This is a genomic window from Flagellimonas pacifica (assembly GCF_900215465.1).
GTDB classification, from domain to species: Bacteria; Bacteroidota; Bacteroidia; order Flavobacteriales; family Flavobacteriaceae; genus Flagellimonas; species Flagellimonas pacifica.
Window position 1 is genome coordinate 403,701 of sequence record NZ_OBEH01000003.1, and the last position, 115,343, is coordinate 519,043.

108 protein-coding genes, 2 pseudogenes and 1 riboswitch (2 of these 111 cut by a window edge) are annotated in these 115,343 nt (G+C 37.8%); of the genes and pseudogenes, 46 read left to right on the plus strand and 64 right to left on the minus strand.

Annotated elements, in window-relative coordinates:
* The 4 genes from CRO15_RS11460 to CRO15_RS11475 all read right to left on the minus strand — a co-directional run.
* A protein-coding gene (locus CRO15_RS11460) for a DUF3500 domain-containing protein (RefSeq protein ID WP_097045959.1) crosses the window boundary here: on the minus strand, nt 1–503 show its 5' portion. 496 nt of this gene lie to the left of the window's left edge; only the first 503 of its 999 coding nucleotides appear in the window; its start codon is at nt 501–503; its stop codon lies off the left edge, out of view.
* A 117-nt stretch (nt 504–620) separates the two neighbouring features.
* Nucleotides 621–1,409 carry a hypothetical protein gene (locus tag CRO15_RS11465; protein WP_097045960.1) on the minus strand — a complete coding sequence of 263 codons (789 nt, stop codon included), beginning with the start codon at nt 1,407–1,409 and terminating at the stop codon, nt 621–623.
* Nucleotides 1,410–1,788: 379 nt separating this feature from the next.
* The gene (locus tag CRO15_RS11470; protein ID WP_097045961.1) at nt 1,789–2,634 is read right to left on the minus strand and encodes a DUF4249 domain-containing protein; all 846 of its coding nucleotides are present in this window, start codon (nt 2,632–2,634) and stop codon (nt 1,789–1,791) included.
* Between the two features lie 4 nt (nt 2,635–2,638).
* A complete protein-coding gene (locus CRO15_RS11475) occupies nt 2,639–5,038 on the minus strand; it encodes a TonB-dependent receptor (RefSeq protein WP_097045962.1) in 2,400 nt (799 codons plus the stop codon).
* Nucleotides 5,039–5,310: 272 nt separating this feature from the next.
* Between CRO15_RS11475 and CRO15_RS11480 the strand changes: the two genes are divergently transcribed.
* The 8 genes from CRO15_RS11480 (at nt 5,311) to CRO15_RS11515 (ending at nt 10,796) form a co-directional block, all read left to right on the plus strand.
* Complete coding sequence (locus CRO15_RS11480) at nt 5,311–6,450, plus strand: glycoside hydrolase family protein (RefSeq protein ID WP_097045963.1); 1,140 nt, start codon at nt 5,311–5,313, stop codon at nt 6,448–6,450.
* Between the two features lie 160 nt (nt 6,451–6,610).
* Entirely contained in the window at nt 6,611–7,234 is a 624-nt protein-coding gene (locus tag CRO15_RS11485) for a tetratricopeptide repeat protein (protein WP_097045964.1), read from the plus strand.
* Nucleotides 7,235–7,236: 2 nt separating this feature from the next.
* A complete protein-coding gene (locus CRO15_RS11490; RefSeq protein WP_097045965.1) occupies nt 7,237–8,559 on the plus strand; it encodes a 2TM domain-containing protein in 1,323 nt (440 codons plus the stop codon).
* Between the two features lie 123 nt (nt 8,560–8,682).
* Nucleotides 8,683–8,961, plus strand: coding sequence for a 2TM domain-containing protein (locus CRO15_RS11495; protein WP_097045966.1), 279 nt, complete (start codon nt 8,683–8,685; stop codon nt 8,959–8,961).
* Between the two features lie 39 nt (nt 8,962–9,000).
* On the plus strand, nt 9,001–9,303 hold the full coding sequence (locus CRO15_RS11500) for a 2TM domain-containing protein (RefSeq protein WP_097045967.1): 303 nt from the start codon (nt 9,001–9,003) through the stop codon (nt 9,301–9,303).
* Nucleotides 9,294–9,611 (plus strand): 2TM domain-containing protein, encoded by a 318-nt coding sequence (locus tag CRO15_RS11505; RefSeq protein WP_243396956.1) that lies wholly within the window; start codon nt 9,294–9,296, stop codon nt 9,609–9,611. The genes CRO15_RS11500 and CRO15_RS11505 overlap by 10 nt, the downstream gene beginning before the upstream one ends.
* 46 nt (nt 9,612–9,657) lie before the next feature.
* A complete protein-coding gene (locus CRO15_RS11510) occupies nt 9,658–9,987 on the plus strand; it encodes a 2TM domain-containing protein (RefSeq protein ID WP_097045968.1) in 330 nt (109 codons plus the stop codon).
* A 53-nt stretch (nt 9,988–10,040) separates the two neighbouring features.
* The gene (locus tag CRO15_RS11515; RefSeq protein ID WP_097045969.1) at nt 10,041–10,796 is read left to right on the plus strand and encodes a LytR/AlgR family response regulator transcription factor; all 756 of its coding nucleotides are present in this window, start codon (nt 10,041–10,043) and stop codon (nt 10,794–10,796) included.
* 90 nt (nt 10,797–10,886) lie between these two features.
* Here the strand turns inward: CRO15_RS11515 and CRO15_RS11520 are convergent, their stop codons facing one another.
* Both CRO15_RS11520 and CRO15_RS11525 read right to left on the minus strand, forming a co-directional pair.
* Complete coding sequence (locus CRO15_RS11520) at nt 10,887–12,077, minus strand: LETM1-related biofilm-associated protein (RefSeq protein WP_097045970.1); 1,191 nt, start codon at nt 12,075–12,077, stop codon at nt 10,887–10,889.
* Between the two features lie 64 nt (nt 12,078–12,141).
* Nucleotides 12,142–12,672 carry a mechanosensitive ion channel domain-containing protein gene (locus CRO15_RS11525; RefSeq protein WP_243396957.1) on the minus strand — a complete coding sequence of 177 codons (531 nt, stop codon included), beginning with the start codon at nt 12,670–12,672 and terminating at the stop codon, nt 12,142–12,144.
* A gap of 217 nt (nt 12,673–12,889) precedes the next feature.
* Here CRO15_RS11525 and CRO15_RS11530 point away from each other — a divergent pair, with 217 nt between their 5' ends.
* The gene (locus CRO15_RS11530; RefSeq protein ID WP_097045972.1) at nt 12,890–13,537 is read left to right on the plus strand and encodes an OmpW/AlkL family protein; all 648 of its coding nucleotides are present in this window, start codon (nt 12,890–12,892) and stop codon (nt 13,535–13,537) included.
* A gap of 109 nt (nt 13,538–13,646) precedes the next feature.
* On the opposite strand, the gene CRO15_RS11535 is transcribed toward CRO15_RS11530, so the two are convergent.
* The 6 genes from CRO15_RS11535 to CRO15_RS11565 form a co-directional block, all read right to left on the minus strand.
* Nucleotides 13,647–14,018 (minus strand): VOC family protein, encoded by a 372-nt coding sequence (locus CRO15_RS11535; RefSeq protein ID WP_097045973.1) that lies wholly within the window; start codon nt 14,016–14,018, stop codon nt 13,647–13,649.
* A gap of 17 nt (nt 14,019–14,035) precedes the next feature.
* Complete coding sequence (locus tag CRO15_RS11540; protein WP_165769951.1) at nt 14,036–14,515, minus strand: nuclear transport factor 2 family protein; 480 nt, start codon at nt 14,513–14,515, stop codon at nt 14,036–14,038.
* A gap of 95 nt (nt 14,516–14,610) precedes the next feature.
* On the minus strand, nt 14,611–15,192 hold the full coding sequence (locus CRO15_RS11545; RefSeq protein ID WP_097046208.1) for a superoxide dismutase family protein: 582 nt from the start codon (nt 15,190–15,192) through the stop codon (nt 14,611–14,613).
* A gap of 407 nt (nt 15,193–15,599) precedes the next feature.
* Nucleotides 15,600–16,823, minus strand: coding sequence for a bifunctional alpha/beta hydrolase/OsmC family protein (locus CRO15_RS11555; protein WP_097045976.1), 1,224 nt, complete (start codon nt 16,821–16,823; stop codon nt 15,600–15,602).
* 49 nt (nt 16,824–16,872) lie between these two features.
* Nucleotides 16,873–17,568: a DUF2490 domain-containing protein gene (locus CRO15_RS11560; protein ID WP_097045977.1), complete on the minus strand. Its 696-nt coding sequence runs from the start codon at nt 17,566–17,568 to the stop codon at nt 16,873–16,875.
* 92 nt (nt 17,569–17,660) lie between these two features.
* On the minus strand, nt 17,661–20,873 hold the full coding sequence (locus CRO15_RS11565) for a VPS10 domain-containing protein (RefSeq protein WP_165769952.1): 3,213 nt from the start codon (nt 20,871–20,873) through the stop codon (nt 17,661–17,663).
* 164 nt (nt 20,874–21,037) lie between these two features.
* Between CRO15_RS11565 and CRO15_RS11570 the strand changes: the two genes are divergently transcribed.
* Nucleotides 21,038–22,294 carry an MFS transporter gene (locus tag CRO15_RS11570; RefSeq protein ID WP_097045978.1) on the plus strand — a complete coding sequence of 419 codons (1,257 nt, stop codon included), beginning with the start codon at nt 21,038–21,040 and terminating at the stop codon, nt 22,292–22,294.
* Between the two features lie 3 nt (nt 22,295–22,297).
* On the opposite strand, the gene CRO15_RS11575 is transcribed toward CRO15_RS11570, so the two are convergent.
* The 6 genes from CRO15_RS11575 to CRO15_RS11600 form a co-directional block, all read right to left on the minus strand.
* Complete coding sequence (locus CRO15_RS11575; protein ID WP_097045979.1) at nt 22,298–22,873, minus strand: YdeI/OmpD-associated family protein; 576 nt, start codon at nt 22,871–22,873, stop codon at nt 22,298–22,300.
* A gap of 1 nt (nt 22,874) precedes the next feature.
* Nucleotides 22,875–24,488 carry a M1 family metallopeptidase gene (locus tag CRO15_RS11580; protein ID WP_097045980.1) on the minus strand — a complete coding sequence of 538 codons (1,614 nt, stop codon included), beginning with the start codon at nt 24,486–24,488 and terminating at the stop codon, nt 22,875–22,877.
* A gap of 84 nt (nt 24,489–24,572) precedes the next feature.
* Nucleotides 24,573–25,904, minus strand: coding sequence for a M28 family metallopeptidase (locus tag CRO15_RS11585; RefSeq protein ID WP_097045981.1), 1,332 nt, complete (start codon nt 25,902–25,904; stop codon nt 24,573–24,575).
* Between the two features lie 10 nt (nt 25,905–25,914).
* Entirely contained in the window at nt 25,915–26,418 is a 504-nt protein-coding gene (locus CRO15_RS11590; RefSeq protein WP_097045982.1) for a VOC family protein, read from the minus strand.
* A gap of 118 nt (nt 26,419–26,536) precedes the next feature.
* On the minus strand, nt 26,537–28,012 hold the full coding sequence (locus CRO15_RS11595) for a nuclear transport factor 2 family protein (protein WP_243396958.1): 1,476 nt from the start codon (nt 28,010–28,012) through the stop codon (nt 26,537–26,539).
* A gap of 47 nt (nt 28,013–28,059) precedes the next feature.
* Nucleotides 28,060–30,270 carry a bifunctional alpha,alpha-trehalose-phosphate synthase (UDP-forming)/trehalose-phosphatase gene (locus tag CRO15_RS11600; protein WP_097045983.1) on the minus strand — a complete coding sequence of 737 codons (2,211 nt, stop codon included), beginning with the start codon at nt 30,268–30,270 and terminating at the stop codon, nt 28,060–28,062.
* Between the two features lie 99 nt (nt 30,271–30,369).
* Between CRO15_RS11600 and CRO15_RS11605 the strand changes: the two genes are divergently transcribed.
* Nucleotides 30,370–32,169 (plus strand): glycoside hydrolase family 15 protein, encoded by a 1,800-nt coding sequence (locus CRO15_RS11605; protein WP_097045984.1) that lies wholly within the window; start codon nt 30,370–30,372, stop codon nt 32,167–32,169.
* Here the strand turns inward: CRO15_RS11605 and CRO15_RS11610 are convergent.
* The 9 genes from CRO15_RS11610 to CRO15_RS11650 form a co-directional block, all read right to left on the minus strand.
* Entirely contained in the window at nt 32,162–33,598 is a 1,437-nt protein-coding gene (locus CRO15_RS11610; protein WP_097045985.1) for a pyridoxal phosphate-dependent decarboxylase family protein, read from the minus strand. The two genes, CRO15_RS11605 and CRO15_RS11610, sit on opposite strands and share 8 nt — an antisense overlap.
* Before the next feature lie 104 nt (nt 33,599–33,702).
* Nucleotides 33,703–35,514, minus strand: a complete 1,812-nt coding sequence (locus CRO15_RS11615) for an acyl-CoA dehydrogenase family protein (RefSeq protein WP_097045986.1) — start codon at nt 35,512–35,514, stop codon at nt 33,703–33,705.
* Nucleotides 35,515–35,528: 14 nt separating this feature from the next.
* Nucleotides 35,529–36,719, minus strand: a complete 1,191-nt coding sequence (locus CRO15_RS11620; protein ID WP_097045987.1) for an acetyl-CoA C-acyltransferase — start codon at nt 36,717–36,719, stop codon at nt 35,529–35,531.
* 62 nt (nt 36,720–36,781) lie between these two features.
* Nucleotides 36,782–39,187 carry a 3-hydroxyacyl-CoA dehydrogenase/enoyl-CoA hydratase family protein gene (locus tag CRO15_RS11625; RefSeq protein ID WP_097045988.1) on the minus strand — a complete coding sequence of 802 codons (2,406 nt, stop codon included), beginning with the start codon at nt 39,185–39,187 and terminating at the stop codon, nt 36,782–36,784.
* A 13-nt stretch (nt 39,188–39,200) separates the two neighbouring features.
* Nucleotides 39,201–39,647, minus strand: a complete 447-nt coding sequence (locus tag CRO15_RS11630; RefSeq protein ID WP_097045989.1) for a MarR family winged helix-turn-helix transcriptional regulator — start codon at nt 39,645–39,647, stop codon at nt 39,201–39,203.
* Between the two features lie 141 nt (nt 39,648–39,788).
* Nucleotides 39,789–41,561 carry an AMP-dependent synthetase/ligase gene (locus tag CRO15_RS11635; RefSeq protein WP_097045990.1) on the minus strand — a complete coding sequence of 591 codons (1,773 nt, stop codon included), beginning with the start codon at nt 41,559–41,561 and terminating at the stop codon, nt 39,789–39,791.
* 195 nt (nt 41,562–41,756) lie between these two features.
* Complete coding sequence (locus tag CRO15_RS11640) at nt 41,757–43,397, minus strand: beta-N-acetylhexosaminidase (protein WP_097045991.1); 1,641 nt, start codon at nt 43,395–43,397, stop codon at nt 41,757–41,759.
* A 36-nt stretch (nt 43,398–43,433) separates the two neighbouring features.
* Entirely contained in the window at nt 43,434–47,102 is a 3,669-nt protein-coding gene (purL, locus tag CRO15_RS11645) for a phosphoribosylformylglycinamidine synthase (RefSeq protein WP_097045992.1), read from the minus strand.
* A gap of 161 nt (nt 47,103–47,263) precedes the next feature.
* Nucleotides 47,264–48,475 carry an RsmB/NOP family class I SAM-dependent RNA methyltransferase gene (locus CRO15_RS11650; RefSeq protein ID WP_097045993.1) on the minus strand — a complete coding sequence of 404 codons (1,212 nt, stop codon included), beginning with the start codon at nt 48,473–48,475 and terminating at the stop codon, nt 47,264–47,266.
* Between the two features lie 73 nt (nt 48,476–48,548).
* Between CRO15_RS11650 and CRO15_RS11655 the strand changes: the two genes are divergently transcribed.
* On the plus strand, nt 48,549–49,580 hold the full coding sequence (locus CRO15_RS11655) for a WD40/YVTN/BNR-like repeat-containing protein (RefSeq protein ID WP_097045994.1): 1,032 nt from the start codon (nt 48,549–48,551) through the stop codon (nt 49,578–49,580).
* A 52-nt stretch (nt 49,581–49,632) separates the two neighbouring features.
* Here CRO15_RS11655 and CRO15_RS11660 read toward each other — a convergent pair whose 3' ends face one another.
* The 8 genes from CRO15_RS11660 to CRO15_RS11695 form a co-directional block, all read right to left on the minus strand.
* A complete protein-coding gene (locus tag CRO15_RS11660) occupies nt 49,633–49,983 on the minus strand; it encodes a DUF6515 family protein (RefSeq protein ID WP_097046211.1) in 351 nt (116 codons plus the stop codon).
* A 109-nt stretch (nt 49,984–50,092) separates the two neighbouring features.
* On the minus strand, nt 50,093–50,533 hold the full coding sequence (locus CRO15_RS11665; RefSeq protein ID WP_097045995.1) for a hypothetical protein: 441 nt from the start codon (nt 50,531–50,533) through the stop codon (nt 50,093–50,095).
* Nucleotides 50,526–51,056, minus strand: coding sequence for a hypothetical protein (locus CRO15_RS11670; protein ID WP_097045996.1), 531 nt, complete (start codon nt 51,054–51,056; stop codon nt 50,526–50,528). Before CRO15_RS11670 ends, CRO15_RS11665 begins: the two co-directional genes overlap by 8 nt.
* A gap of 33 nt (nt 51,057–51,089) precedes the next feature.
* Nucleotides 51,090–51,632 carry an RNA polymerase sigma factor gene (locus tag CRO15_RS11675; protein WP_097045997.1) on the minus strand — a complete coding sequence of 181 codons (543 nt, stop codon included), beginning with the start codon at nt 51,630–51,632 and terminating at the stop codon, nt 51,090–51,092.
* Between the two features lie 67 nt (nt 51,633–51,699).
* Complete coding sequence (locus tag CRO15_RS11680) at nt 51,700–53,523, minus strand: ABC transporter ATP-binding protein (RefSeq protein ID WP_097045998.1); 1,824 nt, start codon at nt 53,521–53,523, stop codon at nt 51,700–51,702.
* A gap of 4 nt (nt 53,524–53,527) precedes the next feature.
* The gene (locus CRO15_RS11685) at nt 53,528–55,234 is read right to left on the minus strand and encodes a phospho-sugar mutase (protein ID WP_097045999.1); all 1,707 of its coding nucleotides are present in this window, start codon (nt 55,232–55,234) and stop codon (nt 53,528–53,530) included.
* A 58-nt stretch (nt 55,235–55,292) separates the two neighbouring features.
* Nucleotides 55,293–56,240, minus strand: coding sequence for a glycosyltransferase family 2 protein (locus CRO15_RS11690; RefSeq protein WP_097046000.1), 948 nt, complete (start codon nt 56,238–56,240; stop codon nt 55,293–55,295).
* A 42-nt stretch (nt 56,241–56,282) separates the two neighbouring features.
* On the minus strand, nt 56,283–56,804 hold the full coding sequence (locus CRO15_RS11695) for a DUF4199 domain-containing protein (protein WP_097046001.1): 522 nt from the start codon (nt 56,802–56,804) through the stop codon (nt 56,283–56,285).
* Nucleotides 56,805–56,967: 163 nt separating this feature from the next.
* On the opposite strand from CRO15_RS11695, the gene CRO15_RS11700 reads away from it, so the two are divergent.
* Nucleotides 56,968–57,237: a type B 50S ribosomal protein L31 gene (locus CRO15_RS11700; RefSeq protein ID WP_097046002.1), complete on the plus strand. Its 270-nt coding sequence runs from the start codon at nt 56,968–56,970 to the stop codon at nt 57,235–57,237.
* 78 nt (nt 57,238–57,315) lie between these two features.
* Nucleotides 57,316–58,491, plus strand: coding sequence for a GlmU family protein (locus CRO15_RS11705; protein ID WP_097046003.1), 1,176 nt, complete (start codon nt 57,316–57,318; stop codon nt 58,489–58,491).
* Nucleotides 58,492–58,499: 8 nt separating this feature from the next.
* On the opposite strand, the gene CRO15_RS11710 is transcribed toward CRO15_RS11705, so the two are convergent.
* A complete protein-coding gene (locus tag CRO15_RS11710; RefSeq protein WP_097046004.1) occupies nt 58,500–59,369 on the minus strand; it encodes a pepsin/retropepsin-like aspartic protease family protein in 870 nt (289 codons plus the stop codon).
* A gap of 157 nt (nt 59,370–59,526) precedes the next feature.
* On the opposite strand from CRO15_RS11710, the gene mtaB reads away from it, so the two are divergent.
* Nucleotides 59,527–60,855: a tRNA (N(6)-L-threonylcarbamoyladenosine(37)-C(2))-methylthiotransferase MtaB gene (mtaB, locus tag CRO15_RS11715; protein ID WP_097046212.1), complete on the plus strand. Its 1,329-nt coding sequence runs from the start codon at nt 59,527–59,529 to the stop codon at nt 60,853–60,855.
* Between the two features lie 45 nt (nt 60,856–60,900).
* Here mtaB and CRO15_RS11720 read toward each other — a convergent pair whose 3' ends face one another.
* On the minus strand, nt 60,901–61,194 hold the full coding sequence (locus CRO15_RS11720; RefSeq protein ID WP_097046005.1) for a GNAT family N-acetyltransferase: 294 nt from the start codon (nt 61,192–61,194) through the stop codon (nt 60,901–60,903).
* Nucleotides 61,195–61,355: 161 nt separating this feature from the next.
* On the opposite strand from CRO15_RS11720, the gene CRO15_RS11725 reads away from it, so the two are divergent.
* Complete coding sequence (locus CRO15_RS11725; RefSeq protein WP_097046006.1) at nt 61,356–62,018, plus strand: alpha/beta hydrolase; 663 nt, start codon at nt 61,356–61,358, stop codon at nt 62,016–62,018.
* 47 nt (nt 62,019–62,065) lie between these two features.
* Nucleotides 62,066–63,025, plus strand: a complete 960-nt coding sequence (locus tag CRO15_RS11730; RefSeq protein ID WP_097046007.1) for a lytic transglycosylase domain-containing protein — start codon at nt 62,066–62,068, stop codon at nt 63,023–63,025.
* An 80-nt stretch (nt 63,026–63,105) separates the two neighbouring features.
* On the opposite strand, the gene CRO15_RS11735 is transcribed toward CRO15_RS11730, so the two are convergent.
* A complete protein-coding gene (locus CRO15_RS11735) occupies nt 63,106–63,621 on the minus strand; it encodes a hypothetical protein (RefSeq protein ID WP_097046008.1) in 516 nt (171 codons plus the stop codon).
* A gap of 175 nt (nt 63,622–63,796) precedes the next feature.
* Here CRO15_RS11735 and rpmH point away from each other — a divergent pair, with 175 nt between their 5' ends.
* Both rpmH and carB read left to right on the plus strand, forming a co-directional pair.
* The gene (gene rpmH / locus CRO15_RS11740) at nt 63,797–63,955 is read left to right on the plus strand and encodes a 50S ribosomal protein L34 (RefSeq protein WP_082433296.1); all 159 of its coding nucleotides are present in this window, start codon (nt 63,797–63,799) and stop codon (nt 63,953–63,955) included.
* Between the two features lie 102 nt (nt 63,956–64,057).
* Nucleotides 64,058–66,910, plus strand: a complete 2,853-nt coding sequence (gene carB / locus CRO15_RS11745; protein ID WP_097046009.1) for a carbamoyl-phosphate synthase large subunit — start codon at nt 64,058–64,060, stop codon at nt 66,908–66,910.
* A 77-nt stretch (nt 66,911–66,987) separates the two neighbouring features.
* Here carB and CRO15_RS11750 read toward each other — a convergent pair whose 3' ends face one another.
* From CRO15_RS11750 to gndA, 7 genes are all read right to left on the minus strand, one after another.
* On the minus strand, nt 66,988–67,461 hold the full coding sequence (locus tag CRO15_RS11750; RefSeq protein WP_097046010.1) for a YHS domain-containing (seleno)protein: 474 nt from the start codon (nt 67,459–67,461) through the stop codon (nt 66,988–66,990).
* Between the two features lie 3 nt (nt 67,462–67,464).
* Entirely contained in the window at nt 67,465–67,668 is a 204-nt protein-coding gene (locus CRO15_RS11755; protein WP_097046011.1) for a hypothetical protein, read from the minus strand.
* Between the two features lie 9 nt (nt 67,669–67,677).
* Nucleotides 67,678–68,034, minus strand: a complete 357-nt coding sequence (locus CRO15_RS11760; RefSeq protein ID WP_097046012.1) for a YciI family protein — start codon at nt 68,032–68,034, stop codon at nt 67,678–67,680.
* Nucleotides 68,035–68,120: 86 nt separating this feature from the next.
* On the minus strand, nt 68,121–69,401 hold the full coding sequence (locus tag CRO15_RS11765; protein WP_097046013.1) for an RNA polymerase sigma factor: 1,281 nt from the start codon (nt 69,399–69,401) through the stop codon (nt 68,121–68,123).
* Nucleotides 69,402–69,518: 117 nt separating this feature from the next.
* Complete coding sequence (locus CRO15_RS11770; protein WP_097046014.1) at nt 69,519–70,589, minus strand: autotransporter outer membrane beta-barrel domain-containing protein; 1,071 nt, start codon at nt 70,587–70,589, stop codon at nt 69,519–69,521.
* A gap of 68 nt (nt 70,590–70,657) precedes the next feature.
* Nucleotides 70,658–71,269, minus strand: coding sequence for a DUF7151 family protein (locus tag CRO15_RS11775; protein WP_097046015.1), 612 nt, complete (start codon nt 71,267–71,269; stop codon nt 70,658–70,660).
* A 191-nt stretch (nt 71,270–71,460) separates the two neighbouring features.
* On the minus strand, nt 71,461–72,867 hold the full coding sequence (gndA, locus tag CRO15_RS11780) for an NADP-dependent phosphogluconate dehydrogenase (RefSeq protein ID WP_097046016.1): 1,407 nt from the start codon (nt 72,865–72,867) through the stop codon (nt 71,461–71,463).
* A gap of 185 nt (nt 72,868–73,052) precedes the next feature.
* Here gndA and zwf point away from each other — a divergent pair, with 185 nt between their 5' ends.
* Nucleotides 73,053–74,585, plus strand: coding sequence for a glucose-6-phosphate dehydrogenase (gene zwf / locus CRO15_RS11785; protein WP_097046017.1), 1,533 nt, complete (start codon nt 73,053–73,055; stop codon nt 74,583–74,585).
* 29 nt (nt 74,586–74,614) lie between these two features.
* A complete protein-coding gene (pgl, locus tag CRO15_RS11790; RefSeq protein WP_097046018.1) occupies nt 74,615–75,328 on the plus strand; it encodes a 6-phosphogluconolactonase in 714 nt (237 codons plus the stop codon).
* Here pgl and CRO15_RS11795 read toward each other — a convergent pair.
* The 6 genes from CRO15_RS11795 to CRO15_RS11820 all read right to left on the minus strand — a co-directional run bounded on the left by CRO15_RS11795 (nt 75,325) and on the right by CRO15_RS11820 (nt 80,617).
* Complete coding sequence (locus CRO15_RS11795; RefSeq protein WP_097046019.1) at nt 75,325–75,870, minus strand: acyl-CoA thioesterase; 546 nt, start codon at nt 75,868–75,870, stop codon at nt 75,325–75,327. The two genes, pgl and CRO15_RS11795, sit on opposite strands and share 4 nt — an antisense overlap.
* A 2-nt stretch (nt 75,871–75,872) precedes the next feature.
* Entirely contained in the window at nt 75,873–76,238 is a 366-nt protein-coding gene (locus tag CRO15_RS11800) for a 6-phosphogluconate dehydrogenase (RefSeq protein WP_097046020.1), read from the minus strand.
* 3 nt (nt 76,239–76,241) lie between these two features.
* The gene (locus tag CRO15_RS11805) at nt 76,242–77,585 is read right to left on the minus strand and encodes a DNA recombination protein RmuC (RefSeq protein ID WP_097046021.1); all 1,344 of its coding nucleotides are present in this window, start codon (nt 77,583–77,585) and stop codon (nt 76,242–76,244) included.
* Nucleotides 77,586–77,648: 63 nt separating this feature from the next.
* Entirely contained in the window at nt 77,649–78,428 is a 780-nt protein-coding gene (locus CRO15_RS11810) for an ABC transporter ATP-binding protein (protein WP_097046022.1), read from the minus strand.
* The gene (locus CRO15_RS11815; RefSeq protein WP_097046023.1) at nt 78,428–79,459 is read right to left on the minus strand and encodes a FecCD family ABC transporter permease; all 1,032 of its coding nucleotides are present in this window, start codon (nt 79,457–79,459) and stop codon (nt 78,428–78,430) included. Before CRO15_RS11815 ends, CRO15_RS11810 begins: the two co-directional genes overlap by 1 nt.
* Entirely contained in the window at nt 79,460–80,617 is a 1,158-nt protein-coding gene (locus tag CRO15_RS11820; protein ID WP_097046024.1) for an ABC transporter substrate-binding protein, read from the minus strand.
* 54 nt (nt 80,618–80,671) lie between these two features.
* Nucleotides 80,672–80,904: riboswitch (cobalamin riboswitch) on the plus strand.
* A gap of 71 nt (nt 80,905–80,975) precedes the next feature.
* On the opposite strand from CRO15_RS11820, the gene CRO15_RS11825 reads away from it, so the two are divergent.
* Both CRO15_RS11825 and CRO15_RS11830 read left to right on the plus strand, forming a co-directional pair.
* Complete coding sequence (locus CRO15_RS11825) at nt 80,976–82,838, plus strand: TonB-dependent receptor plug domain-containing protein (protein WP_097046025.1); 1,863 nt, start codon at nt 80,976–80,978, stop codon at nt 82,836–82,838.
* Between the two features lie 17 nt (nt 82,839–82,855).
* Nucleotides 82,856–83,797: an ABC transporter substrate-binding protein gene (locus tag CRO15_RS11830; protein ID WP_097046026.1), complete on the plus strand. Its 942-nt coding sequence runs from the start codon at nt 82,856–82,858 to the stop codon at nt 83,795–83,797.
* Between the two features lie 52 nt (nt 83,798–83,849).
* Here CRO15_RS11830 and CRO15_RS11835 read toward each other — a convergent pair whose 3' ends face one another.
* Nucleotides 83,850–85,295 (minus strand): S41 family peptidase, encoded by a 1,446-nt coding sequence (locus CRO15_RS11835; protein ID WP_097046027.1) that lies wholly within the window; start codon nt 85,293–85,295, stop codon nt 83,850–83,852.
* Between the two features lie 210 nt (nt 85,296–85,505).
* On the opposite strand from CRO15_RS11835, the gene CRO15_RS11840 reads away from it, so the two are divergent.
* From CRO15_RS11840 to CRO15_RS11890, 11 genes are all read left to right on the plus strand, one after another.
* Nucleotides 85,506–86,015, plus strand: a complete 510-nt coding sequence (locus CRO15_RS11840; RefSeq protein WP_097046028.1) for an RNA polymerase sigma factor — start codon at nt 85,506–85,508, stop codon at nt 86,013–86,015.
* On the plus strand, nt 86,002–86,421 hold the full coding sequence (locus CRO15_RS11845; protein ID WP_097046029.1) for a hypothetical protein: 420 nt from the start codon (nt 86,002–86,004) through the stop codon (nt 86,419–86,421). The genes CRO15_RS11840 and CRO15_RS11845 overlap by 14 nt, the downstream gene beginning before the upstream one ends.
* Nucleotides 86,422–86,431: 10 nt before the next feature.
* Complete coding sequence (locus CRO15_RS11850; protein ID WP_097046030.1) at nt 86,432–86,971, plus strand: DUF4252 domain-containing protein; 540 nt, start codon at nt 86,432–86,434, stop codon at nt 86,969–86,971.
* 82 nt (nt 86,972–87,053) lie between these two features.
* Nucleotides 87,054–87,596, plus strand: coding sequence for a DUF4252 domain-containing protein (locus tag CRO15_RS11855; RefSeq protein ID WP_097046031.1), 543 nt, complete (start codon nt 87,054–87,056; stop codon nt 87,594–87,596).
* 19 nt (nt 87,597–87,615) lie between these two features.
* Nucleotides 87,616–88,155: a DUF4252 domain-containing protein gene (locus tag CRO15_RS11860; RefSeq protein ID WP_097046032.1), complete on the plus strand. Its 540-nt coding sequence runs from the start codon at nt 87,616–87,618 to the stop codon at nt 88,153–88,155.
* Between the two features lie 138 nt (nt 88,156–88,293).
* Nucleotides 88,294–89,109, plus strand: coding sequence for a mechanosensitive ion channel family protein (locus CRO15_RS11865; protein WP_097046033.1), 816 nt, complete (start codon nt 88,294–88,296; stop codon nt 89,107–89,109).
* A gap of 532 nt (nt 89,110–89,641) precedes the next feature.
* The gene (gene rsgA / locus CRO15_RS11870) at nt 89,642–90,706 is read left to right on the plus strand and encodes a ribosome small subunit-dependent GTPase A (protein WP_097046034.1); all 1,065 of its coding nucleotides are present in this window, start codon (nt 89,642–89,644) and stop codon (nt 90,704–90,706) included.
* Nucleotides 90,707–90,968: 262 nt separating this feature from the next.
* A complete protein-coding gene (locus CRO15_RS11875) occupies nt 90,969–91,547 on the plus strand; it encodes a Crp/Fnr family transcriptional regulator (RefSeq protein WP_097046035.1) in 579 nt (192 codons plus the stop codon).
* 68 nt (nt 91,548–91,615) lie between these two features.
* Entirely contained in the window at nt 91,616–92,881 is a 1,266-nt protein-coding gene (locus CRO15_RS11880; RefSeq protein ID WP_417935209.1) for an NAD(P)/FAD-dependent oxidoreductase, read from the plus strand.
* 27 nt (nt 92,882–92,908) lie between these two features.
* On the plus strand, nt 92,909–93,646 hold the full coding sequence (locus CRO15_RS11885; RefSeq protein WP_243396959.1) for a DJ-1/PfpI family protein: 738 nt from the start codon (nt 92,909–92,911) through the stop codon (nt 93,644–93,646).
* A 145-nt stretch (nt 93,647–93,791) separates the two neighbouring features.
* Complete coding sequence (locus CRO15_RS11890; protein ID WP_097046038.1) at nt 93,792–94,550, plus strand: CPBP family intramembrane glutamic endopeptidase; 759 nt, start codon at nt 93,792–93,794, stop codon at nt 94,548–94,550.
* 139 nt (nt 94,551–94,689) lie between these two features.
* On the opposite strand, the pseudogene CRO15_RS11895 reads toward CRO15_RS11890, so the two are convergent.
* Nucleotides 94,690–94,911, minus strand: a pseudogene (locus CRO15_RS11895) (hypothetical protein); the annotation flags it as partial.
* A 177-nt stretch (nt 94,912–95,088) separates the two neighbouring features.
* Here CRO15_RS11895 and CRO15_RS11900 point away from each other — a divergent pair.
* Together CRO15_RS11900 and CRO15_RS11905 are read left to right on the plus strand one after the other, a co-directional pair.
* Entirely contained in the window at nt 95,089–95,784 is a 696-nt protein-coding gene (locus CRO15_RS11900; RefSeq protein ID WP_243396960.1) for a helix-turn-helix transcriptional regulator, read from the plus strand.
* Between the two features lie 158 nt (nt 95,785–95,942).
* Entirely contained in the window at nt 95,943–96,800 is an 858-nt protein-coding gene (locus CRO15_RS11905) for an alpha/beta fold hydrolase (protein WP_097046040.1), read from the plus strand.
* 123 nt (nt 96,801–96,923) lie between these two features.
* Here the strand turns inward: CRO15_RS11905 and CRO15_RS19940 are convergent.
* A pseudogene (locus CRO15_RS19940) lies at nt 96,924–97,126 on the minus strand (hypothetical protein); the annotation flags it as partial.
* 159 nt (nt 97,127–97,285) lie between these two features.
* Here CRO15_RS19940 and CRO15_RS11915 point away from each other — a divergent pair.
* A complete protein-coding gene (locus tag CRO15_RS11915) occupies nt 97,286–97,855 on the plus strand; it encodes a sigma-70 family RNA polymerase sigma factor (RefSeq protein WP_097046041.1) in 570 nt (189 codons plus the stop codon).
* 49 nt (nt 97,856–97,904) lie between these two features.
* Complete coding sequence (locus CRO15_RS11920; RefSeq protein WP_097046042.1) at nt 97,905–98,822, plus strand: sterol desaturase family protein; 918 nt, start codon at nt 97,905–97,907, stop codon at nt 98,820–98,822.
* Nucleotides 98,823–98,958: 136 nt separating this feature from the next.
* On the opposite strand, the gene purB is transcribed toward CRO15_RS11920, so the two are convergent.
* Nucleotides 98,959–100,302, minus strand: a complete 1,344-nt coding sequence (purB, locus tag CRO15_RS11925; protein ID WP_097046043.1) for an adenylosuccinate lyase — start codon at nt 100,300–100,302, stop codon at nt 98,959–98,961.
* Nucleotides 100,303–100,348: 46 nt separating this feature from the next.
* Nucleotides 100,349–100,921, minus strand: coding sequence for a hypothetical protein (locus tag CRO15_RS11930; RefSeq protein WP_097046044.1), 573 nt, complete (start codon nt 100,919–100,921; stop codon nt 100,349–100,351).
* Between the two features lie 29 nt (nt 100,922–100,950).
* Here CRO15_RS11930 and CRO15_RS11935 point away from each other — a divergent pair, with 29 nt between their 5' ends.
* Complete coding sequence (locus tag CRO15_RS11935; protein ID WP_097046045.1) at nt 100,951–101,427, plus strand: heme-binding domain-containing protein; 477 nt, start codon at nt 100,951–100,953, stop codon at nt 101,425–101,427.
* On the opposite strand, the gene CRO15_RS11940 is transcribed toward CRO15_RS11935, so the two are convergent.
* The 3 genes from CRO15_RS11940 to CRO15_RS11955 form a co-directional block, all read right to left on the minus strand.
* Nucleotides 101,390–102,088: an SIR2 family NAD-dependent protein deacylase gene (locus CRO15_RS11940; RefSeq protein ID WP_097046046.1), complete on the minus strand. Its 699-nt coding sequence runs from the start codon at nt 102,086–102,088 to the stop codon at nt 101,390–101,392. The genes CRO15_RS11935 and CRO15_RS11940 overlap by 38 nt on opposite strands.
* Before the next feature lie 175 nt (nt 102,089–102,263).
* The gene (locus CRO15_RS11945) at nt 102,264–102,902 is read right to left on the minus strand and encodes a hypothetical protein (protein WP_097046047.1); all 639 of its coding nucleotides are present in this window, start codon (nt 102,900–102,902) and stop codon (nt 102,264–102,266) included.
* Between the two features lie 210 nt (nt 102,903–103,112).
* Complete coding sequence (locus tag CRO15_RS11955; protein ID WP_097046049.1) at nt 103,113–104,051, minus strand: hypothetical protein; 939 nt, start codon at nt 104,049–104,051, stop codon at nt 103,113–103,115.
* Nucleotides 104,052–104,248: 197 nt separating this feature from the next.
* Between CRO15_RS11955 and CRO15_RS11960 the strand changes: the two genes are divergently transcribed.
* The 3 genes from CRO15_RS11960 to CRO15_RS11970 are packed head-to-tail and all read left to right on the plus strand — an operon-like array spanning nt 104,249 to nt 105,850.
* Nucleotides 104,249–104,902: a TrmH family RNA methyltransferase gene (locus CRO15_RS11960; protein ID WP_097046050.1), complete on the plus strand. Its 654-nt coding sequence runs from the start codon at nt 104,249–104,251 to the stop codon at nt 104,900–104,902.
* A 40-nt stretch (nt 104,903–104,942) separates the two neighbouring features.
* The gene (locus CRO15_RS11965; RefSeq protein WP_097046051.1) at nt 104,943–105,470 is read left to right on the plus strand and encodes an SRPBCC family protein; all 528 of its coding nucleotides are present in this window, start codon (nt 104,943–104,945) and stop codon (nt 105,468–105,470) included.
* A gap of 14 nt (nt 105,471–105,484) precedes the next feature.
* The gene (locus tag CRO15_RS11970) at nt 105,485–105,850 is read left to right on the plus strand and encodes a VOC family protein (protein WP_243396961.1); all 366 of its coding nucleotides are present in this window, start codon (nt 105,485–105,487) and stop codon (nt 105,848–105,850) included.
* On the opposite strand, the gene CRO15_RS11975 is transcribed toward CRO15_RS11970, so the two are convergent.
* From CRO15_RS11975 to CRO15_RS11990, 4 genes are all read right to left on the minus strand, one after another.
* Nucleotides 105,851–107,536: an alpha-amylase family glycosyl hydrolase gene (locus CRO15_RS11975; protein WP_097046053.1), complete on the minus strand. Its 1,686-nt coding sequence runs from the start codon at nt 107,534–107,536 to the stop codon at nt 105,851–105,853.
* A 98-nt stretch (nt 107,537–107,634) separates the two neighbouring features.
* Nucleotides 107,635–108,411 carry a carboxypeptidase-like regulatory domain-containing protein gene (locus tag CRO15_RS11980; protein ID WP_097046054.1) on the minus strand — a complete coding sequence of 259 codons (777 nt, stop codon included), beginning with the start codon at nt 108,409–108,411 and terminating at the stop codon, nt 107,635–107,637.
* 75 nt (nt 108,412–108,486) lie between these two features.
* A complete protein-coding gene (locus CRO15_RS11985) occupies nt 108,487–110,268 on the minus strand; it encodes a DEAD/DEAH box helicase (RefSeq protein WP_097046055.1) in 1,782 nt (593 codons plus the stop codon).
* Nucleotides 110,269–110,408: 140 nt separating this feature from the next.
* A complete protein-coding gene (locus CRO15_RS11990; RefSeq protein WP_097046056.1) occupies nt 110,409–110,990 on the minus strand; it encodes a non-canonical purine NTP diphosphatase in 582 nt (193 codons plus the stop codon).
* A gap of 69 nt (nt 110,991–111,059) precedes the next feature.
* On the opposite strand from CRO15_RS11990, the gene CRO15_RS11995 reads away from it, so the two are divergent.
* The 3 genes from CRO15_RS11995 (at nt 111,060) to CRO15_RS12005 (ending at nt 114,603) form a co-directional block, all read left to right on the plus strand.
* Complete coding sequence (locus CRO15_RS11995; RefSeq protein ID WP_313788635.1) at nt 111,060–111,506, plus strand: methyltransferase family protein; 447 nt, start codon at nt 111,060–111,062, stop codon at nt 111,504–111,506.
* A 146-nt stretch (nt 111,507–111,652) separates the two neighbouring features.
* On the plus strand, nt 111,653–113,545 hold the full coding sequence (gene serA / locus CRO15_RS12000) for a phosphoglycerate dehydrogenase (protein ID WP_097046058.1): 1,893 nt from the start codon (nt 111,653–111,655) through the stop codon (nt 113,543–113,545).
* A 128-nt stretch (nt 113,546–113,673) separates the two neighbouring features.
* Entirely contained in the window at nt 113,674–114,603 is a 930-nt protein-coding gene (locus CRO15_RS12005) for a hypothetical protein (protein ID WP_097046059.1), read from the plus strand.
* On the opposite strand, the gene rlmH is transcribed toward CRO15_RS12005, so the two are convergent.
* Nucleotides 114,569–115,042 (minus strand): 23S rRNA (pseudouridine(1915)-N(3))-methyltransferase RlmH, encoded by a 474-nt coding sequence (gene rlmH, locus CRO15_RS12010; protein ID WP_097046060.1) that lies wholly within the window; start codon nt 115,040–115,042, stop codon nt 114,569–114,571. The genes CRO15_RS12005 and rlmH overlap by 35 nt on opposite strands.
* Nucleotides 115,043–115,134: 92 nt before the next feature.
* On the opposite strand from rlmH, the gene nadC reads away from it, so the two are divergent.
* A protein-coding gene (gene nadC / locus CRO15_RS12015; protein ID WP_097046061.1) for a carboxylating nicotinate-nucleotide diphosphorylase crosses the window boundary here: on the plus strand, nt 115,135–115,343 show its 5' portion. The gene runs 649 nt beyond the window's last position; 209 of the gene's 858 nt are visible here — the first part of the coding sequence; the start codon lies at nt 115,135–115,137; the stop codon falls past the right edge of the window.

The following is a 115,343-nucleotide window of genomic DNA, read 5'->3' on the forward strand; positions in this document are numbered from 1 at the left end:
TGCAAAATAGTGGCTGGTGAAGCACCCATAAACCTCGGTGCAAAAGAAACATGGTTTCCAATAGAGGTGAAATTTAAGGAAAGATGATGACCTTCAAAGGACCAGCCCCAAATAGCGTCGGTTTTAGGGTTGCCATAGAAAGCAATATAATACTTTTCAGAATCCCTCATATTCGCATTTCCTTCCAATTCAAGGAGTATGTTTTCCAGATCAATGATCTTCATTGCCTTTTGATAGCCAGATTGGCTTAGATGGCTTTTAAGCATGATGTGGAAGAAATCTTTTTGGGATGGGCTCAGTTCCATCAGTTGAATGCCTCTCTTTTCCAGCATTGAAGCTGGGAAAAAATGCCAGGACTCTCGGGAATCATCTGTAAATTGAAACAAAGCCTTATCCAGTTGTGTCTGATGTAAAGAATTTAGGAAATTGGATACAGGGCTTTGCGTAAAACCTATGAAACCAATCCATCCCATGATTAAGGTTAAACACAAAGTTGCTTTCATGAGATTGCTTTTTAGTAAAGATACTTTAAATGTTGGGGATTGATTTTATCACTTTTTTGGCTTGGGAATAAAAAAAGTGAGGGCATCCAATACCCTCACTTTGATTTAACAAAATCGTTATTGTCTTGAAGCGGATTGAATGGAACCATCACTTCCACTAAGATCAGGTCTAAATGCCCATAATTCTTGAACATCTCCATTGGTTGTTTCCCCGAATTGTTTTAAAAAATCCATGAATGTTCCTTCGCCATGTACTTCTTCATACCATTGCGGGAATTTATCTTCTTCGGACATCCATGAGCTACTATCAAAAAAATTAACCCAAGCCATATCCTGTCCATCTGCATTGCTAAGTTCATTGAAGTAGACCCCCCATTGCTCATCTGGGTCTTTTGTTTTGAACACTTTAGTGACTTTGTCCAATACACCATTAAATTCACGCCCTTTAAATCTTTTAATGTCTAGCATGAAGACTGCTAGATTTTTTAGCTTGAAATCTTTTGTGAAATTGGAATGTTTTGTGTCAAACTTCCAATAGGTGACTGGGGACTCAGCAAGTGCATGGGCAGCAACATTGGCGTTCCAGTCATCATTGTGTCCATTCTCATTTTGAGGAGCATTGTCCATGGCACTCCATGGTATGGGTCCCATACTCCAGATGTACTTTCCAAAGTTTTTGCCGCTCATTACAAAAAACACATTGGCTTGATATGCTCCCTCTGAATGAAACTTTTTGTTGTGGGCTGCTAGTCCAGCCTCAAATTCAGCTATTTTTTCAGGATGCGCAGTAAGCATTAGATTGGTAAATACACCATAATCTTGACCTTCTTGAGCTTGGAGCAAAAAAGGAACAAGCAAAAGAGCGAATAATAGTTTTTTCGTTTTTTTTGAATTAGTTGTTTTCATAAAATTTATAATTAAGGGTTGATATAAAATGAATTAGCTTTTATCATTGCCAATAGACAACTCGCTTAATATCGAACAGCATGAATCAAACTACAACTGTGCAAGTAAAGTACTTTTATATGGGGAACAAACTAGGAAGGTGGGATAGGGAAATGTTAAAATCCTAGTTATCTAATATAATAAAAAACTGGTAATCAACTAATTAAAAATTAAGTTAATTAGTTGAAAGCTAAAATTTATATAAAGTTTCCTACAAAGAGTAGCGTACTTTATGATAAACTGGCTCAACTGTCTGGAAGTTTTCAATCTGTATTGAAAAAATCCCAAAGCCGAAAAAAATCGAACTTTGGGATTAGCAACCTACAACCTAAAACAAAAACTATTCGAACGTAAAACTTCTTTCTACTTTTTCCGAAACCCTAAAATATCCGTAGGGCGTATTATCTGGATTATCTGTGTTTATACAATTTCCTACCAAAGCAACAGGTGTGGCACTGAAGGCATCACCAGCGCTTTCAAATTGTTCAACTAAAAGCCGCAAATAGTTATGATAATCTTCTGAAATTCCTAACAATGCTATATCTACCGTGTCACCGGGTTCAAATTCTTTGATATTCTCCCCTTCATCCTCAATTTTTTCGTAATAAAAGGTTACCTCATTCCCGTCTACAAATTCATCTTTGACGTAAAAAAGCTCTGGTAATTGGTCATTACGACTTTGAAAACGTAAGAAGTAATAATTCTCAATATCCGCGGGATCTTCGAACGAAACGTTCACTTCAAGTGCCTCATCGTCCTCACCATCTTCTTTGGATTGGGTAATGGAAGAAAAATCACTTACAGCAAACATGGTTTCCGTGGCAGTATATCTTTCTCCTTCATACAAAACCTCCAAAGTGTACGAGTTTCCTATAACCGGAACAAAAGAATTTGTGGTGTAACTACCGTCGTTCTGATCTGTAAAAGTGAATACCGTTCTACTGTTATTATTGGTAACCTGAACAGTTGCCCCGGTAACAGCTGAATTACGTTGGCTATCAAAGTATGGCGTGGAAGTGCTCAAAAGAATGGTCTGTTGGTTTCCGGCCGTTCCTTTCTCCCAATCCAATGATGCTTCAATGGTCAATCTGATTGGTCCTTCGGGAACTTCAACTTCAATAACATCTGTACAGGATATTACTCCTAGTACTAAAGTGCTTAATAAGATCTTATATAAAAATTTCATTACGTTAGAATTTAAAATTATAGGTAACTGATGGGACTATTCCAAAAATTGCGGTACGGGTTGCTTCGTTGGCTCCAGTCTCAAAGTTTTGACCGAACGAAATGGAGGCAGCATTTTTTCGATTGAAAACATTATAGATTCCAAATACCCATTCGCCTTTCCATTTTTTATCAGGTCTCCTGTTTGGCTTGTATGTGGCTGAAACATCCAATCTATAGTAAGCGGGTAGCCTATCTGCATTACGGTCCGAGTAAGAGGCAATGGATATGCCTTCGTACTCATATTGCCCATTTGGATACGTTACCGGTCTACCGGTCTGGAAAATGGCATTGGCACCAAAACTCCACTTTTCATTAAATTGATAAGCTCCGGTCACTGAAATATCATGGGTTCTATCATGTGGGGTGTTGTACCAACTCCCGTTATTGATTCCAGGCCCGCCGGCATTACCTCCAAAAGTTCGCTGCTCAGATTTTGACAATGTGTACGAAATCCAACCTGTAAAAGGGCCTTCATTTTTTCTGAGCAAGAGCTCAAGACCGTAAGCTCTTGATTCTCCATTTAGAATTTCCCGTTCAATGGTATTGTTGCCGATCAAATCAGAACCATCAATGTAGTCAATACGATTATCTACAGTTTTGTAGTAGGCCTCAACCTCCATTGAATACATTTTATCCTTGAAGTTTCTAAAATACCCAAGGGCATATTGATCCGATAATTGCGGTTTGATATATTTTCCACTGGGAGTCCAAACATCTAGTGGAGTAACCGAAGAGGTGTTTGATAATAGATGGATGTATTGTGCCGCTCTTGAATACCCTAGTTTTACAGATGAGTAATCGTTGAGTTGATAGGCGAGGGAAAGACGTGGTTCAAAATTACTGAACTTTTTGATGCTCTCACTTTTCTTATAAATGGTTTCACTAATGGGATCCGTTCTTTGATAAAAACGTAAAGTTGAATTGTATACCAAAGGTTGATCGTTTGCATATTCAGAAAGGGGTTGTCCGCCCATTCTATTAAAGTGACTAAACCTTAAACCATATTGGGCGGTCAATCTGTCCGTTAATTTATGCTCTGCATTTATATAAGCAGCACTTTCAAGTGCTCGCTTTTGATCAAGCTGCAATTCATTTATGGAGGAGTTTGGCCCGGTAGGTTTAATCTGTCCTGGGTCAAACTCATATTTTATCGTACTTACCCCAAAGTCGAGCTTAAAAGCATCACTGAAATAATATTTCAAGTCATATTTGGCATTATAATTTTTGATGGATGAAATCCAATCAAACTCAAAATCTTCTATCCCCAGTTCATAATCATACTTACTGTAAATAAGGGATAGGTTAGAGAATAGCCTGTCATTAAAAATATGGTTCCATCTTAAATTACCAGAGGCATTTCCATAACTACTGCTGAATGAACCGTCAAAATCAAAAACATCCCTTCCAAAGTATCCCGAAAGGAATAATTTGTTGTTTTTATTGAGGCTATAATTGGTTTTAAGGTTTAGGTCATAAAAACTGACACTGTTCTTTTCTCCGGCCAGTTTTAAGAGTAAATGGGCGTAAGAACCTCTTCCGGCAACAAGAAAAGAGCCACGGTCATTAAACATAGGGCCTTCGGCGGCCAATCTGCTTGAAATTACTCCAACTCCCCCGGTCAATGCAAAGTTTTTACTGTTCCCATCTTTTTGTCTAACATCCAGTACGGAAGAAACGCGTCCACCAAATTTGGCTGGGATACCACCCTTATAAAGTTTAAGGTCCTTCACGGCATCTGCATTGAAAACTGAGAAAAAACCAAGCATATGAGAGGTGTTGTAGATAATGGCTTCATCTAAGAGTACAAGATTTTGGTCAACTGCACCGCCTCTAACATGAAATCCACTTGATCCTTCACCGTTATTTGTAACCCCTGGCAAAATCTGTAACGATTTAATAACATCCACCTCGCCCAAAACAACGGGCATTTGTTTTACAGTTTTTATGTTGAGTTTGGAAACACTCATTTCGGGTTTTCTCAAGATGGCTCTTTCCGGTTCTTCGGCGGTAACCTCAACTTCATCGAGCATTGTTGAAAACTCTTCAATTTCTGTGTCAATTTTTTGATTTTGGTCCAACACCACTTGCATTGAAATCTCTTTGTAGCCCAAATGCGAGAAAACTAGAGTATAAGACCCTTTAGGCGCAGTTAGGGAATAGAAACCATATTCATTGGTAATGGCTCCAATGGTCGTTCCCTTTAAAAAGATAGAGGTTCCAAAAAGAGTTTCCCCGTTTATTTTGTCCGTCACATTTCCACTTATGGTAAAATTGTCTTGGGCATAGATTGCTGTTGATACTAACAAAAGACACAGTCCCATGAGCAATCGTATGGGTGTGTACCTTTCCTTTGTTTTTGTCATTTGTTTTTTGATTTTAAGATTAAGACCAAACCGTTCTTTGATTTGTTCGAGCTAATGACATTGGAAAAAAGGAAAGGTTGCATCAAACCAAAAAGAAATTAACCAATTGATGATTTTTAACTTAATATTGGGATTGACTTAAAGGTGTTGGGCATATTAAAGTCATTGAAAAATAGGTGTTCATGTGGACTGGAATGTTGTTTAGCTAAGAATGGCGCATTGAGCAAAAAAGATTATTTAAATTCATATCTGATAACTCAAAAAATAATAAAATGAACAAATTTCTTCTAGTAGCGTCCATGGCGATACTGTTGACTTCCTGTAAATCCAAAAATTCTGAAAGCACAATATCAGTAGATAAAAAACACAAGATTCCAGTTTATGCATGGATGGGTGGGCCCGGTGAAGCGACAGATGAAGAATTGGCAGCACAATTTGAAGATCTTAAGAAAAAAGGGATAGACGGACTTATGTACAATGGAGGCCATGATCCAGAAACATACAGGAGAGTTGGAAAGTTTGTGAAAAATGCCGGGATGGAATTTCATACCTGGATACCGACCATGGTTCAAGGAGAGAATCCTAAACTTGAAAAGGAATGGTATGCCGTTAACAGAAATGGCGAATCTGCCTTTGAAAAGCCCGCGTATGTGGATTATTATAAATTTTTGTGCCCAAGCAAAGAAGGAACGTATAATTTTTTGGCTGAACTATACGGGAATGTAGCTGAAGTAAAGGAGGTAGACGGTATTCATTTGGATTACATCCGTTTCCCAGATGTTATTTTAGCTCCTGGGTTATGGGATAAATACGGTCTGGTCATGGATAAAGAATATGCTCCGTACGATTATTGCTATTGCGATGACTGCACTTCTGATTTTAAAGAACAGACCGGTATAGATATTAAAGCCGTAGAAGATGCAACGCAGGTAGCAGAATGGAAACAGTTTAGATATGACCTTATTACCAATATGGTAGGTAGATTGGCTGATGTAGTACACGCAAAAGGGAAAAAAATAAATGCAGCTGTTTTCCCAGGACCATCCATTTCAAAAAAATTGGTAAGACAGGAATGGAACAAATGGAACCTTGATGCCGTGTATCCAATGAATTATAATGACTTTTATCTGGAAGGACCAGAATGGGTGGGCAAAATTGTTAAGGAAGAAGTAACTGCAGGAAAAGCAGGAGTTCCTATTTATAGTGGTTTGTTTATCTGCCCAAAACCAGAAAAGAAAGGAAATGAGAAAGATCCAGAAAACCACGGTCTTCTGCCAGAAGAAATTGGAGAGGCTATTGCTGGGTCAATGCGAAATGGCGCAAACGGAATATGTCTTTTTACCCCGGGTAGAATGACAGATGCCCATTGGAAGGCTTTTGAAGAAGCTATATATGCAGATTATAGTAAATAGCTATCTGAGTTAATAGCTGAAGCCCGATGACCATTAGGTTATTGGGCTTTCTTTTTGCTATACAACTCATCCCGTAAAAATTACAGTTCGGTAATTCTTTTTATTAAGAAGCTCGTGGCATGGGCATCTTTGTGGTGTAATAATCAGAAAACGAACAGTTATGCAAACTTTAGCCAAAATTTTAGTACTATTATTTGTAGGAGTCCTTAGCGCTCAGGATCAATACACCAAAGGAATGGAAAAGGCGTTTCAGCTTTGGGGAGATCAAAAGCCGGTAGAAGCCGCCAATCTTTTTGAGCGTATTGCCATGGCGGAACAAGACAATTGGTTACCGCATTACTATGTGGCCCAAATAAACACCATATCCTCTTTTGGTGAAAAAGACTTGGAAATTCTATCCAGGCAATTGGAAAAAGCAAAAGAGTTTTTAGATATGGCCAAAGCGATTTCCCCGAACAATCCTGAGATTTTAGTACAAGAAGCCATGATGAATACGGCATGGATTGCATTTGATGGAGCAACCTACGGTATGACATTATCAGGAAAAAACACACAATTATATCAAAAAGCGTTGGAATTGGCACCTGAAAATCCCAGGGTAGTTTTTTCAAAAGCAGAATGGGATATGGGGTCTGCTAGGTATTTTGGAAAAGATACCGCTCCATATTGCAAAGATGTGGAAAGGGCTTTGGAACTTTTTGCTAATTTTAGCAACGATACTCCATTCTATCCTTCTTGGGGAAAAGAAAGAGCTCAACAAGTAATAGAGCAATGTAAGTCATAATTATGCAAAATCTCATTAGGGTTGTCAAACTTTCTTTACTGATAACTGTTGTGGTCGCCATCCTAAGTATTTTTATATTTGGGGATAGTGATTACTCCTTTGATGGCATAATCAGAAATATTATTATCAGCTTTATCTTCTCGTTTGGTTTAACAGCGGTAAATTCATATTACCACGATTGGATGAACATTCGATATTCTTGGGAAAAAAGCCCCAAAAAGCGTCTATGGTACGGTGCTATCGGATCCTTTTTACTTACCATTGTCACTTTTGGCATACTTAGGTACATAATTTATTTTTACTACACAGGCCAGTCATTTTTTGAGTTTTTCAGCAAGGAGAAACCAGACTCCTATATCGTGGCAATTGTAATTACGGTTATAGCCTCACTTTTTACGCATGCCTTTTATTTTTATAGGGCTTTGCAAAAGAAAGAGGTTAAAAAGCAAAAAATAATTGCTGGAACTGCTTCAGCTAGGTTCGATGCCCTTAAAAATCAACTGGACCCCCATTTTTTATTCAATAGCCTTAATGTGCTAACAAGCCTTATAGAGGAGGACCCCAACCAAGCACAAAAATTCACTACATCGCTTTCTAAAGTATACCGATATGTTCTTGAACAGAAGAACAAAGATTTGGTTCCTGTTGATGAGGAACTCAATTTTGCCCGAACCTATGTAAGACTTTTAAAAATGAGGTTTGAGGACAGTATTGTCTTCGAAATCCCTGAAAGGTCAAGCATGCCAGAAGCTAAGATAGTCCCACTATCGCTTCAGTTACTATTAGAAAATGCTGTGAAGCACAATATCGTGACGGCTTCAAAGCCATTGAACCTAAAGGTTAAAGAAGAGAATGGTATGCTGGTGGTTTGCAATAACCTACAAGAGAAGCAAGTAGTGAAAAAGAGCAGTGGGGTAGGGCTTCAGAATATTAGACAGCGTTATGATATACTTACAGATAGAGAAGTTGTGATAGCTAAAACCAAATCTGAATTCAGTGTTGGCATTCCCATGCTTACAAAGCAAGTTTCTGTTATGGAGTCCCAAGCAAGTTTTATAGCGGAGAAAAGATATTTAAAGGCTAAGGAAAGAGTAAAGAGCATAAAGGAATTCTATTCCAATTTAACTGCATATTGCTTTGTAATCCCTTTCTTATGGTGGTTAAATTTTAGGACCACAGATTTTTTATGGGCGTTTTTCCCTACTCTGGGTTGGGGTTTTGGTGTTATAGCTCATGGGATGGAAGCTTATGGCTATAATCCACTTTGGGGCAAGAAATGGGAGGAAAGAAAAATCCAAGAACTTATGGATAATGAAGATTTTTAGTGTAGTCCAGACTTCCAGTAACAGTTCATCCTTATAAAACAACAATTCACGAACCCTTTTTTTTCTTCTCCTTAGTTTTTAAGGAATTTTGAGATGTAATTGAGAACATCCAAAACAGACAATATGGAAGCACATAGCGAATACAAGTATCAAAGGGCAAAGGAAAGAGTAAAAGAACTCAAATGTTTTTATACAAATTTGCTGGCATATTGTTTAGTAATTCCTTTTTTGGCATATACCAACTATAGTACCACAAACTTTATATGGTTTGTTTTTCCGGCATTTGGATGGGGACTAGGGTTATTGTTGCATGGAATGAAAGCTACCGGATACAACCCATTTTTAGGAAATAACTGGGAAGAACGTAAAATTCGAGAATTTATGGGCGACGATAAATTCTAATGAATAAGTATATTTAATAATTGTCAAACACCAACCAAAATGGAAAACTCTAATAAGGAAAGTAAATATTTAAGAGCCAAGGAAAGGGTAGACGAGCTAAAGAAGTTTTATGCCAATTTATGGTCTTATATTATGGTAATATCGGCATTGGCATTGATTAATTATCTTACCAATGAATTTCGATACATGTGGTTTTTATGGGCAGCCTTTGGCTGGGGAATTGGAATAATATTTCATGCCGTTGGAACTTTTAACATGAATCCATTTTTCGGAAAAAACTGGGAAGAACGAAAGATCAAGGAACTTATGGATGAAGATGAGAACTCAAAAAAATGGAGGTAATTATGGAGCATTTTGATAACGGTAAATACAAAAGGGCCAAGAAACAAGTTGAAGAAATAAAGGGGTTTTACATCCACTTGACCATATACGTTGCAGTCAACACTTTCATATTGGTCAATATTTATAGGCATTCTGATAACTTTTGGGAATGGCCCCATTTTGTGACATTGGGAGCTTGGGGAATTGGATTGTTGTTCCATGCATCCAAAACGTTTGGTGTTAATCTTTTGTTTGGAAAAAATTGGGAAGAGCGTCAAATTCAAAAGTATATTGAAAAAGACAAGGAAGAAATGGGAAAATATAAGTGATGGAGAGGAAAGAATATATAAAGCCAAGTTTATCTAAGTAGGTGTCATGAGGGATTCGGATAAGTACGAAAAGGCCAAAAAGAGGGTCAAAGAACTAAAAGGGTTTTACAACCACCTAAAAATCTTTATTATCGTCAATGGGGTGTTATATCTTCTGAAAAGTGGATGGTTGACTTCTTTTATGCCTAAAGGTTTTCCAACAGAATCGTATTATTTTGATTGGATACATAGCAATTTAATACTATGGGGATTGATAGTTGCGGTACATGCCCTAATCTTGTTTAGGCATAAATTTCCATTCCTTAAGAAATGGGAAGAAAGACAGATTCAAAAATACATGGATCAAGACAGTGAAGAAAGTGGAAAATATAAATGAATACTACCAGATTGTAAACAAAGCCTAGTTTCAAACAATTAATCATTAAAAAAATGAACGTTATAATTATAGAGGATGAGAAGCCGGCAGCAAGAAGATTGAACAGATTGCTATCGGAACTTGATGTTTCGGTTTCTAAAATGTTGCATTCGGTAGAGGAATCTATTGATTGGTTCCAAAACAATCAACATCCTGACCTTATTTTCTTGGATATCCAACTTTCAGATGGACTGTCATTTGAGATTTTTGATATTGTTGAGGTCAAAAGTGCCATTATTTTTACGACGGCTTATGATGAATATGCACTTCAGGCGTTCAAGTTAAACAGCATTGATTATTTGCTTAAACCTATTGATGATGAAGAACTCGAAAATGCCGTGAAAAAATATCAAAATTTCAAGAGCGAAAGTCAGAAAATATCAGTTGATTTTAACGACATAAAAAAGTTGCTGGTAAACCCCTTGGAAAGGGAATATAAAAAACGATTTACAGTTAAGGTCGGGCAACATTTGAAAATTATAAATGCTGATGATGTGGAATGTTTTTACAGTGAAAACAAAGGAACATATGCTGCAACGTTGGATGGTAGAAATTATTTGTTGGATACTACTTTAGAACAGTTGGAAGAGGAGCTTTCGCCCAAAGTTTTCTTTAGAGTGAGCAGAAAATTCTATGTGAACATAAAACATATAAACGATATCATTTCATACACCAATTCAAGACTTCAAATCAAGCTAAACCGCTTTTCTGAACAAGAAATCATAGTAAGTAGGGAGCGTGTGAAAGACTTTAAGTTATGGTTGGAATAATTGTATTCAAAATACTGGAAATAAAATAGATGAATTCATGTAAAAAGCACTATAAATAAAATTTATAGTGCTTTTTTTAACTGTTTTTCGCTACTTTTCTTCAATGCGATTGTCATCAAATGCAGAGGGTAACAACTTAGGGATTAATTTAATGAAAATTGGTAACAAAACTGCTCCTCCTGGCAACATGAAAATGGCTAAAGAAGGAATTGATTTAAAAACATCCAACAATTGGTTTTGTACTTTTTTCTTTTCATCAGGGCTTAATTCCTTTACAGTTGATTTGGATAAAAGGGAAAGTAATTCTTTACTTTCGGTTAATTCTTTTTTTAACCTTTTGCTATTTCGTAGAATTAATTTACTCACATTTTTTGACATTCCTTCATAGAATTGAAAGGCTAAATTTTTGTCATTTAAGTAAGCAACATCACCACTGTTTTTCTTGAAAAATATTTGAACATTTTTAAGTGTGGATTTTACTTCTTTTTTGGACATTTCCAGGTCCTCTCCCAGACCCAAAATAAAATCTTTTTCGGTAGGGTCTAATGCCTTGTCCTCCCAAATTGTTAAACAGGCCATATCCATAAAATAGTCCTTTTCACATTTTGTGAATTTCTGTTTTAGAAGGTCCCGATAAGAACCATCAAAATTTGCTTCATCGGAATTCACATAAGTAAGGGAAGAATCCAAAAGTTGTATCAATCTGGTGTCCCTTTTGTCAACATCTTTAGAATTAAGTGCATGGTAGGCAATATTCATTGTTGCATATTCCAACAATTGTGCATGTTTCATTATTGGGTAATATCCCTGTAAATAGGTCCTAAAAATAAGAACATCCACATATAGAAGGGAGTTGGTCAAACTATTGCCAAATGCCCTGTTGAATGTGTTTCCTCCTAAGTAAATTCTGGAATCTATTAATTTTTCTAATTGAGACTCTGTGTGTTTTCCACTTAGAATTTTACTTAAAAAAGATATTTTGCCAACCTCCAAGGATTGGTAATAATTGAAAACAGTGTTAACAAAGGTTTCAAAATCTGTTCCTCCTTTTTCAAATCTATAGGTAAAGTAAAGTGCGGTAAGTAGGTTTATTTTTGCAATTTCATCTTCCGTCAACGTATGTTCGGCATCAATGAAATCTGAAACATTTAGGTGAATACCATAAACAAATCCATTCTTTTTTAATTCGTGGTATAGGCTTTCAAAATTTGGGAACAGTAAATCTTCATTTTTGACAAGATGCCCAAATTTGTTGATCCAGCCGGAAGAAGAGGGGTTCATTAGGTTAACATTTATCGCTCAAAATAACACAAATTATGGGACTTTTCTACGTGTATAATCTGTATTATTTTGTTTCAGTTTCATCAATCTTCACAGGATGTTCATCTTGTTGAAGAATTTCAATGCCCTTTTGTATGACCAAATTGGTAGGAATGGTAATTCTTCTGCCATCGTCAGTACGCATAAAAAGATAAAAACCACTAATGTCCTCAACCTTTCCTGTCCAATCAAAGTCACTGTCCAGCACCCTTATTCTATCACCTAGCCGTAAAGGATGACTGAAAAACAAAATTACACTGGCGGTTAAATTTGAAAGTATAGACCATTGTGCAACAAATCCAATACCCACAATAGCTAAAACCGAAGAAATAAAAACAGAGAATTCCTGCAGATTTACCCCCCAGATTAAAGTAATCAAAATGATTCCTATTCCATAAAAGAACAAATTGCTCAAATAGAAAATGATTTTTCTACTATTTATATCGATAGAACTTGTTCTTCCAAACTTTCTAATGGCTTGTTTACTCAAAACATTTAGTCCAAAAATTACAATGAGCACAACCACTGTTATCAAAATTTCTTTTTTGAATGACATTAAATCAAGCATAGTCAACTAGTATTTAAGGTATTGCAAATTAACCATTTCAACTCATTGGACTTGGCTATTTTTTTCTGATGTAGAATAATTTGAAAAATGTGTAATTGAAACCATGTTTTTTGCTGGGTTTAGTGGATTTTTTTAGACAATGATAAAGATCATATTCTTAGAAAATGGGGCTGAGTAGTTTTGACCAAACTTTAAAAATCAGAAAATGAAAAAAACTGCAATTAGCTTAATGGTAGTGATTTTGGCCTTTACAAATTTTACTATCGCACAAGACTCACAAACTGACAATGGGAGCAAATGGCAATTCCGACTAAGGGGTATTGCTGTTACCCCTGATGAAAGTGCGGATATACAGACAATTGGTGGTGATGTTTCTATTTCTACAGCAGTAGTACCAGAGTTTGACATTACTTACTTTTTTAACGAGAACTGGTCATTGGAATTGATATTGGCAACAACCAAACATGATGTAGAAGCTGTTCAAACGGCGGCAGGAAATATAGATTTAGGGCATGTATGGTTGCTTCCCCCTACATTAACCGGGCAATACCATTTTACCGGAGGTGATTTTGTTCCTTATCTGGGTGCTGGACTTAACCTCACTTTGTTTTATGGCGTTGATGAAGGCCCAACCGCTGATGATGTGGATTACGACACTTCCGTGGGTTATGCATTACAGGGTGGATTTGATTACATGTTGAACGATAAATGGTTTTTAAACTTGGATGTAAAAAAACTGTTCTTGAGCACAGATGCAACTATAGATGCTACTACAGCACTTGGAGCCACCGTTGGAGCCGATGTTGATATTAATCCTTGGATTATTGGAGTTGGGGTAGGTGTAAAGTTATAAGCCAAACTTTTCCAAAGGGAAGGCGGCTTGGGAGACCAAGCCGTTTTCTTTTTGAAGGAAATTTAAAGAATGAAATCAAAGTTTTAACCTAAATCCAAATACTTTGGTTTTAAACGTGCTGATCTATTAAAATGGTATTGCCATCAGGATCGGTAAACACAATACTGGCCGGTCCAGATGTGTTTTCATCAGCTTCTGATACCAAGGCAATATCATTCTCTTTCAAATGTTTTTGGATACTGCGCACATCATCATAGTTCTTCAATGTTTGCGCATTTTCATCCCATCCTGGATTAAAGGTCAGTATATTGTTTTCAAACATACCTTCAAAAAGTCCGATTAGAGCATTGTCATTTTTCATGATCAAGTAATTTCGTTCCATATCACCCGCAAAAATGCTAAACCCCATTTTTTCATAAAAGTTTTTGGAAGCTTCAAGATTTTTCACCGCTAAACTTATTGAGAATGCACCCAGTTTCATAGTATATTGTTTTTATATTATTTGATTTTTCCATCATGAAAACCCGCTCGTTTCCATGTTCCTTTTTCATATACCCAGAGATTGGATACCCTAAATTCATTTTCTTTTATTTCATCGTTTTTAGAAAAAGAAGAGCTTACCTTGCCTGTTACAATAGCAGTAGTATTGTGAAATTCTATTTTTAGCTGACTCATTTTATAGTCATTGAAAACTAAAGCTCCAGACTTTATCTGCTGATTTCTTTTATTTAGATAATTGAGCCAAGTTTCCTTGTCAATAGCCTTTGAAGTTCCATTGGTGTGCATATAATTTTCTGTGATCATGGATGCGAGCGTACTAACATCACTATTCGCGAATGCATTATTGAATTGATCAATTGCTAAAGTCAACTCTTCTTTTTGTTCTTCGGACAGACTTTGCGACTTAGTTTCACAACCTAGCAAAAAAAAGAGCGATGAAATAATGAACAAGGACATAGCCATTTTATTCAACTTCATATTTAGGGAGGTTTTAAGGGTTATGAATTGAGGTTTCATTTTACGGCATAAAAAAGGACTCCTTTTGGGAATCCTTCTTTAAATATGGTTTGTTTTTATTGAATGATACCAGTGCAAGCTACTCTTGCTCCTGCTGCACCACTGGGTTGTGATGTGAAATCATCCACTCCTTGATGGACAATTACTGCCTTACCCACTATGTTCTTGGTGTCATCATCACATCCAATACACCATTCATTAGTGGCAAAATCAACCGTTGCATTACCTTCTGTATCAGCAACAAAGTTTCCAATATCACCTTTGTGGTAACCATCTTCTGCTCCCCATTTGGCATGTGGTTGAAAAGTTGGATTCCAATGACCTCCAGTAGATTTTCCATCAGCTGATGAACAATCTGCCTTTTCGTGAATATGGATTGCATGTTCACCAGGGGTAAGAGCCGAAAGTTCAGCTTTCATGATCACGGTTCCATTCTCTTCTGTAAAAGTAACATCACCAATCACATTGCTATCACTTTTAGATTCCATGGAAAATTTGATGGTCTTGACCTCAACTACTTCCTCTATTATTTCTTCAGCTACCTCTTCGGTTGTAGTTTCTGTTTCCTTTTTAGTTTGTTTACAGCTAAATGCAGTAATCAACATAAGCGCTAAAGGAAGTGCAATGATTTTTTTCATCATAAGTTTTTTTTGGTTTTGGCCTAAGTTACTCATTATTTAAGCACATGACAATAGTTTTGTTCGATAAAGCCCAAAATGGATTTCTGGGATAAAAGGTTAAAAAACATCGATGAAATACTATTTTTTTCTTTAACCCGTTATGTTCTAAAAGCCTATAATTCCCCCATTTAGGTATTTAAAAAGAAAAATATGTTGGTTCATCAACCTTCAAATTATATAGATTTCCTTAAGTACTGCAAAAAGAGAAGATCTTTTTGTAAGGGGTACCAACGCTTAAAAAAGGATAGGAGCAGAGGTGATATTAATCAGTTTGACTATGTAAAATCTTTACGTAAGATTCATAGAGCTGCAATTGAACTGGAGCTGGAGTATTTTGATATCCTGTATATGAGATCAAACTAGGGTTATCTTGCAACCAAACTGTTTATTACTTGTGTTTCACTATGCAGTGTTTTGTGTACAGGACATTTGTCTGCAATCTGCATGATTCTTACTCTTTGTTTATCATCTAAATTTCCCGTTAGCTTAATCTCCCTGTGAAAAGTGTCAATTTTTGCATTGTCATTTTCACAGTTTTCACAATCTTCTGCATGTGATTTGCTGTAGGAGGTATGCACTTCAACATTTTCTACTGGCCAGCCCTTACGCTTAGCATACATTTGAATGGTCATTGCTGTACACGCAGAAAGGCCTGCAGAAACCAATTCGTAGGGCGAAGGGCCAAAGTCGTTGCCTCCATAGCTTTCAGGTTCATCTGCAATCATATAGTGATTACCTACTTTCATTTCAGTTGTAAATCCATCTGCGGCATTTAAACTGGCTACTACTTCATGCTTCGTTTTTAATGTATTATTATCCTCTTTTATGCCCATCAGATAACGTTTTGCCCAACCGGCAATAACATTTCCAACGTATATGGAATCTTCTTTTTTAGAGAGTAAATGGTCGGCTCCATCCAAGGAAACAAAACTTTTGGGATGGTGTGCGGCCATATAGATTTCCTCGGCATTTTGAATGCCCACGGTATCATCTTGTGGTGAATGTAAAATCAATAAAGGTTTGCGGAGCGCTTTGGCAGTTTGGGGTAACGATTTGGTCTCTAAATCATCCAAAAACTGTTTTTTAATAGTAAAATCCCTTCCGCTTAAATTTATTTTGGCTTTTCCGGTCGATTGAATTTCATCGATACCACTTTTTAACAAATGCTTTACGTGTACAGGGTTGGAAGGTGCCCCTACAGTTGCCACCGCTTTAATGGAAGGGATATCTCCTGCAGCAAAAATTGAGGCCGCTCCACCTAAGGAATGCCCAATTATTAGGGTAGGGGGCAAGTAATTATTTTCAAGGAACTTTGCCGCCGCGACAAGATCCTCCACATTGCCTGAAAAATTAGTATCGGCAAAATCACCTTCACTTTCTCCAAGACCTGTAAAGTCAAAACGAAGTACACCAAACCCATGTAATATTAAGGATTTACCAATATTCTTCACCGCAAGCAAGTTCTTATTACAGGTAAAACAATGCGCAAATACTGCAAAATTATGCGGATGTCTGTCCGCCGGTAGCTCTAACCGACCTACCAAATTTTGCCTTTCAGAATTCTTGAATGTTACTTTTTGTAAGCCCATAATGTAAAAAGTATAATTTAACAATCCAGGCTCAGTGCAAAAAAAATAGTTATTTGCTTTTTGCCTTCTTTTTAAATATACCCCTTAGGTCGGGATTATAAAAGAATCCTATCTGCAAACGATCAAAAACGGCATTGCTAAACTGATTCTTGAGATATCCGAACTGTATGCTGCTATTCTCGGTGATATGAATCCCCAAAGCACCATAGAGTCTGTTTTGGCCAAAAAGTTCATTCTGTAAATTGATGAACAGCTCATCGTAAAAATTCAAGAAAAAAGTATCTGTTAACGGAAGCGTTACCTGAATTCTATAACGGGCACGGTGCTGGGTATCTGTTCTGGTCCCAAAATCCAGAAAACGCTGTTCCAATCTATAACGGTGTTCAAAAAGGAATTCCCAAACTTTATTCTTTAGAATAAACTGTTCAAAAATACGATGTTCCTTGGAGTCCACTTCTCCGGGAAACTCCAAAAAGGTACCATCGGTTGTAATGTATCCGTAACCAGCAGTAGCGATGGCGTTAGGGTTAATATGATAATTTAATGCGGTTCGGAGCAATAATTGATTAAAATTAGATGTGGTTTCGTATAGCCTAAATTGGGCTTCGGTATGAAGACTAAGGCGTTCAGCAACTTTGTTGGTGCCAAAATACATGTACCATGCACCCAATTCATCTTCTCCCGCTTGTTGGGCGTAGTTAAAAAAGCACGTGCTTGCAGCAAGTAGAAAAAATATCTTTTTCATAAAAAAACTCTTATTGGGTCAAGCGCAGTTGACTTCCATTATAATTATTACCATAAACCTCTTGACTGCGCTCGAGAGGACGATGAGTATTTCTATTCTAAACCAAATTTCTCTGTTTCTTTAAAAGGCGATAAATCCAAAGACTCTATGGATTCCCTATATGGCGTCCATTTCTCATCAAAGAAATTATTGGTCTTGTCCAAAGCAGATTTCAATTCATCTTCAGCATATTTCACAAGGTTTTTTTCCGTTTCAGTTATGCCGGATTTCCGTGTTCCGGAATAATAACTTGCCGTGTTCAATCGCTGCATTACATTAATTTCAGGATTTCTAGTAATTCCTTGTCTTTTGTCTTCCTTACCTATATATAATGCAACTATGGAATCAATTTGCTTGACAATGGTTGTTGAGGCTTTGACTTGATCTTTGAACTTCTCTTTATCCAATTCCTTCATTTCTTTCTGAAATTTATTGGCTAAATCCTTGCTTTCTACCAGTTGTTTCACTGCATCGGCTGCTGTTTGAATATGGTTCTGCAATTTTTTGTCCATTTCATAAACCTCATTTATAGAAGCCATTGAGGTTTGTAATCTTGGGTCTGATTTGACCACTATTTTAGTAGAGTCTGCGTAATCTCCATAATGCACTTTTATTTTGTACGTACCTGGCTTGACACTTATCCCACCTTGCTCAGTTTTTTTCTTGCTTATTTTTCGAGACGGCCTATCTGGACCTTTTTCATCAAGATTCCAATAAATTCTATGGAATCCTGGTTTTTTGGGAGTTTTATATTTAAGGGTGCGAATTAATCGATTGCCATCATAAAACTTGAAGAAAACAGAGTCTTTTGTTTTTTCCTTTTTGTCTGTTTCTTCTTCACCTTTCTCTTCTTCACCTTTCTCTTCTTTTTTGTCGTCTTCTTTCTCTGGTGTGCTACCCTCTTTAAGATAGTAGGTAATCATTGCACCTGATTTTCTATTTTCACCATTATAAAGGGCATCTCCTCCAAAACGAGTGCCCGTAGCTTGCTGGTATGCAGCATGGTAGGCATCTGGGCTATCAAAAAGGCTTATTTCCTTTTGAAGAATGGTTGAATTGCTGGCTAAAGCTCTTAGGGGTCTAATATCATCCAAAACCCAGGCTGCTCGTCCAAATGTGCCAATGACCAAATCATTTTCCCTAGGGTGTATTGCCAAATCTTTGGTAGAGACCGTCGGGAAACCTTCCGTCCATTTTTGCCATTTACTGCCTGCATCAAAGGATACATAGAGTCCGTCATCGGTTCCCAAGAACATCAAATTTGGGTTTTCCTCATCTTCCACAATGGAAAGGGTATAACTCTCAACATCATTTGAATCAATGATTCTAGTCCATGTCTTCCCATAATCTTTGGTGCGATAGGCATAAGGAGTGTAGTTAAACCTTCTGTAATCGTTGGCAATCAGCAAGGCTTCACCCTTATTTCTTTTGGAAGCTTTTATTTGTGGAATCCAGCTTCCTACTGGTAGGCCTTTTATATTTTTTGTTACCTCAATCCAGTTGGCACCTCCGTTTTGTGTGTAATGTACCCTACCATCATCTGTACCTACCCAAAGCATATCTTTTTCAACAGGGGAAGGTTCAACAACTAAAATAGTGCAATGGTTCTCCGCTCCAGTGGCATCCATAGTAAGCCCACCACTTTCGCTCTGTTTTTGTTTCCCCTTGTCATTGGTGGTCAGGTCAGGCGAAATTACTTCCCATGTCAAACCCTTGTTGGTGGATTTGTGCACAAACTGGCTTCCAAAATATACTGTGCTATTATCAAATGGGTCTTGCCCAATACCTGCATTCCAGTTAAATCGAAGTTTGGTCTTTGCGTCTGGAGGGGTGGGTCTAACAATGTAATTGTTTCCTGTTTTCCAATCATATCTAGAGACAAAACCTTGCTGGCTCATGGCATAACCAAATTGATTGTCGTCCAAATCGGGAACAACATCAAAACCATCGCCAAAGGCTATTTCTTGCCAATATGCGTTCCGGATGCCTTGGGCACGCCAGACATAGGCAGGGCCTCTCCAAGAACCATTGTCCTGCATTCCTCCATATACATTGTACGGATATTCGTTATCAACATTGATATGATAGAACTGCGCAACGGGTAAATTGCCAATAAAACGCCACGTTTTCCCACCATCTTTGGTAATATTAAGACCTCCATCGTTCCCATCAATCATAAATTGGCCATTGTCAGGATGGATCCACCAAGCATGGTGGTCTGGGTGAACCCCATTGTTCACTTGATAGGCTGGCATTAATTGCTTGAAATTTTTTCCGCCATCTTCAGAAACATTCACATAGGTGAAAATGGAATACACTCTATTTTCATTTTCGGGGTCCACATAAATTTCTGAATAATAAAAAGGTCTATTCCCTATATCATTTTTGTCATTGACCTTTTTCCATTTGAATCCACCATCTTCTGATTTATACAATGCGTTTTTCTTCGCTTCAATTAAGGCATAAATTACATTGGGCTTGTTTTTGGCAATAGCTATCCCAATTCTACCCAACTCTCCTTTTGGAAGGCCATCTTCATCCGTGATTTTTTTCCAGTTTGCCCCACCATCATGAGTAATGTACATACCACTTCCTTCTCCTCCTGATTTAAAGAACCAAGGATCTCGTTTGTGTTCCCATAGGGCAGCTATCAATTTGTTTGGATTAGAGGGGTCAATTATCAAATCGGCAACCCCGGTTTTATTGTTTGTGAACAGGATTTTTGTCCATGTTTTTCCTCCGTCGACAGTTTTGTATACGCCACGTTCAGAGTGAATGCCCCATGGAGAACCTATTGCTCCTGCATAAACAATATCTGGATTGGTGGGATCAATAATTACCCGATGAATGTGACGGGTTTTTTCCAATCCCATTGATTTCCATGTTTTTCCTCCATCTAGGGTTTTATAAATACCGTAACCTCCATTAAGACTATTTCTTGGATTTCCTTCCCCGGTACCGACCCATATTACTGATGGATTGGATTGTTGAATGGCGACCGCCCCAATAGAAGCCGTAACTTCCTTATCAAAAATGGGTTCCCATTTTATTCCACCAGAAGTAGATTTCCATAACCCTCCTGATGCGGTTCCTACATACATAATGTCTGGGTTGGAATGAACCACATCTATAGATGTGACCCGCCCACTCATTCCTGCGGGACCAATATTTCTAGGTTTCATATCCTGGACAAGGTCCATGGAAAAATCTTGTGCAAAAAGAGAGAATGATGCTAATAGTAGCACCAACATGTGGAAGTGTTTCATCTTTGGTTAAATTAGTCGGCTAAAGATACCAAAAACCAAAAGTGGAATTCTTAAAGGGGTGTTAATGAAATTGCTTTAAGAAGTAACCTGGGATACTGGTTATTTGAAGGCTTTAAAATTGCAAACTGACCGAAAGGGAATAATTTTGTTTATTTTTAGCAATAATGGAGAAAAAGGCCCCTTGGTTTTATCTTATATTATTGATTCTTGCAGGGGAGGCGGTCTTTATTCTTCCTTTTGTTTTACCTCGAATTTTTAGAAGTACGGTACTGGATGTGTTTGCACTGAACAATACCCAGCTAGGATTGTGTTTTTCCTTATATGGTGTAGTTGCTTTGGTTTCATATTTGTTTGGTGGTCCACTAGCGGATAAATACCCTCCAAGAAAATTAATAGCCGTAGCACTTTGGATGACTTCGATTGGAGGTTTGGTTTTTGCAAAGTTTCCCAGTTTTGGGCATTTACAATTCTTATATGGTTATTGGGGTTTTACCACTATTTTTCTGTTTTGGGCTCCTATGATCAAGGCAACTCGAGTGTGGGGAGGGGACAAGTCCCAAGGAAAGGCTTTTGGATTATTGGATGGCGGACGTGGCCTTACAGGTGCTCTTTTTGGACTGTTGGGTGTGTTGATCTTCTCTTTTTTTCTTGGTGAAGAAGTTGATGCAAGCTCGCTTGCCGAGAGAAGAGAAGCTTTTCAATATGTAATCTATATTTCATGTCTAATCATAGCTTTTATCGGTGTTTTGGTTTGGCTATTCATGAAATCTGGAGTAGACGAAAGCAAAATCTTGGTAGAGCGTATATCCAAGAAGGAAATAGGTACAGTTTTAAAGATTCCTTCGGTTTGGTTGTTAATGATCATTATTCTTTGTGCATATGTAGGTTATAAGATTACTGACATTATTTCGCAATATGCCAATGAGGTTATGTTGTATGATGAAGTAAAAGCCGCGCAAACGGGAACTCTTTTTCAATTCTTAAGGCCCGCAACCGGCATTTTGGTAGGACTTGTTGTAGACCGTTTTAGGATAACACTTTGGTTAGTTTATAGTTTTGCAGCTTGCGTTATTGGAGGAATCTTATTTGGTTCTGGTATCATTGGCCCTTCTACCACGATGTTGTTCTTTTTATCTGTAGTGGTTGTTGCTGCTGGGGTTTATGCGGCCAGGGCATTGTATTTTGGTGTAATGCAAAAAGGAAAGATACCTTTAACGCTTACAGGTACGGCCGTTGGCCTTATCTCCATAATAGGTTACACTCCTGATATTTTTGCTGGACCTGCTTATGGAATGCTGTTAGATGCCCACAGAGGGGAGGAACTTGGACATCAGAATGTATTTTGGATGCTGACTGCATTTTCAGTGGTTGGCGGAATTGCAGCATTAGTTTACCACAGAATTTACGGAAGAACCAACTAGAATTTACCGAGAGCTTCTTGATTTGATGTTTTTTTTACAACAAGTCATTATTTCTATGATTCGTTTTTGCCTAGTTTCATCGCGTTTCGCCTGGTTTAACCAATAGAGATAACTTTTTCGTTGGCTGTGTGAGAAATTCTGGAAATTCTGGAAAGCTTCTTTGTTACTGTTGAAGGCTTGTTGCAAATCTTTGGGAACAACTCCATTCTCCACATCATCCAGGGCTACCCAAGAACCATTCTTTTTGGCAATGTTAATAGAAGTGAGCCCACTTTGATGGATTAAACCATTCTCTATAAGTTCTTTAATATGTGTTTTATTGACTTTGCTCCAAACACTTTTGGGTTTTCTAGGGCAGAAGTATTGCCTACGTTTACCATTCCCCAAGCTTTTTACCGTGCTATCTATCCAACCATAACATAATGCAACCCGGACGGCTTCTTCCCATCGCATACTTTCCATTTCATGTTCAACTTTGTAAAAAATCAAAAAAATACCATTGACAGAGGCATGATTTTCATGAAGCCATGTTCTCCACTCATTGTCATTTTTAAAATAGAGTTCTGGAAAGTTGTCCAAATTATAGCTTCTTGGTTTCTATATAAAAGTTATTGTCAAAAACCAGATTGTTTCCATTTAAAGTTTCGCTTTTCCATTCATGATTTGGAAAAATCCAATGTTCCTTTTCATCCATATAAACTCGGATTGGCATATCAAAATCTTCCACAATATTTACGTATCGATACTTTATTGTATTCGCTGAAATCGAATACTCCAAAGTTGGAATCATGGTTGTTCGCAAATATTGATTGAAGAAGGCTGATAAGTCTTTTCCTGTCTTTTTGCTGATATAGTTCTCTACTTGTTCCGATGTAACCGTTTGATGGTAAAATTCTGCGTTGAGCCCACGAAGAGTTTGTCTCCATAGCTCATCGTCCTCAATCAATTGACGGAGTGTATGCAACATATTGGCACCTTTATAGTACATATCTCCAGATCCTTTATGGTTGACATTGTACGTCCCAACAATTGGACGGTCATTCTGGATATTTTCTCGAGTGCCAATGACATACTCTGCAGAAGCCTTTTTACCGAAGTGATAATCCAAATAAAGGTTTTCTGAATATGCAGTGAAACTTTCATGAATCCACATATCTGCAATGTCCTTATATGTAATATTATTGGCAAACCATTCGTGGCCTCCTTCATGAATGATTATAAAATCAAATTTAAGACCCCAGCCAGATTTGGATAGATCACGACCCAGATATCCATTTTGGTACTTGTTTCCATAGGTTACGGAACTTTGATGTTCCATACCTAAGTAAGGTACTTCTACCAACTTAAAACTATCTTCATAAAAAGGATAGGGGCCAAACCAATGTTCAAAAGCCTCTAACATCAATGAAGTTTGTTTAAACTGTTCTTTGGCCTTTTTTAGGTTATAACCCAATACATAATAGTCCAAATCCAACATACCTTTTTCTCCTTTGAATTTTTCGCCAAAGTGAACATAGTCCCCAATATTTACATTTACACAATAGTTGTTGATGGGGTTGGATACAAACCAGGTATAAATTTTCTCATCTTTACGTTCATCAACTCTCCGGAGTCTACCATTGGATACGTTCATTAGAGATTCTGGAACTGCAACGCTAATGCGCATGCTATCGACCTCATCATACATGTGGTCTTTGTTGGGCCACCAAACGCTAGCTCCCAAACCTTGACAGGAAGTAGCTGCAAATGGGTTTCCCTTTTTGTCTTTTGACCAGGAGAAGCCTCCATCCCAGGGTGCGCGTATTGCTTTTTTAGGTTTTCCTGAGTAGTTGACAACAACATGATTGTATGAACCGGGAACTTGTTTCTTTTTCAACTTTATAAAATGGGCTGCTCCTTCGGAAACAAAGTCGAGTTTTTGATTGTCTTGTAGTACTGATGAAATCTTCAAGGGTTTCTGTAAATCTATTTGAAGTACATCAGATTCTTCCAAAACTTTGTACCGGATAGTATTATACCCTTCAATGGTTTCTGTTACAGGATCTACTTTAATGTTTAGGTCATAGTAGTTTAGGTCCCACCATGCACGTTCTGGGGTAATACTTCCCCTAAGGGTATCCTGTCTGGTAAAATTTTGGGCAGTTGCAAGAGTTATTGTACTTATAAACAAGATTAGAGTAAAAAATTTCTTCATATGTTTTTATTAAATTTTCAGTACTTTTTTGATAATGTTTTAGGGGACAGATACAATTTAGGATAAAATGGAAAAAGTATAAGTTTATCTAAAAACTTTGTTTGGAAATGTAACTGGACTTTCATGACCATCTTTTCCTATTGATGCTATTCCGAAGAGAAAATTGTCAATTACAATGCCATTTAACGTAAATTCCGTAACATTTCCAACATACTTAGAATTGTCCCAAGTTGGAGATGTGGTATCTCTCCAATATATCTTGTAGCCTACAGCTCCGTTAACCTTATCCCATTTTAGTTTAGCCGACGGTTCAACAATTCCGCCAATCTCAACAGTTGTTGGAGCAGGGGGAGCCCAAGCAATAGATGCCAGATTAATAGCATTTACAGCAGTAAGTTTTTTTGCATAATCAAAATTTACGTGCTCTAGCACATCGCCGTAAGCTATTCCATTTTCAACGCGAACATCTTGATGCTGTTGGGTGTAATTTTCATGAGCTTCCATAATTCTGATACCGGCAAAACCAGCATCATTAAAAGGCCTGTGATGCCCTCCTCTTCCAAATCTGTCCAAACGATAAATTAACATTGGATTCATTTCTGGCATGTATTTTTTGGTTGTTTTATGCACATAGCGTGCCAACTGACGGGAAATTCCGTCTACTTCGCCACCATAAAATCGACGGGCCCTGCGTTGATCCTCGGTTTCCGTTGGAGGCACAGGTTCGGAGAAAATTCTAAAATCCCTATTACTGACCACACCATCAACACCTGTAATATTACCGATCATATCATTATTGATGATACCAACAATATCCCAACCTTCTTTTTTTGCATGTGCAGCTAACCCTCTTCCACCATACAATCCTTGTTCTTCCCCAGAAAGCCCTACGTAAATAATACTGCTCTCAAACTTGTATTTGGACAAGACTCTTGCTGCTTCTATAGTTCCTGCCATGCCGCTTGCATTGTCATTGGCTCCTGGAGAATCCGAAGTGAAATTGTTGGGATCGCTCACCCGTGAATCAATATCACCACTCATAATAATGAAACGGTTAGGGTGTTTGGTCCCTCTCTGTACGGCGACAACATTGACCACCCAAACATCTTTTACAATCCGTTGACCTTCACCTTTTTTAACCAAATCTTTTTGATAAAACACTTCTAGGCAGTCATTGCACTTGGAGGAGATTTTTTCAAACTCCGATTTTATCCAACGTCTTGCCGCACCAATGCCCCGAGTTTGGGAAATAGTATCGCTCAAGGTATGCCGGGTTCCAAAATTGGTAAGGGCCGTAATGTCATTTTCAATTCGCTCAGCAGAAATCCCATTGATAATATCGTACAATCTGGAATCGGTTTGCGAAAAAAGCACTGAACAACTAAAAGCAAACAAAAAAGTATAAAGTATCTTCATACGCTAGCATTTATTTTCCGATGAGCTCAACAAAAACGCCGTCTGGATCCTGAACCAAAACAAACCTTCTTCCATCTGGAATATGCGTGGGTTCCTCACTCAGGAAATTTATGTTATTGTCTTTTAGCCGTTGGATTACAGCATCCAGAGATTTGTAGAACAGTGTAATGTATCGCATCCCGTTACCTTCATTGATATAAGTGTCCGATTTGCTTTTAGGATTTTTAAAAGACAGTAGCTTGTATTCCGTGGCATTGGGATCATCATGCAGTTTTAAAACTTTTACATCAAAGGCCACACCATTTGTAAGCCCTGTTTTTTTGCTCAAAGTATCACCCACGGGGAACTCTCCGGTTTGTTTCATCCCAATAATGTTAGTATAAAAATCAAGGGAAGTTTTTAAATCAGAAGCTATTACCCCAATAGAAATTGATGATTTGTCAAATTCATTTTCTGCTTGGCAAAGACCAACAGTTGTAGTTAAAAGCAAACAAATAATAATGAAATGTTTCATAGTATGGTTTTAAGAAGTCCATGAAAGTAACAAAAATCAGTAAAAGGATAATAGCAATTGAGAGAAGAACAATGTTAAAACTTGGATACTAGCTGTGATTACTGGCAAATCTTCTAGATTATTCTAAAAAAGTAACCTTGGTGATTTTACCATTTTCCACTTCATAAATGGCAACAGCGCTAAAACTATTACCGTTAGCGGTAATGAACTCCTCGTCAATAACCTTGTTGCCGATTACGATTCGATTTTTTATTTCACAATTTAAATCGGGAGTATTCTTGAAAAATGAGCTATAGCCATCCTTCATCTTATCTTGTCCCTGCTTTGAGAGTTCGTTCGGAAAATTATAAAGTTTCACGTCTTCAGAATAGGTAGCCATAAAAGCGTCAATATCTTTGGAGTTATAAGCATCGAGTTGCTCCTGGACAATGGACTCGGCATCATTTGTTTCCCTTTCAGGAAAAATAAACGTCATTGATGCAATTAAACCGTTTTTAACTTCATAAATGGCTACTTGGTGGCCTTTACGACCATCCACAATGCTGATTTCCTCATCAACTACGGTGTTTCCTATTCTAATGCGCTTAATGACCTCAACCTGGGCATTTTTGGTGTTTTGATAGAAACGGTCATAGTTTTCCGTCATTTTTTGTCTTCCAATATACATAGTCTCATTTGGAAATCGCTGTACCAGTACATCTTCTGCATAGCACGAAACAAAACCAAATAAATCCCTATTATTAAATGTTCGCACTTGTCTGTCAATTAACCGTAAAGGGGATTCTTCGGCCACAAAGGCCAATCGGTTTCGACTTTCGTTGACTGCAATTCGGGTAATACTGTTAATTTCATCTAGCTTAAAATCAATTACGGATTCCCAAGCTTCATCTGATTTGGTATTGAACTTAACAATTGATTTTCCAACTCCTGATAATATGGTATTGGCATCCAACCAGCATATATCCTCGCTTTTTTCTGGAACATTGGCTATTTTTTGCGTAGCTCCGGAATCCGGGTCCAATGATTTTATTTCCCAGATTGTGTTTTTCTTACTGATATAACTAACCAAGTTTGAATTGGGAATTTTAGATAGGGAGCGGCCCACATTTCGTTGCACCGTTTTATTGGAGCCATCAATGAGATTACTGACCACAAGATCCATTCTATTGTCGACCAAAACGGTGGAAACCAAAATATGATTGCTGTACCATACATGATAACCTACCTTTTTTTCCAAGATAGGAGTAGATTCTCCCGATTTTAAATTGTATTCGTAAAGTCGTTGTAGCCCATCCAAATCTAAACGTATGGCCGAAACGGCATTCTTTCCAGGAATTTTCAAAGGAGAATACTCACTTCCTGTTGGCGTATTGGAAATCCATGAAGAAGTGCTTCCGGATTCAATATTGAATCTTCTTATGTCTGTCTGATCCGCTCTAGTTGACGAAAATAAAACCGTATTGTCATCCATGAAGGACGGCTGGTTATCATACCCTTCGTTATTGGATATGTTTTTTGGATTTGATAAAATTAGATTTTCGTCATTTATTTTTAAATCAAATAAATAGACTTCGGTATTTACCTGACTGTTCATGGATAAGGAACATAATAATATTGTAGGTATGATTAATCTCCTAAGCATCATTTTTCTGTAAATGTTTTTAGAAGTTCCCTTACGCGCTTGGTATTTTCAACATGGTATTTAGCTTGGGTCTTTTTAAGCCCCACTTTAACGGTTACGGCAGAATCTGGAAGCTCTTGAAACATAAATTCATCAGTCCAATCGTCACCAATGGCAAAGACAAAATCGTAATCATCTTCTCCTAAAATACGAACGGAGGCCCGTCCTTTGTTCACATTACTGCTTTTAACTTCCATAACTTTGTTTCCGTTAAGGACGCTAATGTCATCATTACCAATAAGACTTGTCAATACCGTATTAAGTTCTGTGGCTCTTTTTTCACCAAAATCGGGGTCTGTGTTCCTGTAATGCCAGGCCATGGAATAGTTTTTTTCTTCAATGAAAGAGCCCGGAGTTCTGTCCACAAAAGATTCAAGAACCGGTTTGATCTTACCCATCCATTCATCCTTAACTTGTTCCAAGAGTTTAAATTCTTCCCCATTTCTGGATATCCAAACCCCATGCTCGACGATCATGTTGTATCCTTTGGGTAAAAACCATTTGGTAAAGGTTTGTTTGTCCCTTCCGCTGATAAGAAAAATAGTGGTGTTCTCTTGTTGATGTAGCTTATCCAAAAGGGCATAAAGTTCTTCGTCTGGTAAAGCTTTTTGAGGGTCTTTATGGAATCCGGCCAAAGTACCATCATAATCCAAAAACAATAATCTGTTTTTTGCTTTTGTATAGTCATTTCCAATTTCCTTTAGAATGGTATCAGATACTTTCTGCGAAATATTGGGATTTTCACCTTCACTTTTGCGGTTTAGGGCATTCATAAATTCATTGGCCCAGACCTCAACATTGTAGCGTTCCAATCTGTTTTGCAAGAACATATTGCGCGCAACCTGTTCTTCACGGGGCATTGTGATGGCTTTTTTTAAGGTATCTGCCTGTTGCTCGAAATTGTTTGGATTGATTAAAAGAGCTTCGTTCATTTCATAAGCAGAACCGGCCATTTCACTCAAAATCAAGACTCCAGTTTTATCTATACGGGTGGCGATGTATTCTTTAGCAACCAAATTCATACCGTCACGTAAAGGCGTCAACCAAGCTATGTCGCTGGAAGTATATAGGTCGATTAAATTCTCAAAAGGTAAGGAACGATAGAAATACCAAATAGGGGTCCAATTGACCGTTGATAATTCACCGTTGATCCTGCCCACCAATTCATCAATTTCTTTTTTGAGCAATTGATATTGTGGCACATTGGACCTTGATGGAACTGCGAGGATAATCAATCTGACTTTTTCCTTGTATTCTGGGTATTTGTTCAAAAAGTATTCATAGGCGTTGATTCTTTTGGCAATACCTTTACTATAATCCAATCGATCTATAGACAAGATGAGTTTGGTGTCTGGGGCCGATGCTTTGTGATTATCTAATTTTATTTGAAGATCACTGCGTTTTTCGTTTGTGTTCTTTTGATTAGAAACAGCAGCATCCTTAAACTTCTTGTAATCAATTCCCATAGGGAAAGAATCCACTTTTATGGTCCTGTGGTCCAAGTAAACATCGTTAAAACTTACCTCTAGACCCAGAAGTCTCCTTACTGAACTTAAAAAGTGCCTTTCATAATCATAGGTGTGAAAACCAATAAGGTCAGCACCCAAAAGGCCTCCCAATAGTTCTTCCCTCCACGGGAGCGTTCTAAAAATTTCATAAGAAGGAAAGGGGATGTGCAAAAAGAAACCGATTGAGGTGTTGGGACGTTTTTCCCTGACCATTTGAGGAACGAGCATCAATTGATAGTCATGTACCCAAATGGTATCACCTTCTTCAGATTTTTCTATAATGGCATCTGCAAATTTCTGATTTACGGCTTTATAAATGTTCCAAAACTCCAATTCAAATTCTGAATATTCCAAAAAGTAATGAAATAAAGGCCATATGGTTCTATTGCTAAACCCAAAATAGAATCCTTCAATATCCTTTTCTGTGAGGCCTACTTTAGCGCAACCATGCTTTTCTAGGGCTTTATCTATGTCAGCTTCTAGAGCTTTGGGAGTTTCCTCATCTGTAAGCCCAGACCATCCAATCCAAAGACTCTCACCACCACTGTGCACAGATTTCATTCCTGTGGCCAAACCACCAACGCTAGGGGTAGCAGTTAACCCGCCATCACTAATTTGCAGTTGAACAGGTAGTCTATTGGAAATAATTATAGTTTTACTCATGAAAGGTGGTTTTAGAACAAAAATGTAATAAAATTCCTATTTTTTCGATTTATAATAGGGTAAAACCTACAATAACCAACAGAAATATAAATCCTTATTATGGATAACCTAAATTACGGAATAATTGGAAACTGCAGAAGTGCTGCTTTAATATCAGATACGGGCTCTCTGGAATGGTGTTGCTTGCCACAGTTTGATTCAACTTCGGTATTTGCCAAATTATTGGACGATAAAAAAGGTGGTAGTTTTGAAATCCACACGAAATACAATTACGAAATACACCAAAAATACCATAGAAATACAGCGATTTTAGTGACACGTTATTCGGATGGGGAGAATACTTTTGAGGTGCATGATTTTATGCCGAGATACCATAAACTTACGGGAAAATACAATGCTCCGCCGGAGATTGTTCGCTATGTGAAGCATATCTCTGGGGCACCTAGATTTAGTGTCCTTTATGATCCCAAGTTGGAATATGCCCAAGGGAAGACAGCCCATCATATTAAAAAGAACTTTATAGTCAGTTTGACCAACAAACAAAAGTTTGACACGTTATTCCTTTATACTTCTTTCAACAAGAGACAAGTCTTGGAGGGCGAGGAAATTGTACTAAAAGAGGATGGGTATTTTTTGGTGTGTTATAATGAAAAGATTTTAAGACCAACCACGGAAAAAATGTCCCTGGAACTTGAACGAACCAAGATTTATTGGTTGGATTGGGTAGATAGGACGCCAACATACAAGCAGTTTAACGCTGAGATCATGCGGAGCGCCATTACTCTTAAATTACTTACCTACGACAAAACTGGTGCTGTGCTTGCCGCAGCAACTACGTCTTTGCCTGAGACTATTGGTGAGGTTCGTAACTGGGATTATCGGTTTTGCTGGATTAGGGATGCCTCTATGGTAATCAAAGTGATGTCCGAGTTAGGGCATAAGAATTCTGCGAGGAGATATTTGCAGTTTATTATTGATTTGATGCCTGATAAAGATGAAAAACTACAGATCATGTACGGTATCAACAGAGAGAAGGCACTTACGGAGAAGACGTTGGATCATTTGGATGGGTACAAAGGCTCAAAACCTGTCAGGATTGGAAATGCTGCATACAAGCAAAAGCAAAATGACATTTATGGTATTTTAATGGATGTTATTTACGAACAATTGGTAACGTTTGAGAATGATATTGAAAATGGTGAGGATTTATGGAGTATTACCAAAGGAATTGTTTGGATTGTAAATAAACACTGGAGAGAACCTGATAAGGGAATTTGGGAATTCAGGGGAGAGGACAGACATTTTACCTTTTCCAAAGTACTGTGCTGGGTGGCCATTGATCGGGCAATCAAGGTTGCCAAAATCTTTGGAAAGGAAAGAAAGATCAATGAATGGATGGATATTGAACAGGAAATAAAACAGGATATCCATGAGAATGCATGGAATGCCAATATCAATGCTTTTGTTCAGTCCTATGGGTCAAGCCATCTTGATGCCTCGGTACTGTTAATGGAATCCTATGGGTTCATTCAGGCAAAGGATCCAAAATTTGTTAGTACGGTACGTGCTATTGAAGAAGATTTGAACAACGATGGTTTGTTGTATCGCTATAAAAATGAGGACGACTTTGGATTGCCATCTTCCTCGTTTACGATATGTACTTTTTGGTTTATCAACAGTCTATTTAAAATAGGGGAAGAGGACAAAGCCTTAACTTATTTTGAACGTTTATTGGGGTACAGTAATCATCTTGGGCTTTTCAGCGAGGATATTGATTTTAAGAGCAAGCGCTTGTTGGGGAATTTTCCACAGGCCTATTCGCATTTGGCATTGATTGAATGCGCTATCAATTTCTCCAGAAAAAAGAGTGAGGAAAAAATACTGGAATCCATTAGCTGACCAGAAACTTTTCTGCACAGACTTCAATTTTATCCATGAGCAACTTTAAGTGTTCTATGGTTGTAAATGGATTCATCAAAGTGGTTCTGAGATAATGTATTCCATTCAATTTGGTCTGCACCAGATAAAATTCACCATCTTCCAACAACTCTTGTCTAATGGATTGATTTAACCTATTAGATTTTTCTAAGGATAAATCAGGAGTTACATATCTGAAACATAAAATGTTGGACATAGGCTCTATGGCCAATTCAAAGCTTTTATTGGCTTTGAGCACCTCGGCAAATTCTTTGGCTAAATCGTACAGAACGGTTACATTTTGGTCAAAAACTTCTTCCCCGTACATTTTTAAGAGTATGTACCAATGCAAACTCATCATACTTTTGGTGCACTCAAAGGTCCTTTTGCCCCCATTGTACCAATCTTCTTCATCTGTTTCTGTCAACAAATAATCAGCTTTTTGACTAAAGGTAGTATGCGAATGTTCACCATCCTTAAAAATAAGCGCTGTGGTAATGGTAGGCATCATCATCATTTTATGACCATCGATTACCACAGAATCTGAATTTTCTATTCCCTTTAGCAAATGACTGTATTTCTTTGAAAAAATGGCAGCCCCGCCATGAGCTCCATCTACATGGAACCAAAGGTTGTACTTTTCAGCAAAACGGGCAACAGTCTCCAAATCATCATAAATACCGGTTGCGGTGGAAGGTGCGCTGCCCACTACGGCAAATACTTGGATTCCGTTGTTCACTGCTTTTTGATAATACTCCTCAAGTTTTGAGTTATCCATGGCAAAATTCGAATCAACAGGTACTTTAATGATTCCTTGTTCGCCAAAACCCATGATTTTTGCGGCTCTGTCTACACAATAATGAGCTTCTTCACTCACCATAATTCCCAAAGGTTGGGTGTGTCCCTGGGTCCAAACATCCTGTTTTGCTTTGGCTTTTCGGGCTGCAAGTAGTGCAGTAAGATTTGCTAAGGTACCTCCTGAGGTAAGGATTCCTCTGGAACTTTCACCATATCCAATCTTTTGACCTAATAAATCGGTGGTAATTCGTTCCATTGCAGTGGGCGACATGCCCATTTCATACACCGCCATACCGTTGTTCAACAAAGAGCTGACCAAACCAGTAAGTGCGGTAATGGGTGCAGGGGGAGCGACTTGATGCCCAACATATTTTGGATTGTGGGTATGGGTAGTTCTTTTGAGGACCTCTTTCCAAAAATCGTTTTTGTCTCCATTCTTCAGAAAATCTTTCCAGAAATTCAATTCGTTATCCGGAAGATTCCAGTTAATGGTTTTTTGATTGGAGCCGGAAGTTGTATTGTGAACATGTTCTGCTAATAAATTGATAAGCTCTTGACCGGTTTCTCTAAAGCCTTCTGAAGTATATAATGAATCCAATGAATTTTTATGCATTGGATAAAGTTATGAGGTAACAATTAGGCTTCAAAATAATACACAAAAAAACCGCTCCCTGAGGAGCGGTTTCCAAAATTAGCTTTGTTTCAGCATCATTTGAATTAGTCAAAGGTATACCCATTATCCGCGGCTACTTTATCTGCAATTTGAGTGCGAAGTGCTACGACATTGGGTTGATTTATGTATTTCGTATAACGTTTTAGTCCCATTAGCATCATTCGTTGTTCATCTCCTTCGGCAAAAGAAACTATGGCTTCTTTTCCTTTTTGAATGATAATATCTACAGCCCTATATAAATATAGCTTGGATATTGCAATTTGTGTTTCTTGCGATTTTTCCCCAAACCTTTTGGCATTTTTCTCAGTGCGCAATATAGCGGATTCTGACAAATAAACCTGTATTAAAATATCAGAAGCAGACATGAGCAACATTTGGTGTTCTTCTAAACTGGGTCCAAACTTTTGGACGGCGCTACCAGCAATCATTAAGAACACCTTTTTTAAACGGGAGATCAAATCTTTTTCTTCCGAAAACAACTCTGAAAAATCTGGTGTATCAAAAGAAGGAATTCCCATTAATTCTTCTCCAACTGCGGTTGCGGGCCCTAACAGGTCTACATGACCCTTCATTGCTTTTTTGACCAACATGCCAACGGCCAACATTCTGTTAATTTCGTTGGTGCCTTCATAGATTCTGGAAATACGGGCATCTCTCCAAGCAGATTCCATAGGAGTATCTGCGCTAAAGCCCATTCCGCCAAAAATTTGGATACCCTCATCTGTAGTGTGCTGTACATGTTCTGAAACAGCCACCTTGAGAATGGAACATTCAATGGCATATTCTTCAACACCTTTTAGTTCGGCTTCTTGATGGGAATTTCCATCGGCTTCTCTGATGGCAATCCTATCCTCTATATTTTTTGCAGCTCTGTAACATGCAGATTCATCTACATAAGCATTGGCAGCCATATCGGCAATCTTTGCCTTGATAGCGCCAAAATTCATTATTGGTGTCTTAAACTGGATGCGCTCATTAGCATATTTAGTAGCTTCGGTCAGCACACGTCTTTGTGCTTCCAGGCATGCTGCTGCCAGTTTAATTCTGCCTACATTAAGGGCATTCATAGCAATTTTAAACCCATTTCCTCTTTCCGATAACATGTTTTCAACAGGAACCTTGGTCTCGTTAAAAAATACCTGACGGGTGGAGGAGGAGTGAATCCCCAATTTTTTCTCTTCATCACCTAAAGTGATGCCATTATCCGGGTCATTTTCAATAATAAATCCAGTAATGTTTTTATCGTCCTCAATTCTTGCAAAAACGATAAACAAGTTGCAGAATCCGGCATTGGAAATCCACATTTTTTGTCCTGTTATGCTATAATGTTTCCCATCCTTGGAAAGCACAGCCTTTGTTTTTCCTGAATTTGCATCGGAACCTGCACCTGGTTCTGTCAAACAATATGCTCCAAACCACTCACCAGATGCCAATTTAGGCACATACTTTTGTTTTTGCTCTTCGGTTCCATAAAGGGTTATGGGCATGGTGCCAATTCCTGTATGTGCTCCAAATGCGGTACTGAAGGATCCCGTGGCTCCAGAAATATAATCGCAGACCAGCATTGTGGATACAAATCCCATTCCCATTCCACCATAAGCTTCAGGAACGGCAACACTCAGCAGACCAAGTTCACCTGCTTTCCGCATGGTTTCTTCGGTATATGCGTAGTCTTTCTTCTCAAAACGTTCCCAATGAGCCCATAGCTCTCTATCAACAAACTCTTTGGTGCTCTCCCTCATCATTTTTTGCTCTTCGGTCAAATCTTCGAGCGTGAACACATCTTCACAATTGGTTTCTTTTACCAAGAATTGTCCGCCACGTAGGATGTTCTTATTTAGGGCTTCTGTACTCATAGCTTTGTTTTCTTCTAATTTAAAAATTCATAAATACCTGCGGCTCCTTGGCCTGTTCCAACACACATGGTTACCATACCATATTTGCCTTTCATATCTCTTTTGCGCATTTCATCAAAGAGTTGTACTGAGAGCTTTGCACCAGTACATCCTAAAGGATGTCCCAACGCTATTGCGCCTCCATTTACATTGACAATCTCCTGATCTAGCCCCAATTCTCTAATCACGGCCAAGGATTGTGATGCGAAGGCTTCATTCAATTCTATCAACTCAACATCATCTTGTTTCAGTCCAGCTTGTTTTAATGCTTTTGGAATAGCTTTTACAGGGCCTATTCCCATTATGCGTGGTTCTACTCCTGCTGCTGCATAGTTCACCATACGTGCAATGGGCTCTAGATTTAATTCCTTGACCATTTCTTCACTCATTACCATCACAAAGGCAGCACCATCACTCATTTGGGAAGAATTTCCAGCGGTAACACTTCCACCAGCTGCGAAAACCGGACGTAGTTTGTTCAATGTAGGGATATTAGTTCCTTTTCTTGGTCCTTCATCCTTATTTACCGTATAGGTCTTGGTTTCTTTTTTGCCAGCTTCGTTTACAAAGGTGTGCTCTACGTCAATAGGTACAATCTGATCTTGAAATCGATTTTCTTCTTGTGCTTTTAGGGCTTTCATGTGAGAACTGTACGCAAATACGTCTTGATCTTCCCTAGAAACATTGAATTGCTTTGCGACGGCCTCAGCTGTCAGACCCATGCCCCAATAATAGTCCTCATGGCCTTCTTTGGCAGTAGCATAATCTGGAGTGGGCTTATAACCACCCATAGGTATGTAGCTCATACTTTCTGAACCTCCTGCAATAATACAATCTGCCATTCCTGATTGAATTTTTGCGGTGGCAATACCGATAGTTTCCAGTCCAGATGCACAATAGCGGTTGACAGTTACGCCAGGAACATCATCAATGTTCAATCCCATCAACGAAATCAATCGGGCCATGTTCAATCCTTGTTCAGCTTCGGGCATTGCGTTTCCAACAATAACATCGTCGATGCGTTTCTTGTCCAGATTGGGCAATTCCTTCATCATATGTTCAATGGTCTCTGCAGCCAATTCATCCGGTCTTTTGAATCGGAATAAGCCACGAGGGGCTTTACCTACTGCTGTTCTATATGCTTTTACTATATATGCTGTTTTCATTTTTTAGATTATCGGATTTTTGGATTTTGGATAGTTGGACGAATAGTCAAAGAATCCAACATCTAATTTCTCAATGGTTTACCTGTTTTCAACATATGTTGGATACGCTCCAGTGTTTTTCTTTCGGTACATAGCGAAAGGAATGCTTCCCGTTCCAAATCCAAAAGATATTGTTCGGATACATAACTGGCTTCTGATAAATCACCGCCAGCCATGACATAGGCGAGCTTATCGGCAATTTTCTTGTCATGCTCAGAAATATAATGACCAGCTTCCATAGAATCGGTTCCCACCAAGAACATTCCCAAAGCTTGCTTTCCAAGTACTTTTACATCTTTACGTTTCATGGGCTTGGTATATCCAGCTTCAGCTATCAGCTTTGCATGGGCCTTGGCTGTAGCTATTTGTCGGTCTTTATTCACAACCACTACATCTTTTCCTTTTTGTAGGATACCCAAATCATAGGCTTCATAGGCTGAAGTTGAAACTTTAGCCATTCCAATGGTCAGGAAATATTCTTGTAACACATTAAGCTCTACATCATTTTTTCTGAAAGTATCAGATGCTCGTAGGGCCATTTCTTTAGACCCGCCACCACCAGGAATCACTCCAACTCCAAATTCTACCAAGCCAATATAACTTTCCGCCGCGGCTACTACCTTGTCGGCATGCAATGAAAGTTCACAACCACCACCCAAACACATACCATGAGGTGCAGAAATGGTGGGAATGGAGGAATAGCGCATGCGCATCATGGTATCTTGAAAATACTTAATGGCCATGTTCAGTTCATCATATTCCTGCTCAACGGCCATCATAAAGATCATTCCAATGTTGGCCCCGACTGAAAAGTTTGCGGCTTGATTGCCAACAACCAATCCTTGAAAATCTTTTTCGGCCAAATCAACAGCTTTGTTCAGACCAGCCAATACATCACCGCCAATGGTATTCATTTTGGATTGGAATTCTAGGTTGAGGATTCCGTCTCCCAAATCTTCAATGACAACACCACTATTTTTAAATACTTCGTTGGATTTTCTAATATTATCCAAAATAATGAAGGCGTCCTGACCTGGAACTTTTTCCAAGGTTTTTTTGGGAATGTCATAATAATAAGTTGCTCCATCTTTAACGGAATAGAAAGCATCTGTTCCTGATTCCTTCATTTCATTTACCCAAGAAGCTACTTCTAAATTTTCTGCCTTGATGAACTCTAGACCTTTTTCCAGCCCAACAGCATCCCAAATTTGGAAAGGTCCGTGTTCCCATCCAAAACCGGCTTTCATGGCATCATCTATTTTATAGAGCTCATCGGATATTTCTGGAATTCGATGTGAAACATAAGCAAATAGTGCCCCAAAGCTTTTTCGATAAAAGTCTCCTGCTTTGTCCTTACCAGATGTCAAGACAGAGAATCGGTCTACTACCTTATCAATAGTTTTTGTCAATTCTAAAGAGGCAAACTTGGCACTCTTCTTGGAACGGTAATCCAAAGTGTCCAAATCCAGCGTCAGGATTTCACTTTTGCCCTTGTCATCCTTGACCTTTTTGTAGAACCCTTGCCCAGATTTGCTACCCAACCATTTATTTTTAACCATGGTATTGATGAAATCCGGCAATTGGAAGAGTTCCAGTCGTTCATCATCTTTGCAATTTTCGTGGATTCCGTTGGCAACATGAACCAAAGTATCCAGTCCAACAACGTCCACAGTTCGGAAGGTGGCCGACTTTGGCCTTCCAATAACAGGACCCGTTAGCTTGTCTACTTCCTCAACGGTCATTCCTAAATCTTTAACAGCATGAAAAAGGCTTTGGATGCTGAAAATTCCGATTCGGTTACCGATAAAAGCAGGTGTGTCTTTAGCTAATACAGAAGTTTTTCCTAGATATTGCTCGCCATACCCGTTTAAAAAGTCCAATACTCCTGGAGAAGTGTTTGGTCCAGGAATGATTTCAAAAAGTTTTAGATACCTGGCGGGATTAAAAAAATGTGTTCCACAAAAGTGTTTTTGAAAGTCCTCACTTCTTCCTTCACTCATGAATTTAATAGGTATTCCAGAAGTGTTAGAAGTAATTAACGTGCCAGGTTTTCTGTGTTTTTCCAGATTCTCAAATACCTGCTTTTTGATATCCAGACGTTCTACCACTACTTCAATAATCCAATCAACTTCACCAACTTTGGCAATGTCATCCTCTAAATTACCGGCAGTGATTCTACCAGCAAATTTTTTATGATAAATAGGGGAGGGCTTGGATTTGAGAGCAGCGGCCAATGAATCATTGACCAATCGGTTGCGGACAGCTTTATTTTCGAGTGTCAGTCCCTTGGCTTTTTCCTTATCGTTAAGCTCTCGGGGAACTATATCCAATAACAAAACTTCGACACCAATATTGGCAAAGTGACAGGCTATGCCACTTCCCATAATACCTGAGCCGATAACGGCAACTTTGTTGATATGCCTTTTCATTTATGAGTTAGAATTAATTCGTTGTTTTTGTATATATTTTTTTGTCAACAATAAGTTTGTTGATGATTTCCGCGGTTTTAAAAAAACCTAATAAATCTTCTTCAGCAACATTCTCTTTCACCACTTCATTGAAGCGCAGTACCACATCCTTAGAATCCTTTCTTTTGTCCAATCCCAAGGCAGTTAAATGAATCAATACTCCTCGGCCGTCCTTTGGATTTGGTTTTCGTTGGATATAGCCTCTTTCCTCAATACTTTTCAAAATTCTTGAGAGACTTGTAGCTTCCATTCCCATTTTTGGCCCTAAAGCGGTACTGGGCGTGCCTTTTTTTGGGTCAATGCTTAAGAGTGTGAATCCAATTGCCATAGTAAGTCCATAATGCTTGGCCTCTTCATTGTACATTTTGCTTACGGCCTGCCAAGTGGCTCTTAATGCATAATCAATGGTCAACTCTTTCATGAATCTGGTTTGGTGTGATCAAATATACAAAAATTTATTATGCATGCATAATAAATTATGATTATTGCATTAATGAAAAAAGAAGACCCAAAAGTCAATTTTGAGTCTTCATAAAACTTGTTTGGAAAGTAGTGTACTATTTTAGTGACCGTAAATATTATTGTATAGGTCGAGGTATTTTTCCTTGATGATTTTCCTTCTGAGTTTCATTGTTGGAGTCATATGCCCGTCATCAATACTCCATACATCTGGGGTTAATCTAAACTGTTTTACTTTTTCCCATTTGGCAAAATCTTGATTTGCCAAATCTATTTCTTCTTGGATGCGGGCAATAACTTTTTCATTTAATATGATGTCTGAGTTTTCACCTAAAGTAATATTATGCCTTGTAGCCCATTCATACAAAAACTCAAAATTGGGTTGAATTAGTGCGGCAGGCATTTTCTCCCCTTCGCCAACCACCATAACCTGTTCTACGAAGCGAGATTGTTTAAACCGATTTTCCAAAAGCTGTGGAGCTACATATTTGCCTCCTGACGTTTTGAACATTTCTTTTTTACGGTCCGTAATCCTTAAAAAGCCTTCTGCATCAACTTCCCCAATATCTCCTGTATGAAAGTATCCGTCTTTAATCACTTCTGCAGTTTTTTCAGGATCTTTATAATAGCCCATCATTACTTGGGGTCCCTTTATACAAATTTCCCCATCTTCGGCTATTTTAACTTCTGTACGATCTATGGGCTTTCCAACAGTCCCTATTTTAAAACCGTTTTTACGCATGTCATTCACCGAAACTACAGGAGAGGTTTCAGTCAACCCATAACCTTCCATTACGCCCATTTCAGCTGCATTAAAAATACGGGCTAATCTTGGTTGTAAGGCTGCACTACCAGAGGCAATAAGTTTTAGGTTGCCGCCTAGACCTTCTTTCCATTTGCTAAAGATCAATTTTCTGGCTAAGGCCAATTTCTTTTCATACCACCAACCGTTTTTTCCATAAGGTTCAAACTTGAGTCCAATTTCAACCGCCCAAAAGAAAATACTTCGTTTTATACCACTAAGTTCGGAACCTTTAGCAATGATTTTGTCATATACTTTTTCCAATAAGCGCGGAACCGCGGTCATAACATGTGGTGTGGTCTCTTTAAGATTGTCACTTATGGTTTCAAGCGACTCTGCATAATAAATAGTTACACCTCTATATTGATATAGGTATATGAGCATTCGTTCATAAACATGGCAGAGTGGTAAAAAACTCAATGATTTGGTTTCTCCATCTACAATAGGAAACCTTTTTGAACTTTCTATGGCATTGCTCACCAAATTATTATGGGACAACATTACTCCTTTTGGCCTTCCTGTTGTGCCTGAAGTGTAGATTAAGGTTGCTAAATCCTCCGGTTTTACGGAATCCTTCAATTTTTCAACTTCATCTTGGTTTGAACTGTCAGCGCCGAGCTCAAGAACTTCTTTCCAGTTTTTACAATTACCAAGGCTATCAAAGGAATAAACATCTTTTAATTTTTTCAATTTTGAAGTTACTTCCAATACTTTTTCCAAAACCTCAGAACAAGAAACAAAACAGTATTTGGCTTCGGAATGATTGAGAACATATTCGTAATCCGAGGAGGATATGGTTGGATAAATTGGAACGTTTTGAGCGCCAATTTGTAAAATTCCTATATCCATAACGTTCCACTCCGTTCTGTTGGTCATAGAGATAACAGCAACTTTATCATTAGGTTTTATCCCCATTCTTAGGAGTGCACGACTGATGGTATTGGCTTGGTCAATATATGTTTTGGTGGAAGTGGCAATCCATTTGCCATCATATTTGGTCACCAACGATTTTTCAAGAGGGAATTTTTCCAATTGATAGTAAGGAAAATCAAAAAGTCGAGTTACTGTTTGCATAGTAAGTTTCTGTTAGGTAATTGCAAAATAGGGAAAGGAAGTCGGATTTTAAAATGGAAAATTCAATTGCCCCGCTCTTTATTTGAAAATCAATCAATTTTAAGGGAATAAAAAAGGCCTTCAATGTGAAGGCCCTTTTCGGTTGGTATTTATCAAAGATTGGATTAAAATCCCTGATTAAATTTTTGTTGATTTTTATTCTTCTAGAACTTTTGCATAGTTGATTCCTAATGTGTCCCATTCCTTTTGCTTGATTTCTAAGGCAGTTTTGAAACTTTTGAAATTTTTATTTTCAGGATTGGTCCAGCCTACTTCAGCATAGGCTGCAATTCTTGGAAAAGTCTGATGCTCCACATCTTTATTGGTGGGGGTCCATTCGCTCCACATTTGGCAACCAAGCCCATAAATGTTTTTATGGTATTGAGGTTCTAGGCCTTCAGGAATAGGGTTAAAACCATAAGCTTTTTCCAATGAAATGCTATTATAATTGTAATCAAGATAGGTGTTGCTGTGCAATGAGTTCACAATGCCATATCCTTTCTGGGCAGCCTCCGTAGCAAGATTGAGGTCACCCTTCCAAAAGTGGACAACCGTATTTTTGGCCAGTTCGGTCTCAGCTTCTTCATCATGCTTCTTTTCCTCAAAATCGCCATGTATGTTTTTTCCCATAATCTCGTTCCATCCCATCATGCGTCTTCCATGTTGCTCAATAAATTTCGAAATTTTGTTAGTGAACTGTATTTGGAGGTCGGCAGCAGTTTTTATGCCATGTTCCTTCATGTATTCCTGTACGTGTCTGGATTCATTCCAAACTTCATAGCCTACTTCATCACCGCCAATATGAACTACTTCCGAAGGAAAAAGCTCAAAAAGTTCCAGTAAAACATCCTTAACAAATTGCTCTACTTTGGGGTTGGTCACATCATAATTGTCGTAATGGCGACCAAATTTTACCGGGACATCAATATCCTTTCCAGCGGTACCAAGCCAGGTATATGCTGCAATGGCGGCGCTGCTGTGCCCAGGAATTTCAAATTCAGGAACAATGGTGATATGTCTTTCTGCGGCGTAGGCTACCAATTCCTTAATTTCTTCTTGGGAATAAAATCCACCATGAGGTTCACCGGATAATTTTCCACTTTTCCAGGTTCCAATTTCCGAATCTGTTCTAAAACTTCCTACTTTGGTTAGTTTGGGGTATTTTTTTATTTCGATGCGCCAGCCTGCATCATCTGTCAAATGCCAATGAAAAACGTTCATTTTGAGCGAAGCCATCTGATCCAATGTTTGCTTAACGAAATCCGCCCCATGAAAATAACGGGACTCATCGAGCATATAGGCCCGCCATCCAAAACGGGGAGCATCTTTAATGGTAATTGATGGAATTAACCATACAGATTCCTCAGTGTCTTTTGTCAACAACTGTTTTAATGTTTCAATTCCGTAGAAAAAACCAGAAGATGTACTTGCTGAAATATTGATTTTCTCGGGGTTGACATCCAGTTGGTAAGCGTCCTCCCCTAAAACTGGAATGTTGGTAAGTACAATATCTCCCTGCCCATTGTTGGAAACGGAGAGTTTCAATCCCGTTCGTTGAGTTATCTGATCGCTAAGTGCAGAAACCATACTTTCTGTTGCATTGTCTGAGAAACCAATGTCCATTCCATCCTTTAGGGCGAAGGAATTTTCGGATATTGTCACTTCGTTGGGTTGGGGCAGTAAGTTGATTTCATCTGAAGCAAAACTTCTATGTTTACGTACACACCCTGTGTTGAAAATTAACAAAATTGAGCCAAGGAATAGGATTCCCTTGGCAAAGCGATTTTTGGAATTCATTTTTTGGTTTTAAAATTTATTGGTCTCTAAAAATAGTTATTTATTGTTCACTATCCATTCCTTGGCATTGATAAATGCCTGTAACCAAGGTGAAACTACATCGTTTCTATCCTTTGGATAGTGTGCCCAGTTCCATGGAAATGTGGAGCGCTCAATATGTGGCATGGTAACCAAGTGGCGACCTGTTTTATCACAGAGCATAGCTGTGTTATAATCGCTTCCGTTTGGATTTGCCGGGTAAGCATCATATCCATACTTAGCAACAATATCATACTCTTTTTCTGAACGGGGAAGGTTGAATTTCCCTTCTCCATGCGAAATCCAGACTCCAAGGGTAGTACCAGCCATTGAAGAAAGCATAACAGAGTTGTTTTTCTCAATTTTCACAGAGGTAAAATTGCTTTCGTGCTTTGCTGAATCATTATAGGTCATTCTGCCATGGGCTTCATGCTCGGGATTGATTAAATCCAATTCCATGAACAACTGACATCCATTACATATTCCCACAGAAAGCGTGTCGGGTCGCGCAAAGAAATTTTTAATGGCTTTGTTGGCTTTCTCGTTGTACTTGAAGGCACCAGCCCATCCTTTGGCACTTCCCAGAACATCCGAGTTAGAAAATCCGCCAACAGCTCCGATGAATTGAATATCTTCCAATGTTTCCCGACCTGTGATCAAGTCGGTCATATGTACATCTTTCACATCAAATCCGGCCAAGTACATGGCATTGGCCATTTCTCGTTCCGAGTTACTGCCTTTTTCCCTTAAAATAGCAGCTTTTGGGCGTTCTGCTTCCGACTGTCCCCTAGAAGGAAGCTTACCATTAAAATTTGAAGGGAAATTATAGTTTAAAGGTTGATTTTTATAGTTTTCATACCTATCCTTGGCCAAATTATTGGCTGTTTGTTTGTCATCTAGCAAATAGGAAGTCTTGAACCAAGTATCTCGTAATGAAGCTACATTCAAGCCAATTTCAATACTTTTGTTTTTGATGTTCAAAGTTCCTTCTGAACACACAGAGCCTATTTTTTGGCAATCAATTCCAGCCTGCACCAAGACTTTCTCCACCGTATCATCTTTTGCCTGGAAAACCAATCCGGTATTTTCAGAAAACAATAACTTGATGATATCCTCTTCTCCAAGATTAGATAAATCTAGGTTAGCACCTAAATCGGTATCAGCAAAACACATTTCCAATAAGGTTGTGATCAATCCGCCGGAAGCAACGTCGTGTCCGGCTATGATCATATCATTTCTGACAAGTTCCTGTAGTGTATTGAAAGTTTTCTTTACATATTCAGCATCAACAATTGTTGGCGTTTCGTTTCCTACTGAGTTTAACACTTGGCCAAAAGAAGAACCTCCCAATTTATAATTGTCCTTGGAAATATTTATATAATAAATATCACCGCGATTTTTCTGGAATACAGGCTCCACAACTTTGGTGATATCATTACAATTTGCAGCTGCTGAGATAATTACTGTACCGGGAGAGATAACATCCCCATCTTTATATTTCTGCTTCATGGAAAGTGAATCCTTGCCCGTAGGCACATTGATTCCCAAGGCAATGGCAAAATCAGATACAGCTTCCACTGCTTCGTACAATCTGGCATCTTCGCCTTTGTTTCTGCAGGGCCACATCCAATTTGCTGATAGGGAAACGGACTGCAAGCCATCTTTAAGGGGTGCCCAAACAATATTGGTCAATGCTTCGGTAATACTGGTTCTGCTTCCGGCTGAAGGATCTATTAAAGCGGAAACAGGAGAGTGACCAATACTGGTCGCAATTCCTTCCTTTCCTTTAAAATCCAAAGCCATAACCCCACAATTGTTTAGAGGTAATTGCAAAGGACCTGCACATTGTTGCTTGGCCACATGTCCGCCTACACAGCGATCCACCTTATTGGTCAACCAATCTTTACATGCAACTGCTTCCAACTGTAAGACCTGCTCTAAATAATCATGGAAATGCTCTAATGAATAGGAGGGGGCGTCATAAGTTATTTCTGTTGAAGAGTCTTCCATTATGGTCTTTGGAGAACTCCCAAACATATCGTTCAACTCCAAATCCATTGGTTTTTCTCCGGTTTTTTCTGATGCAAAGGTAAATCTGTGGTCACCGGTCACAGTTCCAACATCATACATAGGAGAGCGTTCCCTAGCTGCAATACGATCAAGGAGTTCTATGTCTTTTTCACCAATTACCAATCCCATACGTTCCTGGGATTCGTTGCCAATAAGTTCTTTTGCGGATAGTGTAGGGTCACCCACTGGAAGTTTATCGGTATTGATGTTACCGCCCGTTTCCTCAACCAATTCTGATAAACAGTTGAGGTGTCCACCAGCTCCATGATCATGGATAGAAACTATGGGATTGTCATGGCTTTCTACCATTCCACGGATAGCGTTTGAAGCCCTTTTTTGCATTTCTGGATTGGAGCGTTGTACGGCATTCAATTCAATAGCTGAACTGAACTCACCCGTATCAGCACTGGAAACAGCAGCGCCGCCCATACCAATTCGGTAGTTGTCACCACCAAGAATAACTATTTTATCACCTTTGTTCGGTGTATCTTTCAACGCCTGTCCGGCTTTTCCATAGCCGATACCACCGGCCAGCATAATTACTTTGTCAAAACCTAATCGGCGAGCTTCTTCTTTATGCTCAAAAGTGAGCACAGATCCAGAAATCAATGGTTGTCCAAATTTGTTGCCAAAGTCGGAGGCCCCATTGGAAGCCTTTATTAGAATGTCCATGGGGGTTTGGTACAACCATTCCCGTTCTTGCATTCCATTTTCCCAAGGTCTGTTTTCTTCCAAACGAGAATATGAAGTCATATAGACTGCGGTTCCTGCCAAAGGCAAAGAGCCTTTTCCACCTGCTAACCTATCTCTGATTTCTCCCCCCGAACCCGTAGCGGCACCATTAAAGGGTTCCACTGTTGTTGGGAAATTATGGGTTTCTGCTTTTAGGGATATAACCGAATCAAAATCTTTTTCCTCGTAAAAATCAGGTTTGTCCGCACTTTTTGGTGCAAACTGTACCGCTTTTGGCCCTTTTATAAAAGCAACATTGTCTTTATAGGCCGAAACGATGTCATTTGGATTTTCTTCTGATGTCTTCTTAATCAGTTTGAATAATGAACTTGGCTTTTCCTTACCATCAATGACAAAAGTACCATTGAAAATTTTATGGCGGCAATGTTCTGAATTCACTTGACTGAATCCAAATACTTCAGAATCGGTTAATTTTCTATCCAATTTTTTGGAGAGATTTTCCAAATAGGCAATTTCGTCATCGTTCAGGGCAAGACCTTCTTGCTGATTATAGGCAGCGATGTCATCAATCTCCAAAATGGCTTCGGGAACAATATCAATGGAGAAAATCTCCTGACTTAGTCTTTCATACTTTTGAAAAAGCATAGGGTCGAAGTCTGTATGGTCTTCACCCACAGCATGAAACTCCTCAATCCGAAGGATTTCTTCCACTCCCATATTTTGGGTTATTTCTGTTGCGTTGGTGCTCCAAGGTGTTATCATGGCGGCCCTTGGACCAATAAAAAAGGCGTCAAGAGACGCCGCGTTTATCTTAGGTTGGTTGCCGAACAACCATGTTAATTTTTGAATGTCTTGAGGTGCAATTTCTTGAGCAGTCTGGACGGCAAATACCTTTGTTGCCACGTCCCCAAAGAAATGAATCATATCAGCCTAGTTGTTGAACGGATTAAGAAAATGCAAATTTACAGTTTTCTATGTGATTTTATGAGTATGGAACAAACAGTTTTTAACTAGAAATTGTTGATAGGTCCGTTTCAATGTGCAATTGATAATTAGCAGTCAACAATAATTAATTGATAATTGTTTCATTGTCTTTTGAGAAGTGCCATGTAAAATCCATCGTACCCCTTTTCTGAGGCATAGATATTTTGCTCTTTGACCAATTCAAATTCCTTTCCAGCTTCTGAATCCAAAAATTTCGTAACCTGTTCCGTATTTTCTTGAGGTAGAATAGAGCAGGTGGCATAGACCATCTGGCCTTCTTTTTTGACCATTTTGCTATAGTTCTGAAGAATTTCTTGCTGTACGCCCATGATTCGGTCAATAAACTGAGGCTCTAACTTCCATTTAGAGTCTGGGTTTCTTCTAATTACTCCCAATCCAGAGCAAGGGGCATCAAGCAAAAGTCTATCAGCGCTATTGTGCAATTTTTTAATGACCTTGGTAGAATCGATTGCGCGGGTTTCTACATTGTGAACCCCGTTTCGTCTGGTTCGCTTTTTAAGTTTTTTCAATTTACTTTCATAAATATCTAAAGCAATCAACTGCCCTTTGTTTCCCATTTGAGAAGCTAAATGAAGTGTTTTTCCACCAGCTCCGGCGCAAGCATCAACTACGCGCTGTCCAGGTTTAACCTCCAAGAATGGAGCAACCAATTGGGAAGAAGCATCCTGAACTTCAAAATAACCGTTTTTAAAAGCTTCTGTAACAAAGACATTTTTACGCTCTTTTAGTTTTAAAGCATCAGGATATCCATCAATAGTGATGGTTTCAATTTCATTTTCAGCAAGCAAGGCCTGCAATTGTGTCTTCTTAATTTTTAGGGTGTTCACTCTAAGAATTACCTCGGCTTGTTTGTTTAATGCAGCTATTTCCTTGGTCCAAAGTTTATCTCCCAACGACTTTTCTCCCAATTCATCCAGCCAATCAGGAATTGATTCCCTGAATTTTCTATCCTTGGAAAGCTCATCAAACCTTCCCTTTATTCGACGCTCTGGAGTGTCTTCCAATTGTTTCCAATCTGGTAACTTGATACCTCTCAATACGCACCAAACGGTAAACAATCTGAACAAATGTGGTCTTGAATAGGGTTCATTTGCTTCAGCGATTTCAGTATACAAGCGTTTCCAACGAACAATATCGTATGTGGTCTCAGCAATAAAACCTCTATCTCTTGCTCCCCAGCGTTTATCGTACCGTAGTACTTTTTCTATGACCTTATCGGCATATTCCTTTTCGTTGAATATGAGATTTAGTGCATCAATGACTGCAAAGACAAGATTTCTATGTAAACGCATCCCAAAAATTTAAGGATTGCAAAGGTATGGTTTCTAACAAGATTCCAGTTACATTTGAAGAAACACATTTTAGATGAGATATAGTTTACCTTTTGTGGCAATACTTCTAATTTTCAGTTGTTCTCCAAAGGAACGGTCGCATAATTTTTCTTCTGTAGATGTTGAAACAGTTTTTCAAGATTCGGTCAGTATCCGGGCAATTGAGTTTTTGGACGCAAATACTTTGGCATTTGCAGGAAGCAATGGCGTTTTTGGTACCGTTGATTTGAAAACAAATGAGGTTAAAAGTAATGTTCAGGAATACGATACTATTGTGCCATCATTTAGGGCCGTTGCACATACTTCCACTGATTTTTTTATGCTATCCATTGCCAGTCCTGCGCTATTGTACAAAACAGGAGATTCAGGCCAAATGGAATTGGTTTATAAAGAGGAGGGTGAAGGTGTTTTTTATGATTCCATGAAGTTTTGGAACGATATGGAGGGCATTGCGGTTGGAGATACCATGCAGGGGTGTTTATCAATTATTATTACAAGGGATGGCGGTAAAAGTTGGAGTAAACTTTCTTGCTCCCAGTTACCAAAATCAACAGAAGGTGAAGGAGCCTTTGCGGCAAGCAATACAAATATTGAGATTGTTGAAAATAAAGTTTGGATTGGAACAACTGAGGGTAATGTATATTCTTCCATGGATAAAGGAAAAACTTGGAAAGTGACTTCAACTCCAATTGTAAAGGACAAACCTACCCAAGGGATTTATTCCATTGATTTTTTGAATGAACACTTGGGCTTTGGTATTGGAGGGGACTATACGGACCCAGAGTCAAATAGTAAAAACAAAATTATTACCAGAAACGGAGGGAAAACATGGGATCTGATTGCTGATGGACAAGAACCGGATTATAGAAGTTGCGTGCAATTTGTTCCAAATACGGGTGGGAAGGATTTAGTGGCCTTAGGATTCCAAGGGGTTTCATACTCCAACAATGGTGGAAAATCTTGGAAGAAGTTAAGTGAGGAAGGTTTTTATACCATTCGATTTTTGAATGATTCAGTGGCATATGCTGCTGGGAAAGGCAGGATTTCAAAACTGTTGTTTAAATAAAAGAGCTACGATTATCTCATAGCTCTTATAAACTAACAACCAACCAAACCAACTAAACGGTTACAACAACATAATTTCTTCCTCTTTTTTTATACCAGACTCCTCGATATTTGTATAGTTTTCTTCCATTTACAACTACAACTCTTCGTGTTCTGGGTAATTCTCTGACCTTTATTCCGGTAGGAGCTGCGCAGACCACATATTTTTTACCTCTGGCTTTATACCAAATCCCATCGGCAAAATAGAAATTGGTCTTTTTATGAATCACAATTTTAGGTTTGGTGATTTTTGTGACCACTGTGCCATGTTTTGGATAGACTTTAACTACTGTACGCTGCGCATTGGAAGCAAGTATTGTTCCTAGGAATGCTATTGTGAATAGAACTCTTTTCAAATTTTTCATAACGTAGATTTTTATGGTTTCTAGTTCTTTGACTACCATTTTGAGAAAGGGTTTAATGAAAAAAGGAGCCGTATAGCTCCTTTTTAATGCATTTTGTCGATTTTTGAATTTATCCGCCACCTCTGCGCTTGCGCATCTGTTGGAGTAGTCGTCTTTTAAAATCTTCTTCAGCTTTTAATAGCAATACTGTTTTTTTGGGAGACAGGACATTTCTGACCTTGGAGATGAAATCTTGTTCTGCCGCATGCTTTTCTTTTTGAATCGCCATAAACTTGTCCAGTAAGGTTGAAGATTCAGTGTCCGATAGGTCTTGAATCATAGATATTTGAGATCTCAGTTCCAATCGTTCTCTTCGGCGGATAGTTTCCAAGGTTTTGTCATATTCATTATAAATGGGCCAAAATGTCTGTGCTTCTTTTGCAGTAAGTCCAACCTTTTCTGTAATAAAGGCCACCTTCAATGTTTTAATGCGTTCCCTCCCTGGGCCTTGGGCATAAAACCATGAAGGTCCCATTAAAAAGACAAATAGTATGAGTAACTTTTTATTCATAATCGACATAATCTAGGTTTAAATCATCCAAATCTTCCAGGTTCTCGTCCAAATATTGCAATATGTTTTCATCTTCCAATTGGGTTTCTAAAACATCGTTCAGTGTTAGTTCTTCAATATCCACCACTTTGGCAAGCTCATAAGAGCTAAAATCAAAGTCGGTACCATCAAAATATGCATTTATCTCGGCATCGGCCAAATCTTCAAAACTTATGTCGGGCTCAGAATTTACATTCAATCCAAAATATAATAGAAATACAGCTGCTGCAGCTGCAGCACTATAATAGAATTTTTTATAGGGATTTAGTTGAACGACCTTGGTCTTTTTATGATTGATTTTAGAGAGAACTTCTGGTGGAAGATGCTCCAGATATCCTTCTGGTACGGCAAACCCATCTGATCTTGGAATAATCGATTCCTCATGGACGGCTTCTTCTTGATTGATTTTGTCAATGAGACGGTCATGGAAGTTATCGAAATAACCTTCAGGGGTTTTGAATTTATTTTTGTGGTTCTTTTTCATACTACGACTTTGACTTTTAAATGTTTAAAAGGTTTAATCGATCTTAAGATACGTTTCAATTTTCTTTACGGCCAAATGGTATGAAGCTTTTAAAGCTCCCACTGATGTTTGGAGCACTTCAGAAATCTCATCATATTTCATTTCCTGAAAATATTTCATGGTAAACACCAATTTTTGTTTGTCTGGAAGGGTTGCTAGGGCCTGTTGCAATTTTAGCTGGATTTGATCTCCTTCAAAATACACATCTGATTGTAAATTTTCTACCAATTTCATTTTAAGTTCCTCGTCACTAACCCCTAGTTTTTTTGATTTCTGTTTTAAGAAAGTCAGAGATTCGTTAGTGGCAATACGGTACATCCATGAATACAACTTGCTATCTCCTTTAAAACCTTCAATATTCCTGTAGACTTTTATAAAGGTATTTTGGAGTACGTCATCAGTGTCATCATGGTTCAAAACAATCCTTCGAATATGCCAATACAACCTTTCTTTGTAAGTATTTACCAATACCTCAAAGGCTTTTGCCTGGCTTTCTTTTTGTTTCAGCTCGTTGACTAGGGTTTCCTCAGCAATCAAATGTTTCTACATTTTGGTGCTATGACTAAGGTAATGGAAAAAGGTTTAATTCTTAAATGTCTAATAATCAGCCAAGGGATTGCATCTCCACCAATTTTTTGTAGCCTTTGTTGGATTTCATGAGCTCATCATGGGTGCCTTGCTCCACAATTTTTCCTTTACTGAGGACTACAATGGAATCTGCATTTTGGATTGTGGACAATCGATGCGCAATTACAATGGAAGTGCGATTCTGCATCATTTTTTCCAATGCATCCTGAACCAAACGTTCACTTTCGGTATCTAAAGCTGAAGTGGCTTCATCCAGAATCATAATGGGCGGATTTTTAAGAACGGCCCTCGCAATGGAAAGTCGCTGTTTTTGCCCACCACTGAGTTTATTCCCACTATCACCTATATTTGTGTCATATCCATTGGGAAGTTCCATGATAAAGTCATGGGCATTGGCTACTTGAGCAGCGGCCATGATTTCATCGTCAGTTGCATCTTCTTTTCCAAGACCAATATTATTTTTTACGGTATCATTAAACAAAATGGAATCTTGGGTAACGAGCCCCATCAGTCCACGCAACGATTTTTTGGTGATATTTTTAATATTGGTACTATCAATGGAAATTTCACCTTCATTTACATCATAAAAACGGGTGACCAGATTGGCGATGGTACTTTTTCCGCTTCCAGATTGCCCTACTAAGGCAACGGTATGCCCTTTTTTAACATCTAAATTGAAATTCTCTAAGACATAATCATCTTCGTATTTAAAGGAGACATCCTTGATGGTGATATTTTTGGTGAAATCTGTTTTATTGATAGCATTTTTGTTATCAGCAATAGGATTTTCGGACTCCAAAACCTCCAGAACCCGTTCTGCTGCAGCATTTCCTTTGCGAACTCCATAAGAAGCTTTACTTATGGATTTGGCAGGGGTAAGGATGTTATAGGCCAATCCCATATAGGCAATGAATGATGATGGGTCAAGGGTTTTATCTACCAAAACCATTTTTCCACCAAACCAGAGCAACACCCCAATGACCAAAATTCCTAAAAATTCCCCTGTGGGAGAAGCTAAATTTTGTCTGTTCAACAACAAATTGGAAAACTTGAAAAACCGATTTGTCGATTTTTTAAAGATTTTATTGAATTTAGATTCCGCATTAAATGCTTTTACTACACGTAAACCCCCAAGGGTTTCTTCAACAATGGAAAGAAATTCACCTTGTTCCTTCTGCACCTTATCAGATTGTTTTTTTAAGGATTTCCCAATTCGTGAAATAATCATACCTGCAATGGGAATAAACACAAAAACAAAAACGGTAAGTTTGGTACTTATACCAAACATGATAAGAATCGTGAACAATATGGTTAAAGGTTCCCTTACAATCAATTCAAGGATTGAAAGAAAGGAATGTTGAATTTCCAGAACATCTGAAGTTATACGGGCAATAACATCTCCTTTTCTTTTTTCTGAAAAATAGGAGATGGGCAAGTTCACGATCTTCTCGTACATTTTGTTTCGAACATCTTTCAATACTCCATTACGAAGGAATGTTATAAAATACATTGCCAGATAATTGAAGACGTTTTTTAACAAGAAGAGTACCAGGACCAAGCCAATGACCAATACCAAGCCTTTCATATCGTCGTCTCCTGAATAAGCGGTTACGCGATAGTTGATATAATCTTGGAGATAATCTTTAAGACTGGAAAAGCCTTCGTAAACAGGTTCTTCCAGAACTTTCTCGCCAGGTTTGAACAATACATCGAGCATTGGGATTAGTGCGGCAAAAGAAAGCGCACTAAAAAGGGCATAAAGAATATTAAAAAAAATATTCAGAAAACCGTATTTGCGATATGGAACCGCAAAACGGAGAATCTTTTTAAAGTAATTCATTCAGCTATAAATTCAGTTCGGAAACGATTCCCTCTATTTTGGTATCTAACTGCGAATTTACGGATTTATAATCGCTGGCATTTTCCAATTTGACATTAGTACTGATATAAAATTTGACTTTTGGCTCTGTTCCACTTGGTCTGGCTGCTATCCGCGTACCATCTTCGGTTTCGTAGATCAAGACGTTGGATTTTGGGAGGTCAATGTTTCTTTCTTCACCAGTTTGGACATTTTTGGCAATGGAGGTATTGTAATCCTCAATCCAAATTACTTTAGACCCTTGAACTGACTCGACTGGATTTTCTTTGAAGTCAATTAACATTTGTTTGATTTCCTCAGCGCCGCTGATTCCTTTTTTTGTTAGAGAAACCAAATGCTCTTTATAAAAGCCAAAGTTTACATAGCTGTCAATGAGCTCTTTATAAAAAGAACTTCCATTGGCTTTGGCATCGGCTGCGGCTTCACAGGCAAGTAGGGTAGAAGTTACAGCATCTTTATCGCGAACAAAATCTCCCACCATATAGCCAAAACTTTCCTCACCACCTCCAATAAAGGTTGAGTCTGAAAAATCTTTGATCATTTTTCCAATCCATTTAAATCCAGTCAAAGATTCCTTGTATTCCACTCCATACGCTTTGGCCATTTGCCCAACCATTGGGGTAGAAACTATGGTTGATGCTACAAATTCATTGCCATTAAATCCTTTTTTCTTGTATTGATCCAAAAGGAATTTTGTCATAAGAACCATGGTCTGGTTACCGTTCAAAAGCTCCATTTTACCATCAAGGTTTCGCACGGCGATACCCAATCGATCACTATCAGGGTCTGTACCTACAACCATATCTGCTCCAATTTCCTCAGCTTTTTTAATTGCCATTTTTAAAGCTTCAGGCTCTTCGGGGTTTGGAGATTCCACCGTTGGAAAAGCTCCATCAGGTTTTGCTTGCTCCTCTATTATGGTCACGTTGTTGTAGCCAGCTCGTTTCAACACCTCTGGTATGGCCGTAATAGAAGTGCCATGCAGCGAAGTGAACACAATTTTAAAATTGTCTTTGCCTTTAGCGCCAAAACTTCCTTTGCGGACGGATTCACTAAAAAAGGCTTCATCTACATCTTTATTAATTAATTGAATGAGGTTGTCATTGGCTTCAAACTTGATGTCCTCAAAGGAAAGGGAATCAATTTCGGCAATAATCTCCCCATCTTGGGGAGGCACAATTTGTCCGCCATCGGTCCAATATACTTTGTATCCGTTATATTCTGGCGGATTATGTGAGGCGGTCAATACAATCCCTGCATGACAGTTCAAATGTCTAACTGAAAAGGAAAGTTCAGGAGTAGTTCTCAGTTCGGAAAAAAGGAAAACTTTGACTCCGTTAGCTGAAAAAATTTCAGCGACGGTTCTGGCCAAGGTATCTGAATTGTGTCTACAATCATAAGCGATTACCACTTTGATTTCTTCGTTCGGATATGATCTTTTAAGATAATTGCATAGTCCTTGAGTGTTTTTGCCCAAGGTGTATTTGTTAATTCTATTGGTTCCAACACCCATAATACCGCGCATTCCTCCTGTGCCGAACTCCAAGTTTTTGTAAAACCTTTCTTTCAGTTCTTCAGTATCGTTGGCTATAAGATTTTCAATTTCTTTTTTGGTTTCTGAATCAAAAAAATCAGTAAGCCAAGTTTGCGCGGTTGATAGAATAGAATCCATTAAATATAACTTAAGTTTTATCTTGTTAAAATTACAAAGAATCTGCTTTTACGATGACCTAAACGTTAATTTTATTGGAGATGGTGTAACGTGTGTCATTTTTTCTGGAACGTACCATAATTTCTCCCAGAAAGCCTGCCAAAAATAGTTGTGTTCCAATGATCATTGCTGTTAAGGCAATATAGAATTGTGGTCGCTCTGTAATTAGTCTGCCCGTAGGGTTCAGAAAGAGCTTGTCTACGCCAAGGTAAATGGAAAACCCAAATCCAACTATAAACATTAACACGCCCAAAGCTCCAAATAAGTGCATGGGTTGACGACCAAATTTGGAAACAAACCAGATAGTGATCAAATCCAGAAAACCATTGATGAACCGCTCTGCACCAAACTTGGTACTTCCGTATTTTCGAGCTTGATGCTGAACTACTTTTTCGGAGATATTGGAAAACCCTGCATTTTTGGCGAGAACAGGAATATAGCGATGCATGTCTCCTGAAACTTCGATGTTTTTTATTACAACATTTTGATAGGCCTTTAGGCCACAGTTGAAATCATGTAATTTTAAACCAGAGGTTTTTCGGGCTGCCCAATTAAAAAGTTTGGATGGAATGTTTTTGGTGATTATGGAATCATAACGTTTCTTTTTCCATCCAGAAACAATATGGTTTCCGCCTACCTTGATCATTTTGTACATTTCCGGGATTTCTTCCGGGTTATCTTGCAGGTCGGCATCCATGGTAATCACTACTTCACCCTGTGCGGCTTTAAACCCTGCATGCAAGGCTTGGGATTTCCCATAGTTTTTTAAAAATCGAATACCCTTTACACTTTTATTTAAATCGGATAGCTCTTCAATAATTTTCCAGGAACTGTCAGTGCTACCGTCATCAATGAAGATGATTTCATATAAAAAATGATTGGATTGCATAACTTTTGCAATCCAATCATGGAGTTCTTTAATGGATTCTTCTTCGTTAAGTAAAGGAATTACAATGGAAATCTGCATTGTTTATTTCTGGAATTCCCTTCAAAAGTAGTATTTTTTGATTTAGTATGCTGGCTCGTTCTTTTTAATTATAGCTCCAGTAATTAAGCCTACGACCACCCCAAAAAGAGCGCTAACAACAAGTCCAAAAGCTAAAAACACTGGAAAAAGCTTCTTTTGAAACTCCATTCCCTGGTCCCATTGCTCTTGTGTGATGTTTGGATTTTCTTCAAAGGTCTTAACACGCTGTATTTCCGTTGCATTTACCATGTAGTCTGGCTCTATTACATTTGAAAGAACAAGAAAATACAGTGTCCCCAATACAGCAGCTATTAAACCTACGCCCGCACCAATTTTTACAGCTTGTCCAAGTTTGATGAATCCGTTATTTGCTTTTTTAAATTGAATTGCTGCTATAACAACAAAGACCGCTAGAATTGCGAATTGTATGGCTTGTATTCCAAAACTCCTATCATAGTGCAAATCTGCAAAATACAGCATTACACCAAAAACGATTCCTACCAATCCTCCAATTAGACCATATCGTAATGAGAATTTTCCTGTTTTAAGCTTGTTTTCTTCCATTTTATACAAATTTTAGTGTTGATTGTTGCTTGTTAGTGAGGAACTTGATTATTTTGTTACATGTAAAATTAGATTTTTTCTTTTTTACTGTTTTTAAGTTGTACTAATAAAAGAAATTATTAAATTTGCACCTCGAAAATTCTGAGATTTAGAAATTAAGAAGATGAGAAAAGGTATACACCCAGAAAATTATAGATTGGTAGCTTTTAAGGATATGTCCAATGATGATGTGTTCATTACCAAGTCTACTGCAGAAGCTAAGGAAAAAATCACTGTTGATGGTGTGGAATATCCTTTGGTGAAGTTGGAAATTTCACGAACTTCACATCCATATTATACTGGTAAGACCAAATTGGTGGATACTGCTGGTAGAATTGACAAGTTCAAGAACAAATACAAGAAATTTAGCAAGGAAGAGAAGAAAGCCGAGTAAGCATTTTTTTCAACAATATAAGGCGCCCCTGATTCACTTTCAGGGGCGTTTTTTATTTTTACCAATCAAAACTCAACCATGAACTATATCCTTTCTGATGGTCTGCAGAGAAAATCACTGCTCCCCTTTACATTTACAAGGCCTGTTGCCGAAATTAGAATAGGGATTTTGACCATACGTGAAAAATGGGAAAAACACCTGAAGACTTCTACAAGTTTTATGACCGAAGACTATTTATCAGAAAAATACACCCTGGTTGAAGCTTCGGAAAACATTGTTATTATTTCTTCTTTCCTTCCAAATGAACCTCTTGCTCAGGCTGTTCTTTCTTTAAAAGAAAAAGAGGCTATATTTTATCAGGATAGGGTAGTGGCCTTTTCTACCAAAAAAGCCAAAGAAGAAGTTGATTTTTCAGACTATAAAAGAATTGAATTTGAAGACAATATAATTACGGTAGATTACACTTGGGATATTTTCTCTAAAAATGGGGAAGCACTCCAAGCGGATTTTGATTTGATTACGGCTGGACGAAAAAGTGCTTCAATTTCTGATACAAATCGGTTGACATGCCCAGAAAACATCTTTTTGGAAGAAGGAGCCAGTGTAGAGCACAGTATTTTAAACGCTACCAAAGGACCCATTTATTTAGGTAAGAACGCTGAGATATGGGAGGGGTGTATGGTCCGAGGAGCATTGGCGCTATGTGAAGGTGCAGTAATAAAAATGGGAGCTAAAATGTATGGCCCTACAACAGTTGGACCTTTCGGGAAAGTATGTGGTGAGGTCAACAATTCTGTAATTTTCGGATATTCTAGCAAAGGGCATGATGGATATTTGGGCAATGCGGTACTGGGCGAATGGTGTAATATTGGGGCGGACTCAAACAATTCAAACTTAAAGAACAACTACGCCAAAGTTCGTATTTGGAACTATGATACCGAAAAATTTGATCATACAGGTCTTCAATTTTGCGGGCTCATGATGGGTGATCATAGCAAGACGGCCATTAATACAATGTTCAATACCGGAACGGTGATTGGAGTGAACACCAATATTTATGTACCGGGATTCCCCAGAAACTTTATTCCCAGTTTTAGTTGGGGAGGAGCTTCAGGTTTTTCTACCTATATGCCAAAAAAGGCCTTTGAGGCAGCCAAAGTGATGATGGCTAGAAGAGGAGTGGAGTTTGATGAGAAAGAAGCTCAGATTTTACAACATGTATTTGATGAGACCAAGAAGTGGCGAAATTATTAGAAATTTGGTTAATTCTTTTTCAACTTATATGCTCTGTTTAAATTATCGATGTATATAATATAATCCTTAAAAAAACCTATTCCAATTCTTGGTTGACTAGAGGTGTTGATTGTGGTTTCAATGTTTCTAAATTCAAGATTCCCAATTTTGATATGGGGTATGACACCAAATTTTTCAGAAATTTTCTGAAGCCCTCCAATAGTGTACCTTTCTCGTTGTCTATTAGTGAAGTCACCTTTTTCCAATAATTGTTCTGCCAGTTTTGAGTCCTTTGGCAAATTGAAATCCGACGAAGACCCAAAATCAATCAAAACCTTGTGCTTTATGTCGTCAATAGTAATATACGTGTAGGGAGCTCCATCCTTTCTGCTAATATTAAGGGTGTAAAAGGAACTGTCGCTTAAATCTCTATTGGATATTTTTATAGTTTTATTGGGGTAGTTGATTAACCAATTGGCTTTTGAGATTATCGGCTGCCCTATCAATCCTCCGAAGTTAGTGATTTGTTCCTTTAGACCTTTAAGGTCAGCGTTTACGCCAAAAGTGTTATTGAAATCTACGGAACCAATTTTCATTGACTTGGTAATTTCAGTACCCATTTTCATTTTACGGTTGGTGGCTCCACTAAAATTCCCTGTAGAGCCCATTAATGAATCTCTTTGAATGAGATTATAGTCAGCTCCTGTGTCAAATAGAAAATTTTTCTCCACACCATTAATTTTAAAAGGAAGGACAATTACAGATTTTGCTGTGGTAAAAGTCGTCTTATGGTAAAAATTATTTGGAGCAACCGTTCCTAAATTCTGTTTTTTTGTTACAGAACATGAAGAAATAATAAGAAGTAAACAAACAATAAAAAGAGGCTTTATGACTTTCATATAAAATCTTATGGTTAAATAATTTTGGGATAGCAGTAAGACGGAGTTGGATATAAAATGTTACAGCCTTCCTCCGTTTTTTTTGTTAAACTCTTTCCAAACCCCTTAATCGCCAACTTATTGTTATCTTTGCAGCCCAAAATTTAGAATGGGTCCAATGCACAAGAAAGTTGCTTTTTACACCTTGGGATGTAAGCTTAATTTCTCTGAAACCTCTACTATAGCCAGAAGTTTTGAAAAAGAGGATTTTGAGCGTGTCGACTTTGCTGAAAAGGCAGATATTTATGTCATCAATACCTGTTCGGTCACAGAAAATGCGGATAAGCGATTTAAGACCATTGTAAAACAAGCGCAAAAAAGTAATCCAGAAGCTTTTGTGGCAGCTGTAGGGTGTTACGCTCAGTTAAAACCCGAAGAATTGGCTGCAGTGGATGGTGTTGATTTAGTGTTAGGCGCTACAGAAAAATTCAAGATTACCGATTACCTGAATGACCTGGCCAAAAATGACAAGGGAGAAGTGCATTCATGTGAAATTGAAGATGCGGATTTTTATGTTGGTAGTTATGCCATTGGCGATCGTACCCGAGCCTTCTTAAAAGTACAGGACGGATGTGACTACAAATGTACTTATTGCACCATTCCGTTGGCTCGTGGCATATCACGTAGTGATACCTTGCAAAATGTATTGCAAAATGCGGCGGAAATAGCTTCAAAAGACATCAAGGAAATTGTGCTTACTGGTGTTAATATTGGTGATTATGGTAAAGGAGAATTTGGGAACAAAAGACACGAGCATACTTTCTTTGAATTGGTGAAGGCTTTAGATGAAGTTAATGGCATTCATAGACTGCGTATATCTTCTATTGAACCCAATTTGCTAAAGAATGAAACCATTGATTTTGTTGCCAAGAGTAATTCTTTTGTACCTCATTTCCATATTCCATTGCAAAGTGGCAGTGACGAGATATTAAAGTTGATGCGTCGCAGATACTTATCGAATCTTTACGTGGATAGGGTAAAACGCATTAAAGAAGTGATGCCTCATGCTTGTATTGGTGTAGATGTTATTGTAGGTTTTCCAGGTGAGACCGAGGAACACTTTTTGGAGACTTATAACTTTCTCAATGAGTTGGACATTTCCTATTTGCATGTGTTTACTTATTCGGAAAGGGACAATACATTGGCGGCCGAAATGGGAAATCCAATACCAAAAAATGTACGGAGTAAACGCAGTAAAATGCTTCGTGGACTTTCGGTCAAAAAGAGAAGGGCATTTTATGAAAGTCAATTGGAAAGCACTAGGACCGTTTTGTTTGAAGGGGAAAACAAATCAGGCTACATAAATGGTTTTACTGAAAACTATGTAAAGGTAAAAGCGCCTTGGAACCCAAGCTTGGTAAATACACTACATACCGTTCAACTCACAGAAATTGATGAAGATGGATTGGTGCGTTTCGAGTTTGTTTCAGATAAAGTCATTGCATAAAAAAACCTCTCCGAAGAGAGGTTCTTAAAACTGATTCGTAATATACTAGATGCGAATCCCTACCGGAAGCATCTCTTTATATTGTCTGTTCTTTCTTAAAAAACCTGCAATGTGCGGGCTGGTAGGTACTACTCTCAGGTTTTTTTCTTGAATTTCGTGTAGAACGGCCTTGATAAATGTTTCTTTAAAGCCTTCTTGGGTAATCTCTTCTGGAATTACTAATTTGGTTAAAAACACCTTACGTTCTTGTGAGGAATATTCAATTTTAGCCAAATGCCCATCAACCTTAGTTTCAAATTGGCGTAAGAAACTATTGTCGTTAATTTCCATTTCTGTCATATAGTATTGTTTTAAATTGACCAAGTGCAATTACCATAGCGGTAATCAAATGTTCCCCTTTTTGTTATATCTATATTAATTTAATGGGGCTAATTATAAAAGGGACACAAAATTAGTCAAAAAATTGCTAATTTCCTAGCCAAATCGATATTTGGTGAGAAATGCCCGACAATAAAACACATGTATACCTTATGCCGGGAATGGCTGCCAATTCATCCATTTTTGATCGTATAAAATTATCCAAAGATACTTTTGAAATGCATAAATTGGAATGGTTTGTTCCGGATAAAGGAATTTCTCTTTCTGATTATGCCAAAAAGATGAGTTCAAGTGTTCAGCATGAAAACCCCGTATTATTGGGAGTGTCGTTTGGAGGGATTCTAGTACAGGAAATGGCAAAGCATATAAAGGCAAGAAAGATAATTGTGGTTTCAAGTGTTAAGGACCACTCAGAACTACCCAAAAGAATGCTTTTTGCCAAATACACCAAAGTGCACAAACTCCTGCCAACTGGATTAGTAAACAATGTGGAACTCTTGGCCAAGTATGCTTTTGGTGAGACGGTTACCAAGCGTTTGGAGCTCTATGAAAAATATCTTTCCGTACGGGATAAGTATTACATCGATTGGTCTATCGACAAGATTGTAAATTGGAAACAAACCAATTCCCCCAACAATCTGGTACATATTCATGGAGAAAAAGACGCTGTTTTTCCAATAGCAAATATTAAGAATTGCATTCCAGTCAAAAATGGTACCCATACCATGATCATACATCGGGCTAAATGGTTTAATGAACATTTACCAACAATTATTTTGGAGTAAGACAGTTGTATATAGTATATCTTTACGATAGCAAAAGAAATAACAGCATGAAATATATAAAGAACATTTTAGCAGGTATTGGATTGATCGTGGTAATGGGCAGTTTAATTTTTGCTGTTCAGTCCAACGTCATGGAACAACCAGAAAAAATTGCGGTTGAAACACCAGATAAGAACGTTTCGGATGGCTATAAAATAAGTGCAATTGAGATTCCAAGTGATTTGAATTTTGCAGGGGAAAAAGTTCCAGTGGACGATCCTGAAGTTTTGGAACGTGTAGATCGTGAGTTCCTGGTAAATACATACTGGCAATCCAATGCACTGTTGTTAATGAAGCGTGCAAACAAATATTTTCCGATAATAGAGCCCATTTTGGCAAAAAATGGCATTCCAGATGATTTTAAATATTTGGCGGTTGCTGAAAGTGCACTTATTGATGTTGCTTCCCCTAAAGGCGCTGCTGGAATGTGGCACTTTATGAAAGCTACTGGAAGGGAATATGGACTAGAGGTAAATACCAATGTTGATGAGCGGTACCACATAGAGAAATCTACCCAGGCGGCTTGTGAATATATCAACAAATGGAAAAAACGCTTTGGCACATGGACACTCACGGCTGCATCTTATAATGCGGGACCGGGCGGGGTTCAGAAATATATGAGGATTCAAAAAGTGGATAACTACTATGATCTTCTGTTAGGTCAGGAAACGGGACGTTATGTTTTTAGGATTTTGGCACTCAAAGAAATTCTTTCCAATCCTGATAAATATGGTTTTGACGTGGAGAAAGCAGATTTTTATAAAACTGTACCTACATTTTCAGTACAGGTTGATACTGCGGTGACCAGTTGGGCGGACTTTGCGAAGCTTTATGAAATCAACTATAAGATTTTGAAAAGACACAACCCTTGGTTACGTGAGCCACATCTAAACAATGCCTCTAGAAAAAAATATGTGGTGGAGATTCCGAATAAGGGATACTATCGGATGACAAATGCAGGTCAATAAGCTTAAAATTTAAAAATCCAAATCCCCAAATTCCAAAGGTGAAGATTGGTTTTTGGTATTTGAAAATTGGAATTTAGCCGCTAGATTTTCTTCATCTGCTGCTGCATCATCTTGATTTGCTCGGTAAGCATGTTGTTTTTGTCCAGCTTTTTTGCTTCCTGAAGGAGTTGGGTAGCTTCTCGTTTTCTTCGTTTTTGCATTGAAATACCGGCAAGACTCAATTTGGCCATGGCTACATCATAATCCATGGTTAAACCAAGTTTAAGGGCTTTTTTAAAGTATTTTTCCGCTTGGGTCAGGTTCTTTTGCGAATAGATGATACCATGTAGATAGTTGTAGTAACCCTGTTGCTTCTTTATCAATGCAGCTTCTGGATTCTTGATCTTACTCAACCACTTTTGAGTACCTTCCATATCTTGTTTGCGCATGCGCAGGAAGGCCAAAAGGATAAACTCATTCCTGAAATACAGGAAAATAAATACCAGCGAAAGTAAAATCAAGGATATTCCATTACCAATATATCCTTCCGCAAATTGATATCCTGAATAGCCAACTATAAGAGCTGCAATTACTAGTTTTATATTTTTATGGAACATATCTTTAATTAAGATTTTTGAGTAAGAATCAAGAGCTGGCAAAAGTACTAAAAACTATTTTAAATATTTTCTTTTTGTACTTGCCAAAGTAAAAACTCTTCGTATATTTGCGCCCAGAATTTTTCGGGTAGTTTTATTTCAACCCATCAACAAAATCCATTAAAAGAGTTCCGAAATGAAAAGAACGTATCAGCCGTCAAAGAGGAAGAGAAGAAACAAGCATGGTTTTAGAGAACGCATGGCGACTGCCAATGGTAGAAAAGTTCTTGCGAGAAGAAGAGCAAAGGGAAGAAAAAAACTAACTGTGTCATCAGAACCGCGTCATAAAAAATAATGACTGTAAATAACTTTTTAATAAAGGTGCTACTTTTTCAAGTTTAGCACCTTTTTTTTGACCTAATTTTGAACAATTTGTTAACGAGTAACCCGATATAGAATGCCCAAAAGAAAAGATCTTAAATCCATTTTGATTATTGGTTCTGGTCCAATCATTATAGGCCAGGCATGTGAGTTTGATTATTCCGGTTCCCAATCACTTAGATCACTTCGTGAAGATGGGATTGAGACTATTTTGATCAATAGCAACCCTGCTACGATTATGACGGATCCTAAAATGGCGGATCATGTGTACCTGAAACCATTGACCACAAAATCAATTATTGAGATTTTAAAGAACCATCCCAATATCGATGCTGTTTTACCTACCATGGGCGGACAGACAGCCCTGAATTTATGTATTGAAGCTGATGAAAAAGGGATTTGGGAAGATTTTGACGTAGAAATCATAGGTGTTGATATTGATGCCATAAACATTACCGAGGATAGGGAAAAGTTTAGGGAGTTAATGCTGAAAATAGGGATAGGGATGCCGCCCCAAGCTTCTGCAACATCATTCTTAAAAGGAAAAGAAATTGCTCAGGAATTTGGCTTTCCATTAGTAATTAGAGCTTCATTTACCTTGGGAGGTGCTGGAGCGGCTATTGTACATGATCCAGAGGATTTTGATGATCTGCTGAGCAAAGGATTGGAAGTCTCACCTATTCATGAGGTGATGATTGACAAGGCTTTGATGGGGTGGAAAGAATATGAATTGGAGTTGCTTCGCGATAAAAATGATAACGTTGTTATTATCTGTACCATTGAAAATATGGATCCGATGGGCATCCATACCGGGGATTCCATTACTGTTGCACCGGCAATGACCCTTTCCGATAAGACTTTCCAGCGTATGCGGGATATGGCCATTCATATGATGCGAAGCATTGGCGATTTTGCAGGCGGATGTAACGTGCAGTTTGCCGTAAGTCCGGATGAAAAAGAAGATATTATTGCCATTGAAATCAATCCAAGGGTATCCAGATCATCTGCTTTGGCATCAAAAGCAACCGGATATCCTATTGCCAAAATAGCTTCCAAACTTGCTATTGGGTATACTTTGGATGAATTGGATAATCAGATTACAAAATCTACTTCGGCATTATTTGAGCCAACCCTAGATTACGTAATAGTTAAAATCCCAAGATGGAACTTTGATAAATTTGAAGGTTCAGACAGAACTTTGGGGCTTCAAATGAAATCTGTAGGTGAGGTGATGGGAATTGGACGTTCCTTTCAGGAAGCGTTGCATAAAGCAACCCAATCATTAGAGATTAAACGAAATGGGCTTGGAGCTGATGGTAAAGGCTATAAAGATTACGATACCATCATTCAAAAACTCAAAGTGCCAAGTTGGGATAGGGTATTTGTACTTTATGATGCTATCCAATTAGGTATTCCGCTATCACGAATTCATGATATCACTAAAATTGACATGTGGTTCTTGAAGCAATATGAGGAATTACATTTCTTGGAACAGGAAGTTTCAAAATATACGGTTGAAAGTTTGTCCAGATCACTTTTGTTAGAGGCTAAACAAAAAGGATTTGCCGATAGACAGATTGCACACATGTTGGACTGCTACGAAAGTGAAGTGCATAAAAAGCGTACCGAACTGGGAATAAATCGAGTGTACAAATTAGTGGATACTTGTGCTGCAGAGTTTAAAGCAATGACACCTTACTATTACTCCACTTTTGAAGAAGAAATTGAAACTGCCGATGGAAAACGATATGTGGCCAACGACAGTGAGGTAACCGAGAAGAGAAAGATTGTGGTTTTGGGGTCTGGTCCCAACCGCATAGGGCAGGGAATAGAATTTGATTACTGTTGTGTACATGGAGTTTTGGCGGCTGCAGAGTGTGATTATGAGACCATCATGATTAATTGCAACCCGGAAACTGTTTCAACAGATTTTGACACGGCCGACAAATTGTATTTTGAGCCTGTTTTCTGGGAACATATCTATGATATAATCCGTCACGAGAAACCTGAAGGTGTAATTGTTCAGTTGGGAGGACAGACCGCATTGAAGCTAGCTGAAAAATTGGATAAATACGGAATAAATATCATTGGAACGAGCTTTGAATCTTTGGATTTGGCAGAGGATAGAGGTAGTTTTTCAACATTATTGAAAGAAAACAACATTCCATACCCAAGATTTGGAGTGGCAGAAACGGCCGATGAGGCTTTGGTTTTGGCAGATGAATTAAACTTTCCGCTTTTGGTAAGACCATCTTACGTTTTAGGTGGACAGGGAATGAAAATTGTAATTAACAAGGAAGAATTAGAGGCCCATGTGGTTGACCTGCTTCGAAGCATCCCCAACAATAAACTGTTGTTGGATCATTATTTGGATGGTGCAATAGAAGCGGAAGCGGATGCCATTTGTGATGGAGAAGATGTATACATCATTGGAATCATGGAACACATTGAGCCTTGCGGTATACATTCAGGAGATTCCAATGCAACATTGCCACCTTTCAATCTTGGTGAATTTGTCATGCAGCAGATCAAGGACCACACCAGGAAAATTGCTTTGGCATTAAACACAGTTGGATTGATTAATATCCAATTTGCGGTTAAAGACGATGTTGTATATATAATAGAGGCAAATCCGAGAGCTTCGCGGACAGTTCCTTTTATTGCAAAAGCATATGGAGAACCATACGTAAACTATGCAACCAAGGTTATGTTGGGAGAAAAGAAGGTCAAAGACTTTGATTTTAAACCTCATTTAGATGGTTATGCCATCAAACAACCCGTATTTTCGTTCAACAAATTTCCTAACGTAAACAAAAACCTAGGGCCAGAAATGAAGAGTACAGGGGAGAGTATCTTATTCATAGATAGTTTAAAGGATGATGAGTTTTACAATCTTTATTCCCGCAGAAAAATGTACTTGAGCAAGTAAAACCTAATATTGTCAAACTGAGCTTGTCGAAGTTTTATTTTCTAAGTGTCTTCGACAAGTTCAGATTGATAATTTTTTCAATTCCAGTTCTTTTCGGAAAGCTGCAAGTTTTCTTTTTTGCTCCCTAGCCATTTGGTTTTTACACTTTCATCGGCAAAAAAGTATGCTTTGCCATCAATTAATTCAAAAACATTGGGGTTACTATTTGCTGTGAACCCTTTACTTACTGCAAAGGCGCAAAAACCTCCATATTGGGGAGTGTATTTTTCAGGATTCTCCTTAAACGTGTTCTTGTTTTCTTCCGAAGCAAAAAACCATGTGGCATCATTCCATTTATAGGAATATGATTCATCTCCTTCAATGGCCTTGTTTACTGTAATATAAGCCACTGGGTCGTATCCGTTTATTGCAGTAGCGAAAAACATTGATTTGTTTACCTCGTTGTGAGCCCATGAAAGTGGAGTTATTCTTTTGGTCTTACTAAAGATGAATATTACTCCAGACAAGACTACAAGAATGATTCCAATTATTTTTAATGTCTTTTTCCTCATGATTTATCGGTTTTTATTCCAAGCTGTATCAGCTTTTTGGATGCTGTTGGGAAAGAGTTTAAACAGAAACTTCGCAACAGGATTTAAAAATGTATAGGTTTTTCCACCTTTGGTTATGGTGTGTTTTCCATTTGTCTTAGGTGCTTCCTTACCCAAGCTTAAAGCGAAAGCACATTTACCGTCGTATTCAAAAGTATTGTTGTCCATGTCTTCTCTTTAATTAATACCTTCCATTTGTTTTATTGGGCGCACTTCAATAGTACCTTCTGCATCATGAAACATCGGATTGGCCTTAGCAATCGCCATCGCCTCATCTAGATTTTCTGCAACAATATGGAAGTAACCTACAATAACTTCTTTGGATTCGTTAAAAGGTCCATCCTTAAAAACACCTTTATTTCCATGAATAATTGCACCTTTCATTTCCAGCGGCTGGGCACCTTTTAGTTTGTTGGATTCCATCAATCCGCCAATGTATTTTCCTATTTTTTGCACGTGGGCCTGTTGCTGTTCTGGAGATAGGTCTTTCAGATGGTCTCCCTTGGTTTTAATGAAAATCATGAATTCTTGCATAATCAATGTGTTGAATAATTTATTATTGTTTTATATCCTTTAGTCAATTGAAGAGTACAGAAAAGGACATGGACAACCGAAAAATATCAAATATTTTTTGAGTATTCCTTTATCTTGTTGTTAATAAGTGATTTACGGTGTTTCCCAATGGGAAGTTTTAAAGCTGTATTGAGAAGTTCAATAGCTTTCTTTATTTGATGGTTTTGATAATAAAGCACTGCACATGAAGTATAAAATGGCAAATAACCCTGAAGAGAAGGATGGGTTTCTATGTTTTTCAGTTGCGCAATGGCCACTTTTGGACCGGAAACTTTTGAGAGTACAATGGTTCTGTTCAATTGAACGATTGGTGAATCTTCAATTTCAACCAGCATATCATATAGAGAAAGAATACCGTCCCAATCTGTAGTTTCGTAGGTGGGAGCTGTACAGTGTTGAGCTGAAATTGTTGCCAGAAGATGATAGATAGAGACCTCGTTTTGTTCTGCGGCAAAAGCTAAATGAGTTAATCCTTTCTTTATCAACTTACGGTCCCATTTGGTTCGGTCTTGATGCTCCAAACTAATGCTATTGCTCAATTCATCCATCCTGGAGATAAACCTGGCTGTATTGAATAACATCAATGCCAACAAGGCATGGGCATTGGAAGATTTTATGGATGGATTTTGAACAATGATATTCATTAGACGTATTGCTTCTTCACAAAGTTCATTTCGAATCAAACTATCGTCCGAAGTGGAATTGTAGCCTTCATTGAACAATAGATAAATGGTTTCCAGAACGCCTGATAGCCTGGGTTCCAGTTGTGAGCCGGTAGGCACTTCAAACGGAATATTGGCATCTTTTATAGTCTTTCTGGCCCTAACCAATCTTTTATTGATATTACTATCAGTTGTTAAAAAGGCTTTGGTAATTTCGTGAATGCTGAAACCGCATAATGTTTTTAGTGTCAGGGCAACTTGGGAATCTTTTGAAAGTACTGGATGACAACATGTGAAAATCAAGCGTAGTTGGTCATCAGCGATTTCCTTATCGGTAAAAATGCGTTTTAAAGCTGCTTCAGAAGTCCATTCAGATTGGAGGTGAGGAGCAACCTCAGAGACGTATTTCCGACTGTATTTTTCTCTGTTTAGGATATTTATGGCCTTGTTTTTAGCCACTTTGTAAATCCATCCCACGGGATTGTCAGGAACTCCGTGATAGGTCCATTTGTTGAGGGCTTCAATCATTGCTTCTTGAACCACATCTTCAGCCAAATCGATATTAGGGACTCCAAAAGCCTTGGTCATCACCGCAATCAATTTCCCATATTCATGCCTAAACAGATGGTCAATTTGGTTAGCTATGTTGGGCTGACCTCCAGTCATTCAATATGTTTTGATAACAAACGCGAGTAAAGAGATTAAGGCTTTGTTCTTGTTACTTTATAGTTAAAAGTAGAAAAAAAGCAAGTTGAAAGAATGAAGAGGGTTTTTTTGAAAGTTTTATTCTTTTCTTGAATTCTCTATTTTGTCCAAACGATTTGAAAGCTTCTTGATAAGTTGATTTTGTTCAATAAGCTTTTTGTTAGTATTTTTTAGGCTATCAATTTCTTTTTGCTGTTGAATAGTATACAAAGTAAGTTCTTCTATCTTTTGAAGTAATTTGGCGTCCATTATTCCCAAGTCAATTCCATTTTCTTCCACGTTTTTTGCACTTGGAATATTTGGTAAATGCCTGTTTTTACCAATAAACTTACTTACTTCTTCTAGTGACATTAGATTAAATTCTTCTCCAAACACAAAGTCTGGCCAATTACCTTCCAATTCAACTTTAACGCCTTCGGCGATTACATTCCCCGCAACGGCCAACATATAGCCTTGCGTATTTGCGGTACCAATGCCCACGTTACCTGTACTATAAGAAATGTCATTTCCTGCAGTGGTCCACTGAGAACTCTGAACTGCGAATCCATTAAGAAAAATATTGGTGGCATTTAGAGATCCATTAACATCGAGCAAAAAGTTTGGGTCATTAGTGCCAATACCAACATTTCCGCCATTGTAAAAAGCTTCATTTGCATTAAGGCTCCATATAGGAGTTTGCAAGGCAGTTCCATTTAATAGAATGCTTGTAGCGTTCAAAGTACCGGCTACATCAAGGGTGAAATTAGGGTCGTTTGTACCAATTCCAACATTGCCGTTGTTGTAAAAAGCTTCGTTCGCATTAAGGCTCCATATAGGTGTTCCCAAGGCAGCTCCATTTAACAGGATACTTGTAGCATTCAAAGTACCTGCCACATCAAGGGTAAAATTAGGATCATTGGTCCCAATACCAACATTACCATTATTATAAAAAGCTTCGTTCGCATTAAGGTTCCATATGGGAGCTTCCAAAGCAGCTCCATCTAGTAGGATACTTGTAGCGTTCAAAGTACCAGCTACTTCCAAATCATAACTCGGCGATAAGGTTCCTATCCCTACATTCCCAGATGCGGGAAAAAGATTTTGTCCATAAGTCCAAATACTGAGAAAGAGAAAAATAGGTAAAACAAATAGAGTACTTTTCTTAATCATAATTTTTTAATATTATACGGGTTATGAATCGTTTTAGACTATCAATGATTTACTCGAAATCATGGTCATTATTCATATTCTCTTAATTCAAAGGATAGATTGCTGAAATCATCTGCAAAGGCATTGATTCCATTTTGCAACTCCAATCTAACTTGGTTATCTCCTACCAATTCGCCTCTTACCCCAGTATGCGTTGTTGGTGTAGTATAAAAAATAACTGTCTTTCCAATATCGATTGCTTTATCCAACGTTCCCATGTACTTCCCTTGAGACTCTCTAGTCCAAACTATTCCAAGTTCCAAAGTGTTTTCCAGCACTGTAGTTTCAGGGTTATCTGTTCCCGTTTGATTGATTAGTGAGACATAGGACAAATATGGAAGTTCCGATGTTCCACCATTGCAAATAAATTCAGTTGCATCTACTTCGTTGGCCTCAAGTTGACCGTTATCGTTTGTATCTTGACCAACATCAATTTTAAACCCACCATTAGCACAGTTTTCACCTGGTTGTTCAATAAGCGTAGTAATCAGGCTATTTCGCCCATTGGTTCCATCTGTACCATTGGCGCCATTAGTACCATCTCTTCCATCTAAACCGTTAGTACCGTCCTTAGAACAGCCTACTAATACAAGGGATACAATAAAAAATATAAAGAATTTAGCTGAGAAGTTGTTTTTCATAGTTTGGGATGGTATGGGGTTCCAATTCGCAAAAATAAGAATCCAGATTTTGTTATGTATGGCAAATTATATAAAATGCATATTTCTTAGACGAATTGCACAAGTTTATTTCTTAGAAATAACATATGCTCCATTTAAATCTTGAGGATGTCCAACAAAGAAATAAAAACCTAAAAGTATATGTTTTAAGACTATTCCCAATCTGTATGAAAAACCCCTTCGCGATCCAATCGCTCATAGGTATGCGATCCAAAATAATCCCGTTGGGCCTGAATTAGGTTTAAGGGCAATCGACTATTGGTATAAGCATCAAAATAAGTAAGTGCATTGGAAAGCCCAGGTAATGGAATACCGCTGGTTGCGCCATAGGCCACCAATTCCCTTGCTGAATCCACAGTTTCTTGGACTTTTTTAACAAAAGAGGGAGAAAGTAAAAGGTTTTGAAGCGAGTTATCTCCGTTAAAGGCTTCGGTGATATCAGCCAACAATGCAGCACGGATAATACAGCCTGCTCTCCATATTTTAGCAATCTCACCCAGTTGTAGTTCATAACCATATTCTTTGGAAGCATCGGCTAATTGATGCATTCCCTGTGCGTACGTAATGATGAATGAAAAATACAGTGCTTGTTCAGCCTTGTTTACTAAAGAATCCTTTACTATGGCTTCAGGAGTTGGTCGGTCGTAAAGTTCATCTGCTTGTGTTCGTTCTGTCTTTAAGGCAGAGATTTCACGCATGCTTACGGCAATGTCAATGGTAGGTACTGGAATTCCTAAATCCATGGCATTTTGCGAAGTCCATTTTCCCGTTCCTTTCTGTTTGGCCTTATCCAAAATTTTATCCACCAAATGTCCATCTCCCAAATCGTCTTTTTGAGCAAGGATATCGGATGTGATTTCAACCAAAAAAGATTGTAATCGGCCAGCATTCCAACTGGCATAGGTTTCATGGAGTTCTTCATTGGTCAATCCACCTGCTTTTTTCATTAGGTCATAGATTTCCGAGGTCAATTGCATCAACCCATATTCAATGCCATTGTGGACCATTTTCACATAGTTTCCGGCCGATTTTGGACCCAAATAAGCTACACAGGGCTCACCCTTATATTTCGCTGACACAGCTTCAAAAATAGGTTTTACATGTTGATAAGCCCCCCTTGAACCTCCGGGCATAATGCTCGGCCCTTTTCGTGCTCCCTTGGCACCTCCAGAGACCCCAGCTCCAAAGAAGTTGATTCCTTTTTCCTTCAAATAGGCCTCGCGTCGGTCTGTGTCGGTAAAAAATGAATTTCCACCATCAATGATGATATCTCCTTCATCCAAATGGGGGAGTAGCCCTTCAATTACGGCATCTACAATCTTTCCCGCAGGAACCAACAGCATAATTTTTCGGGGGGCACTCAATGAATTCACAAAAGTTGATGCATCCGTGGAGGCATTTATTCTATTGGTATCTCCGCCTTCCTCAATAAGCGAGTTTACTTTTTCCTTGTCCAAATCATTGCCAAAAGCTGTAAAACCATTGTCAGCAACATTCAGGATAAAATTGCGCCCCATTACACCAAGTCCCACAAGACCAAAATCATACGTATCCGCCATATTCTAAATTTTATATAGGCCTTTGCCTAGAAAGCTTTAAGTAAGCTAGTTGTTGAATTCCGAACCTAAAATAGCGTTATATTCGTTATGCTCAAAAATAAATGGAGACCATAAAAGGTTTTTGACGAAAACGTAGTTTAGGTACTTCTTTTTTGAGACATCCTAACCAACTATTGATATACTCTATGAAAAAGACTGATAACCAAATGCTCATTATTTTTGGAGCTTCTGGAGATTTGACCGCGAGAAAACTTATTCCAGGTTTGTTCAACCTGTATGTTGCACAGCAATTACCTGAAAATTTTGTGGTTTTAGGCGCTAGCCGTAGTGATATGACCGATGAAGAGTTTCGGGACAAAGTGGTTAACAAAAGTCCTTATCTAAAGGAGAAACTGGAGGATTTAAAGGATAACTATGTTAAGGGTTTTACAGATAGGATATTTTATGAAGATTTAGGAAGTGATTATACTGCTGAATATTCGGGTTTGGCCAAACGCATTGAAACTTTAAATGTAGATAGCGGGACGGAAAGTAATTATATGTTCTATTTTTCCACTCCACCCAGCTTGTACGAACCTATTGCTAAAAACTTAGCAGATGCAGGTCTAAATAGCCAAGAAAAAGGATGGAAAAGGTTGATTGTGGAAAAACCTTTTGGATATAGTTTGGAAAGTGCAAAAATATTGAACAATGGGCTCCAACAGTATTTTAAAGAACCTCAAATATATAGGATAGATCATTATTTGGGGAAGGAAACGGTTCAGAATCTGTTGGTGACGCGTTTCTCGAACAGTATTTTTGAACCCCTTTGGAACCGTAATTATATTCACCATGTTGAAATCACCAATGCAGAAAGTGTAGGTGTGGAAAAAAGAGGTGGATATTATGATAAATCTGGTGCTTTACGCGATATGTTCCAAAACCATTTGATGCAGATTGTCTCTTTGGTGGTTATGGAACCACCTATTGGTGATCAACCTGAAGAGATAAGGAATGAAAAAGTGAAGGCTTTAAAGTCATTGCGAATTATGCAAGATGAGAAAACGCTTTTTGACCACACCATTCGAGCACAATATGTGGCTTCAGAGATAAATGGTGAAAAAGTAAAGGGATATCGTGAAGAGGATGGGGTTGACCCAAATTCTATTACGGAAACCTATGCAGCAGTTAAGTTTTTTGTGGATAACTGGCGATGGCATGGCGTTCCTTTTTATGTGCGAACGGCAAAACGGATGCCCACTAAAGTTACCGAAGTCATCATTCATTTTAAGACACCACATCATCAAATCTTTAAAGATTCAGGAGTTAGCAGTAAGGACAATAAGTTGATTATACGGATTCAACCGGATGAAGGTGTACTTATCAAATTTGGTGTAAAAGTTCCTGGACAGGGCTTTAAGGTGGAACGAGCCAATTTGGACTTTTACTATTCTAGTTTGGCACAAACTTATGTGATGGAGGCTTATGAACGACTTTTGTTGGACGCCATGCAAGGAGATGCCACTTTATATGCTCGGGCCGATGAGGTGGAAGCAGCTTGGGAGTTTGTTGATCCTATTTTGGATTACTGGAAAAATGGAAAAGATGTACGCATGTATGGCTATGCAGCGGGAGTATGGGGCCCGGAAAACTCCGATGAACTCATCGATGATTTAGGATATTGGCGTAATCCCGGGGAGAATTTGGCTGATGACCCAGGTTATTGTGTAATATGTTAGACGTTGAGAGGGAGGTTAAAATTTAAAAAATGGAATTAAAGATATATAAGGATAAACAAGAAGTTGCTGAGCGGTTTTCAGCTTATTTCTCTGAGTTGGTCAAAGGTAAAACCGAAGTTCATGTGGCTTTGTCTGGAGGAAGTACCCCTAAGATTGTTTTTGACGTTTTGGCCTCAGATTATGGCGATAATATTGACTGGAATAAGATTCATTTTTATTGGGGGGATGAACGTTGCGTACCTCCAACGGATGACCAAAGCAATTATAAAATGACCGTTGACCATTTGTTTTCCAAGATACCTGTTCCCGAGAGGAATATTCACCGAATATTGGGAGAGGCAGACCCAATTGGTGAAGCTATGCGGTATGCCAATTTATTGGAAATCAATTTGGATAGGATAGAAGGTGTGCCTCAATTTGATTTGGTCATACTGGGCATGGGTGACGATGGGCACACGGCATCCATTTTTCCTCATGAAATTGAATTGTGGAATACCCAAGACCATTGTGTGGTGGCTACCCATCCAGATTCTGGTCAAAAAAGGGTATCTATCAATGGAAAAGTCATTAATACTGCCAAAGAAGTTGCCTTTTTGGTCACCGGAGCTGGCAAAGCTGAAAAAGTCAAGGCCATTTTGGAAAAAACTGAAGGTTTTGAAGCTTATCCAGCGTCTTTGGTCAATCCTAGGTCTGGAAAGGTGGTTTGGTTTATAGATGCAGCCGCTACAGCCAAACTGGATTAATTTAAATCCAATTTCGCATTTTCACTTTTAATGGTCTCCAAATAATCATCCACTTTAAATTTTGCAGGCTCAAATTTGGTATCTCTGGAACTTGCTGAGGCTTTGCGCTCCACACTTCGCGCAAAACGTCTAACCCCTTGCTTATCGGTTAAAATTAGACCGGGAACGGGAAGATTTTTCCCATTTTCGCCTTTGGCAACCATGGTGAAATATGAAGAATTACAATGTTTTCTCTGCCCGGTAGTCACACTTTGGGACTCAACCCTAACCCCAACAACCATCGAAGTTCGCCCGGTATAATTGATAGAAGCCTTCAAGGTGACCAGTTCACCAACCTCAATAGGATTCAGAAAATCCACTCGATTCACAGAAGCTGTTACGCAATACGCTTGCGAGTGTTTAGAAGCACAGGCAAATGCAATTTGGTCCATTAAACTTAAAATATGCCCACCGTGTACCTTACCTCCAAAATTGGAATGGGAGGGAAGCATGAGTTCGGTGATGGAAACACGGGATTCCTTTGAGGTTTTGAACTTTTTCATTGCTATTGTCTAAAATGCGGTGATTTTTCTTGGACTACATTTATGATATAATATTTGGTATCTCCCAACCAAAAAAAAGTGGCATATCTTTCTTTGTAGGTAACTTTTACATATTGTCCTTGGTACTCTTTTAATTTTTCAATTACTTCTTTCTCGCTGTCTTGAACGGAAAATTCAAAAATCTGGGCTCCAGAGATACCTTGACTTATCTCACCTTCCCAGGTTTTAACCAAAACTCCTTTTCTACTGAACTTGATCAGTTCACCTGACCGATAACCCTCACTAAAGGGAACGTAATAGATAAACGCAAAATAGGCAGCTAATCCAAAAAGAAGGACCGAAATAAATATAAATAGGAATTTACGCATAGTTTATAATTCAAGTTTTGGTTCTTCAAAATCATCTTCTTCAGCTCTTTTTAATATGGGTTCAGGAATGGATTTTTTGGCCTTGGCACCCATTTTTTTGAGCTTTTCAATGCTGGTCACGATGTTCCCGCGACCTTCTACCAATTTGTTCATGGCACCGCGATATTCCGTTTTGGCTTCGTCCATTTTTTTACCCACCTTGGTCAGGTCGGTTACGAATCCTTCAAACTTGTCATATAAGGCACCCGCTTGGCGTGCAATTTCAATAGCATTTTTCTGCTGCTTTTCATTGCTCCACATGGTATCAATGGTACGAAGTGTCGCCAACAGGGTAGAAGGGGTCACGATTACAATATTCTGTTCAAAGGCCTTGTTGTAAAGCGAATTGTCATTATTGATGGCAACAGCAAAGGCTGGCTCAATGGGAACGAATAACAACACAAAATCTGGACTTTCCATTTCGTACAGATCCTCATATTTTTTTGCTGAGAGTTGTTCCACATGCTTTTTGAGGGAATTAATGTGGTCTTTTAGATGCTTCTCCCTTAGCTCTTCATCTGCATTGGTGTAACGCTCATAATCCGTAAGGGAAACTTTGGAGTCCACTACCATTTTTTTGCCATCCGGAAGGTGAATAATGACATCGGGCATTACTCTGGACCCATCTTCCCTTGTAAAACTTTGTTGCACACTATATTCACGGTCTTTTTCCAAACCAGATTTTTCCAAAACACGTTCCAGTACCAATTCCCCCCAATTTCCCTGCATTTTGCTGTCACCTTTTAATGCTTTGGTAAGATTCTCAGCTTCTTGGGTAATTTTTAGGTTTTGGTTTTGCAGGTTGAGCAATTGCTCTTTCAATGCGGAATGGATACTGATGTTCTCCTTTTGTGTAGCTTCTACCTTCTTCTCGAACAGTTGAATTTTTTCCTGCAAAGGAGTTAAGATTTGTTTGATATTCTTCTGATTTTGTTCCGTAAACTTGGTGCTCTTTTCATCCAAGATTTTATTGGCCAGGTTTTCAAATTCTTTGGTGAATTTTTCCTGAAGCTTTTCTACCTCTTCCTTTTGCTCGGTGTTGATTCGCTCGAGGTTTTCCAAATCGGCCTGATAACGAACAATTTGATTGCTTTGTTGCTCCTTTTCGGCCTGCAATTGTTTTTTCTCTTCATCTCCAGAGAGCAGTTTATCATTTAAGGACTTGACAGAACTGTTTAATTGCTGTTCTCTTTCCTGCCAAACACTTTCATTGGATTTGGTCTTTAATTTTTGGATGTACATACCCCAAAACAGGCCTATTGCTATCGCAAACAGTCCAACAATCACATAAATAAACTCACTGCTCATAAAATTGTTATTCTTCGGATAAAGATAATGAGATTCCCACCTTTGTAGGAACTGCAGGGTAAATTACTTATTCACTTTAAAAGAACCGGTTTTTGAATCAAATTGGACCATTTCCAAAGGAAATAAGTGTTCAAAGTGCTTTTGTTCAATCAATTCGATAGGTGTGCCGCTTGGATTTTCATTACCATCCAATATCAAAATCGTATCACAGAGTTGAATGGCTAATTCTATCTCATGGGTGGTAAAAATGATGGTTTTTTGTTTGTTGTGGGACAATTGTTGCAGCAACTTCAAAATTTGGACTTTGTGGTAGAGGTCCAGATGGGTTGTTGGCTCGTCCAATAAAATCAGAGGGGTGTCTTGTGCCATGGCACGGGCAATCAATACTCGTTGCAATTGTCCATCACTGAGTTCATGGCATTTGTTGTAGCGCAAATCTTTCAAGAGAAAAGAAGACAAACTTTCCTCAACTTGTTGTTTATCTTCAGTAGTCAAAGTGCCAATCCAATTGGTATAGGGTTGTCTGCCAAGCGCTATCAATTCCTGAACGGTCAAATTTTTGGAAGCAGGTTGTTCTGTAAGGACAAAACTGAGGGTTTTTGCCAATTCAAAAGAAGAATGCAATTCCAATGCTTTTCTGTTTATGGCTATTTCACCGGATAATTTGGGTTGAAGCTTGCCAAGTGTGCGCAACAGCGTAGATTTTCCAACACCGTTTACTCCTACAATGGCACACAATTGTCCAGAGTTCATGCAGAAATTGATGTTGTCCGCAACAGTTTTGTCCTTGTAACCAATGCTTAGGTCTTTAACAATGATATTATGTTTTTTCAAGTTGGACATTAAAACAACATTTTACGTTTTCTGACCAGCAACCAAATAATAACTGGTGCTCCAACCAGTGAAGTTATGGCATTTATAGGTAGTACATTAGCGGAATTGGGCAACTGGGCAATGGTATCACATAACAACATTAAAATGGCACCGTAAAGAAATACTGCGGGAATTAGAACTCGATGTTCCATAGTATCAAAAATCTGACGGGTAAGGTGTGGTACCGCTAACCCAATAAAAGCAATGGGTCCTGCAAATGCAGTTATCCCTCCAGCAAGTATTCCTGTGGCGATAATAATAATCAATCTTGATTTTTTTAAAGACACTCCCAAGCTTTGGGCGTAATTTTCACCCAATAAAAAGGCATTCAATTTTTTGATGGAAAGAACACTAAGCATCAGTCCAAGAAAAACAACTCCACTTAAAAGTATCACTTGTTGACCGGATAGATTGCCTACACTTCCAAAGGACCAGAAGATAAAGCGTTGCAAATCCTCTGCACTTGAAAAGTAGGCCAATACACTGACCAGTGCGGTGGTAATGCTACCGAACATCAGGCCAATAATGAGCAAGGCCATAGTATCTTTCACCCGGTTCGCGACCAACATAACCACTAGTAACACCAAAAAACTTCCCAAACTAGCTGCAATGGCCAGAGAAATATCATTGATAAAGGTAAATGAAACCATTCCAGATATGAGTGAAGCTCCCAAAAGTATCATAGCGGCTCCCAAACTGGCCCCGGAACTGATTCCCAGCACAAAAGGTCCCGCCAGAGGATTTCGAAATAGAGTTTGCATTAACAATCCACTAATGGAAAGTCCTCCACCGACCAAAGCTGCGGTAAACGCCTTTGGAATTCGATAATTCCAAATGATGTAATTCCAAGAATCTATATCGGCCTTTCCTCCAAATACAACTGAAAGCATAGCATCAAACGGAATTACTACCGACCCGGAGCTAATATTCAATAACCATGCAAAGCATAGCGCCAATGAAATCAGCACAAAGGAAATTCGATATGATTTTAGTGAATGCATTTATCGCAATGGCATGAAGAAATGAGGTTCATAATCAGGCAAAAGCTTTGGATGCAAGATTGAAATCAAGTCTTTTAAAACAAGATCAGGGCGTTGTGGTGCCAATTCATAAAACAGTAACCCTCCGGTTGCCCCCTTTTTAACTGCATTTGAGTATACTTTTTTTGTTGTAAAAGCTTCAAATTGTTCATAATGGGCATTGGCTTGTTGTAATTCCTCATAGCTTGCATGTAATGATGGATTGAACCAAAAATCTGCTTTTTGACCTTTTTCCAGCACAGCTTCCAAACTCAAGCCAATACTACCCTTATTATCTGTATTTGCCCATAAATAATTAGCATTGGCATCCTTTAAAAATTGAGCCATCCAGCTATTTCCCCCAGCCACATACCATACATCTTTGTACAACCCACCAGTTAGCACCGTGGGTTTTTGTGTTACTTTTTTGGTCAAAAGCTTAGCTTCTTGGTACGAGGCTTCGATTTTCTTGAAAATATTGTCGGCCTCTACTTCTTTATTGAAAAATGGAGCAAAAAACTTGATCCATTCTGCTTTTCCCAATGGAGTCTGTTCTGTCCAATCTCCATTATAAACAATGGGAATTCCTGAACGTTTTAAAGTTTCGTAGGCCTTATTGGTATCGTTAATGCCAAAACCAATGATTACTTCTGGATTCAACTCCAAAACAACTTCGGTATTTATATTTTCATTGGTTCCCAATTCCTTGATATGGCCATCATTAATACGTTTACGAGCAGCTGGAGAAGAAATCAAATCGGTATTTGGAAAACCGGAGACAACGTTGAGAACTCCTAAAGATTCCAAAGCCGGAATGTGAGTTGTAGAAGTAATCACCATATTCTCTACCGGAGTTGCCACAATAGCATCATATGCATCGCTTGGAAGCGTAATGGAAGCTAACCTAGTTCTTGGGACCAGTGCATAGGTAAAGCCTGATTCTGCTCCCGGCCAGGGTGAAATAACCTTGATTATGGTTAGATCTCCAGATTGTTCAATGGTAAAACCAGTTGCATATTGAAGTTGAGTGGAGGTTTCAACTTGTTCAATTGGAAGTTGTTTCTTTTTTTCTCCACAAGAAGAAAAAGATACAAGGAACAAAGTTCCTAAATAGGCTATTGCAAGGATTTTTTTTGACATAGGCCAAATGTAAGATTATTTAACTTTTTCAAAAAAAGATTAAACAGAATGATTACTTTCGTGCCGAATTTTGGTTTATGCGAGGATTTTTTCGCATGATTAAAAGGGAATCCGGTGCAAATCCGGAACTGTTCCCGCAACTGTAAGCTGAGTCGAATCGGAGTTGATATTTCTAGAGTACCAACAACGAGTAGATGCTTGTCACAACTTCAAAACCACTGCCCATTGGGTGGGAAGGTGGTGTACAAGACGCAAGTCAGGAGACCTGCCAAATTCAAACAAACATTGTTAAACTTTCGGGATAAAGGTTTACGTATGGGACAGCATACTATTCTCCCGTTTATTCACTTAAACGAAAATGAAAAAAAATTATGTATTGTTATGTGCCGCTTTGGTAGCGGGTCAGGGTATTTCTGCACAAGAATCGCAGCAAGATCCTGTTGAAGTACAACAACTACAAGAGGTAGTTGTGAGTGATTCCCGATTTCAATTGAAACGAGAAAATTCTGGTAAAACGGTCATTAAGATTTCCACTGAGGAGCTGGAAAGGAGCCAAGGAAAGACCATCTCAGAAATCATCAACACCAAAAGTGGTATTGAAATTACTGGAAGCCGCGGACGTGACGGCTCCGTGTTTGGTGTTTTTGCACGAGGTGGTAGGGGTAGACAAGCCTTAATTATTATTGATGGGGTGAGAGTTTCTGATCCGTCCTCCTTTTCTCAGGAATATGATTTGAGGTTGCTATCAACCGCCGACATTGAATCTATTGAAATTATTAAAGGAGCTGCCAGTACGCTTTATGGGACCAATGCCGCTACCGCGGTAATCAACATTACCACAAAAAAGAGTTCGGCAAAGAAAGTTTCAGGAAATTTTCAATCTACCATTGGAACCAATCAGACCGCAGATGACCAAAATTACAATTTGGGGAGTTTTGGAAATGCGGTAACCATTAATGGAACATTGAACAAATTCTCTTATAATGCTGGGTTTTCCAATAGATATTCAAGCGGACTTTCCGCAGCTGTAACCCCAGAAAACGAGGAAGACACTTTTTCGCATTTTAGCACGAATCTTAAATTGGGTTATCAGTTTTCGGACAATTTTGAAATTTCCGTTTATGGGAATCAGACCAAATTTGATACAGAGTTTGATGCTGCCCTTACCGAAGCACCCAATCGTGCTAAGGTAACTCAAGAAAGAGTTGGACTTTCGTCATCCTTTAAATATAACAAAGGTTCTATTCATGTAAATTCGGCTTATACCGATTATGAAACAGATTCAAAAAGTACGTTTGGAGAGAGTATTTCAGACGGGAAGAACCTAGTTCTTGATTTTTACAATAAATACGTGTTTGATGATAAGTGGCACACCATTGTTGGGGTAAACTATCTTAAGGATGAAGCTGTTTTTAGTAATGAAGCCGATTTTACCATTCTTGACCCTTATGCCAATGTGGTCTATGTTTCCGATTTTGGGTTCAATTTGAATACTGGAGCAAGATTGAATACTCATTCGGAATACGGAAACCATTTTGTGTATAACATTAATCCTTCTTATGTTTTTACCACAACCAATGGTTACGTGAAGCTATTGGGGGCTTATGCCACTTCCTACATTACTCCTAATTTGATTCAATTGTTTGGTGATTTTGGAGCCAATCCTAATTTGGAACCAGAGGAAAATAGAACTATTGAAGGTGGTGTGGAATACTTTGTAAATGATAAGCTTAGGGTAAGCGCCCTTTATTTTGACAGAAATGAGAAAAACACCATCGGGTTTGACCAAAATTTCACCAGTATCAATGTTGCCAATGAAATTGATGCCAATGGAGTAGAAGTTGAAGCTTCTTGGAAACCCAGTGCCGATTTCAGTCTGGATGCCAACTACACCTTTACAGAGCGCAAAGGCGACAATGCCATCCGAATTCCGAAACATAAGGCAAATTTGGCTTTGAATTATCAAGTGTGCGAAACCACAGGTATTTCACTTAGTTATGCTTACACAGGGCAAAGGGTAGATACCGATTTTACCACATTTACAGATGTTGCATTGGATACCTTTTCATTGGTTAATTTGTATGTGGAGCACGTACTGAAACCAAATAAATTGAAGATATTCTTGAACGGTAACAACTTGTTGAATGAAGAATATGTTGAGGTCATTGGTTTTACTACCAGGGGTAGAAATATTATCGCGGGGTTTAATTTGACACTATAATTGAATAACTTGATGCCATGTTAAAAGTTTGTTCGTTTTTACCGGCTGTAACCCAGATGCTTTATGATATGGGATTACAAGAACATTTGCATGGCATCACTTTTGAATGCCCTGAACGGGCATTAAAAGAGAAAAAACCTGTGGTTCGATGCGTTCTTGAAGGAAAAAATCTGACCAGTATTGAGATAGATGCACTGTTTTCGGCAAGTAAGCATCAAGGGAAAGATTTGTATTATGTAGATGAGCCATTGTTGGCTGAAATAGCGCCTGATATCATTTTTACCCAAGATATGTGCGATATCTGCCAGATAGATACTGCATGCACGGCAGCTGCGGTTGCGAATCTAGAAAAACAACCTGAACTGATTTCCATTAGTCCTGAATCTTTGGAAGATGTTTTTGAATCTGCGGTGACCATTGCCAAAGCATTGGGAAAGGAAGAGGTTGCTTATGCCTATTTGGATGGATTACATAAACGGATTGATATTGTTGTTGACAAATTAAGAGCTGCACGGGCATTGCCAAAACGAATCATGTTGATGGAATGGTTAGATCCCATTTTTAATTGTGGGCATTGGATTCCGCATCAAATTGCTTTTGCGGGTGGAGTAGACATGCTTTCCAATCCGTCGGGGGACAGTATTGTGACCCAATGGGATAAGATCGTTAAATACAACCCAGAGGTTTTGGTGATTGCTCCATGCGGATTTACTGTTGACCGTACGTTGGAAGAATTGCACATACTAATCGAAAAGGAGGGTTGGAACAATTTAAAAGCTGTTCAAGACAATGCAGTTTTCATTGCTGATTTTGATATGTTTACTCAGTCCTCAGCCAATACCTTGGTCAATGGGATTGAATTGCTTGCAGGTCTTTTTCATCCGGATGTTTTGCAAGTACCGGAAAAGCTTTCCATGAAATATAAACATTTAAATACCGCTAAGGTATTGCATAAATAAGATTGCTGTAAGCACCAAGAAAAAAGCCGGCCTCAAGGCCGGCTTTTATGTTTTATCTGAAATTTAATGTAATGGGTTTGTCTAAAAACATATTATCCTTACCGGGTTTTTGCATTTCAGAACCAATAATGACTTTTCCTGTCATTTGGGGAACAGCAAACGCTCTTTTGTTGGTTACACCAGTAATCTCTTGAATAGCTCTTGCCAAAAGTGGTTCATTGACATCGCCTAAAACCCCTAGATTACCGTAATCTTCCTCTAAAACAATATCTGGGGCAAGTCCGTCGGTATAATCCGAAAAACCATCTGCATTTTCATTCCGACCTACCAAGGGTTGAATAGCCCAGCGATTTTCTGGATTTATGGAACCTTCTCTTGACTTGTTGTATATGTAGTCATTTCCTGGGTCATCTACCATGGTTATGGAAAATTCGTTTTTTCCGCGTGTGGTTTCTCCAATATGAACCACATCTACATAAGGAGCCAGTCCGTTCATGACCAATTCACTTGCAGATGCCGAACTATTTGTGGCAATAACATAAACCTTGCTTAAGTTCAAGGTGTTTATTGGCGTTCCATCATTGGTAGTGGCTGCAAAACGATCCTCCAATTGCGTAGCACTTAACTGATTCTGTATTTTATCGTTCCAACGTTGCTTTATATACAAATCGTTGGTATTTGTACCGTAGATCATACTGGCCAATAGACGGGAAGAGTTTACCGATCCACCTGGATTGTAACGCATATCCAAAACCAATTCTGTCACATTATCAGTTACAAACTGTCCAAATGCATCGTTAAGTTCTTCGTCAAAACCACGCGTAAAACCATTGTACATGATATACCCTATTTTTTTTCCGCTAATATCAAGAGTAGTGGAGACTAAAACTGGATTTTCGGTCAATCCTTCTAATTTGGTCAAAGACACCTGATCATCATTATCGGTTATTTCATTACCGCTAATGGTAGCCATACCCAAGGTGTAGTCCTCATTATCCCCAAATAACAAAGCCCTATAATTATTCCCGGTAAGTTGTTGACCATTGACTCTAGTGAAAATATCGCCACGATCAATATCCTTGCTAGCAGCATTGGAGCCTGGTATAATATACCTCACATAACCAAAAATATCATCACCACTTCCAAATCTGACCAAACCAAATTCTAGGCCATTGCTTTTTGAAATCCCATTGAGTCCATTTACCAAAGTAGTGTAATCTTCACCGGAAAAACTAAACCTATCTTCGGAGAACTGAATGCTTTCATAAAAAGTTAAAGGATCAGGGCTAGCCTCTAGAAAATCATTGTATTCCTGATTTGTAGAGAATTTGTTGTCTGCCAAATTAGGGACTTCACCTTGCCAAAAATACCAAAGGTTCATGGCTCGCCACATAAAATTTTGGACTACTACATTGGCAGGTAAATTTGCATCATCATCATTATTACAGGATGTTAAAAGGATTCCTAATCCTGTAAAGAGGAGCAAATATTTTTTCATAGCTTTATTTTAATAAGAATCATCAATTATTGTTCCAGATAAAAAGGAAACATAATAAATATGTGGTACAACTTTCTGAAATCTTACAAATTGGGATTACAAAATAGATACATAAAAGGAGAATACAAATTTTTTGTAACAAAATTCGATATGTGTCGTCGTGATATTGTAAGCAGGAAAATTGATGCTTATTACAACTAAGACAACCAAATGAAACAGGCCGAATTTTTAAACGTGGTAATGCCCTTTAAGGACAAGCTGTACCGATTGGCCAAAAGATTGTTGGTCTCTAGGGAAGAGGCGGAAGATGCTACACAGGAAATTTTGCTGAAGCTTTGGTCAAAGAACGAGAGCATGGCTGAATACAAAAATGTTGAGGCATTTGCAATGACGATGACCAAGAATTTCTGCTTGGACAGGCTAAAGTCTAAACAAGCTAGTAACCTAAAATTGGTGCACAGTAATTATAGTGATGAAAACACTTCATTACAAGGACAGCTCGAAGCAGAAGATAGTGTTCGCTGGATGGAACGGATTATGGAAGAGCTTCCAGAGCAACAAAAAATGGTTTTGCAGTTAAGGGATGTAGAACAATATGAGTTTGAAGAAATATGCGAACTCTTGGATATGAAACCCACAGCAGTTAGGGTAGCATTATCAAGAGCAAGAAAAATAGTACGACAAGAATTAGTAAAAAAACATAGCTATGGAATTGGATAACATAGAAAAATTATTGGAGAAGTATTTTGAGGCAACCACTACAGTGGTCGAAGAAAAAACATTGCAAGCTTATTTTTCCCAAGAAAGTGTACCAACACATCTGGAGCAATATAAGTCCATGTTCAACTACTTTTCCAACGCCAAGGAAGAACGATATACCAAGCAGGTACCATTAAAACCTAGAAAAAACTATTACAAGTGGATTTCCGTTGCGGCCGTAGCAGTTTTGACCTGTGGCATTTATTTTGGTAATGAAATCAAAGAAAAAAGAGAGGCGGAGTATGCCTATCAAGAAACAAAAAAGGCTTTTGAGCTCTTAGCGGAGAATTTTGGGAAAGGCACAGAAAAGGTGGCCTATTTACAAGAGTTTGAAGTAGCAAAACAAAAAATTTATAATAATAATTAAATCGTAAAAAATGAAAAGGAATATTTTAATCATTTTAATAGCAGTACTACCACTTTCAGGTTTTTCGCAATCGCTGTTCGATAAGTTCGAGGATTTGGATGACGTGACCTCGGTGGTAGTGAACAAAAGTATGTTCAACCTGTTGGCAAAGATAGATGTGGAGGTAGATGACCAAGAAGCCCAGGACTTTATGGATATTGCCAGTAGCCTTAAAAGCTTAAAGGTATTTACTACAGACAATAAGGAAATTGGAGATGACATGAAATCATCCGTGAACAGATACCTAAAATCGGCTACCATGGAAGAGTTGATGAGGGTAAAAGACAAGGATACCAATGTGAAGTTTTATATTAAACAAGGTAGGGATGACGACCATGTAAGTGAATTGTTAATGTTCGTTACTGGGTTGAAGGAAGTTGAAGCGAATGGGCAAAAATTTGAGACCGTGTTGCTTTCTCTTACAGGGGATATTGATTTGAACAAGATCAATTCGTTGACCAATAAGATGAATCTGCCAAAAGAGCTGAACAAGGCGGGTAAGAAACAATAAACAACAAACGGTTTTTAGTTGGCAGAGCTTAGCTTTCTGTCAGCTTTAAACCGATTTCAAAAATCAATCAAAAAACATCAAAATGAAAAAAGTTATTATAATACTATTGGCAGGAATGCTTCCCTATTTGGGAATTTCACAGTCAATATTCGATAAGTTTGAAAATTCGGATAGAATAGGAACGGTAACCATTAATAATGGTATGCTTAAGATAGCTGCTACAATGATGGCCGATGATAAAGATGAGGATACTAAAGATTTTGTGGAGTTGGCAAAAAGCATTAACAATATCAAAATCTTTCTTTCCGAAGATGATGGTGCGGCAGCAGACATGGCAACAACCATGAAACAGTATGTTAGGTCATCAAAATTGGAAGAATTAATGAAAGTTAAGGATGGAGACACCAATCTTAAGTTCTACATCAAACAGGGGAAAAATGAAGATAGGGTAGAAGAATTATTGATGTTCGTAACCGGAATAGATGACAAGGAGCATGGAGGTAACCATCATAATTTTGAAACAGTATTATTGACCATGACAGGGGATATTGACCTGACCAAAGTGGGTTCGTTGACAAAGAAAATGAAACTTCACAAGGGATTGGAAAAATTGGATAAAGAATAACACAATCAAAAAAATACAGATGAAAAATATAGTTAAAAGTTTGATGATCACAGGAACCGTACTTTTGGCTTCCTGTTCATCACAACAAAGTCTACAGGAGTATTATGTGGACAATTCAGAGAACCCCAACTTCATTGTTGTTGATGTGCCGGCGAGCATCCTTAAAATGGATGGAGTGGATTTAACCGATACGCAACGGAATGCTGTAGAATCCTTGAGGAAGTTCAACCTTTTGGCCTTTAAAAAGAACGAGGACAATGCTGCGGAATATAAAGTTGAAAAAGCCAAAGTAAAGGAGATTCTAAAAGATGATGAGTTTGTGGAACTCATGAAGATCAATTCCTCTTATGGAAAAGGTGTAATAAAATATCTTGGAGATGAAGATGCCATTGATGAGGTAATTATATATGGTGATAGTAAGGATAAAGGCTTTGCCTTGGTCAGGGTTTTGGGCAAGGATATGAATCCCGCACACATAGTACAACTTATGCAGGCCATTCAAAAATCGGACTACAAGGGAGAAGGACTTGGCGAAATAGGAGAGTTTTTGAAGGGATAACCAATAGTAAATCAAAAAACGGAATTCGGGCAACTTTAGTTGCCCGTTTTTGTTTTTAAGAGATTCATGGATTTTGTGTGACCTTCTTTTTATATTAGTGTCTCATTACAAGAACGCTAACAAATCAAACGTACTACTATGGAAAAAGCACAAGAATGGATGAATTATGGATTGGATTTGGCCAAAGAATTTGGACCCAAATTGCTCACTGCAATTCTCATTTATATTATTGGTTCATGGGTCATCAAAAGAATTATTGGAGCTGCCCGTAATGTAATGTCCAAGAGCAAATATGACGAATCTTTGCAACGATTTTTGTTGAATCTGACCACATGGGCGCTTAAAGTGTTCTTGATTATTATTGTGATATCTAGACTTGGAGTAGATGTTACCACCTTTGCCGCTGTAATTGCTGCTGCTGGTTTGGCCATTGGATTGGCACTTCAAGGTTCGCTTTCCAATTTTGCGGGAGGAGTACTGCTCATGATATTTAAACCCTATCGAATTGGTGATTTAATTGAAGCCCAGGGCGTTTTAGGAGTCGTAAAAGAAATCGAGATTTTTACAACAAAATTGATCACACCTGAAAATAAACTCGCCATTGTTCCCAACGGTGCCCTGGCAAATGGAAACATTGTAAACTACACCGCTGAAGGCAAAATTCGTGTGGATACCGTTATAGGTGTAGGTTATGGTGAAGACATTAAAAAAACCAAAGAAGTGTTGCTGAATGTGTTGACCTCAAACCCTCAGGTACTACAAGATCCTGCTCCTTCGGTAAATGTAATGGAATTGGCGGATAGTTCTGTGAATTTTGCAGTGCGTCCATTCTGTAAACCAGAGGATTATTGGGATGTCTATTTTGCAACCTATGAAAACTGTAAAATAGCATTGGATAACGCTGGAATTGAAATTCCATACCCACACTCTGTGGAAATCCATAAAGAAGGATAGTTGTCACAATGATTATCCTCTTCATGTCTAAGGATGGTGGAAATGTATAGGAAAGTAAATTAGCAAACATCGAGCACAGTTGGGAAGCAAAATATTCTCTACTGTGCTCGAGTCGTTTAGTATAAATATTATCTATCTCAATCTATAACCTACATACACCAATCTGCACTAGATTTTTAAATCAAAATTCCCGAACTTCACTTATCGGGCGATATAGTTCATTAAAACGAACCATATCTTAAGCGTTGTGCTTAATACAAAAAGACTCTCTTTATTTGAACCTTATAAGAGATTTTTTTAATTTTATACTCTAATCAAATTTTATGTTTATTACATCTGTAATATCATATTCGGATTTTGTAAAATAGATAGTCAATTTTCTTTGACTATCACCATCCTTTACTTCAGCCAATAATCTGAAGCATTTCTACTTACTTACATTTTACAAATAACACATTAATTGTGAACGCTTTTGTATTTATATTAATTTATGAATACCGTAAGTGTTTGCAATATTTAAAACACACAGAATATGAAATTAGAACATTTCGGATATAACGACAAAATAGAAAAACTAAGAATTCAACATAATCTAGTAGACTTTAAAATTGGAAGAATTATTTCCGAGCATAAGGAAAGATATATTGTTAAAACAGAAAAAGGGGAGTTCGATGCAGAAATTATAGGGAATTTAAGATATACCGCAAATACTCGAAAAGATTTTCCTGCTGTAGGAGATTGGGTTGCAATTTCTGAATATGATGATAAAGTTCTCATACACTCTATTTTCCCCAGAAGAACCATCATAGAAAGACAAACAGTTGGGAAACAAGGTGAAAAACAAATCATAGCAACAAATATTGACTTTGCTTTTATTGTACAAGCAGTTGACAGGGATTTTAATATCAATCGAATAGAAAGATATCTGACAATTTGCAATACGTCCAATGTAAAACCGATTATCATTCTCAATAAAATTGACTTGATAAACGATAATGTTTTAAATGATTTGATGTCCAAAGTTCAAGAAAGAATGAAACAAGTACCAGTAATTGCTATAAGCAATGAGTCCCAAAAAGGGATTGAGAAAGTAAAAGAGTATATATTAAAGGGCAAGACATACTGTTTATTGGGCTCATCAGGAGTAGGAAAATCAAGTCTTCTAAACAATCTTTCTGGTAAGCAACTGATGAAAACAAATACAATTAGCATAAGTACCAATAAAGGACGACATGTTACAAGTCACCGAGAACTGATAGTTCTTGAAAATAGAGGAATTATAATTGACAATCCGGGAATGAGAGAAGTGGGTATCGCAGATTCAGATGAAGGCTTGGAAAAGACATTTGAAAAAATAGTTGAGCTATCCAAAAACTGTAAATTCAAGGATTGTTCCCATACAATAGAAATTGATTGTGCTGTTATCACAGCCGTTGAAAGTGAAAAAGTAGATAAATTGTTCTATGAAAATTATCTGAAAATGAAACGAGAAAAAGAACATTTTGAATTGACTATTGCTGAAAAACGCAAAAAGGATAAAGACTTTGGAAAAATGGTCAAACAATTTAAAAATTTAAAAAAATCAAATAAGCACTAAGCACAGCAACGTGTATGAGTAATAGCGGTTTGGGAACCAATTCAAGCCGCTATTTTATTTAATTTAAAGTATACTGAAAACTAAAAAGTAGTCTCCATAAATTTGTTACCACTCATACACAAGACCAATAAGTGCACTCCCAAAATCTCAGGACTATTTTGTCTAGGTTTTTCATCCAAAATTCACGAACTTCATCTATCCTAACTTTGAACTTTTTTGAATTGAATTTTACCTCAGTTTTGGTTGGGTGTAAAACCAACAAATGACCAAAAGTGCATTAGCAAATCACATAAAATCTGTACTGATCCTTTCAGAAGAGGAATTATCGGAAATCCTAAGCTATTTTGATTTTCATAAACTCACGAAAAAGGAAACTCTGCTCTCTGCAGGCAAATTGTGTAACAGACTTTTTTTTGTTGAAAAAGGCTGTTTGCAATTGTACTTTATTGACGATTTGGGAAACCACAAGACCACCCAGTTTGCTATGGAGCATTGGTGGCTGACCGATTTTTTAGCGTTTCAAAACCAAAAACCATCCAATTTCTATGTTGAAACAGTTGAAAAGTCAAAGGTGCTGTCGATTTCCTTTTCTAAACATCAAGAACTGTTGGATAAATGTCCCAAAATGGAAAAATATTATAGGAACATATACGAAACAGCTTATGGAGCTGCGCTAATGCGTTTAAAATACATGAACAGCCTTTCCAAAGAAGAGATGTTTTTTATGTTTCGGGATAATTTCCCCGAATTTGTGCAGCGGGTACCACAATATCTTCTAGCTAGTTTTCTTGGTTTAACACCTGAATATCTGAGCGAAATCAAAAAAAAGCAACTTTCTTAAGCCAGCTTAATTTTTTCGATTGTAGCGCTTCTTATCTTTGTTTTATTATATAAAAGGGAGGCTTGACTATGAAAAAAATGGTTGTTGTGGGAGGCGGTTTTGCAGGTTTGGAACTTATTAAAGGATTAGGGAATTCGATAGATTACCAGATTACCTTGGTAGACAGCAACAACTATAATTTCTTCCCACCTTTAATTTATCAGGTTTCCACAGGTTTTATGGAGCCATCAGCCATAAGCTATCCGTTTCGGAAAATTCTTCGAAAATTAAAAAACGTTCGTTTTCGTCTTGGCTCCCTTGAAAGGGTTGTTCCAGAAGAAAACAAAATCATACTGAGCAACGGGGAGCTGGAATATGATATTCTTGTAATGGCTACAGGGACGGAGACCAACTTTTTTGGGAATGCAAACATCGCGGAAAAAAGTTTGCCCATGAAAACCATAAGTGATGCATTATCCCTTCGAAACATTATCCTGACCCGATTGGACCGTGCTACAAGAATTCATGATACTGAGGAAAGAAAAAGACACCTAACCTTTGTTATTGCGGGTGCAGGACCTACCGGAGTTGAACTTTCGGGTATACTGGCAGAAATGAAGACTTCCGTTATCTTGAAAGATTACCCTGAGTTAAAAGAGAAGGATCTTGGAAAAATATATTTAATTGACGGACAAGAATCCGTTTTGGCCGCCATGTCAAAAAATGCACAGAATTATACCAGCAAAAAGCTGTCTGAACTAAGCGTCAACTTGATTACGGATACCTTGGTCAAGGATTTTGATGGGGAGACGGTATTTTTGTCCAACGGAAATAAGATTCACTCCAAAAATCTTATTTGGGCGGCCGGGGTGTCGGCCAAAACATTTCCAGGTTTTTCTAAAGATAGTTTTGGTACCGGTAGGAGATTGATGACCAATCAATTTAACCAAGTTCATTCATATAATAATATTTACGCATTGGGCGACTGTGCTTTGGTTTCTGGGGATAATAATTACCCTAAAGGGCATCCACAATTGGCGCAACCTGCTTTGCAGCAAGCAAAAAATCTGGCTGGAAACTTAAGACGAAAAGATAATGCTTGGAAGCCGTTTAAATACCATGATAAAGGTTCCTTGGCCATTATAGGAAGAAATAAGGCAGTGTTGGATTTTCCAGGACAGAAACAATTCTTTAAAGGTTTTGGAGCTTGGATGGTATGGATTTTTGTGCATATTATGGGGCTCGTCAACTTTAAGAACAAAATTAGAACCTTGTACAACTGGCTTGGTTACTACATCTACAAGGACCAATATTTTAGAATGATCATTAAACCTACGGATAGAATCAATAAATAATAGACTAGTATGAAAACGTATAGCATAATGGCGACAGCAATATTTACAGCCCTAATTATGGGCTGCAATACGGAGAAATCGAAAAACAAAATTGAAAATAAGGATATCAGTAAAACTGAGGTACTATCCGATACACTTACCAAGCACTTAAAACCGTTCAATCCCCAATTGCCAACTATTGGGCTCCTGATGTTCAATGGGGTTTTGCAGGGGGAGGTGATAGCCACTTCAGATGTTTTTGCGAAACCCAATCAAAAAATGGAGCAACTTTTTAACGTAATCACCGTAGCAGAAACCCTAAATCCGATAACCACAGAAGAGGGTATGCATTTTGTTCCTGATTACACTTTTGAGAATTGTCCAAAATTAACGGCCTTATTTGTTCCCAGTGGATATGATATGTTCGCCCATGTGCGCAATAAAAAAATGGTGGATTTTATCAGAAAGAAAAACGAGGAAACCCAGTATACGGTCAGTAATTGTGCTGGAGCGCAACTTATTGGTGCCTCTGGAATAGCTGATGGACATAAAATTGTCACCTATGTTGGCGGTGGAAAACAGTTACAGAAAGATTATCCCAATCTAAAAGTCCAAGATGATAGTTTGGTGACCTTTGTGGAGGATGGGAAGTTTAGTTCATCCAATGGAAACTTGACGAGCTACATTTCTGCATTGAATTTATTGGAAAAAATGACTAGTGTTGAACATAGGGAATTTGTAGAAAGCTATTTATACATTGACCAACTTCAAAATTGGAAAAGATAGGTATTGTAACAAATAATCTAGCGCCCTTTCCTTCAATTTACGTTAGATTTTTAGGTGGATTTTCCCGAACTTCACGTACCGGTTGCTAAGGAATCATTAACACGATTCTTAGATTAAACGCTGTACATAATTAAAAAAGTCAACTGTGAAACATGAAATTGTAAGAAACATATTGATTTTTGGAATAGTTGTTTTATTGTCATTCCTTATTGATTATAAAAAATCTGTTAAGTATTGGTATGTGTTGCTACTCTTTTTTATAATTGGATTTGCAGATAACATATTAGGTACAATTACAATTGAATATCCTAACACACAACTAATAAAAACGCATAATTGGAATAATGCTTTAAACTGTAATTGGAGTCCTAAAATTTATAGTATTGTTTTTGCTTTGCTCTTGTTAATTCCATTAAAAAAAATAATTACACCAGATGAAATTGGATTAAGATTAGGGCAAAACAAAAACTCAATTAAATTTTCTCTGACTGTAATAGTTTGCGTTTTTTTAACATCGTTGGTACCCGGACTATTAGGCAACAAAGGAGTATTTGACACCAAAGCACTGTTGTTTATGGCAATTATGCCGGGATTAAATGAGGAATTAATTTATCGTGGATTTTTACTTGGATTTTTGAATAAGTTGTTCGACAAAAGATTTAAGTTTCTAGGAACAAATTTTGGATGGGGTGTAATTCTAACTTCAATCGTTTTTGGACTGCTTCATGGTTTTTATTTAACTGATACCTACCAAATTGGATTCGATAATGTGCCGAATATTATATTAACTGGTGTTTATGGATTCGTTTTTGCGCTTATGAGAGAAAGAAGTGGAAGCTTGGTCTTTCCTATAATTGCCCATAGTACAATTGATTTCTTTCACTTTCTATTTAGAATGATATAAACACCAAACACGACTATGCACAACATTTTGTATAAGTAATGGTACTCCATGTGGTAAATATCAAGGTTTGTATCCCGCTCAAATTGTGTAATACTTTGATAGGAGAATGTGCCACGCAAACTGCCGCTTTTCATACAATTTACCGATAAGTGCAATCCCAGATTTCACAATTCTTCGAATGTAAAAACTGCGTATTAATCCTCGTATAATTTGCTGGGGTTATTTGTTTGAGCTCCCCTTTAATAGCATCTGAAACCTCAAGTGTATCAATAAAATCAGCAATAGACTTTTGGGTTATTTTTTCGTTGGTTCGGGTTAAGCCCTTAAGGGCTTCGCAGAGATTGGGGTAATCTTTCGGTCTATTTTGGTAATAAAAGTCACTTCTACGAATTCATATTCTACATCCATCAGTTTGCATTGGATTTTTAAACCGAAAACCTGTAACTTCACTTATCGGACGATATAACCCATTAAAACGAGATTATAGCTTAAACGTTATATCCAAGTAAGAAAATCCAATATGGCATATTCAAATAACATGTCAAGATTAGCTCGATTAACTTCGATTTTATTGAAGTTACAATCTAAACCTTTTGTATCGGTTAACGATTTAGCCGAACAGTTTGAAGTAAGCAAAAGAACGATTTATAGAGATTTAGATTCACTTGAACAATCAGGGACACCAATTATTCCCATTGCAGGAAAGGGATACTCTTTAATGGAAGGTTACAATATTCCTCCAGTTATGTTTACGGAATCAGAAGCAAATGCTATACTCTTTGGACAAAAAATAATAGCCAAAACAAAGGATGAGTCACTTGTTAATGAATTCAACAAGGCGACTGATAAGATAAAATCTGTTCTTTTAAACATCCAAAAAGAAAAAACGGATTTTCTTGCAAACAGAACAATAATCGGAAAGAATTTGAAGGAAGAAAGGACAAGTAATTACCTTTCTGAAATTCAAAAAGCATTGACGAATTTCCAACTACTAAAAATAGAATACAAAAAAAAAGACACTAAGACAACTACAAGTAGAGAAATTGAACCATTTGCCATTTATTATAATCCTTCAGAAAATTGGATTCTGATTGCTTGGTGTCGATTGCGAAAAGATTATAGGAATTTTAGAATAGATAGAATTCAAAAATTGAGTAACGAATGGCAACAATTTACACCTCATGAAATGCCGCTGGAAGAATATGTGGAAATTCAAAAGAAAAAGATTTTTTAAAACTCCTGTGACAAAGGGTTGACACAAGACATACTTAATTTTGTAATTACTAACAACCCAAATAGGGAAGTTCGTGCATATAAAAACAATCTTCATAGGTGCACTAAACTTATGCAGAAGGTTATATACTGATTGCATCAATAATAAAATTACCCAATATGAAATCACAAAATAAGTCTTGGTTAGACAAAAATGAATATCCGTTCAAGTCTAATTATTTTGATCTACCAATAGGAAAAATGCATTATGTTGACGAAGGTACAGGAGCTCCAATTGTATTTGTTCACGGAAATCCAGGTTGGTCGTATGAATTTAGAAAATCAATTAAAGAGCTTTCAAAAACTAACAGATGTATTGCAGCTGACCATATCGGTTTTGGATTATCAGATAAACCATTCGATTGGAATTATTTACCCAAAAATCACGCAGATAATTTCGAGAGATTCATCAATCACCTAAAACTGGATAAATTTGTTTTAGTAGTGAACGATTGGGGTGGGCCAATTGGATTATCATATGCAGTAAATAATCCTGAAAGGATAAAACATCTTATGATTACTAATACTTGGATGTGGTCAGTAAAAAATAATCCATCCAGTAAAAGATTCAGCAATTTTGCAGGTGGAATGATCGGACGTTTCTTGATTAAGAATTTCAATTTCTTTGGTAAGGTAATAATCAAAAACTGTTTAGGAAATAAAAAGTATTTTGACCCAGCTATTTACAAACATCTTGAAAAACCAAATGATAGAAAAGGTTGTTGGACTTTCCCAAAACAAATAGTTGAATCTGATGATTGGGTACATAGTCTATGGCAAAAACGTAATAATATACGAGATTTACCAAAATCATTCATCTGGGGTATGAAGGACTTTGCGTTTAGTGAGAAAGACCTTAAAACTTGGATTGAAGAATTTAAACCTGAAACAGTAATAAAATTGGATGATGTAGGACATTATCCATACGAAGAAGCCACAAGCATATTTAATGAACAATTAAAAAATACCAGCACATAACAATGTATACAGAAAATAGGTTAGATGGCAGTAAATTCAAGGAGTGTAGCCTCCACTTCAATTTTGCAACAGTTTGAAGCCCGTAATCGCCTATCTGCCAGATATTCACCAATAAGTGCAGCCTCAAATTTCACAATTACTCGAATGTGAAAACTGCATATTAAATCCCGTATAATTCGCTGGGGTTATTTGCTTAAGCTCGCTTTTTATTGCATCTAAAACTTCAAATGAATCGATAAAATCTGCGATGGATTTCTGGGTGATTTTTCATTGGTACGGGTCAAGCCCTTATGGGCTTCGCAGGGATTGGGGTAATCTTTCGGTCTATTTTGGTAATAAAAGTCACTTCTACGAATTCATATTTTACATCCATCAGTTTGCATTGGATTTTTAAACGGAAAACCTGTAACTTCACTTGTCGGTCGATATAACCCATTAAAACGAGATTATATCTTAAACGTAGTGTGTAAGCTGAACAAAGGCAAATGAAATACGAAAATGTTTGGAATATATATGAAGATTGGTTGCGTAATTTCATCACTTCAAAAGTTGATGATGTCGAAGATGTAAATGATATTTTACAGGAGGTAAGTGTGAAACTATACGTATCATTGTTGGAGGAGAAAGAGATCAGAAATCCAAAAAATTGGTTGTTCCAAGTAACTCGTAATACAATCTCTGACTTTTATAGAAAAAAATATCTTCGGAAGAATACGTACGAAATATCAAGTGATTTATCAGAACAGACTTGTATTTGCGACTTATCAGATTTTGTGATTAAAAACTACTTGCCGAAAAAATACGCGGACACACTTTTCTTAAGTGAAATAGAACAATTGTCGCAAAAAGAAGTTGCCAAAACTTTAGGGATTTCACTAACGGCAACCAAATCTAGAATTCTGCGCGGAAGAAAAATGTTTAAAGAACTAATCGAAGATTGCCTTAATATTTCTTACAATAAAAAAGGACAGGCAATTGATTTTGAGTTAAAAAACTCTTGTAGTTTACCAAATGACATCAAAGAAGAAATGCAAAGATTGAATTTGGTGCTCTAATTTGCATCTTTTTCAGTGCTTCTCACGACTACAGTAAAAAAGTAGTCAAATGAACTCAAAAAAAGTATTGTCATTAACAGCCGTTCCTGCATTATTAACTATTAGTATGGTGTTTGGGTATGTTGCAATTTTAGAAGATTGGAATTTGCTCTTATGCTCATTTATTATCTTATTTTTTTCTTTTAGCTCTATTTATTTTTTAGAAAGAATTATTCCTTTAAATGAAAGTTGGAGGATCCATAAGGGAACAATCCTAACCGAAGTTCTTCACTTTAGCATATCTATTGGACTTTTTGATGCTATTGGTAAAACGGTGGCTCTATGGTTTGTTCTATTAATTCAAAGTAACTTTTTTGAAGTAAACCCTACTTGGAGCTGGTTGCCATTTTGGTTAATCTTTATAATAGCAAATATTGTTGGGGAATTCCTACCATACTTATATCATCGTATTAGCCATAAAGGAAATGCAAATTCTGTTTTCAGTCTTTTTCTTTGGCAAGTACATTCAATTCACCACATTTCAGAACAATTAAATTGGTTTAAAACAAATTGGATGCATCCGTTAAATATGTTGCTGAACACTTTTTTAAAAATTGCACCACTCTTATTACTTGGGTTTAGCGAGTCCATCATATTTCTTGTAGGCATTTTTCATATAATGGTTGCTTATCTATCCCATTCCAATATATTGGTAAAAACTGGCTTTTTAGATTACATCATTGTTACACCTAAAATCCACCATTTTCATCACAGTAAAAAAATGGATGAGGCAAAGAATTATGGAAATATAATTCCTTTTTGGGATTTGGTTTTTGGTACATTCTACAACAGGAATGGTTATGTAGAAAAGGTTGGTGTCAATAAGGCCTTTTACAAATATCCAGAAAAGACAAATTATATTAAACAAGTAGTATTTCCTTTTAAAGGGTATAAATATTGTTGCAACAAAACCATTTCAAAAAATTAAAACAACATTGGTTTTGTGAAATTTAAAAGCAAATCTAAACTGAAAAAACAGTGTATGAAAATCCGCTACTTATTGTTCACGAACCAGATAAGTGCAACCCCAAATTTTACAATTTCTCGAATGTAAAAACGGCGTATTAAATCCCAGTATAATTTGCTGGGGTTATTTTTTTGAGTTCCTCTTTAATAGCAACTGAAACCGTTAATGTGTCAATAAAATCTGCGATGGATTTCTGGGTGATTTTTTCGTTGGTACGGGTCAATCCTTTTAGAGCTTCATACGGATTTGGATAGGCTTCGCGCCTCAATATGGTCTGAATAGCCTCGGCCACAACGGCCCAATTGTTTTCCAAATCCTGTTCAAACTTTTCAGCATTCAACACCAATTTGTTCAATCCTTTAAGGGTGGACAAAAAGGCCACTTGGGTATGTGCAAAAGGCACTCCTGCATTTCTGAGTACGGTACTGTCCGTTAGGTCGCGCTGTAATCTGGAAACAGGCAGTTTAGCCGATAAATGTTCAAAAATGGCATTGGCCAAACCTAAATTCCCTTCAGAATTCTCAAAATCAATTGGATTTACCTTGTGGGGCATGGCAGATGAACCAACTTCACCTTTTTTGATTTTCTGTTTAAAATAATCCATGGAGATATAGGTCCAGATGTCTCGGTTCAAATCAATATAGATGGTATTGATGCGCTTCAAGCAATCGAACAAGGCCGCCATATGGTCGTAATGTTCAATTTGTGTGGTGGGGAAGGAGTGATAAAGCCCTAATTTCTCTTGAACAAATTGTTGTCCAAAAGCTTTCCAATCAATAGCTGGGTATGCCACTTTGTGGGCATTGTAATTTCCGGTTGCTCCACCAAATTTGGCTGCACTTGGAATGTCGTTCAATAAATTGAACTGCTCTTTTAATCGCTCCACAAAAACATCAATTTCCTTGCCCAAGCGTGTAGGGGAGGCTGGTTGTCCATGGGTGCGCGCCAGCATGGGAATGTCGGCCCATTCAGTTGCCAACGCCTTTAGTTTTTCATAAACCTCAAAGTAAAGCGGAACATAAACATCGTTCATGGCCTCTTTAATGGATAATGGAACAGCTGTATTGTTAATATCTTGGGAAGTCAATCCAAAATGGATGAACTCTTTGTATTTTTCCAATCCAAGCGCGTCAAACTTTTGTTTGATAAAGTATTCAACAGCTTTTACATCGTGGTTGGTGGTCTTTTCAATCTCTTTAATAGCAGTTGCATCCTCAGTAGAAAAATCTTGATAGATTTTCTGCAGATCAGCGAACAGAGCTGTATTAAAATCGGCCAGCTGTGGAAGCGGAATCTCGCAGAGGGCAATAAAATATTCAATTTCTACCTGTACACGGTATTTTATTAGTGCCTCTTCTGAAAAATAATTACCTAAAGCTTCAGTTTTGTTGCGATACCTACCATCTATTGGAGAGATGGCGTTAAGTTGGTTTAAAGACATTGACCGTTTTTTTTGAAAGCGCAAAGATACTTATTACTTAAGGAGTTTAAAAGCCAAGTTTCTTCAATTCTGCCAATGTTTTTTTCGCTCTAGATTTGTACCCAGCGCTATCCTTATGATTTTGTTGTTCCAAAACCATTTTTAGTTCGGGGTGTACCCAATCGTATTTTTGCCCTAAATAAAACAAGCTGCTCATGGCAAAGACCTTTACCGCTACTTTATGCTCGCCAATGAGCCAATCAAAACAAGTGGTCAATATGCGCTCCAATTGTTCTAATGTAATGTTTTGTGTAAATGCAGAGTCTTTGGCTTCAAAATACGCTTCCATTGAAAATTCACATACATGGGCCATGGAACGGATGATGGATTCAGATTTTAACCCTTCTAGCCCTTTTGTGAATTTTTCAAAATGAGGTAAGAGGTAAACCAATTTTTTGCGCATCAAATGATCAAATACCCAACTGGCATTGAAAGAATCTGTTTTGTCCTGATCAAATATTTCTTGAAGCAAACGCCCAATTAATTCTGGTTGTGTGGCCAGTTGATCAACGAGTTGGATTACTTCTGCCTTGGAAAGCCGACCCGAGTTTAACGTTACATGCAATTGTTGTTCTGTCACAAAAACTTATTTTTACTTAAACGCACAGGATGAAAATAGTAAAAAAAGCAGCCATAATCCTATTGATAGTTTTAATAGGGATGCAATTTTATAGACCAGAGAAAAATGAAGCTGATCTAGAAACTTACGTTTCAACTTTTGAAGCAGAAACAAAGCCTTCGGAAGATTTGAAAATGCTATTGAAATCTGCCTGCTACGATTGCCACAGTGCCAACACACGCTACCCTTGGTACAACAAAATTGCACCGGTTTCATACTGGTTGCATGATCATATTGAAGAAGGTCGGGAACATTTGGACTTCTCAAGTTGGGAAAGTTATTCGGATAAAAAGAAAGACCACAAGCTGGAAGAGTTGATAGAAGAGGTAGGGGAAGGAGAGATGCCCTTGAATTCATACACTTGGACGCATCAAGATGCCCGACTGACCAAAGACCAAAAAAAATTACTTATGGACTGGGCCAAAGAGACTAGGTCAAACTATCAGTTAGCTGAGCAACAAGATTAGGAACGCCTTCGGTTGCGGGTTTTGGTATGACAGTTAAATTATGAAAATCTGAGGAAGCAACATTGGGCTTTGGGTCTACAAAGTATATTGGAGCTGGTTGAGGGGCAAAATTGATTAAGCTTGCTGCTGGGTATACCTGCATAGAAGTGCCAATAATGATTAAAATATCGGCCTGTTGGGTAATTTCCACTGCAGTTTCTAACATGGGAACCATTTCCCCAAACCAAACAATATGAGGCCTTAATTGATGGCCATTGTCATCCAAATCTCCTAAAACCAGATCTTTTTTCCAGTCCAATACATGATTTTCATTTACCGTACTGCGTACTTTAAACAATTCCCCATGTAAATGCGTCACATGGGAGCTTCCCGCTTGTTCATGCAGATTGTCCACATTTTGGGTAACGATGTTAACATCAAAATGGGCTTCTAATTCAACCAAGGCCCTGTGTCCTGCATTGGGAGAAACCTCTAAAAGTTGTTTGCGTCGCTGGTTGTAAAACTCCAGTACTAGTTCGGGATTTTTGGCAAACCCTTGGGGTGATGCAACTTCCATTACGTCATGGCCTTCCCAAAGGCCATTGGCATCCCTAAATGTTTTTAGACCACTTTCGGCACTCATTCCTGCACCCGTGAGTACGACTATTTTTTGTTTGCTCATGATAGGATAAAAGTAAGGAATTGATATTGGGTTGTTGGATAACCTGTAGTTGTTTAACAAATAACGAAAACGGATTTCTTGTTTTTAAGGGAAGAAGTTTAAGGCTGCAAGTTAATGGATTATATATCTGACCTACGCACTTACTTACAGCCTGTTTTAAACATATGAAATTGAATTACAACTTATAGCTTAACCCTATATGTGGTACCATAAAGAAAGTTGTTTGATCAAAAAATGGTGTTTGTCTGGTAAAATACATGCCCAAATAAAAATTGGCTCTCTTTGTTGAATATCCCACTGATAGTTTATTGGTCCCGTAGGTAAAGTTATTTATGCTAAAACCTTCACCCACATCAAACACTTCCTTTACAGAGAAATCAGTATTTCTGTTCATAAGGGAAATACCAAAATTTACAAAAAACTCATTGTTCCTGAATACTTTGAACTCATAACCAACATAAAAATGATGCTCAACGATGAGTTTATAATCGGCAGTGCCTACATTTAAACGGTTGTTGCCTAGGGGCATTGGCGAAATAACTAAATCATACCTGAAACCATTCCCATACCCCAAATAAAATCTATTGGTGAGGCGGCATTCCAAGGATGCAATCAATGCTAGTCCGGAATTTTGGAAATCAACATTAGTAAAGCTTGTAACATCTGAAAAATCAGAGTCAACGTTATAAATAGGGGTAATTCGATATTCTGTTCCAATATTAAAACGCAGGGATTTTTTTACATCCCCTGAATTGTTTTGAGCAATCATATGGATTGGAAAAAAGATGAAGATTAAGATTTTAATATTTTTCATATAATTTGGGTGGATTATTTAAGATTATATTCAATATCACTATTGTTTTGAGATATGTTTCTTCCGTTTATGAGATTATAAATATTGTTTGAATTGAAATTGGCTAAAATTTGGCCGTAAGGAGATTGGTAAGACCTATATTCTATGGTGATTCTTTCCCCATTCACGTATTCTTCGAATTTACGAAGGCTAGCTGGCCAAGCATCATATTCAAACACGACAAGTTGTGCTACCTGTAGCTTGAAGAATCCCTAAATCTCTGTCTATTTTTCTTTTCTCATTGACCTCGCTATTTTTGCAATGAGCTAAAAAGCTTCCATTATAATAACATGTGCTTGGAATAGATTGACCGCAGTGTGTGGTATATTCCCCTGGTCTCAATGCACCAGGGCCGGATGTTGCAACTTCAAATTTTATATCTGCTTTCTCGAGCCAAGATTCTTTTTTGTCCTTTATTTTAATATATTCCATTTTTACCCATTCGCTAGAATTTTCGGAGGTTCCTCCCTCTGAACTTCCTCCTCCTGGACAGTTGCAATCATCATCAACTCCAATTTTGAAAACCTGGGTATGGTCATCTTTTGAAGCGCTGCTAAAAATATCCTCTTCCTGAATGTAACCGTCCAGCATCTTAATTTCACCATTCTCATCAAATTCAAATCCAATCACTACTTGTTCTTCCAGGGTTTCATCATAAGATGACATTAGAAAGATTGGATTACTTTCGTCCCCATCTTTCAATTTCTCTAATGTTGGATTCATTAGCACCTCTGACAAACCTTCAAAGGCATCAAGGGAAAACGAAATACTGTCACTTACGATTCTATTCTTGTTATCAACTGAATTTGATTGAATGATGTCACGAAAAAGAAGTAGTTGTCCAGTTTCATCTTTTTTGGCTTTTCCATAAAACATTGAATTGTAATCAATTCCTGACTTTACTACGCCTTGCATTAGACTTGATAAGTGATAAATCTTGTATTCTAATTGCTCTTTGAGAGAGGCCTCTTTAATATAATCTTTGTTGTATAAATTTGATTTATAGGAATTGTCAGATAAATCTATTTGTTCTTCTTTTTGACAAGAGGAGAAGAATAAGGGTAAAACAAGAACTGACAGCCTAAGCTTAGAAAAAAAATACTTTTTCATAAGTAGATTAAGAATTAAAAGTTTATAAAATAAGATTGGGGAGCTGCAGAGGAAAGGTAACTATTTTGACAATAAAACCAATTGTGTAAAAACCTTAAAAATTCTGGGGTTTTTCTAGAACCTTGAATACAAAAGGAAAAAGGTTAGATAGGAACTCTTGAAAAACTACAAATTCAATTTTCGTTATTTTGGTCTTTATGTTTGACCATGATTTGTTCACATATCTTGAAGGTTTTTTGACCGAAGAACGGAAGCAACGTTTTTTGGAGGTACTTCAAAATAGAACTAAGTACCTAACGGTTGCTATTGAGGATGTATTTCAACTGCACAATACTAGTGCCGTAATAAGAAGTTGTGATGCCTTTGGCATTCAAGAGGTTCATGTGGTTGAAGACCGATTTGGTAAACGTTTGGACAAGAACATTGCAATGGGTGCAGAGCAATGGGTGGATGTAAACCGTTATCAAACCACTTCTGAATGTATTGACAGCTTAAAGCAATCGGGCTTTCAAATTATTGCTACTACTCCGCATAATGATTCAAGATATCTTGCTGATTTTGAAGTTAATACCCCAACTGCCTTGTTCTTTGGGACTGAAAAAGAGGGACTTAGTGAAGAGGTGATGGAAAAAGCTGACGGGTTCTTGAAAATTCCGATGGTAGGATTTTCTGAGAGTTTGAATATCTCTGTTTCGGCGGCCATTATTATCCAACAGCTGACCCAAAAACTGAAAGAATCTAATGTGGATTGGCAACTTTCCAAAGAAGAAATTCTTGAAAAACGGTTGGATTGGACCAAAAAATCCATCAAGGATGTGGAAGGGATTATCGAGAGATACCTTTCAGAATGAAGTTTTTTGTATTTTAGAAGACAACCAATTTTAAAAACAAATGACTACACTACTTTACATTTTAGCAGGAATTGTTTTATTGATTTTGATATTGGCGATGATTGCGCCAAAAAGTTATGATGTTTCTAGATCCATAGAAATTGCAAAACCAAAGAATGAGGTTTTTGAAAACCTACGGTTCCTAAAAAACCAGGATGCTTGGTCTCCTTGGAACAAAAAAGACCCGAATATGGAAAAGAAGTTCACGGGAACCGATGGTGAAGTGGGAGCTACAAGCTATTGGCTTGGAAACAAGGATGTAGGTGAAGGGGAGCAGGAACTTACCAAAATTGTGGATGGAGAACGTGTAGAATCGGAACTTCGGTTCTTAAAACCATGGAAATCTACCTCTGATGCTTATCTGATTACTGAGGAAGTTAGTACGGGAAGTACCAAAGTTACATGGGGCTTTTCTGGAAAGAATAAATTCCCGACCAGTATTTTTATGTTGTTCATGAATATGGACAAAGCTGTTGGTGGGGATTTTGAAGAAGGATTGGCTAGTTTAAAAGAATTACTAGAGAAATAGCTATGGAACAAAATATGGTAAGCTGGTTTGAGATTCCGGTTTCGGATATGAATCGAGCCAAAGCTTTTTATGATACAGTTTTTCAAATTGAAATTCAAGTACAGAATTTTGAAGGTACTTTGATGGGGTGGTTCCCTTGGGCTGAAGGAAAGCCTGGAGCCAACGGTTCCCTCATTCAACATGAAAGTTATAAACCTAGCGGCACAGAGGGAGTACTTATCTATTTTGCCAGTTCTGATGTGCAAAATGAAATGGATAGGGTGGAAGCTGCTGGCGGCAAAATACTAAAACCTAAAACACAGATCAGTCCAGAAGTGGGTTATATGGGATTGTTCTTGGATTCAGAAGGTAATCGAATTGCATTACATTCTAGGGTGTGATCATTCCACCAACTCCAACAGTGCAATATCAAATTCGTTGTCCAAAATCACCTTGCCTTTATTGACCATGACCTCGGTTTCGGAATAGGTGTCGTACAATTTAGTGCCATCACCAAAAAATCCCTTTACCCAAAGGGATTTTTTACCTTTAGGTAAATCCAAGCCAACCACGACTTTGTCCTTGTAATCTCCATTGACATAGGTTCTGGAGAAAACATAGGGAGATTTAGCCAATCTTTTATGCCTTCCTGCGCCAACAGCAGGATGATCTCGTCTAAACTGTCCCAACTTTTGCCAGTGCTTGTGAATTTTTTGAGTACGGGGCAGGCTATCTAGTTCTTTCCAGTTCATAAAAGAACGCAAAGTGGCATCGCCCTCAGTTCCTTCAATGATCAAACTTCTTGCAGTTTCATCTCCATAATATACCTGTGAGGCTCCTGGTGTCAATAAGAGCACATTTGCGGTATAAAATGGCTTATTTCGCTCTTTGTCAAAAGGGCTCCCATCATCATGGGAGGTTAAATAGTTGAGAACGCTTTTGCCTTTTAATTTGGTATTCAATAAACGATTGTATTTTTTGAAGATGCTTTGGTAATCCTTGTTCGCATCGTTCTTTAAATCAAAATTGATTAGGCTTTTGAAACCATATTCAAAGAAATCAACCTTTTTGTCTCCAAAATTGAATTCTCGACCACCAGAAATACCATAATTATAGACTTCCCCAACCATATAAAACGGGTTGTTGTCAAAAACATGATCAGGATTCTTTTTCTTCCAGGTGTCAAATGCATAGGTAGCTTCTTTGTAAAGATCGGTCCATGCATTTTCGTTTACGTGTTTTACGGTATCCACTCTAAAACCATCTACACCAAAATCATTGATATAATCTGTCAACCATTTGATAATATAATATCTAGGTGCTCTTGGGTAACCTGTACGTTCAAAGAAAAGCTGGAGCTCATCAAGCTCTTGGCTCAATCTACCTTCCTCCTTCCATTTTGCTAGCAAAGCATCAGGTAGTTCCACCGGTTCGTCTGATTCAGTTAGAATATCAGGAAGGTTTTCCACCAAGGTACAAGCTGTGGTATTTTCGTAGCTAGTGAACTCACATTTAGGGTTCGTCCTCACCCATTCTTCTGGCCAAACAGGGTCTTTTTCAGTCACAGGCCCTGTATGGTTTAAAACTACATCCAATAAAATTCGAATACCTTTGGAATGTGCGGTTTTGACCAATTTTCCCAAATCTTTCTTTGTGCCAAAATTGGGATCAATCGCTGTCCAATCCTTGGCCCAATACCCATGATATCCGTAGGTGTTTCCTGTACCTTCGTTTGTGGCCCCGTGAATTTGCTCAACCACAGGAGTAAACCAAATAGCATTGATTCCAAGATCAGTAAAGTAACCTTCTTCAATTTTTTGGGTTATCCCTTCAATATCCCCTCCTTCAAAACCTCTAAGAATAGCTGTTTCCTCTATCCTTTCAAAATTGATATCATTGTCAGGATTACCATTATTAAAACGGTCTGTTAAAAGAAAATAAATATTGGCTCCTTCCCAAACAAATGGAACTTCCTTTTTCTGAGGTGTTTCTTCAACTACTTTGGTGTCCTTTTTTGGAGATTTCTCTACCTTCTTACATCCAAAAAGACATACCAACGTAATCATGACGATAAGTAGTTTTTTCATTTCTTGGGATTTTAGCTAAAACTATAAAATGCATGTGGAAATATAAAATTTATTTATCCGAAGAACTTTATCTAAAAGCTAAAATTGGAAGAAGTTTTCTACCGCCTGTTAAGGACTTTGTATTCTTCGTAACAGCTAGAGATCGCATCTAAAATTTGAAGATCGTTTGCTGTATTGATGAATGATTTGGAATAATTACAGTTGTTAAGGATGTCCTCAATGTCAACTTTTTCCAGTTGGAGCAACTCCGTTAACGTTTCCCGGTCAAATTTTGAAGCCAACAAATTTCTAATGTCGTCATCCTCTTTCATTTGTCGAAGTTTCCGCATTTGCCTTGGTTTTTTCCCAAATAGATTCCGCAATAGATCTGCAGGATTTAAGATGGCACCCAAAACTTTGGTTACTGCACTGGGATTCTTGCTACCTGCTTCATAACTTTTTGAAAGACCTGAAATACTGTATTGATAGGCATTGTTGATAGGGAGGTTCTTTACGTCAATCTCCAAATATCCAGTTAATTGGTAGGGTCTCACTATAACCTCTTCCAACGCATAAGCCAGTTCAGTCAAAGCAATTTCGGTATCCTCAAATTTGAACATGTCATTGGTAACACGAACTTTTTGGGATTTAAAACCCAAAAATGAAAGATACAAAGTATCGTTTACGGCAGCCCTTATGGTAAATTTTCCTTTCTGGTCCGTTATAGTGCCAACTACCTTATTTAAGTTGACAACATGTACGCTTACCATTGGAAAATCGGTCTGGGCGTTGATTACCGTAGCTTTTAACTCGCCTTCAACGAGCTTATTATCCTCATTTTGAGCAAAACAAAAAAACGAAATGAAGAAAAAAAATGTAAGTAGAACTCTTTTCATGCAATCTTTGTAATCATAAAAGTACTAAACAAAGAAAAATAAATACGAGTCCATCATCATTTAATATAGAATTAACTAATAAAAGCCAGGTCGTTTTTTTCCACCCCTTCTACCAGAACCTCCTTTTTTTCCTCCTCGGAAAGATTTGTTGTCACCACCTTTTCGGTAACCGCCATCTCCACCTTTTCTATGACCACGTTTTCTATCGCGTTTTCTGCCACCTCTACCCGAACCCCCAGGATTCTTGGATACTTCAACATTGACAAAACGTCCATCTACCTTGAAATCGGTAAAAGTTTGAAGGACCAGTTCTGTCAGTTGTGCATCGGTGTTGAAAAAAGAAAAACTATCCTTGGTGTCTACATTAAAGACATCTTCTTTTTCAAGGTTAAGCGTGTCCCTAAGGAAATCTTTCAAGGACATCCAGTCATAACCATCACGCTCTCCAACATTTATGAAATAACGTACAGAGCCACTTGAAGGAATATCATCTTTAGAGCGTTCACCTCTTTCACCGCGTTCCCTGCTATTATCAGAAGAGTTTAAATCCCTTGTTTTACTATAATAATTATAGAAACGGGTAAACTCTACCGAAACAATTTTTTTGATAAGCTCTTCACGGTCAATACCATCCAAGACATCATTTATAGCAGGCAAATAGTTGTCTATCTCCGTGTTTATTTCAGTATCCTTGATTTTGTTGGCCAGATGGTACAATTGAATCTCACAAATTTCAATTCCGGTGGGAATCTTTTTTGAAAGAAAATCTTGCTGGATCTTCTTTTCAATGGCTTTTATTTTACGAATTTCCGATCTTGTGACAATGACCATTGAAATTCCTGACTTTCCTGCACGACCTGTTCTACCGCTTCGGTGAGTGTAGGTTTCTATTTCATCAGGTAATTGATAGTTGATTACGTGTGTTATATCGTCAACATCAATTCCACGGGCAGCCACATCTGTAGCCACAAGCATCTGTACTTGTTTTTTTCTAAAGGCATTCATGACCAAATCTCGCTGATTTTGGCTTAAATCCCCGTGCAAGGCTCCTGCATTGTAACCATCTTCAATAAGTTTCTCAGCAACTTTCTGAGTATCCCGCTTGGTTCTGCAAAAGATTACCGAAAAAATACCGGGATTGGCATCAGCAAGGCGTTTAAGTGCTGGGTAACGATCACGTCCTCCAACTTGATAATATTCATGTTGAACGGTAGAAGCTCCGGCATTTTTTGTGCCCACAGTAATTTCTTGGGGCTTATGCATAAACTTTTTGGCAATGGTAGAAACTTCTTTTGGCATGGTGGCGGAAAACAACCATGTAAATTTTTCTTTGGGGGTGTTGGACAAAATGTCTTTGATATCTTCAAAAAAGCCCATGTTTAGCATTTCATCAGCTTCATCAAGCACGCAGTAGTCAATTTTTGAAATATCGACCATTCCACGTCCGATCATATCCTTCATTCTGCCTGGAGTGGCCACTACAATTTGTGCACCACGTTTAATCTGTCTTGCCTGGTCGGTAATACTGGCTCCACCATAAATGGCAACAGTATTCAAACCTTTAACATATTTTGAATACAATTTTAGCTCGTTGGTGATCTGTAAACAGAGCTCACGGGTAGGAGATAATATAAGCCCTTGTGTGGTTCTACTATCGGCCTGTATTTTTTGAATCATTGGAAAGCCAAAAGCAGCTGTCTTTCCCGTTCCAGTTTGAGCCAAAGCAACCAAATCGGTATCTTCTTGTAATAAAAGTGGGATTGATTTTTCTTGTACTTCGGATGGAGTTTCAAATCCGAGGTCAGCAATAGCATCCAATAGGGGTTTGTCCAACCCCAGGGTTTCAAATTTTGTCATTGTGGTATATACCTTAAATCGCAAATATGTTGTGTTGCATAGAGCGATTCTGTAATACCTTTTTGAGCCCCGCGCAACACCATGCCCATACCGGCGGCGTTAATAAAGGCGCAAAGGTACACTTATTTACAGACTTGTCACTACAGTGTTTGTGTTTTAAGGAATGCAATCAGTTTTTGTACAGCTCTTCCACGATGGCTTATGGAATTTTTTGTTTTTGCTGGTAGTTCTCCAAAAGTTTCGGCAAACCCTTTGGGTTTAAAAATAGGGTCATAACCAAAACCCCTGACCCCTACAACATTTTCAGTGATGGAACCATTTACAATTCCTTCAAAGATATGGCTGCCGCCCTCAAGATTTAAGTGAATTACAGTCTTAAAATGGGCTTCCCTATTGGTTTTTCCTTTGAGTTCGGTTAAAACCTTGGTCATATTGTCCTTAGCATTCTTTTGTCCTCCTGCATATCTGGCTGAATAAACTCCTGGGGCACCATTTAAGGCTTCAATTAGTAACCCAGTGTCATCAGAAAAACAACTATGGCCATAGTTGTTTGTAACATAATCCGCCTTTATTTTGGCATTTTCTTCTAGGGTATCACCTGTTTCAGGAATTTCATCAAAACAACCAATGTCGTCCAATGATAAGAGCTCAATAGAAGAAGGTAAAAGTTGTTTGACCTCCTTCAGCTTATTGGGATTATGTGTAGCAAAAACAATTTTCAAAGCATGTTTTATTTAGGAAAGGGTTAAAAGTAGTAATTTCGATTTTCACCATTTTTATTTTAAATTACAATGAAGGTTTTACCAGTTTTGGCCATGCTTATTTTTGGAGGTCTAATGTATGTGTTGGACAAGTTTCTTCCATTTGGGGAATTTGATTTTTTTGGAAGGCAAAGGCTATACAAATTTCTACTGATTTTGGCTTTTTTGGTGATTCTTTTTGGAATATTTCAATTTGCAAGGGCTAAGACGACCACAAACCCTATTGATCTTTCAAGAACAAGTAAATTGGTAACTAATGGTATTTATAAATATACGCGTAATCCCATGTATTTAGGTATGCTTTTGATTTTACTGGCATTTGGACTTAAATTGGGAAATGCCTTCAATACGCTATTGGCTGCTGGATTTGTATATTATATGAATCACTTTCAAATTAAAAAAGAGGAGGAGGCTTTGTTGAAGTTATTTGGTAAGGAATATAGTATGTATTGCAAAGCAACAAGAAGATGGTTTTAGCAAGTTAGAGGCCTGTTTTTCTTTATTTTAAAACTTTTTGCATACGTTTTTTGATATATCCATATTTCTGAGTCGTTTTTGGGGGCTTCCAATTTTGTGGATGGAATTAATGTTTATTTTTATTCCTTAATTTTTTCAGGAAATACATGGTAGAAGTGGGACGTAAGTATGTTTTTGATTTTGATAGTACCCTAACCAGGGTAGAGGCATTGGATGTTTTGGCAGAAATGACCTTACAGGGCAAATCTAATAAGGATGAGATTATCCAAGAAATTCAGCACATTACCAATCTCGGAATTGATGGTGATATTTCGTTTACAGAATCTTTGGAACGAAGAATACAATTATTAAAAGCCCATAAGAATGATTTGGATGGTTTGGTTGATGAACTACGCCAGAAAATCTCCAAATCAATCGCTTCCAATAAGGAGTTTTTTGAAAAATTTTCAGATGATATTTATGTCATTTCCTGTGGATTCAAAGAATTTATTGATCCTATTGTAGAAGAATACAATATACCATCAGACCGGGTATACGCCAATACCTTTAAATTTGATGAGGAAGGAAGTATAATTGGCTTTGATGAAGCTAATGTTCTGGCATCGCACAACGGAAAAATAGAGTGCCTGAAAAATCTTGATTTAGATGGAGAGGTTCAGGTAATAGGGGATGGGTATAGTGATTATGTAATGCGTGAGGCCGGTATTGCAGATAAGTTTTTCGCCTATACGGAAAATGTACATCGTGAAAAAGCCGCGAACAATGCGGACCATGTAACTCCCAATTTGGATGAGTTCCTGTATGTAAACGACTTGCCCAGAAATATATCGTACCCAAAAAACAGAATCAAAATCTTATTGTTGGAGAATGTTCACCCTGCAGCTTTTGATAATCTTTCTGAAGATGGTTTTTCGGTAGAATTGGTAAAGCATAGCTTGCCTGAGAATGAACTTATTGAAAAAATTAAGGGAGTACACGTATTGGGTATACGTTCCAAAACGCAAGTGACCCAAAAAGTGTTGGAAGCTGCTAATAAATTATTGGTAGTTGGGGCTTTTTGTATAGGAACCACTCAAATAGACCTAGAAGCAGCCAAGAAAAAAGGAGTTATTGTATTCAATGCACCTTACAGTAACACCAGGTCTGTGGTAGAGTTGGCCATAGGCCAGATTATAATGCTCATGCGAAATGTGTTTACCCGTAGTACTGAAATTCATAGTGGTCAATGGAACAAAACAGCAATTAATTCCAAAGAGGTTAGAGGTAAAAATCTTGGGATAGTTGGTTATGGAAACATAGGGAAACAGTTGTCTGTTTTGGCGGAGGCCATTGGCATGCGCGTATATTATTATGATGTTTCTGATAGGCTGGCGTTGGGGAATGCAATAAAATGCAACACTTTGGAAGATTTGTTGTCGGTTTCGGACGTCGTGTCTTTACATGTGGATGACAATAAGGCCAACAAGAATTTTATTGGCGAACGAGAAATCAAACAAATGCGGGATGGGGCAATTTTCATCAACCTTTCTAGAGGATTCGTAGTAGATATTGAAGCACTTTCAGAAGCTTTAAAAAGTGGAAAACTAGGGGGTGCTGCCGTAGATGTTTATCCTTCAGAACCAAGAAGCAATGGTGGTTTTCAAACTGCGCTTCAAGGATTGCCCAATGTAATTCTTACACCGCATGTTGGTGGTAGTACGGAGGAAGCACAACGCGATATTGCTGATTTTGTACCCAATAAGATTATGGATTACATCAATTCTGGAAATACGGTTGATGCGGTTAACTTTCCTAATATTAGATTACCAAAGCAGACAAATGCACACCGTTTCTTGCATATTCATAAAAACGTTCCTGGAATCATGGCAAAAATTAGTGAGGTGTTGGCCAAATATGAAATGAACATTACTGGTCAATATCTATCTACCGACAGCGAAGTAGGGTATGTAATTACTGATTTGGACAAAGAATATAATAAGGAGGTAATGAAGGCGCTAAAAAACGTGGAAAATACTATAAAGTTTAGAGTACTCTATTAAGCTTAATAGTGTTGTCTCTATAATGCGACTTTTCACATTCTGAAATCCTTGTTTCACAACATTTTTAGAAGAACATCCTTTTTAAGAACTAAATTGTAGGCTAATTCTTACTATTTGAATTAACCTGCATGAAAATCAAGAAGTTTAAAATTTTCAAAAAAGGCTTTAGAGCGTATTATCTTTTGGTAGTTTCTATTGTGTTTTTGACTATAGTTATACAGTCCATGACACAATATTCATTAAATAAACAGAGGGCTACAGCATTAAGTGTAAATCTTGCAGGTAAACAACGAACATTTAGTCAACAATTGCTGAACGAACTATACTCATGTAGATATCATAACTGTGATTATGCTGAGATGAAACTTGCTCTTACCAAGCTCTATCAAATGAATGGTTTTTTACAACATGGCAACAAAAGTTTGAAGATAGAACCGTTGGACAGCCCAGAAATTCTTAGAGAGTTTAGAAGATTAGACCCTCACTTGGAATGGTTGTATGCTGAACTGAAGGATTTCAAAAACTTTAAAAACCTATCTTTTAATGATGTAAAATATAGGGTTGACCGTTTCACAAACATTATGGATGTAATTGTTGGTCAATTTCAGAAAAAGGCTGATAATGATATTAAAACAACAATGATCATAGAACTGGAACTGGCAATATTTTCAATTGTTATTATACTGTTCGAACTCTTTTTTATAGTCAACCCAATTATTAATAGAATCCTAAATCAAAAGAAAAAACTTTCAGAAATAGCATGGCACCAGTCCCATGTGTTCAACTCGCACATGAAAAATATTGGTGATCTTCAATATGTATTAAAAGTTGAGAAAAACCCTGAAAGGCAGAGGGAAATATATGGGTTCATTGGAGAAGAGTTGAATCATTTGAAAAAAGTGTCAGCGGATATGGTAAAATCACTTGAAAAAACTGAGGAAGTTGCCAAACCACATCATTTGGTATTGCAAAAAGTGGAAGGATTACTGGAAAAATACAAATTTCCATCCTCTAACAACATACCTATTGATGATGATAAGGTTCATTCCGTAGAATAGTGAATCCCCTGTACAATTGCTCAACCAAAAACAAACGTACCATTTGATGGGAAAAAGTCATTTTGGATAGGCTCAATTGCCCGTTACTACGTTGGTACACCTGTTCACTAAAACCATAAGGTCCGCCAATGATTAAAACAAGGTTCTTCAGTCCGCTGTTCATTTTCTTTTGTAGAAATTGAGAAAACTCCATGGATGAAAATTGCTTTCCCTTTTCATCCAAGATAGTAACCACATCCGCGGGTTGAATGTTACTAAGAATCAATTCCCCTTCCTTTTCCTTCTGCTGGGCTTCGGATAGATTTTTGCTGTTCTTTATATCTGGAATAATGAGAAACTGAAACTTTATATAATGTTTCAACCGTTTTTCATAAAGAGTTATAAGTTTGGCCAGTTCGGGATTATCTGTTTTGCCAATCGCAATTAATGTAATCTGCATGCCCAAAATTAAACGTTTAAGACGAAACAATGACTATGGAGAACAGATCAGGAACAATGTTTTTATTATTTTCGTCAAAACCCCATTTTTAAATGATTACCAAAGATCAATTTCAAAAAGAACTCGATTTAATTATTGCCAATGCCATCCGTGAAGATGTTGGAGATGGTGACCATAGTTCATTGGCCTGCATCCCAAGCAACGTAACGGGAAAAGCCAAATTACTGGTTAAGGATGAAGGTGTTATTGCAGGAATTGCATTTGCAAAGCAAGTTTTTGGACATGTTGATCCAGAATTGAA

Coding starts and splice junctions, on each gene's coding strand:
- CRO15_RS11465 (WP_097045960.1), bottom strand. CDS start 1,409: ATGAAAACAACTAATTCAAAAAAAACGAAAAAACTATTATTCGCTCTT.
- CRO15_RS11470 (WP_097045961.1), bottom strand. CDS start 2,634: ATGAAATTTTTATATAAGATCTTATTAAGCACTTTAGTACTAGGAGTA.
- CRO15_RS11475 (WP_097045962.1), bottom strand. CDS start 5,038: ATGACAAAAACAAAGGAAAGGTACACACCCATACGATTGCTCATGGGA.
- CRO15_RS11480 (WP_097045963.1), top strand. CDS start 5,311: ATGAACAAATTTCTTCTAGTAGCGTCCATGGCGATACTGTTGACTTCC.
- CRO15_RS11485 (WP_097045964.1), top strand. CDS start 6,611: ATGCAAACTTTAGCCAAAATTTTAGTACTATTATTTGTAGGAGTCCTT.
- CRO15_RS11490 (WP_097045965.1), top strand. CDS start 7,237: ATGCAAAATCTCATTAGGGTTGTCAAACTTTCTTTACTGATAACTGTT.
- CRO15_RS11495 (WP_097045966.1), top strand. CDS start 8,683: ATGGAAGCACATAGCGAATACAAGTATCAAAGGGCAAAGGAAAGAGTA.
- CRO15_RS11500 (WP_097045967.1), top strand. CDS start 9,001: ATGGAAAACTCTAATAAGGAAAGTAAATATTTAAGAGCCAAGGAAAGG.
- CRO15_RS11505 (WP_243396956.1), top strand. CDS start 9,294: ATGGAGGTAATTATGGAGCATTTTGATAACGGTAAATACAAAAGGGCC.
- CRO15_RS11510 (WP_097045968.1), top strand. CDS start 9,658: ATGAGGGATTCGGATAAGTACGAAAAGGCCAAAAAGAGGGTCAAAGAA.
- CRO15_RS11515 (WP_097045969.1), top strand. CDS start 10,041: ATGAACGTTATAATTATAGAGGATGAGAAGCCGGCAGCAAGAAGATTG.
- CRO15_RS11520 (WP_097045970.1), bottom strand. CDS start 12,077: ATGAACCCCTCTTCTTCCGGCTGGATCAACAAATTTGGGCATCTTGTC.
- CRO15_RS11525 (WP_243396957.1), bottom strand. CDS start 12,672: ATGTCATTCAAAAAAGAAATTTTGATAACAGTGGTTGTGCTCATTGTA.
- CRO15_RS11530 (WP_097045972.1), top strand. CDS start 12,890: ATGAAAAAAACTGCAATTAGCTTAATGGTAGTGATTTTGGCCTTTACA.
- CRO15_RS11535 (WP_097045973.1), bottom strand. CDS start 14,018: ATGAAACTGGGTGCATTCTCAATAAGTTTAGCGGTGAAAAATCTTGAA.
- CRO15_RS11540 (WP_165769951.1), bottom strand. CDS start 14,515: ATGAAGTTGAATAAAATGGCTATGTCCTTGTTCATTATTTCATCGCTC.
- CRO15_RS11545 (WP_097046208.1), bottom strand. CDS start 15,192: ATGAAAAAAATCATTGCACTTCCTTTAGCGCTTATGTTGATTACTGCA.
- CRO15_RS11555 (WP_097045976.1), bottom strand. CDS start 16,823: ATGGGCTTACAAAAAGTAACATTCAAGAATTCTGAAAGGCAAAATTTG.
- CRO15_RS11560 (WP_097045977.1), bottom strand. CDS start 17,568: ATGAAAAAGATATTTTTTCTACTTGCTGCAAGCACGTGCTTTTTTAAC.
- CRO15_RS11565 (WP_165769952.1), bottom strand. CDS start 20,873: ATGAAACACTTCCACATGTTGGTGCTACTATTAGCATCATTCTCTCTT.
- CRO15_RS11570 (WP_097045978.1), top strand. CDS start 21,038: ATGGAGAAAAAGGCCCCTTGGTTTTATCTTATATTATTGATTCTTGCA.
- CRO15_RS11580 (WP_097045980.1), bottom strand. CDS start 24,488: ATGAAGAAATTTTTTACTCTAATCTTGTTTATAAGTACAATAACTCTT.
- CRO15_RS11585 (WP_097045981.1), bottom strand. CDS start 25,904: ATGAAGATACTTTATACTTTTTTGTTTGCTTTTAGTTGTTCAGTGCTT.
- CRO15_RS11590 (WP_097045982.1), bottom strand. CDS start 26,418: ATGAAACATTTCATTATTATTTGTTTGCTTTTAACTACAACTGTTGGT.
- CRO15_RS11595 (WP_243396958.1), bottom strand. CDS start 28,012: ATGAACAGTCAGGTAAATACCGAAGTCTATTTATTTGATTTAAAAATA.
- CRO15_RS11600 (WP_097045983.1), bottom strand. CDS start 30,270: ATGAGTAAAACTATAATTATTTCCAATAGACTACCTGTTCAACTGCAA.
- CRO15_RS11605 (WP_097045984.1), top strand. CDS start 30,370: ATGGATAACCTAAATTACGGAATAATTGGAAACTGCAGAAGTGCTGCT.
- CRO15_RS11610 (WP_097045985.1), bottom strand. CDS start 33,598: ATGCATAAAAATTCATTGGATTCATTATATACTTCAGAAGGCTTTAGA.
- CRO15_RS11615 (WP_097045986.1), bottom strand. CDS start 35,514: ATGAGTACAGAAGCCCTAAATAAGAACATCCTACGTGGCGGACAATTC.
- CRO15_RS11620 (WP_097045987.1), bottom strand. CDS start 36,719: ATGAAAACAGCATATATAGTAAAAGCATATAGAACAGCAGTAGGTAAA.
- CRO15_RS11625 (WP_097045988.1), bottom strand. CDS start 39,187: ATGAAAAGGCATATCAACAAAGTTGCCGTTATCGGCTCAGGTATTATG.
- CRO15_RS11630 (WP_097045989.1), bottom strand. CDS start 39,647: ATGAAAGAGTTGACCATTGATTATGCATTAAGAGCCACTTGGCAGGCC.
- CRO15_RS11635 (WP_097045990.1), bottom strand. CDS start 41,561: ATGCAAACAGTAACTCGACTTTTTGATTTTCCTTACTATCAATTGGAA.
- CRO15_RS11640 (WP_097045991.1), bottom strand. CDS start 43,397: ATGAATTCCAAAAATCGCTTTGCCAAGGGAATCCTATTCCTTGGCTCA.
- purL (WP_097045992.1), bottom strand. CDS start 47,102: ATGATTCATTTCTTTGGGGACGTGGCAACAAAGGTATTTGCCGTCCAG.
- CRO15_RS11650 (WP_097045993.1), bottom strand. CDS start 48,475: ATGCGTTTACATAGAAATCTTGTCTTTGCAGTCATTGATGCACTAAAT.
- CRO15_RS11655 (WP_097045994.1), top strand. CDS start 48,549: ATGAGATATAGTTTACCTTTTGTGGCAATACTTCTAATTTTCAGTTGT.
- CRO15_RS11660 (WP_097046211.1), bottom strand. CDS start 49,983: ATGAAAAATTTGAAAAGAGTTCTATTCACAATAGCATTCCTAGGAACA.
- CRO15_RS11665 (WP_097045995.1), bottom strand. CDS start 50,533: ATGAATAAAAAGTTACTCATACTATTTGTCTTTTTAATGGGACCTTCA.
- CRO15_RS11670 (WP_097045996.1), bottom strand. CDS start 51,056: ATGAAAAAGAACCACAAAAATAAATTCAAAACCCCTGAAGGTTATTTC.
- CRO15_RS11680 (WP_097045998.1), bottom strand. CDS start 53,523: ATGAATTACTTTAAAAAGATTCTCCGTTTTGCGGTTCCATATCGCAAA.
- CRO15_RS11685 (WP_097045999.1), bottom strand. CDS start 55,234: ATGGATTCTATTCTATCAACCGCGCAAACTTGGCTTACTGATTTTTTT.
- CRO15_RS11690 (WP_097046000.1), bottom strand. CDS start 56,240: ATGCAGATTTCCATTGTAATTCCTTTACTTAACGAAGAAGAATCCATT.
- CRO15_RS11695 (WP_097046001.1), bottom strand. CDS start 56,804: ATGGAAGAAAACAAGCTTAAAACAGGAAAATTCTCATTACGATATGGT.
- CRO15_RS11700 (WP_097046002.1), top strand. CDS start 56,968: ATGAGAAAAGGTATACACCCAGAAAATTATAGATTGGTAGCTTTTAAG.
- CRO15_RS11705 (WP_097046003.1), top strand. CDS start 57,316: ATGAACTATATCCTTTCTGATGGTCTGCAGAGAAAATCACTGCTCCCC.
- CRO15_RS11710 (WP_097046004.1), bottom strand. CDS start 59,369: ATGAAAGTCATAAAGCCTCTTTTTATTGTTTGTTTACTTCTTATTATT.
- mtaB (WP_097046212.1), top strand. CDS start 59,527: ATGCACAAGAAAGTTGCTTTTTACACCTTGGGATGTAAGCTTAATTTC.
- CRO15_RS11720 (WP_097046005.1), bottom strand. CDS start 61,194: ATGACAGAAATGGAAATTAACGACAATAGTTTCTTACGCCAATTTGAA.
- CRO15_RS11725 (WP_097046006.1), top strand. CDS start 61,356: ATGCCCGACAATAAAACACATGTATACCTTATGCCGGGAATGGCTGCC.
- CRO15_RS11730 (WP_097046007.1), top strand. CDS start 62,066: ATGAAATATATAAAGAACATTTTAGCAGGTATTGGATTGATCGTGGTA.
- CRO15_RS11735 (WP_097046008.1), bottom strand. CDS start 63,621: ATGTTCCATAAAAATATAAAACTAGTAATTGCAGCTCTTATAGTTGGC.
- rpmH (WP_082433296.1), top strand. CDS start 63,797: ATGAAAAGAACGTATCAGCCGTCAAAGAGGAAGAGAAGAAACAAGCAT.
- carB (WP_097046009.1), top strand. CDS start 64,058: ATGCCCAAAAGAAAAGATCTTAAATCCATTTTGATTATTGGTTCTGGT.
- CRO15_RS11750 (WP_097046010.1), bottom strand. CDS start 67,461: ATGAGGAAAAAGACATTAAAAATAATTGGAATCATTCTTGTAGTCTTG.
- CRO15_RS11755 (WP_097046011.1), bottom strand. CDS start 67,668: ATGGACAACAATACTTTTGAATACGACGGTAAATGTGCTTTCGCTTTA.
- CRO15_RS11760 (WP_097046012.1), bottom strand. CDS start 68,034: ATGCAAGAATTCATGATTTTCATTAAAACCAAGGGAGACCATCTGAAA.
- CRO15_RS11765 (WP_097046013.1), bottom strand. CDS start 69,401: ATGACTGGAGGTCAGCCCAACATAGCTAACCAAATTGACCATCTGTTT.
- CRO15_RS11770 (WP_097046014.1), bottom strand. CDS start 70,589: ATGATTAAGAAAAGTACTCTATTTGTTTTACCTATTTTTCTCTTTCTC.
- CRO15_RS11775 (WP_097046015.1), bottom strand. CDS start 71,269: ATGAAAAACAACTTCTCAGCTAAATTCTTTATATTTTTTATTGTATCC.
- gndA (WP_097046016.1), bottom strand. CDS start 72,867: ATGGCGGATACGTATGATTTTGGTCTTGTGGGACTTGGTGTAATGGGG.
- zwf (WP_097046017.1), top strand. CDS start 73,053: ATGAAAAAGACTGATAACCAAATGCTCATTATTTTTGGAGCTTCTGGA.
- pgl (WP_097046018.1), top strand. CDS start 74,615: ATGGAATTAAAGATATATAAGGATAAACAAGAAGTTGCTGAGCGGTTT.
- CRO15_RS11795 (WP_097046019.1), bottom strand. CDS start 75,870: ATGAAAAAGTTCAAAACCTCAAAGGAATCCCGTGTTTCCATCACCGAA.
- CRO15_RS11800 (WP_097046020.1), bottom strand. CDS start 76,238: ATGCGTAAATTCCTATTTATATTTATTTCGGTCCTTCTTTTTGGATTA.
- CRO15_RS11805 (WP_097046021.1), bottom strand. CDS start 77,585: ATGAGCAGTGAGTTTATTTATGTGATTGTTGGACTGTTTGCGATAGCA.
- CRO15_RS11810 (WP_097046022.1), bottom strand. CDS start 78,428: ATGTCCAACTTGAAAAAACATAATATCATTGTTAAAGACCTAAGCATT.
- CRO15_RS11815 (WP_097046023.1), bottom strand. CDS start 79,459: ATGCATTCACTAAAATCATATCGAATTTCCTTTGTGCTGATTTCATTG.
- CRO15_RS11820 (WP_097046024.1), bottom strand. CDS start 80,617: ATGTCAAAAAAAATCCTTGCAATAGCCTATTTAGGAACTTTGTTCCTT.
- CRO15_RS11825 (WP_097046025.1), top strand. CDS start 80,976: ATGAAAAAAAATTATGTATTGTTATGTGCCGCTTTGGTAGCGGGTCAG.
- CRO15_RS11830 (WP_097046026.1), top strand. CDS start 82,856: ATGTTAAAAGTTTGTTCGTTTTTACCGGCTGTAACCCAGATGCTTTAT.
- CRO15_RS11835 (WP_097046027.1), bottom strand. CDS start 85,295: ATGAAAAAATATTTGCTCCTCTTTACAGGATTAGGAATCCTTTTAACA.
- CRO15_RS11840 (WP_097046028.1), top strand. CDS start 85,506: ATGAAACAGGCCGAATTTTTAAACGTGGTAATGCCCTTTAAGGACAAG.
- CRO15_RS11845 (WP_097046029.1), top strand. CDS start 86,002: ATGGAATTGGATAACATAGAAAAATTATTGGAGAAGTATTTTGAGGCA.
- CRO15_RS11850 (WP_097046030.1), top strand. CDS start 86,432: ATGAAAAGGAATATTTTAATCATTTTAATAGCAGTACTACCACTTTCA.
- CRO15_RS11855 (WP_097046031.1), top strand. CDS start 87,054: ATGAAAAAAGTTATTATAATACTATTGGCAGGAATGCTTCCCTATTTG.
- CRO15_RS11860 (WP_097046032.1), top strand. CDS start 87,616: ATGAAAAATATAGTTAAAAGTTTGATGATCACAGGAACCGTACTTTTG.
- CRO15_RS11865 (WP_097046033.1), top strand. CDS start 88,294: ATGGAAAAAGCACAAGAATGGATGAATTATGGATTGGATTTGGCCAAA.
- rsgA (WP_097046034.1), top strand. CDS start 89,642: ATGAAATTAGAACATTTCGGATATAACGACAAAATAGAAAAACTAAGA.
- CRO15_RS11875 (WP_097046035.1), top strand. CDS start 90,969: ATGACCAAAAGTGCATTAGCAAATCACATAAAATCTGTACTGATCCTT.
- CRO15_RS11880 (WP_417935209.1), top strand. CDS start 91,616: ATGAAAAAAATGGTTGTTGTGGGAGGCGGTTTTGCAGGTTTGGAACTT.
- CRO15_RS11885 (WP_243396959.1), top strand. CDS start 92,909: ATGGCGACAGCAATATTTACAGCCCTAATTATGGGCTGCAATACGGAG.
- CRO15_RS11900 (WP_243396960.1), top strand. CDS start 95,089: ATGTCAAGATTAGCTCGATTAACTTCGATTTTATTGAAGTTACAATCT.
- CRO15_RS11905 (WP_097046040.1), top strand. CDS start 95,943: ATGAAATCACAAAATAAGTCTTGGTTAGACAAAAATGAATATCCGTTC.
- CRO15_RS11915 (WP_097046041.1), top strand. CDS start 97,286: ATGAAATACGAAAATGTTTGGAATATATATGAAGATTGGTTGCGTAAT.
- CRO15_RS11920 (WP_097046042.1), top strand. CDS start 97,905: ATGAACTCAAAAAAAGTATTGTCATTAACAGCCGTTCCTGCATTATTA.
- purB (WP_097046043.1), bottom strand. CDS start 100,302: ATGTCTTTAAACCAACTTAACGCCATCTCTCCAATAGATGGTAGGTAT.
- CRO15_RS11935 (WP_097046045.1), top strand. CDS start 100,951: ATGAAAATAGTAAAAAAAGCAGCCATAATCCTATTGATAGTTTTAATA.
- CRO15_RS11940 (WP_097046046.1), bottom strand. CDS start 102,088: ATGAGCAAACAAAAAATAGTCGTACTCACGGGTGCAGGAATGAGTGCC.
- CRO15_RS11945 (WP_097046047.1), bottom strand. CDS start 102,902: ATGAAAAATATTAAAATCTTAATCTTCATCTTTTTTCCAATCCATATG.
- CRO15_RS11955 (WP_097046049.1), bottom strand. CDS start 104,051: ATGAAAAAGTATTTTTTTTCTAAGCTTAGGCTGTCAGTTCTTGTTTTA.
- CRO15_RS11960 (WP_097046050.1), top strand. CDS start 104,249: ATGTTTGACCATGATTTGTTCACATATCTTGAAGGTTTTTTGACCGAA.
- CRO15_RS11965 (WP_097046051.1), top strand. CDS start 104,943: ATGACTACACTACTTTACATTTTAGCAGGAATTGTTTTATTGATTTTG.
- CRO15_RS11970 (WP_243396961.1), top strand. CDS start 105,485: ATGGTAAGCTGGTTTGAGATTCCGGTTTCGGATATGAATCGAGCCAAA.
- CRO15_RS11975 (WP_097046053.1), bottom strand. CDS start 107,536: ATGAAAAAACTACTTATCGTCATGATTACGTTGGTATGTCTTTTTGGA.
- CRO15_RS11980 (WP_097046054.1), bottom strand. CDS start 108,411: ATGAAAAGAGTTCTACTTACATTTTTTTTCTTCATTTCGTTTTTTTGT.
- CRO15_RS11985 (WP_097046055.1), bottom strand. CDS start 110,268: ATGACAAAATTTGAAACCCTGGGGTTGGACAAACCCCTATTGGATGCT.
- CRO15_RS11995 (WP_313788635.1), top strand. CDS start 111,060: ATGAAGGTTTTACCAGTTTTGGCCATGCTTATTTTTGGAGGTCTAATG.
- serA (WP_097046058.1), top strand. CDS start 111,653: ATGGTAGAAGTGGGACGTAAGTATGTTTTTGATTTTGATAGTACCCTA.
- CRO15_RS12005 (WP_097046059.1), top strand. CDS start 113,674: ATGAAAATCAAGAAGTTTAAAATTTTCAAAAAAGGCTTTAGAGCGTAT.
- rlmH (WP_097046060.1), bottom strand. CDS start 115,042: ATGCAGATTACATTAATTGCGATTGGCAAAACAGATAATCCCGAACTG.